We start from the raw sequence: 115343 nt of genomic DNA, 5'->3' as shown, positions 1-115343 counted from the left end.
GGCTTGCCTCTTTAAATGTCGATGAAGGCGCACAAGTCATTGCCGGAGATAAACTTGGCCAACTCGATGATTCGCCTTATGTTAACGCCTTAAATAAAGCAAAAGGCATACGTGATAGTGCTAAAGCACAATTGGCTTTGAAAGAAAGCGGTTATCGCACTCAAGAAGTCGCACAAGTTGAAGCTGAAGTTGCCCAAAAACAAGCTGCGTGGCAATACGCAGACAGCTTCTATAAACGTCAACAAGGGCTGGCAGCTTCACGCGTCATTTCAGCCAATGAGCTTGATAATGCTAAGAATAATCGTAACCAAGCCTTTGCAGCACTGAAAGCCGCACAAGATAAACTTAATCAATATCAAAGTGGCTTTCGCCAAGAAGAAATTGCTGCTGCGAGAGGGGAATGGTTACAAGCGGAAGCGGCTGTTGCACAAGCCGAGTTAGATCTGCAAGACACCATTCTTTTTGCTCCTTCTGCGGGAACGATTTTAACCCGTGCTATTGAACCAGGCACCATTGTGGGCGCAGGTAATACCGTATTTAGTGTCACGTTAACATCCCCTGTTTGGGTTAGGGCTTACGTTAGTGAGCCACATCTCGGTGATGCGATACCGGGAAGAGAAGTGATGCTATACACTGACGGTCGACCCAATAAACCTTATCACGGTACCATTGGTTTTGTGTCACCAACCGCCGAGTTCACTCCCAAAAGTGTCCAGACTCCTGATTTAAGAACGGATTTAGTCTATCGGTTACGTATAATTGTTAATGATGCAGACGATGCACTGCGCCAAGGTATGCCAGTGACCATTCAATTCACTGATACAAAACAGTAAGAGATTGTCATGACTGATGATTACAGCATTCGCTTACTCAATGTCGAAAAAACCTTTGTGGGTCTTGAAGCACCAGCAGTTGAAAGCTTAACAATTGATATACACGGTGGTTCAGTCACCGGACTCGTTGGTCCAGACGGGGCAGGTAAAACGACTTTAATGCGCATGTTAGCAGGATTACTAAAGCCAGACTCTGGTGACATTCGTGTTATGGGGCTTGACCCCTTTGTAGATAGTGTAGCCATGCGAGCCGATCTCGGTTATATGCCACAGAAATTTGGCCTATATGAGGATTTAACCGTCCAAGAAAACTTGGATTTATATGCCGATTTACGAGGTGTTCTTGGGGAAGAACGAAAAGCCACTTACCAACAGTTGCTGTCTTTTACCAGCCTAGCCCCTTTCACTGATAGGCTTGCAGGCAAACTGTCTGGTGGGATGAAACAAAAGCTTGGTTTAGCCTGTACATTGTTGGGCAAACCTAAAGTTTTGTTATTGGATGAGCCTGGTGTTGGCGTTGACCCCATCGCTCGACGCGAGTTATGGCAAATGGTGCATACTCTTGCGGATGACGGGATGCTAATCCTGTGGAGTACCTCATATTTAGATGAAGCCCAACAATGCCAGAATGTCTTGCTGTTAAACAAGGGAAAGCAGCTTTATTCAGGAAAACCTGAGTTGTTAACGCAAAAAATGGCTGGGCGCTCTTATTTGCTTGATGTTCCTGCAACACAAAAACGTACTATTCTACAAAATGCGTTAGTATTACCAGAAACCACTGATGGTGTTATTCAAGGGCGCTACATCCGACTAATTTTAAAGCCTAATGCATCCCATGAGAATTTACTCAATGCACTTGGAATGAGTGGAAAGACACTGATTGCCGCACAACCTCGTTTTGAAGATGCCTTTATTGATTTACTGGGGGGGGGCCCTTCTCACCGTTCTGAATTAGCGGCTATCGTGCCACAAATTCCCCCTAATCCACAGGAAACGGTAATAGAAGCCCGTGATTTAACTAAAAAATTCGGCTCGTTCGCAGCCACTGATACAGTCAATTTTCAAGTAAAACGTGGAGAAATATTTGGGTTACTAGGACCTAATGGTGCAGGTAAATCGACAACCTTTAAGATGATGTGTGCCTTGATGAAACCAACCTCTGGGCAAGCATTAGTACTTGGTATGGATTTGAACACTAGCTCAAATAAAGTTAGACAGCAACTTGGCTACATGGCACAAAAGTTTTCACTGTATGGTAATTTAAAAGTAGGACAAAACTTGAAGTTTTTTTCTGGTGTATATGGCCTACACCACAAAAAACAAACCACCAAAATTCAAGAAATGATTGATGCATTTAATTTCACCCCCATTATCAATCAAGTTACTGAATCTCTCCCTTTAGGCTATAAACAACGTTTAGCTCTCGCCTGCTCATTAATGCATGAGCCGGATATTTTATTTTTAGATGAGCCAACGTCAGGTGTCGATCCATTAACTCGTAGAGAATTTTGGTTACATATCAATGGAATGGTTGATAAAGGCGTCACTGTCATGGTCACTACTCACTTTATGGATGAAGCTGAATATTGTGACCGAATCGGGCTTGTTTATCATGGAAAAATCATTGCCGCAGGCACGCCCGATGAACTGAAGCAGCAAGTTGTCACTGATGAAAACCCCGATCCTTCCATGGAAGATGCATTTATTGGCTTGATCATGAATTACGATAATCAACAGGAGGCACGATGACTCATTCCGCTTCCCCTTTTTCATGGCGTAGGCTTAAGGCTCTGTGCTGGAAAGAGAGTAAACAAATTGTTCGTGACCCTAGCAGTGCCTTAATCGCCGTTGTCATCCCTTTGATGCTATTATTTATTTTTGGCTATGGTATTAATTTAGATTCCAGTAAATTACGAGTCGGCATTTTACTTGAACAACAAACTCCCCAAGCTCGTGAATTAGTCGATACTTTCACAGGCTCCCCATTTATCGATGCCACAATAAGTAACAATAGAAATTTGTTAGTCAATAAAATGCAAGCAGGGGAAATCCGCGGTATTGTCGTCATCCCTGTCGATTTTTCATCACAGCTACTGCAACCGCAAGGACATGCCGCGATCCAAGTCATTACTGATGGCAGTGAGCCCAATACCGCCAACTTCGTGCAAGCCTACACTAAAGGTATTTGGCAAACATGGCAGTTACAACAAGGCGAAAATAGTGGTGAACAGGCAACACCTTTGATTGAGTTAGAAATGCGCTATTGGTTTAATGAAGCGGCAATTAGTCAGCATTTTATTATTCCAGGAGCTATCAGTATCATTATTACGGTTGTCGGGGCAATTTTAACGTCCTTGGTGGTAGCAAGAGAATGGGAGCGCGGCACAATGGAAGCGCTGCTTTCAACACAAGTGACTAAAGCTGAATTATTACTTTCAAAATTATTGCCTTATCAAGTGCTTGGTTCATTTGTCATGGTATTATGTATGTTGGTCACGACATTCGTGTTAGAAGTCCCCTACCGTGGCTCTTTGCTTGTATTATTTGTTATTACCAGCCTTTATCTAGCAACCGCATTAGGTATGGGATTACTCATTTCAACGATCACACGCAATCAGTTCAATGCGGCGATGATTGCACTAAATGCAGCTTTTTTACCCGCTATTATGCTGTCAGGTTTTATTTTTGAAATTGATAGCATGCCAGCAATCATTCAGGTGGTAACCTATTTTATCCCTGCTCGTTATTTTGTCAGTAGCTTACAAACGTTATTTCTTGCGGGAGATATCTATCTGCTGTTACTAACCGACTTTCTCTTGTTGGTGGCATCAGCCATTTTATTTATTGGCTTGACGGCATTGAAAACCCGCCGTCGCTTGGATTGAGGTGTCATTATGTTTTATCGCTTATACACCTTAATAATGAAAGAATTACAATCATTGCTACAAGAACCACAAACACGCATTATTTTAATTTTACCTGTCATTTTTCAAATGATTTTATTTCCTTTGGCGGCCACGCTGGAAGTGACTAACACGACGATTGCCGTTTTTGACCAAGACAATGGTAAACACTCGATAGAATTGACCCAACGACTTGCCAAAGCGAGTGCTTTTTCTCATGTATTGCTAATTAAAAATGAACATGATATTCACCAAATAATTGATAACCGCAAAGCATTATTAGTGGTTCGTTTTAGCCAAAACTTTAGCGCTGATATCGACTCTCAGCATACCGCTAGCATGGAGTTGCTGCTTGATGGTCGTAATTCTAATAGTGCTCAAATTGCTGCAAACTATATTGAACAAATCGTTATGCAGTACCAACAAGAACTCACTCGCACGCGAATACGTCCCAATAATAGTGAATTGATTATCCGTAATTGGTATAACCCAAATTTAGATTATAAATGGTTTATCGTTCCATCATTAGTTGCCTTAATAACAACAATTGGCGTATTGATTGTCACCTCCTTATCTATCGCAAGGGAGCGTGAACAAGGGACGTTAGATCAATTACTTGTATCTCCATTAACGACTTGGCAGATATTTATTGGTAAAGCCGTGCCTGCCTTAATTGTTGCCACTGCACAAGCTAGCTTAGTGCTGGTCATCGGTATTTTTTGTTACCAGATCCCATTTGCTGGTTCGCTACTCCTGTTTTATGCCACCATGTTATTTTATGGCTTGTCACTCGTTGGCTTTGGGTTATTAATTTCAGCACTGTGCTCAACACAACAGCAAGCCTTTATTGGTGTATTCGTGTTTATGATGCCTGCGGTATTATTATCGGGTTATATTTCCCCTGTTGAAAACATGCCTGTTTGGTTACAACAAATTACGTGGATTAACCCTATCCGCCATTTCACCGAGATCACCAAGCAAATCTATTTAAAAAATGCCGATTTTTCAGTCATTTTCCATAGTTTGTGGCCATTACTGATTATTACCGTCCTAACTAGTTCTATTGCTTATTATTTATTTAGAAAGAAAATTGCCTGACCTGCTGAAGAAAATGAGCGAGTAGAAAGTAGAATACTTATTCTACTATTATCTAGTTAGTAATATTCAAATTATATTTTTCATTACTAATTATATGAAAAAACCCTTGCTACACAAAGTAACAAGGGTTTTAGATTCTATCTGCAATAATATTCAGCTAACTAATTAGTGATATTAGCGACGATCACCGAAGATACGCAGTAACATTAAGAATAGGTTAATGAAGTCTAAGTACAGGGACAGCGCACCCATAATTGAGTATTTACGCATTGTTTCTCTGTCATCTTCATCAATTTGAGAGCCCATTTCTTTGAGTTTTTGAGTATCATATGCTGTTAATGCAGCAAACAGCAGAACCCCACCGTAAGTGATCACCCAATACATCATGGTGCTTTGCAGCCAGATGTTGACTAATGAAGCCACAACGATACCAATCAGTGCCATAAACAGGAAGTTACCCATACCTGTTAAGCTACGTTTGGTTGTATAGCCATAGAAGCTCAAAGAACCAAACATCACTGCGGTGATAACGAAAGTACCTGCAACGGACTCACCCGTATAAGCAGCAAGGATCACGGAAATGGTTAATCCTGTTAGCAATGAATACAACATAAACATACCTGTTGCAGCCATTCCGCTAATTTTTTGTAATAGGAATGAAATCCCCATCACTAACCCTAATTCAGCGATAATCATCCCAAAAAAGAGAATTTTATTGGTCGCAATGGTGTAGTACAAACCACTGCTCACTGAATACCATGCTACAAATGCTGTCAGCAGTAGACCGACTGTCATCCAGCCGTATACCTGCGACATAAATGCCTGAACGCCAGTATTGGCCCTCTGGACAAGAGAATCATTACGTTGATCAAACTGACCCATGATGGCTACCCTTTTGCTAAAAGAAAAATCGACCCCAGTAAAATACCGTAATCGGACAAATTTAACCAAAGTCTAACACATTATTTTGACATTACCATTCAGCAAATTCGTATTTTTCGGAGAAAAATGGGCGATTACCAGCGGTTTGCAGAGACTTCGTCACTTTCTTTCGCCTCTACCCAACGCTCATTCTCAGGTAAGGTTTCTTTTTTCCAAAATGGTGCTTTGGTTTTCAAGTAATCCATAATAAATTCAGCGGCCTGAAAAGCCGCGTTACGATGGGCACTAGTCACTCCGACAAAGACAATTTCTTCGCCCGGTTGTAAAGTACCGATACGGTGGATCACACTAACACGCTGTAAGGGCCAGCGCCCCCGAGCCTCTACGACAATGTTAGCTAACGCTTTTTCAGTCATCCCTGGGTAGTGCTCAAGGGTTAATGCAGCCACAGTATCCCCTAAATTATGGTTACGCACTTTCCCTGTAAAAGTCACCACGGCACCATCGCTATCACATTGTGCAAGCCATTGATATTGTTCACCAACACTGAAATTATGTGTTTGTACGGCAATATGGGTATTTTCCATTCTATCCCCCTGTTACTGGCGGAAAAAATGCCACTTCATCACCATCAACAAGAGGATGGTCTAGTGAAACAAATGATTGATTAACTGCGGCTAGCAATTTTCCCTCTTCAAGGGCTAGTGCCCAGCGGTCACTTTGCTGTGAAAGAGCCTGACGCAGCTCTTCAACCTTTTGATAAGATTCTGCTATTTCTAATTTATCTGTACCGACTAGCTCACGCACTTGCGCAAAAAATAACACCGTAATCATTATTCCACCTTAAAATGTCCAGACTTACCGCCGGTTTTTTCTAATAAGCGAACAGGGCCAATCACCATGTCTTTTTGTACCGCTTTGCACATATCATAAATAGTAAGAGCAGCTACTGATGCAGCAGTTAATGCTTCCATTTCGACCCCAGTCTTTCCTGTTAATCGGCAACAGGTTTCAATACGCACTCGATGATGTTCTGGTTCGGCTTGAAGAGTGACTTCCACTTTAGTTAAGAGCAGTGGATGACATAATGGAATTAACTGCCAAGTATTTTTTGCGGCTTGGATACCCGCAATACGCGCGGTCGCAAACACATCCCCTTTATGATGGCTACCATCAACGATCATAGCCAATGTTTCGGGATTCATCGTTACATAAGCCTCGGCACGGGCTTCGCGGACAGTTTCAGCTTTAGCTGAAACATCAACCATATGCGCCTCGCCCGACGCATTAAGGTGAGTCAGTTGGGACATATTTTCTCCTGAAAAATCAAAAAAGATTAACCGCCAATCACGGATAAATTGGGTGTGATCCCGCTATCGCCCATATGTAAAAAATGAGTTTCTCGCTTATGGTGTAAGCCACGTTGTATACGGGCTTTTAGCGCTTCATTTTGGCCATCATCACCTAATAAATCACGCAGCGGAATGCCATTTTCACCAAATAGACATAAATGCAAATTTCCTAATGAGGAAACGCGTAGGCGGTTACAGCTTTGGCAAAAATCTTTTTCATATGGCATGATGAGCCCGATTTCGCCTTGGTAATCCGGGTGACTGAATACTTGAGCAGGGCCATCGCTTCGGGAACGAGGAAGCATGTACCAACCTTCGTCTATTAAGCGGTTACGTATCGTTTCACCAGAAACATGATAACGTTGAAAAATGTCACTGCCGTCGCCTGTTTCCATTAATTCAATAAAACGTAATTGAATCGGACGATGTTTGATCCAATTTAGGAATGACTTCAATGCAATATCATTGACATTTTTCATCAGCACTGAATTCACTTTGACTTTTTCAAAGCCAGCATCAAAAGCGGCATCAATACCTTTCATCACTTGGAAAAATTTGTCTTGCCCTGTGATCGCCGCAAATTGACGCGGATCGAGGCTATCAACACTTACGTTGATCGCATTCAGCCCAGCATCTTTCCACTCTTTTACATCTCTGGCCATGCGATAACCATTGGTTGTCACTGCGATTTTTTTGATCGAGGCATTTTCATGAATAGCGGCAATAATTTCACTGAAATCTTTGCGCATCGTTGGCTCACCACCCGTAATACGCACTTTTTCTGTACCTAATTGGGCAAATGCTGTACTGATACGACGAATTTCATCCAGTGTTAAAAATTCATGGCGACCGCTTGGCTTATAGCCATCGGGTAGGCAGTATGTGCAACGGAAGTTGCAAACATCTGTTATAGAAAGCCGAAGATAGTAAAATTTTCGGTCAAATTGATCGACAAGTTGCTGCATAATCACACCTTTCCAAATACGGGAGATGCAGACATTTCTATCTTGCACCCTGGTGACTCAAGGCCACGGCCAGTGCATCATATTTAAGTTATAAACTTAGACGCAAAGGCTAGGAGTTTTATTTGTCACAGAGCCGCTAATTTAATAACCAAAACAAGCCACTCTGTTCACTTAATTTATGTAAGGATTCTAGCTGATAGGAATGGAAAAAGCGAATCGCAATTCGATATATGCCATATTATACAGCGACTTACATAAATATAGACCATTTACTCCGAAACCATTATTATTACTGACAATTTTCTATTTATCGTCGTTAGAATGGATACAATTTCACACTAAATGATTAACATCTCTTATTATTTAATTAAACATTTATTGATGTAGATCTAAAATGGGGAGCAAGCTCCCCATCTAATTGTTTACGTTATAAATATTAATACTAAACGCTTATCTCAAATATCATTATATTTCATTAAAAACAACACCACTGCATAATGTATGATGCATAATGGGGGGCCTTTAAAAACGGTACTCTACCCCTCCAGACACTGTTCGCCCTCGACCTAACGTGTTGGAAAGACTTTCTCCATAGCTCACCACATAAGCACGGTTAGTTAGGTTTTCCACATTGCCACGAATAATTAAATTGTCAGTTAATGAATAACTTGCATATAAATCAATTAACGTATACTTAGGCCAATCAGCTAAATAAGGGTTGTTGCTCGGTGCTGAATAATCTTGGAACCCTGGAGTGAAACGTACCACAACGCCACCATCTAATTTTCGGTCAAAAGCACGACCGCCCAATGTGAATGAACCTCGATCACCCGGTAAGTTCGCTGCACTACTAAAAATGGCGCCACTGTCACAATTCACATAGTTATTTGACTCTTCGTTGGGCTCCATATACCAATTACCTGGACCAACTCCTTCGCCATATTTCAAGACTCCGCCAAGCCAAGCTCGGTTAGAACAGAATTTGTTTTTCCCTATCATGTGAGTGAAAGTTAAGTCTGCATAGACAAAACCTGCATCATAATTGAGCTGGTATTCAAAACCTCTAAACCGCGTTGCGACTAAATTATTGCTATACGCCGCATTACCAATACTGGGACTGACCATTCCAGGTTTAGTTCTATCAATCGCAAGATTGATATAGTTATCCACTTTTGTGTCAAAATAGGCCACTTTCGCGACAAATCGGTCTTCTTCTAATATTAATTGTGGATAATTAATATTCATACCCACTTCCCACGCATTTGAGCGCTCAGGCTTTAAATACGGGTTAGGAAATTGTGTGGAGGAACTGTGGGCGCTACCTGTTGTTAATGTTTCAGTGATAGCGGGTGGTCGCCAAGAACGACCGTAACTCGTAAAGAACTCCATCCACTCAACACCGGGACGAATAGCCAAACGCGCGTTAGGCGAGAATGCCCCCTCCGAGCTATCTACATTCCAGTATTCAGTCGTGATCACAGCCTGACATTCACGCAGTCGCTTCGCGGTACATGGGTTGTCCTTAGTAAACGGAAAATTAGCATACTTCATGCTCGTTTGGCCTTTGAGGTTGTAATAGTCATAACGCATTCCTCCCTCTAATGTCAGCCAATCATCATATTCATAGGTTAAATTGGTGAATAATGAGCTCAGTGTCCGTTTACCATCAGGAGTGACACCACTTGCAGCTTCTCGGGTTGAACTGCTACTTGCTTTATCTTGGAATGTCTCAAAACCATAATGGGCTTTTAATACATTACGATGGTTGAATTCAATTTCTGAATGATTCTCGAGTTGTAAACCTTGGGTTTTTACGCGTGTATCCATTTGGTAGCCATTGTTATATATCTGGCTAGTGGAATAAGTTTGTGTATCATCTTTAGTATCAACAAAATACACTTTTCCTTTAAACTCAGTACTCCACGGGCTATCACTAAATCGGGTATAGTCAATAGAATAATTTTGCGTTTTCACATCACTAAAGCCACTACTTTTCCACCCCAATTTGTAAGGCCATGTGCCACTTAAATTGGTTAATGTTCCTGCATTTGGTGTCGCAACTTTAGTTTCTAAGTAGTTAAATTGTAATCGTTGTGAGTCACTGATATTCCAACCAGCCTTTGCTAGATAAGAGGTCATTTGGTAATTGCTATCGTTGATACGGGTGTGTTTTAAATCACGTACCAGTTCATTGTAGTGCCCTGCACCATTATTGACTCGTATATCACCAATTTTCCCATGCGTTCCGGGCTTATAATCCCCAAGGCGACGCTCACTCGCCGCAAATAATACATCCCCTTTTTCATTCCCTAACGCTAGCACACTACTACCAATAAAGTGCGTGTTATTTGACCCCGTGCTGGCATGTAATTTTCCACCAAAGGTTTTATCTTTCGATAAAAAATTCGAGGCATTTACTGTGTTAAAAGTTGCAACCCCGCCTAGTGTCCCAGCGCTTCCGATCCCACTACTGTTGCCTTTTTGTATTTCCACTCCAGTCAGCAGTTCTGAGTCGATATACATCGAACCATTACGTTGCCCGTGACCACTTTTTTGGAAGTTTTGCCGCATCCCGTCAATGTTCATATTAACCCGACCATAATCTTGGATACCACGAATATTAACGGATAGTGAAGGGTCCTGCTGGCTAACGCTGGAATACACCCCTGTTGTTAGTTCTAATAAGTCTGCAATGTGCTTTGGCGGTCTATCTTCGATTTGTTTTTTGCTGATCACGCTAATTGAGGATGGTGTATGATAAACCCAATCCCCTTGCTGAACTTGACTGGCTGTCACCGTAATATTATCAAGTGTGATAACTGGATCACTTTCAGATATTCGCTGAATAATAATGCGGTTATTCTGTAGCTGATATTTCACTGGGTTTGAGCCTATCAAACGCTGTAATCCATCTTGCAATGTGAAATAACCTTTTAGGCCTTGGCTGGTCAATCCATTAATTTCTTGGCTATTAATAATAATTTCAACTTTTGCTTGTTGAGCAAAATGCAATAATGCATTTTCCAAAGAGCCCGCAGCAACTGAGAAGGCAGTATCCTGTTTTACTGAAGCAACAGGCTGATTTGCCTGCGCAGAACTAAATGGCGTCAGTACTGGTAGAGCGAATAATGCAAGGTGAACGCAAAGTGTTGCTTTTTTATAGTGGTGCTTTTTTTGAGTCATTTCCCATCCCTAAAATGATAATGGTAATAAAAATCATAATCACTTAGGTTAAAGACGTTGAGATTAGAAAAACCCGTAAATAATTTTTTAAAAAAATTATCTCTTTTTGTTTAAATTACATTAATGTTTATTTATCAAAATATTAACGTGACGAAAGGAACCTCATAAACTGATAGCCCCTGAGTCGACGCTAAATGTGCTATACCACTTTCTAATGTACTGATTTGCAAAACCCCACTAGTGCGATGAGTTTTTTTGTCTGACAGTAAGATGATTTGCTTTTGGCGATAACGATTAACTTCAGCTATGATTTCAGGTAACGTACGTTGATGGAAAATAATTTGCCCTTCACGCCAAGCGACTGAGTGAGTGTCTTTCAGGGGAATGACGGGTAAAATCGTAGTCTGATATTGAGCGAAATCCCCTGCCCCTACCACCAGTTCTTGCCCTGACAACAATGATACTTTCACGCTATGTTGATATACGCTGACATCCACTATGTCATTCTCATTATCAATAGCAAATTCAGTGCCTAATGCTTGAGTAATGCCATTTTTTGCCATGACTTGAAATGGTCGTGGCTCATTCGTTGTTTTCGGTGCGACGGTAAAATAAGCTCGCCCTTGCAATAAATTAACTTGTCGATACTCTTGGTTAAAGACCAGCTGTAATTTAGCGCCACTATCAAGGTCAACTTTACTCCCATCAGGTAAGGTAATATGTTGTATTTCGCCGACTTTTGCTTGGTAATCTATTTGCTCAGTTTGTTGATACTGCCAAACAGAAATCACTATCCCCCCTATGAATACACTTGCCGCTAAGGATAGGCTTATAGGAGAATGGAATCGTTTTTTCTCAACACTATTTTTAACCTGAAGCTGTTTTTTTGTCGGTTCGGCAGCAGTTAGTGCCCACAACTGCTTTGCACGGTAATAAGCCGCTGCATGTTTATCTGATTGATTAACCCAACACTGAAATTCTTCGTGTTCCTTCGCATCAAGCTCCCGATGTGACGTTTTAATCGCCCACATGGCGGCCATGTTTTCTATTTCTGATGGAAGATCCGACAGTTTCATCATTAGTCCTTCCATTTGTGGATCAACATAGCCAATGCATTAGCTAAATGTTTTTCTACCGTACTGAGTGAAATATTCAATTGCTGTGCAACTTCCATTTGAGTGAGTCCTTCCTCACGATGTAAACGAAATATCTCCTGAGTTCTTGAGGGAAGTGCTTGGATGATTTGTTGAATTTGCTTTAACTGCTGGTCGCGGATTGCCACCGATTCTAAGCTTTTATCTCGAGATGGAATACCTTGCCACTGCTCATCACTAATAATTATTGATTGTTGCTTTTTTTGCTGACGAAAGTGGTCAATCATTAAGTTTTTTGCAACTCGATAGAGATAAGCATCAATATCCTGAATAGTTGAATGTGTCATAAATTCGGCCATACGAGTAAAACTTTCCTGCATTATATCCATGCTTAAACTATGGTCTTTGAGATACATGTTCAGATAGCGACATAGTGATGATGAATGGCGAGCAAACAAGCGCTGTAACTCAGGATCAGACATAGTGAGCCATAACACAAATAATGAAAATGAGAATTATTTACATAATATAGTGAATAATTCAAAATAGAAACCTTCTTGTGTATTTTTCCTGATCCGTCACGCTTTTATAGCCTATACCCGCCTTTATAAAACCAATTAGTGAGTTAAGTTTAAACTATATGAAATGTTCCCTTTAAGTACGGCTAATAAGCCATAAGTTAAGTCGTAACTGTTATCCAGATTTATCTGCTTTCCATATTTTTTATCATGGTTACTAAGATAACAGTGATGTTTTATGATAGATTAATGCCCAATTTATTTTAGATATCTTTTTTATAAATACGGCATAAATGCAAACTCCAGTACACCAGCCCCGTTATACTGTGTAACTTATTGGTTTATTAGAATTTTAGATGCCAAAAATTAATTGATATAGGAACACTATGCCGAATTGCAGTCTGGCGGATCTCCAACATGTTGTCGCTCTTGGTGGTGGGCATGGGTTGGGGCGCGTAATGTCTTCACTTTCCTCTTTAGGCTCGCGTTTAACTGGTATTGTTACCACAACCGATAACGGTGGTTCGACTGGTCGAATTCGTCGTGCTGAAGGTGGGATCGCTTGGGGAGATATGCGTAACTGCTTGAATCAATTAATTACTGAGCCTTCAATTGCTTCCGCTATGTTTGAATATCGTTTTAGTGGTAATGGTGAGCTTTCTGGCCATAATTTAGGTAATTTAATGTTAAAATCATTAGATCATCTAAGTGTCCGCCCTTTAGAAGCGATTAACTTAATCCGTAACATGCTGAAAGTTGATGCTCAGTTAATTCCCATGTCTGAATCCCCTGTTGATCTCATGGCTATTGATGAAATGGGTAATGAGATATATGGCGAGGTGAATGTGGATGCGCTTAACGAGATCCCCAAAGAGCTGTGTTTGTACCCAACGGTAAAAGCGACTCAAGAAGCATTGCAAGCCATTCATCAAGCTGATTTAGTCATCATTGGCCCCGGCAGTTTTTTTACGAGTTTAATGCCACTATTACTATTAAATGAAATTGCCGCAGCACTACGGGAATGCAAAGCACCGATGATTTATATTGGCAATCTCGCCAAAGAAATAGGCACCCCAGCCGCTAATCTTTCTTTACCTGAAAAATTGCAAATGATGGAGCATTATATTGGCTGTAAAAAAATTGATGCTTTGATCCTTGGGCCACGTACGCAAACACACAATATCAGTTCTGAGCGTAAAATTATTCAGCGTGTTCTCGAAGCCGATGATATCCCTTACCGTCACGATAGAAAACTCTTACTACAAGCTATAGAAGAAACTATTCGCTTACTGTAATTTCCACTCTAAACATTTAATTCGCCTTGTCCCAAAGGGGAATTAAATGTTATTGCTATAAATAACAGCAATAACATTTCATTTTTTCTATTAGTCATCTATATTAATAGTATATGATTTAAAATCATTAAGCATGAAATAAAAAACAACTGGTAAACATTGAGGGATTTCAATGCTAAATGACTATTCAAATATTTTAGTCCTTTTTTTGATAGTAGGATTAGGATTTTTTTTAGGTCAGTACAAATGGTTTAATGAAAATAGTAATAGTGCAATAACAAAGTTATTACTTAACATTACACTACCTATTACACTTATTTTATCGATAACTTCTGACTTTTCAAAAAAAGAATTCATAATGCTAGCACCTAATATTATACTTCCTTTTAGTACAATATTAATATTGATGCTAATTTCTTTTATAACAGCTATTATCATTAAAATCCCTAAAAATGACCGAGGGCTATTTATTGGCCTTTGTTCAATGAGTAGTACGGTATTTTTCGGAATACCGATCACATTGGCAGTTTATGGTTCTCATCTATTACCTTATGCATTAATGACTTATATAGCACAAACACTGATATACTGGACACTTGGCATTTACCTACTCAACAATGATAATAACTCAGAAAAATTCAATATCCTTAATGTAATTAAAAATATTTTCACACCACCACTCATTGCTTTTATTATCGGTGTTTTTTTACTATTAAATCAGATAGCAATACCTAGTTTTATAACATCATTATTTGATTATCTTAGTTCAATGACGTCCCCCATCGCGATGATAATTATTGGTTTCATTATTTATACGACAGGATTTAAAACACTAAAAATAAATCGTCCTATTATTTTTATTATCATATTTAGATTCATTGTCACTCCATTGACTGTTTTTCTAATTGGAAATTTATTAAACACACCATCTGAAATGATAAAAATAACAATATTAGTTTGCTCTTTACCCATTTCAAATACGACGGTAATACTTGCAAATAAATATAAAGCGGATGTCACTCTAGCAACACAGTCTCTTACATTTTCAATTCTTATCTATTTAATATATATACCATTTATTTTATATATTATTCACAAAGTGTGACTCTATTTAATAATCTATTTATTCAGGAATTATTTCTATGTTAGATTTGAAAAAAATAAAAAATGCAGTCGATAGTGCCTACCAAGAGTCTCTTGTCGAGAGTGGAGGTGCTAATGCAGACTACATCCCGTATTTAGCCCAAATTGATAATCAACTTTGTGGTCTATCCGTTATCACCACCCAAGGAGATATCATTTGTGTTGGAGATAGCCAATATCGCTTTGCTATTGAATCTATTTCTAAGGTGTGCACATTAGCATTAGCATTAGAAGACTTTGATGCACAGACTATCCAACAAAAATTAGGCGCGTCGGCGACAGGGCTACCATTTAATTCGGTCATGGCACTCGAATTACACGGCGATAAACCTTTATCACCGCTTGTCAATGCTGGCGCTATTTCTGCGACCAGTATCATTAAAGCTAAATCGAAAGAAGAGCGCTGGCAACGTATTTTAGCTATGCAGCGGAAATTAGCAGCCGCTGAAATCACACTTTCTGATGAATTAAATCAATCAGAACAAACGACAAATTTTCATAATCGTGGGATTGCATGGCTACTCTATGCCGCAGGCTATCTCTATTGTGATCCAATGGAAGCTTGTGATGTTTATACTCGTCAATGTTCGACACTCATCAATACTGTCGAATTGGCCACTCTAGGTGCAACGATTGCCTCTGGAGGCGTAAACCCAGTGACGAAAGAGCGTGTACTTCAACCAGAAAATTGCCCTCGAATACTGGCAGAGATGACAATGGAAGGTATGTATGACAGCTCCGGTGATTGGGCTTATAACGTTGGTCTTCCGAGTAAAAGTGGTGTTGGTGGGGGTCTACTAACAGTTATTCCAGGTAAAATGGCAATTGCTGCATTTTCTCCTCCGTTAGACCCCATAGGGAACAGTGTTAAAGGTCAAAAAATGATAGCGCGGCTCACACAAGAACTCGGCTACAACCTATATAAGTGTAGTTAATTACTTTATAAAATGTTCCCACCCTTAATAAGGTGGGAATGTGTAATATTATTTACTAAGTGAATATCTACGAATTCGTAATAAATTGAGAGCGTATCGTCTGTAACTCGTCTCTAACCCTTGCCGCAGCTTCAAATTCAAGATCTTGAGCGTGTTTATACATTTGAGCTTCAAGCTGGGAAATACGTTGCTCCAACTCTTTTGTTGACATTGATTGTACATCAACCAGAGTTTCATTTTTGATATTATCTTTAGTACGGCTTTTGCTCTTACCGCCCACTTTATGACCGATTTGCAGAATATCGCCCACTTTCTTATTCAGGCCTTGAGGAACAATGCCGTGTTCTTCGTTGAAAGCTATCTGTTTAGCGCGACGGCGCTCAGTCTCTGCAATTGCTTTTGCCATTGAGTTAGTAATTCTATCGCCATACAAAATGGCTTTACCATTCAAGTTACGAGCTGCACGCCCAATCGTCTGAATTAATGAACGTTCGGAGCGCAGGAAGCCTTCCTTATCCGCATCCAAAATTGCAACAAGGGACACTTCAGGCATATCGAGACCTTCTCTTAATAAGTTGATACCAACCAGCACATCAAACTCTCCAAGCCGTAAGTCCCGAATAATTTCGACGCGCTCAACGGTATCAATATCCGAGTGAAGATAGCGAACTCGTTCACCGTGCTCCTCAAGATACTCAGTTAAATCCTCAGCCATGCGTTTAGTCAACGTGGTGACCAATACTCGCTCATTTTTTTGGACACGAATACGGATTTCAGAAAGTAAATCATCAACTTGAGTTGTTACAGGACGAACCTCAATAATAGGGTCCAGCAAGCCAGTCGGCCTCACGACTTGCTCAATGACCTCATCACCCGATTTTTCTATTTCATAATTACCGGGCGTAGCGGAAACATAAATAGTCTGTGGCGCTAAGGCTTCAAATTCTTCAAAACGCATTGGCCGGTTGTCCAGTGCTGATGGCAAACGAAAACCATATTCCACCAAAGTTTCCTTCCGCGAACGATCCCCTTTATACATAGCGCCAATTTGTGGGATGGTGACATGGGATTCATCGACAACGAGTAAACCATCAGCAGGTAAGTAATCGAACAAGGTCGGAGGTGGCTCACCGGGTGCACGGCCAGATAAATAACGTGAGTAGTTTTCAATCCCCGAGCAATACCCAAGTTCGTTCATCATTTCTAGATCAAATTGTGTTCGCTGAGTGATCCGTTGCTCTTCAATAAGTTTATTATTTTCCAATAGAACTTTGCGCCTATCCGCGAGTTCAATTTTGATCTGCTCCATCGCCTCAAGAATACGTTCTCTTGGCGTAACATAGTGGGTTTTAGGATAGACAGTAAAGCGAGGAACTCTATGCTGTATTTGCCCCGTCAATGGATCGAACAATGAAAGGCGCTCAACTTCTTCATCGAATAATTCGACACGCAAAGCATATTCGTCAGACTCAGCAGGAAAGATATCAATCACCTCACCACGAACACGGAATGTGCCTCGAGTAAAAGCTTGGTCATTACGCGTATATTGTAGGTCAGCCAAACGACGTAAGATCGAACGTTGATCGATAATCATGCCATCGGTCAGGTGCAACATCATTTTTAAATAGCTATCTGGATCACCCAAACCGTATATGGCAGATACAGAAGCCACCACAATCACATCTCGGCGCTCAAGCAAGGCTTTGGTTGCAGATAACCGCATTTGTTCAATATGTTCATTAACAGAAGCATCTTTTTCAATAAAGGTATCTGAGCTTGGTACATAAGCTTCAGGTTGATAATAATCGTAGTAAGAAACGAAATACTCAACCGCATTCTCAGGAAAAAAGGATTTCATTTCACTATACAGCTGTGCCGCTAAGGTTTTATTATGCGCCATTAGCATTGTTGGACGGTTTTCTTTCGCGATAACATTAGCAATGGTGAATGTTTTCCCTGACCCTGTTACCCCAAGCAATGTCTGGTGAGCAAGTCCGTCTTCTAGCCCTTCCCTAAGTTTACGAATGGCTTCTGGTTGGTCCCCTCCTGGCTGGAACTCCGAATACAGCTTAAAATCCTTACTCATATTAACGCCCCTTAGCTAGTCTCTTACACTATGATACTGGATAAAAAACCAGCTTCAAGTACAGAGTTTAAATTTTCTATATTTCTCCGTTCTGGCATGTTGATAAAAATGTTATCCCCAAAAAAGTACTTGACCTTTACGAAACTTTATATTTTATGCTATTCGTTTTTTGTATCCTATCTCAAATCTAAATCGAAGGCTTGATTTTATATAACCATTTGTATTTTAATACAATTAACTTAAAGCCCAGAATCACATCAAATGAAGGCAAAGCCGCTTATCACCTAGCGTAGGGCTCGTTTTAAAACGTTAATACACAAGGTTATCCACAGAAATGGTGGATAACTCTTGAAGCCCTTATAACTCATGCATTCACGGGATATCCAAAATTTGTTAAACGAGAACTAAATGACATAAAGATGGCAGTTAGGTGAAAAAATTTTTACTTAGTAACCGTAACAAAAAAAAGATTTTATATTTTTTGCTTCGATCTTCGTGGTATTTCAACTGAAAAACTTGACAGAATCCCACCATGAAACATTAAAAAAGATCGAGGAAAGATTAACAAGCGTTGTTATGCCTTATCCATGAAGATATGAAAAACCGGTTTTATATTTTTAACGTTTTTAATCAATACGTTAACAAAGAAAGATCCAAATACTGCCCAAGTGGGGAGCTCATAGCGTTTTGTTGGTGCGGGATCATGCCTAAACAAGGCGCTTTAATCATTCGATATAATGTCTTCAGATATTGTTCTTGATAATTTCCAGCCTCTTCCACTTCATTAGCAATCCAACCAACAACGGATAACCCTGCACTTTGTATCGCTTCCATCGTCAATACGGCATGATTAATACAACCGAGTTTCACTCCAACCACTAAGATCACGGGTAACCTCTGCCAAACCACCCAGTCTGCATACGTTTTATCAACCGATAATGGGGTATACCAACCACCAGCCCCTTCCACTAATACCCAATCAGCTTGAGTTTGTAGCACTTTTAGCCCGTGATCCATAACTGAAAATTCAATAGGTTGCTGAAGTTTTTCACTTATAATGTGTGGCGATGTCGGCGCTTCAAAAACAATCGGGTTTATCACTTCATAAGGCAATTGCACGCTACTATTTGCTTGTAACGATAAGGCGTCACTATTTCTCAGTCCATCTTCAGTCATCTCACTCCCTGAAGCGACAGGTTTGTAGCCAATCGTTTTCATGCCTTGCAAGTTCGCCGCTTGTAATAATGCACAGCTAGCAACCGTTTTACCCACCTCAGTATCAGTTCCAGTTACGAAATATGTTTTAGTCACGGTAAAGTACTCCAAATACGGTCTGGTAAGTTAAAGGTAGGCCTCTTTCTGTCATTGGATAAGCCAAAGCCAATTGTTGCAAACGCTGCCGCGTCATTAACCCTGTTTTGCGCCCTGCGGTCAAATGGGTTGCTCCAATCCCTTTTAATGAATGAAGTAGCGCTGTGATATCCGAAAAATACAGCGTGTCTTCTTGTAAGGTGAGCTGATTTCGCCACATTCGACAGCAATCGTTCATCTGAGTAAAACTCACAAACGTATTCACATGAGGTGCGTCATCAAGCGCTTTCCAAGCTGTAGATAGCTCAGCTAATGAATGTTTGCCCAGCGTACTAAATACGATGATCCCACCGCGTTTCGTCACACGATAGAGTTCGCTTAATACACGCGCCATATCAGGGCACCATTGGATCGCTAAATTTGAAAAAACCACGTCAACACTCTGATCTTTCAGTGGAATAGCTTCCATATCTGCACATAGATAACAATCCGCAGCCGATTTTGCTTTCGCCTCATCTAACATTCCCACTGAAAGATCTAACGCTGTCACTTGGTAACCTTGCTGTGTTAATTTCTGGCTAAAGTACCCCGTGCCACAACCGGCATCTAAAACACGCAAAGGTGCAATACGTTGTTCTGCGGATAATGCGGCTGTAAGTTGCGTTAATAGCTGATTTCCCGTTGCTTGCTGGTAACGAGCGATAGTATCGTAATACCTAGCTGCACGGCTAAATGCAGCCGCAATTTTGTGCTTTTCACGACATCGCGACAAAGTCATGTAAAGCCTCCAGTAGTTGATCGATATCCTGACGTTGATGTGCGGCACTTAAGGTGATCCGCAAACGAGCACTTCCAGGTGGAACCGTCGGTGGACGGATCGCATGAACCCAGATCCCTTTACGGCGCAACAGATCGGCCAATCCTTGACTAGCTTGGTTATCGCCGACAATTAAAGGTTGAATTGCTGTCGTTGAGTTGGCCAATGTCATACCTGAAAATTGAGCATTATTTCTAAAATATTCAATATGTTGATTCAGAGTAGAGCGAGCTTGATCCGCTTGTTTGATTTGCGCAACGGCCTCAGATAGCGCCACCGCCTGTGCAGGCGGCATTGATGTGCTATAAATCAGATGACGAGCAGATTGCACTAGAAAATCTGCTGTCTGTTCATCACATAAGACCGCAGCTCCACTCAAGCCAAATGCTTTCCCAAATGTAACAATCAAAATTTGAGGGGTAACACCATTTTCAAAACAACTTCCACGCCCCTGGTCTCCCTTTACACCAATACCATGAGCATCATCCACCATTAACCACGCCTGCTGTTTGGTCGCAATTTCCTGTAAGTCTTTAAGTGGAGCGTTATCACCATCCATGCTAAATACGCCTTCACTAATAACCAGCGTTTTCCCTGATATGGGCTTTTGCATTAAATTCTCTAGGGATGAGGTATTGTTATGATGAAATCGGCGTAATTGAGCTCCTGAATGTATTGACGCTTCAATAATCGATGCATGGCTCAATTTGTCCGCTAAAATACGATCGTTCTGGGTCATTAATGCAGTGATCACGGCATGATTAGCAGCGAAGCCAGAAATAAACAATAAGGCTTTTGAATAACCCAACCACTGTGCAAGCTGAGTTTCAAGATCATAATGAGCCTTAGTGTAACCCGTGATATGGCCAGAGCCGCCACTGCCGACGCCATATTTTTCTGCACCACGTTGCCAAGCTGCCACCACTTTAGGATGATGAGTTAACCCTAAATAATCATTGGATGAGAAGTTAAGGTATTCTTTTCCTGCCAGATGTAGCGTTCGCCCATTTGCCCCGTCAATACACTGACGTTGACGCCAGATAGAGGCCTGCTTACGCAGCTCTATCTGGTTTTGTATAAATGATTGCCAACTCATTATACGGCAGCATTATAAAACTGAGGGTTATCTGCAGTTAGTAATGCTTCTGCTATTTGAGCCGCCTGCTGATTATCCCCTTCCTCAGTCTCAATACGTTCAGGATTAATGTTCAGTTTTTTAAACAATGCCAAGTCTTTGTTTTCATGTGGATTTGGTGTTGTCAGCAATTTACAACCGTAGAATACTGAATTCGCACCAGCCATAAAGCATAGTGCCTGAGTTTGTTCATTCATATATTCACGGCCCGCGGATAAGCGAACATAAGAGGCTGGCATCATAATGCGGGCAACAGCAATAGTACGAATGAAATCAAACGCATCAACGTCTTCATTATCCGCCATTGGTGTTCCTTCAACTTTCATTAACATATTGATAGGCACACTTTCAGGTGGTTTGGGTAAATTAGCAAGTTGGACTAACAATGCTGCGCGATCACTCACCTTTTCGCCTAATCCTAAAATCCCCCCTGAGCAGACTTTAATCCCTGCATCACGAACATTTTCTAGCGTATCTAAGCGATCTTGATAACTGCGGGTGGTAATAATATTGCCGTAATATTCAGGCGAGGTATCAAGATTATGATTATAATAATCGAGGCCTGCTTGCGCTAAACGCTGCGCTTGGGTGTTATCAATCATTCCCAAGGTCATACAGGTTTCCATGCCAAGCGACTTAACTTCTTTCACCATCATTTCCAAATAAGGCATATCACGCTCTTTTGGATTACGCCAAGCAGCCCCCATACAAAAACGTGTTGAACCTGCTTGTTTGGCTTTTTTTGCAGATTCAATAACTTGCTGAACTTCCATTAATTTTTCAGTTTCTAATCCTGTTTTATAGCGTGCACTTTGTGCACAGTATTTACAGTCTTCTGGGCAAGCCCCCGTTTTAATGGATAACAACGTACTCACTTGTACTTGTTGCGGGTCAAAATGTTGACGATGAATTTGTTGCGCCTGAAACAATAACTCAAAAAAAGGCATTGAAAACAGTTCATTAGCTTGTTTTATTGTCCACTGTTTTAATTGGCTCACGGAAACACTCCAGTTGAAAAAGTTGTTGCCAGTTTAAATATTGTGATTATCATGTCAACTAAAATGATCATGAAAAGTTGACGAAGATACGAATGAATAATATCGATATTGCTTTTGATGCCAAACATATTTGGCATCCCTATACCTCGATGAGCCAGCCAATTCCTGCCTATCCGATTGTTGAAGCACACGGGGCAGAACTGGTAATGGAGAATGGAGAACGATTAATTGATGGTATGTCTTCATGGTGGGCGGCTATTCATGGTTATAATCACCCGGTCCTCAACCAAGCGGTTACAAACCAGCTAAGCAAAATGTCCCATGTTATGTTTGGTGGTATCACCCACCCACCTGCGGTAAATTTATGCAAGCAACTGGTCGCTATCACCCCTGAGCCACTGGAATGTGTGTTTCTCGCTGACTCAGGCTCTGTTGCTGTGGAAGTTGCTCTGAAAATGGCTCTACAATATTGGCAAGCAAAAGGTGAAAAGCGTCAACGTATCCTAACATTACGTCATGGATATCATGGAGATACATTCGGTGCGATGGCGGTTTGCGACCCAGATAATTCCATGCATGGACTATACAAAGGTTACTTGCCACCTCACCTATTTGTCGACGCTCCGCAATGTGGCTTCAGTGATGAATGGGAAGCGGCTGATTTACAGCCACTTGAAACACAATTAGCGGAAAATAGTCATGAAATTGCTGCGATCATCCTTGAACCGATTGTCCAAGGTGCTGGTGGGATGCGTATATATCACCCCGAATATTTGCAAGGTGTACGCCGGTTATGTGACCACTATGGTTTGCTATTGATTGCCGATGAAATCGCCACTGGATTTGGACGAACTGGCAAATTGTTTGCTTGTCATCATGCCAATATATCACCGGATATTATGTGTTTAGGGAAAGCACTAACGGGTGGATATATGACTCTATCGGCCACACTCACCACTCGTCATGTTGCTGAAACCATTAGTAACGGTGAAGCAGGATGTTTTATGCATGGCCCTACTTTTATGGGTAACCCCCTTGCCTGTGCCGTCGCGGATGCCAGCTTGACCTTATTGCTCAATAGCCCTTGGCAAAAAACGATTGCCAGCATCGAACAACAACTTAAGGCCGAACTGATGCATTTGGCCTCTCACCCAAAGGTTGCAGATGTACGCGTTCTCGGTGCAATCGGCGTAATTGAAATGAAGCACCCCGTGAACACGGCAGCCTTGCAGAAAGTATTTGTAGAAAATGGCGTTTGGGTTCGCCCATTTGGCAAACTTATTTATGTGATGCCACCGTATATCATCACCCCAGAACAACTGAGCAAAGTAACTCATACGATGGCAAAAGTGTTGTACTCCTCAATTTGCTAACCTTAGTTCAAATTGCCGCCAGCAATGCAGTAAAAAATCATACTCTATGATTTTTCTAAGTAATTCGAGTTGTAGCAAGGCGGCAAATGAAGATAACCCAAGGAGCATATACAAGTATGTGACTAAGGTGGCTGAATAGAGCCAACGTAGTCACAGCTTGAAGTATGACAAAGCTTAAAGGATGGTTGAAATAACCCACATAGGGCCTTTGCCGACCGCATAACGTGCTAATAAACTCAATTGACCTGTAATCGGGTCAATTTCAGAGACTGAAATATGGTCTGATTTTTGCCCACTGGAAATTAAAAAACGTCCTGTTGCATCAATATTAAAGCCTCTTGGATGTGTTTCTGTTGGGTATCGATTTTCCAAGGTCAATTCACAGCCATCATCTGAAATAACATAATGACTAATATAGCTTTCTGAGCGTTCGCTCGCGTATAGATGGCGACCATCTGGCGTCACATGGATGTCTGCCGCCCAGCGCTGGCTGTCATTACCCGCAGGGTAGTTTGCCAATGTTTGCATAGTGCGATAACGGGTAAACTTACGGTAAACACCAATGGTTGAGTCCAACTCATTGATACAGTAAATAACCTTTTCACTAGGATGGAAAGCAAGATGGCGAGGACCAGACTGTGGCGCGGTTGTAATTTGGTCGGCACTCGCTTCAGTGAGATAACCATTTTCTTGTAAATCAAATAAGCGAATATGATCTTCCCCTAAGCAAGGCACCCAAAGTTGTTGATTATCAACATCAACATGGGAAGAATGTGGGTTACGCAAGCCTTCGACCACTTGAATTACACGATCGGGAACCCCTTCTTGATTAATGGTTAATACCGCCAAGTTATGTTGATGGTAAGAAGGAACAAATAGATATTTACCATTATTATCAAGGGATAAATGAACGGGAGTACCTGGAATGGATGTTTCTGCTTTTAAACGCAGCGTCCCTTTGTCTTCGATTTCATAGGTTACAACACGAAAATTAGGACGCACACCAATATAAAGGTGTTTTTTATCATGGCTAAGTACCATTGGCTGTACTTGGCCCGGTGTTTTTACTGTTTGTAAAAGAGTAAGTTCTCCCACTTCATTCATCGACCACACGTGAATTTGCTGACTCTCGGGGCTGGCAATATAAACAACCTGATTCATCCTGACTCCTTAATTCATGATAAAAATACGAAATAGTATCAATAGCACCACTATACCTTATATTGCTTAAATTACCGCTAGTAATTGACCTTAGCGCTGATACTGACTGGCAGGAAATGAATAAAACTAAAACGGTTCAGTTCGTTACTATTATCCGCTATGATGATAAAACAACCTTAGCTAACTAACCGGAATGTGGTAGTTTATAGCTGTGCTCAATATATCCTCATTTCCTATACGGATGCTACCAATCGTATAGATAACTCTAAAATCACGTGGAGCCGTTTATGTCATACCGCGTTATTGCGCTCGATCTTGATGGAACACTGCTTGATCACCAGAAAAAAATCCTGCCAGAATCTTTAGCCGCTTTACAAGAAGCCCGCCGCCAAGGCGTTAAAGTGATCATTGTGACAGGTCGTCATCATGTCGCGATTCATCCGTTTTACCAAGCTTTAGATCTTGATACGCCTGCTATCTGTTGTAATGGAACCTATCTATACGATTATTTAGGTAAAAAAGTCCTGAAATCTAATCCAATGACGCTCGATTCAGTGACGCAAATGATCAATAAGCTACGTGGTTCTGAGATTCAACATTTAATGTATGTCGATAATGCGATGCTCTATAACGCACAAACAGAAAGTATTAAACGTACATTGAATTGGGCCGAATCCTTGCCTGTTGCGCAGCGCCCAACCCTTGAATTTGTTGAAGATTATGCTGATGTGATGCACGACTATGATTCTATTTGGAAGTTTGCGGTCAGCTCACCAGATACACAACAACTTCACCAAGTTGTTCAAGAAATTGAAAATGATTTCGGCTTAGACTGCGAATGGTCGTGGGTGGATCAGGTTGATGTCGGCCGCAAAGGTAATAGCAAAGGCCAACGCTTAAAAGAGTGGGTCGAATCTCAAGGGATGACCATGAATGATGTCGTGGCTTTTGGTGATAATTTCAATGATTTAAGCATGCTTACAACCGCAGGTTTAGGCGTCGCGATGGGCAATGCAGTTGATGAAATCAAACAGCAAGCCAAGCTAGTGACTCGCGTTAATACTGAACCCGGTATTGCAGAAGTTATCCGTAAGTACGTCCTATAACGTCCAAATATTTATCATTTCAAGGAAAGCCCTGCTTTCCTTTTTTATTTTTATAAAATTTTAGTCCTCTAAATAGCCTGTAAATAGCCTGCACGGCAGCTAGGCGGCAAAGAAGCTATCCCAAGGAGCATACTAAAGTATGTGACTTGGGTCGCTGAATGTAGCCAACAACGCCACAGCGCCAAAGGCGACGAGTAAAATTATAAATGACGTGACAGCGACACCGACTTCACTTGCGCATAAACTTTGCGCCCTTTACGGATAGAAAGTTCATCACGAGCCCAACGGGTAATACGTGCCCACATGCAGTGTCCTTCGCCTAAATCCAGCTTCACATCCACTTGCTCGCCATCTTCAATCCATTCCACTACTTGTGCAGATAAAATATTACGAATACTACTCACTGGCGGTTTTTCGAGCACCAAAGAAACATCCGATGCATCAATACGTATCCGTAATTGCGTACCCTGCGGGCTGTCCACTCGCGGGAGCCATAATTTTTGCGCGCCAACAATAACCGCTGTCATCTCATAATCAGGGTGTTGACTGTGCACTGTCGCACTAACTACACTGCTCAACGTTTCTTGTTGCAACCAAGGACGTAATGCACTACTTGCCCAAACCTCTTCAAGTGGGCCAAATGCCTTAACCTTTCCTTGAGCCATAACAATGACTTTATCCGCAAGGCGTAATATTTCATCAAGGCTATGGCTTACATACAAAATAGGGATTTTTACATCTTGCGAAAGCTTCTCTAAATACGGCAGTAATTCACGCTTTCTAGGTAAATCCAAAGAAGCTAATGGCTCATCCATCAACAAAATTTCAGGGGCTGTCAATAGCGCTCGCCCAATAGCTACACGCTGTTTTTCACCGCCAGACAATGTAATAGGATAACGATTGAGCAATTTTTCTATACCAAGCAAGCCCACGATATCATCAAAGCGGTTTTTCATTGTAGGTGACATGCCATAACGCAAATTACTTTTCACCCGATAATGGGGAAATAACCGCGCATCCTGAAAGACATAGCCAATATGGCGCTGTTCCGGAGGTAAGCAAATACGCTTTTCCACATCCACCAACGTCCGTCCATTTAATATAATGCGGCCTTTATTCGGCTTAGTTAAACCACCTATCACATTAATTAATGAGGTTTTTCCTGCACCCGATAGACCAAAAACCGCAGTAATACTCTCCGTTGGCAATTGGGTTGCAACTTCAAGCTGTAAGTCCCCTAACTTTTGGGAAAAGTCGAGTTCTAACATATTAGGCTACCCCCAAACGCTTTTTACCCCAACGGGTCAGCCATTCTGAAATTAACAATGAAATCAAGGCAAGAACAATAGCGATAATACACAAACGTGCAGCATCAACCTCTGCTCCTGGTGTTTCAATTAAGGTATACATGGCTAATGGGATCGTTTGAGTTTCACCGGGAATATTCGAAACAAATGTAATCGTCGCACCAAACTCACCGAGTGAACGAGCAAATGCCAGTACAGTGCCAACAATGATACCAGGCAAGGAAAGTGGGATAGTGATCGTAAAGAAAACACGCAATGGCGTAGCGCCTAATGTTCTAGCAGCTTGCTCAAGTTTTCTATCCACCGCCTCAAGAGCTAAACGGATAGCTCGTACCATTAATGGGAATGCCACAACAGCAGAAGCCAATGCAGCGCCTCTCCAGCTAAATGTGAAGCTAAAACCAAACCAGTTATATAGCCATTCACCAATAAAACCGCGTTTTCCCATACTGATCAACAGTAAATACCCCACTACCACCGGCGGTAGCACCAGTGGTAAGTGGATAATACTATCAAGCAGTGTTTTACCCGGGAAATTACAGCGAACCAGAACCCAAGCCACTAAAACCCCCAACGGTAAACTGAGGAGTACCGCTACACTGGAGACTTTTAGACTTAAGTAAATCGCTTCCCATTCATAAGGACTTAACATCTGCAAAAAAATACTCTCTTAACGTTTATTTAGTACGAGGTTCAAAGCCATAACGTTTGAATACTTCTGAAGCCGCAGGGGTTTTTAAGTATTCATAATAATCACGCGTTGCTTTGTTATCTTGATCTTTAACAATCGCCATTGGGTATTCAACCGGTTTATGGGTATCGGCTGGGAACACGCCTACCACTTTGACTTTTTGGCTAGCGACAGCATCAGAACCATACACAATACCTAAAGGTGCTTCTTGGCGCTCAACGAGTGCCATACCGCTACGTACGTTATTCGTACGCGCTAACAGCGGTTCAACCGTTTCCCATGCACCTAAGTTGCTTAACGCTTCTTTTGCATAAATACCAACAGGAACATGATCAGGATCACCCACTGCTAATCGGCCACCATCTAACAATTTTTTCCAATCGGTTTGTTTATTGATTTGAACTTTATCAATTTTTGCATCTTTCGGCGCAATTAATACCAACTCGTTGCCTAATAATGTATAGCGCGTATCTTCTACCATCAATTTCTTATCAATAGCGTAATCCATCCACTGTTGATCCGCGGAGATAAATAAATTAGCCGGTGCCCCTTGCTCAATTTGACGAGCAAGTGTTGAAGAAGACGCATAAGAAGCAACGACTTCAACATGAGTGTCTTTCTTATATTGCTCTGAAATTTCATTCAACGCATTCGTTAATGATGCAGCGGCAAAAACAGTAATTTTATCTGCGGCAAAACTGTGGCTAGCCACCGCTAACGTTGCACCAGCAAGAAGTGATACCAAACCTTTTTTCATTTTCATTCACCATAATATTAATCAACACGCTATATATATCAGGACACAGCGATAACTTAAAGTCAAACCGCGAATAAAAGTGTGCTGGCTCAAGAAATGATGCAATTTTGCTACATGATATCCATAAATGATAAATTATTTCGCCATATTTTTTAGATTACGAAAAATCGTTTTTGTATAGTTAACAACTTATTTCCCTTGTAACTTTATCGGCAAAAATCGTACACATGTGAATATTTCATTCAACTTTTTACAGATCATAAAAACAACGGAAATAATATGGCTATTCATCCAACAGCTCTTTCTCCAACCCAAACTCACTATATGTACGGGCTAACCAATGAGCAATTCAATGGACTATTTGAAAAGGAAATCTCCTCTGAATCCTTAAATTCTTTAGCAACATCTGCGAGTGAAGGGGACTTAAATAGCATTGATTTGCTCCACAATATCGCTCTAAGACAAGACAGTGAAGGAAGAAAAGCAGAGAATATTCTGTTTGATTTATTTAGTGGAAAGCAGTCTGCAAAGATAGGCATAGATAAAGAAATACAAAAAACCAGTCAAAAATTATATCAATTATACCTTGATGGTAAACTCAAAAAGCACCTTTATAATTCGAAATTAACAACGCCTTCTAAGCTCCTCTATATTATTGGGTCTACAATAGAAAAATGTGTTGATAAAATAAATTTAACAAAAATATTGATGAAAAATGAACCCGAGGGATCTTCACTTTGGAATAATGGCAGGATGACGACAAGCGATGAGATTGACTCAATTAACAATCATAATCTAGTTTTACCATCAAACATGATTATCAATGCCTCACTGGGTCTTACCCAACATGGTCAACATTTGTTGGCAGAGATTATTGAACAAAAAACACCAAATGAAACAGGGGGAAATCAGTACGAATTATTTCCTATCAATATCCATGATAACCACTGGATTTTGTTTGTGCTTTATCCCGCAGCCCCACAACATCAGTCTGCAAATCATAAAATGAAATGTGCCATCTTTAATTCATATAATAAGATTGACGCAGATATTCAAGAAGAAATAACTCGGGCAGCCAATAAGGCTGATGTTATTGAAGAAGATATCACCTACATCGAGGGAAACATCCAGCAGCACGTGCCCAATGGTTGTGGACTATTTGTTATTGAAGCCATGAAGCAATTGATTAAAAATCACCAACAAGATCCTGTAAAAGTTCTAAATAAATTTCACCAAGATTTCTCAAGAAAAACGATAGCAGAACAAGAACAATTTAATACTCAAAGCCGACGCCAGCTTTATTCAACTTACTATGACGCTCAGTATTGATAATTTTATTCAATCAAACAAAACCCCCTGACGATATTTACAATCAGGGGGTCTATAATCAGTCAGACAAGAAATTTTGTTAAAAATTACTTGTTTTCAGTATTATGATGGTGAGGTACATGCGCTTTTGACAATAAGTTAAAGAACGCACCAAGACCGTAAATCAGCCCCATAATCAAAAACATAACGACCGGAACCATCATCAGGGCAAAACCCAAACTTTTAATCAGTTCAAACATATAAAAAAAGCCTCTTCAGTGATACTGTGCCCACCAGCCTACATGATACGCTGACGAGGAAAAACTTAATACTCAATACATTGAGTATAAATCAAATCAAAATAATAACGCATATTAACGCTATAATGCAGACTATTTTAGACAAAATATTATACTAACGACATACTAAACGTGCTTTTTACATCTGTCACCACCAACCTAACCGGAAGGGAGAATATTATGCAGGCAGAGATTTTACTCACTCTAAAATTACAAGGCAGCCTATTTGCTGATCCTCGCCGTATCGCACTACTCAAACAAATTAAAGCGACAGGTTCTATCAGCCAAGGAGCTAAGCTCGCAGGGATCAGCTATAAAAGTGCTTGGGATGCTATCAATGAAATGAATCAGCTCACTGATGATATCTTAGTTGATAGAGCAACCGGTGGTAAAGGCGGTGGCGGCACAACACTCACCCATTATGGTGAAAGACTTCTTCAACTTTATGATTTGCTAGAACAAATCCAACAAAAAGCCTTTGATGTTCTAAAAGAAGATAACCTACCTTTAGACAGTTTATTAGCCGCTATTTCACGCTTTTCGCTGCAAACGAGTGCCAGAAACCAATTTTTTGGAACTTTAATCGCACGTGATCATATGCAAGTTCAGCAACATGTGCAAATTCGTTTAGCTGACAACAGTACGGTGATTAACGCCGCACTGACAGAGCAAAGCGCTAACCGCTTAGGCTTAGTTGAAGGGAAAGAAGTCCTCGCATTAATTAAAGCACCTTGGGTGAAAATCACTAAACAACTCAATCCTGTAGGTTTTGATAATCATCTTGAAGGCAAAATTACTACGTTAGAACGGGGTAAAGAGAGCAGCGAGGTGATTGTGACACTAACGGGCGGTGAAACCCTATGTTCAACCATGGCAAATAACGAAGTCGATGCCCAATCATTAAAAGTTAATGACCCCATTACCGCCTTATTCAATGCAGACCAAGTGATCGTCGCCACACTCTGCTAATTTGCGAAGTTAACCTTGCTTACTTGCTATCAAAGTAAGTAAGCATTCATCTTTTTTCTCTGCCAAATGCTCCAACTGTTGACTTTATCCTCAATCCTGATTATTTGTGATAGATGACAAGGTAAATAATCATAATAAGGAAGCTTGATGAGCTCAATAATTATACAGCATGGCAGCTTTAAGCTCAGTGAAACACAAACTCTGGATATTTCGCAACTTGACATAAAAAAAGGTGAAAGTTGGGCTTTCATTGGTTCTAACGGCAGTGGTAAGTCATCACTCGCTCGTGTGTTATCAAATGAACTTCCCCCCCTTTCAGGTGTTGTAAAAAACACATTTTCTTCCCCTGTCCGGCTGTCGTTTGAACAACTGCAAACAATGATTAGTGAAGAATGGCAACGAAACAACACCGATATGTTGAGTGATGATGAAGATGATACAGGGTATACCGCTGCTGAAATTATCCAATTTAACCATAAAGATAACGAATATTGTCTAGAACTGGCTAGCCGATTTGGTATCAGTGATTTGCTCTCTCGTCGCTTTAAATATCTGTCCACAGGTGAAACTCGCAAAGTATTGTTATGTCAAATTCTAATGGGCAACCCTGACCTTCTGATATTGGATGAGCCTTTTGATGGATTAGATATCTATTCGCGCAATAACCTCAGTGAATTGCTCTATAGTTTGTCTGAAAAAGGGCTCACTTTAATTTTAGTGTTAAACCGCTTTGATGAGCTCCCTGACTTTATTGAAAATATGGGGATAGTCGCTGATTGTAAATTGGCCCTGTCCGGAGATAGAGAGTCAGTACTTGCTAACACGCTGATCACACAGTTACAGCACAGTGAAAAAATTAAACAGCTTTCCATTCCTGAAGCAGAAGACCCAACCTCAGATGAAAAATTAGATGAAGCCACGCCCCGGATCATTTTAAAAAATGGCACTGTCAGCTATAACGACAAAACCATTCTGCATGGCTTAAATTGGCAAGTAAACCCAAACGAACACTGGCAAATTATTGGCGAAAATGGCGCAGGGAAATCCACCTTACTTAGCTTGATTACAGGTGACCACCCACAAGGATATAGTAACGACTTAACACTATTTGGTCACCGTAGGGGATCTGGGGAAACGATTTGGGACATTAAACGCCATATTGGCTATGCCAGCAATAGCATCCACCAAGAATATCGTGTTGCCACAAGTGTGCTCAATGTCATTATTTCTGGTTTCCATGACTCCATTGGCTTATACCAAACGCCTTCTGACCGCCAAATTCAATTAGCTTACGAATGGTTAGCCCTATTAGGTTTTTCAGCGCAAACGGCTCAACAACCTTTCCACAGCCTTTCTTGGGGACAACAACGCTTAGTTCTAATTGCCCGAGCACTGGTTAAGCACCCTGCCATGTTAATTCTAGATGAGCCATTACAAGGGCTTGATGGCCTTAACCGGTTGTTAGTTTTAAGGTTTATTGATGTAATGTTAAATCAGGGAACCACTCAATTACTGTTCGTCTCCCACCACCAAGAAGATGCGCCTGCATGTATTACGCACCGCCTAACCTTCGTTCCTGATAATGGAAAATATCGCTACCAAATTGATGAGCTTTAAATTTGTCTCATTTCGCCAATAGCGGCTTGAGCTATTGGCGAATTCAATCTAATGATTAATAAAAAACGCCATAAAAAAAACCTAATACATTGATCTTAATAGATATACAGAGTAATAACTGCCTTTTTTATTAGGAGATTCACTAAAAATAGGTAAACTCTGCCGCTCTTAAATAATTTACATATAAATATAGGTATGATTTATGGCTTGGTTAATATTGGCCTCTTCACTTGCAACACTCACTACACATCGGTTAGTTTCATTATTATTACTGCTTATTTCTGTAATCACCGCAGCCATAACTGGCGTTATCAGTTGGCCTGCTCTCTTACTTCTGACTTTTATCGCTGCTACTGCTTTTATTCGAATCCGTTATCATGACAAGTTATTTCTCAAGATAACCTGTGAAATAGTATTAGTTATCTGCGCGATAGGGCTATTTATTCATATTTTTCCGGGGTTTAATAACTTAAAGTATTTGAATAAAGCCATCGTTGGTGAACAAAGTGCACCATTTACCATGTATTTTAATTTTGATAAAGCTCTGGTTCCCTTTGTCTTATTAGCGTGTTTACCAACTCTATTTATTTCATCGCCCGCCAAAACAGCATCTTCATTGCAATGGTGCTTACTGTTCCTGTCAGTTCCTGTCCTACTGATTATTGCCACACTAGCAGGAGGATTAGGCTTTGAATTACACCTACCAACTTGGTTACCCGCTTTTATCTTGTGTAACTTATTGTTTGTCTCTTTAGCGGAAGAAGCCCTATTCCGCGGTTATTTACAGCAGCGTCTCAATCAATGGCTTGGCTCTCCTTACCTTGCATTAATACTTACAGCTCTCTTGTTTGGTGGCTTACATTTTGCAGGCGGCCCATTATTAATCCTCTTTGCCACCCTCGCGGGTTTAATTTACGGTCTCGCTTGGATGTGGAGTGGTAAATTATGGCTTGCTGTATCGATTCACTTCGGGTTAAATTTGAGTCATCTATTATTTTTTACTTATCCTGTAAAAATGGTGGTTGGGCAATAAATAGGCAAGACAATCACTTTTGAATCAAATTTTCACATGAAAATTTCTTTGATCGTGAGTTTTTTGATTTGGTTTAGATAAAACGCAAGTTGCTACTAGCGTTCGAGATGACTATCCCTATAATGTAACCCAGCAATGATTCATTTTTTAATTTGAATGTACTGATAGGAGTTTTAGCTATGGCTGTAACTAAACTGGTTTTAGTAAGACACGGTGAAAGTGAGTGGAATAAAGAAAACCGTTTCACAGGTTGGACTGATGTAGAGCTGTCAGATAAAGGCCGCGAAGAAGCAAAAATTGCAGGCCAACTGCTAAAAGACGAAGGTTTTGTTTTTGATTTTGCTTACACTTCTGTTCTAAAACGCGCTATCCACACTTTATGGAACATCCTTGATCAAGTTGAACAATCATGGTTACCTGTTGAAAAAAGCTGGAAATTAAATGAGCGTCATTACGGTGCTTTGCAGGGGTTAGACAAATCAGAGACTGCGGCAAAATATGGCGACGAGCAAGTTAAATTATGGCGTCGTGGCTTTGCCATCACTCCTCCAGATCTGTCTAAAGATGATGAGCGTTTCCCAGGCCACGACCCTCGCTACGCGAAACTGTCAGAAAAAGAATTGCCAGTGACTGAAAGCTTAGCAACCACAATTGAGCGCGTTGTCCCTTATTGGGAAGACGTGATCAAACCACGTGTCACCAGTGGTGAGAAAGTGATCATTGCAGCTCACGGTAACTCACTGCGTGCTTTAGTTAAACACTTAGACAACTTAAGTGAAGATGAAATTCTTGAATTAAATATCCCAACTGCGGTACCAATGGTTTATGAGTTCGATGAAAACATGAAACCAATCAAACGTTACTACTTAGGTAACCAAGATGAAATCGCTGCAAAACAAGCCGCAGTTGCAAACCAAGGTAAAGCGAAGTAATTACTTACTTTATCTCTAATACTGGAGGGTTAAGCCATTTGCTTAACCCTTTTTTATTATCTGAAGTCGTATTTTTTACCCTATAAGAAAAAACACTAGCTGTTAGTGTTAGAAAGAGAAATAACCGACTATCATAGGGAAAACACATTGAAAGGTTGATAAAACAGCAAAATGAATAAATTTAATATGTACGTTTGGGTTGGGCTAGTGCTTAATGCCAGTATTTTAGGTTCATTGCTTTATATGATCCAAGGAGGAGAGCTAGTTATTGATGGCTCAGATGGCGCTGCAAACGCTGAGCTTATGAAAACCTTAATGATTATTGCCTGTGTCAGTTTCCCAATACAAATCATCAGTATAATGGTAATGACCTACAAACCACGCCTCGCGATTGGACTTACCATCATTAGTAGTCTTGCATTAATGCCAGTTACCATTGTCTTCGCGATGGGAATGATTTTTTCCGCAATCCGCTGGCGTTATCACCAACTAACCCCGTTTGATACCACTATCAATATTAATTTTGACCAACAAGTCGCCTTCAATAAGCGTTACAACCGTATTTTAGTTATCGCACTTGGTCTTATCAGTATTGTTTTTATCTTACTTAGCCAAAGTTTAGGGATGTTTTTATTTGTGTTAACCATTTTCCTTGGTTACTTTGGTAAGAAAGCGGGGGATGGTGTTTATTTAGCCGTCAAAGATGCGTATTTGTATATTCGTCCGAATATTTTTGCACATTGTTACCGTATACCCTTAAAGGACGTGACCTACCTTAAAGGTGAAAAAGGGAAGTTATTTTTTGCAGTACATGTTGAAGAGTCAAAAATCCAATTATCTGCAACTCCTGCGAATGCAACGCCAGAAGAACAAACCCAACTTGAATCCTTTATCAACAAGATCCCCAAAAATTAATTAATAAAAAAGCCAGTACACTTATTATGAACTGGCTTTAATTTAGGAAAACGTCACTTATTTATTACGTCGAGCAATGACCGCATCAGATAATTGACGTAATACTTTTTCAGTATCATCCCAGCCAATGCATGCATCAGTGACACTTTTACCATAAACTAAAGGTTCACCTGATTCTAAGTTTTGGTTACCTTCTACGAGGTTACTCTCAATCATAATACCGGTAATTGAGCGATCACCATTACTGATTTGTTCACTAACATCTGTTGCAACTTCCATTTGTTTCTCGAATTTTTTACAACTATTCGCATGGCTAAAGTCAATCATAATACTTGGCACTAAGCCTGCTTTTTCGAGCCCTTCACGAACTTCTTTCACATGCTTAGCGCTGTAGTTAGGCTCTTTTCCACCGCGTAAAATGATATGGCAGTCAGGGTTACCGCTTGTATTCACTATCGCAGAATGCCCCCACTTGGTGACAGACAAGAAACAGTGGGCTGATCGCGCTGAGTTAATCGCATCAATTGCAACTTTAATCGAGCCGTCTGTGCCGTTTTTAAAGCCTACTGGACAAGATAAGCCAGACGCAAGTTCACGGTGAATTTGTGATTCCGTAGTACGAGCACCGATAGCTCCCCAACTCATTAAATCAGCCACGTATTGCGGGCTGATAACATCTAAAAACTCACCTGCAGTTGGTAAGCCTTGGTTATTGATTGTCAGCAATAATTCACGAGCAATACGTAAACCATCATTAATATCAAAGCTACAATCCATTTTAGGATCGTTAATCAACCCTTTCCAGCCAACTGTTGTACGCGGTTTTTCGAAATACACACGCATGACTACTTCCAAGGTATCTTTGAGTTCTTCACGCAATTTACCTAAACGCTCTGCGTACTCCAAAGCCGCTTTTGTATCATGGATTGAGCAAGGCCCGATGACGACAACTAATCGATCATCTTTACCTGCTAAAATATTGTGAATAGCAAGGCGGGCTTCATGAACGGTAAACGCAGCTTTATCGGTTGCTGGAAATTTTTCAAGCAGAGCAATAGGTGGTAATAATTCTTTTATTTGTTTTATTCTGACGTCATCGTTCTGATAGTTCATACCCGTATATCCAATGTTTATTATTTTTTACTGTAGTTGATTTGCATGCTAGGTTTCTCCTAAGTTGCTGCGCTTGAATAAAGCGTTGAGCACAACGGTGAATGACTTCACTGAGCTTAAAGAAAACTTACAAGATAATTAGCATCGAATTTTTAATCTAACCGTTCAACCGAGGTCTGTAAACAGGCAAACGCACGATAAAACCCCAGTTTTATTCATCACTAATTATAAAATGAGGCGAAAGGCTGATATTTAGCACAATAAACAAGCTAAAACCCGTTTTGACAGAGCAAAAAATAACTAAAACGGTTAAATGACGATAATGTCACTTTAACCGCTTTAACTGATTTTTTCTGGTTAAACACGCGAAATTGGTGAGGAACCGTTCTCTTTAGCTGATTTTATCCAAAGTCTGGAACCATTAAGCGCGATACCTAATAAAATTAAGTATTCTAAAGACATGGCATAAACACCTTGAATAAAGAAAATCACTATACTAATTACGTTAATAATGACCCACAGTAGCCAGTTTTCCACATACTTACGTGTCATTAAGATCATCGCAACGACAGAAAGTATTGTCATTGCAGAATCCCAAAATGGGAATGCATCCGGTTCAATGGCTGGCATGGCAAGGTTTGCACCAAATACATTCAACAACTCGACTGCCCATGTAGCAAGTACACCAAATACCGCATCGATATTAAATGTTAAGTAGATTATCGCCAAGACTGAAATAACAAGTGTTCCAGAGGCTTTAGGTAGACTCAACCAGCGAATTTTTAACTCTGCTTGTTGTGAGTTAGTCACTCGGCTCCATGCATACCATCCGTAGATATTGGCAATAAAGAAAAATATTTGTAGCAACAGGTTTGCATATAATTGAATTTGAAAAAATATAACTGCAAATAATGAAACGTTAATCAAACCAAATAAATAATTAATAGTCTTTTCTAAGCTGGCTAATAGTATACAAAGCAATCCTGCTACAGTCCCTACGGCTTCAATATACGACAAGTCATATACTGAACCCCAAAGTGGGATTTGCACTAATGTATTGGTTGTACTAAAGAAATCCATCCCGAAGCCCTTATCAATAATCGTTAATGTTGTATTGCTCAGTGCTGCATAAAAATACCACAGGCTTATTTTTATTTTAAACTTTCTGCAAACTCTAGCATCTTATTCAATGGCAATAACGCTTTTTCTCGCAAACTTGCGCTTACCTCTATTTGATGATTCGATGTACTGCCCTCTAGAGCCTCTACAATGGCTTGTAACCCATTCATTGCCATCCAAGGGCAATGGGCGCAAGTACGGCATGTCGCCCCTTCACCTGCTGTAGGCGCGATATACAACGCTTTTTCAGGGCAAGCTTGCTGCATTTTATAAAAAATGCCTTTATCTGTAGCGACAATCATTGATGGATTCGGTAACCTTTGCGCCGCTTTAATTAATTGGCTTGTCGAACCCACCGCATCTGCAAGATCAACAACAGCTTGTGGAGATTCAGGGTGTACTAATACCGCAGCTTCAGGATAAAGCTTTTTCATTTTTTCTAGCGACTGAGTTTTGAATTCATCATGAACGATGCACGCTCCCTGCCAACACAAAATATCAGCCCCTGTTTGCTGTTGCACATAACGGCCTAAGTGGCGATCGGGAGCCCAAATAATTTTTTCGCCTAAGCTATCTAAGTGCTCTATCAATTCTACTGCAATACTTGAGGTCACAACCCAATCAGCCCTAGCTTTAACCGCCGCTGAAGTATTTGCGTAGACGACCACGGTTCTGTCAGGGTGTTGGTCACAAAAACGAATGAATTCCGCTTCTGGGCAGCCAATGTCTAAAGAACATTGCGCGTCTAGGGTTGGCATTAATACGTTTTTTTCAGGGCTGAGTATTTTTGCCGTTTCCCCCATAAACTTCACACCAGCGACAATTAAAGTAGATGCGTCGTGTTTGGCTCCAAAACGCGCCATTTCGAGTGAATCTGCAACGCACCCCCCTGTTTCTTCAGCAAGGGATTGAATGTCAGGATCAGTATAGTAATGTGCAACAATAACTGCATTTTTTTCCACTAATAGCGATTTAATCCGCTCACGATAAAAGGCTTTCTCATCCGAGCTTAATAGCGCGGGTTTTGCTGGGAATGGGTAAACGGACTGCTCAAAATCAATAAACACGCTCATCTCTTGCCCCTGTTTAGCATAAAGCGATTTTAATAATTAAAACAAGCTAAAAACCACCTAAAAACACAATCTTTGTTTTGTATACTAAACAAGATACGCTAATTTGAATAATAAGTCTTCACCAATTTTCTTTATCAGATAGAGTTTCTAAGTACGACTTATGCATTTTTATGTTTTTCACACTTGAATCTTAGCTTTTCTACGCCTTTATCGGTATCTTAGCCATCCATATTTAATTCATTAGGTCAGTTATGGAATCACCTGCATTATTAATAAATAAAATTATTTCTGTTTCATTGCTCGACCCAAGAATTGAGGCCATCGTATTAACTGGCTCTCGAGGGCGAGAACAACATATTGATAGCTACTCCGATATTGACATCGAATTGATAGGTCATGGTGTCACTGAAATATTCAATCAGCAGTCTTGGATTAATCAGTTTGGTGAACCTTTAGTCGCCCGTTATTTACAGAATCTTGAAGAAGATGCCCCTGATTGGCCCACTTGCTTGGCCATCTTTGGAGAAGGCCGCAAAGTGGATTTCACATTCGCTGAACCCGAGCGATTATCTAAGATGAAGCAGGAAGGATTAGATGCCACATTTTCTCGTGGCTTTACTGTATTACTTGATAAAACGGGGATCACTGAAGGCTTACCTGAAAGTACTAACCAACAAGCATTAACTCCCTCTCAATTAACGGCATCACAATTCACTGAAGTTGTATCTGATTTTTGGCATGAAGCACACCAAGTCGCAATAGCTTTGACTCGCGGTGAACTGTGGGTGGCTTGGTCTAGAAGTGCTGATATGAAACAGTATTTTTTGCAATTATTAGAACAACAAGTCATTCTTAAAAATGGTTCTACATGTGATATTTGGTATAAAGGACGTAACTACCATGAGTGGATGCCTAAATCCTATATAGAGGCACTAGAGGTTATTTTTAATTGTGGGACTGCTCAAAGTGCAGCGTTGTCTCTTCAGTGCTTAATGCGCTGCTTTAATGAGGTGACTGTTGAGCTTGCTCGTCTTCAAGGCTTCGATAATATGCAGATTATGGCTGAGAAAATGCAAGAATTACTTATCGGTATTTTACAGGATAATGCCCTACTTCCAGAAATTTTGTAAGTTAATATAAAAGATACAGCAAAGGAATGCTGTGCTTTCATTATAGAGACATGGCCTAGTGACTGAGTTTTATTCGGAGTTGAACTGACTGAGATGATGGTCGTGCAGGATTTAAATTCTACGAATTTAGCCTTCGGCCTGAACCTGCAACCAGCTTGCCGAGGTATGGCTTAATGACTGAGCGTTTATTTGATTGGGAATTAACATGGAAATAACTAAGATGGTGGGTCGTGCAGGATTTAAATTCTACGAATTTAGCCTTCGGCCTGAACCTGCAACCAGCTTGCCGAGGTATGGCTTAATGACTGGGTGTTTACTTGATTGGGAATTAACTTGGATTCAGTTCTAAGATGGTGGGTCGTGCAGGATTTAAATTCTACGAATTTAGCCTTCGGCCTGAACCTGCAACCAGCTTGCCGAGGTATGGCTTAACGACTGGGTGTTTACTTGATTGGGAATTAACTTGGATTCAGTTCTAAGATGGTGGGTCGTGCAGGATTCGAACCTGCGACCAATTGATTAAAAGTCAACTGCTCTACCGACTGAGCTAACGACCCATCTGGACTGCTTTGAATTTTATACTGCTTATTATCTTAGATGGTGGGTCGTGCAGGATTCGAACCTGCGACCAATTGATTAAAAGTCAACTGCTCTACCGACTGAGCTAACGACCCATCTGAACTGCTTTAAATTTTATACTACTCATTATTTTAGATGGTGGGTCGTGCAGGATTCGAACCTGCGACCAATTGATTAAAAGTCAACTGCTCTACCGACTGAGCTAACGACCCATCTAAAACTAAATTTCTTTTTGTATCTCGAAATTTCGGCTAACCGTATTCTCGTATCAACGGCGGCTTATATTACTGATTTCTGACGAGGGTGCAATGATTTTTTTGCAAAAAAAGATTAAACGCACACTTATCATACTGATAACCCCGAAATATTCGGTAATATCGCTTCGGGGTTAGACATTAAAGCGCATTCAGTTTCTTTTCTGCTAACTTAGAGCCTGCACTGTTTGGATATTGCTTCAATACCTGCTGGTAAACAGCCTTTGCTTTATCTTTCTGTCCCTTATCTTGCATGATCAGCCCGACTTTATATAAAGCCTCGCTGCTCTTTTGGGATTTAGGATATTGCTTCACTACAGTTGCAAAATAAAAAGCAGCATCATCCTTACTGCCCTTGTTGTAGTTTAACTGCCCCAACCAATAGTTGGCATTCGATTGATATCCAGATTTTGGATAGGCTTTAATAAACCCCTGCAATGCACCAATCGCTTCATCAATTTGAGCTTTTGATTTACTTTCCATTGCAAGTTTTACCGCTGCATTATAATCGTCCTTCTCATTCCCACCCGTATTCGATGTATTTGAGGAAGATGATGTATTTGATGCGCTAGTATCAGATGTTGTTCCATCACCTGACATTGTTGAATTACTGCCACCTGCGCTGTCTAATTGCATGTATAAATCTTTTTGACGCTCGATAACTTGATTCAACTTGTATTCACTTTCTTGAATCTGACCACGTAACATATCGATATCACGTTGGTTATCAGCGAGTTGCTGTTGGATTTGATACATGATTTGACCTTGAGAATTGACAGCAGTCTCAAGTTGAGCAAGGCGGTCGGTTGTTGAACCAGATCCGACATTGTTGATTGGCGCTTGGGCAATAGCGGCCCAAGGGGCCGCTACGCCAACCAATAACGACAGACCGACTAGTAAGTGTCTGAAGTTACTGTTCATAATAGATAATTTCGCTTATCTATTAGTATGCAATGACTGCACGACGGTTTTTCGCGTAGTCTGCTTCAGTATGACCTAACACAGCTGGTTTTTCTTTACCGTAAGAAACCAGTGAAACTTGGTCACCAGAAACACCTTTGCTTTGCAGATACATTTTTACTGCATTAGCACGACGCTCGCCCAGCGCAATGTTATATTCTGGAGTACCACGCTCATCCGCATGACCTTCAACAACAACACGTACAGATGGGTTGCTACGCAGGAATGCTGCGTGTGCATCTAACATATCCGCGTATTCTGGAGATACGTTATATTTATCAAAACCAAAGTAGACAGTGTTGTTTTGTTGCAGCTGTTCCATTTGCTGACGTGCCAGCTCTTCCGCGGACAGACCTGTGTTAGTTTGGTTAGTAGAAGTATCTACGCCATCTTGGTCATTGTTCTTGTTAGAGCTACAAGCTGCGACTGCCATGATTGGTAACGCGATCATCAGCCCTTTAAGCACTTTATTCAGTTGCATCGTTTTGATCCTTAATATTTTTTTGCCACACATTATTATTATGCATCACAGATACGGCGACCAGGCAGGAAATTTAACCTGTCCATCGGTAGCCGGAAGACGCGCTTTGAAACGCCCGTCGGTCGAAACTAGCTGCAATATAGTCCCCAAGCCTTGAGAGGAGCTATAAATTACCATAGTGCCGTTAGGTGCGATACTCGGCGTTTCATCTAGGAACGTTTTCGTTAAAAATTCAACGTTATTCGTTGCCAGATCTTGTTTGGCGACATGTTGCTGACCGCCGCCGGAGCTGACCATCACTAAGAAAGTACCATCCGGGCTAACATCAGCGTCCTGATTCTGTGTCCCTTCCCAAGAAACACGTTCCGGACTGCCACCATTAATATTCATTTTATAAATCTGCGGACGTCCAGCCTGATCTGATGTGTAAACTAAAGTTTGGCTATCTGGCATCCAGCTTGGTTCCGTATTGTTACTACGGCCATCTGTCACCTGACGAATTTGCCCACTTGCTAAGTCCATAACATATAAATTCAGGCTGCCTGTTTTAGACAGTGCAAATGCCAGTTTTGTGCCATCTGGAGAGAATGCAGGTGCCCCATTATGACGCGGGAAAGATGCGACCTGACGTACAGCTCCTGTTGACAATGTTTGAATGACAAGCGCTGAACTACCGCTTTCAAATGTTACATATGCCAATTTTTCACCATCGGGTGACCAAGCTGGCGACATTAGAGGTTCTGGTGAACGGTGAACCGTAAACTGGTTAAAACCATCATAATCAGAAACTCTTAATTCATATGGGTACTGACCGCCTTTATTAACCACAATATAAGCAATACGTGTACGGAATGCACCACGAATACCCGTTAGTTTTTCAAAAACTTCATCACTTGCAGTATGTGCTGCATAACGCAACCATTCTTTAGTGACTTTAAATTGGTTCTGAGATAAAACAGCACCGGGGTTAGCTGCAACATCAACAAGTTGATAGCTAACAACAAAACTACCGTCAGCGGCAGGCTGTACTTGCCCTACCACAACCGCATTAATCCCTAATGCTGTCCAAGCCTCAGGGATGACTTCAGAGGCCGTGCCGGGCTGCTGAGGCATACGGCTAGGCTCAATCGGGTTAAATTTTCCACTATTACGTAAGTCAGCCCCTACGATTTGACCAATTTCTTGTGGAGGTGTACCTGTACCTGTCCATTTAAATGGAACCACACCAATTGGTTGAGCTGAATTAACACCTTCAGTAATCTCAATACGTATTTCAGCCTGAGCTACTGTCGCCCATAGCATTAGGAACCCTAAAACTACTTTAAAAGCCTGCTTCATTCTTATCTCCCTTACTGCGGATTATTTACTACCGCAATAATTCGCTGAATTTTAACAAAGGTATAATAACAAAACTAGATACCACGCAAACTATTTATTCTAATCCCATTCAATTTTCAATAGAGATAGGTCTGAGTTATTGAAAATTAAGGTTTAAAGACTACCGTACTACCTGCTTTGTTGAATGTATCATAGACTTCTCTACTAGGCGGTTTAGGCATCGTTGCAAGTTTTGCTGCACGAATTGCCGCATCGCATAGCGCCGCATCATTTGCTGGACTATTTTTTGGCGTAATGCTAACCAATAACCCGTCTGGTGCTAGCTTTAATTGCAGTTCACAGGTACGTCCGCGATAAGTATCTGAGTCATAGAACTTACTTTGGATAGCCGCTTTTACTTTACCTGCATAGCTGTCTACATCGGCATTCGAAGCACCCGATTTTTTACCACCACCACTTCCCGCAGCAGCCTGACCGCCCTGTTTACTTGGACCTGATGCGGTTAAGTCACCGAGCAAATCGTCAACTGAAGCGGCATTTTTTGCAGCCTCAGCTTTCGCTTTTGCTGCTTTTGCTTTCGCTTCTTTGTCTGCTTTTTCTTTAGCTTCTTTGTCTGCTTTGGCCTTAGCTTCTTTTTCAGCTTTCTCTTTTGCTTCTTTTTCAGCTTTCTCTTTTGCTTCTTTTTCAGCCTTTTCTTTGGCTTCTTTCTCGGCTTTAGCTTTAGCTGCTTCAGCTTCTTTTTGAGCTTGGGCCTCGGCTTTTGCCTTCGCAGCAGCTTGTTCTTTAATTAATTTCTCTTTTTCTGCTTTCGCTTTCGCGGCAGCTTCTTCCGCTATTTTCTGTTCTTCCTTCGCTTTTTTAGCGGCGTCTAATGCTTTCTTCTGCTGTTCTTCAGCTTTCTTTTGTTGCTCGGCTGTATCTCGCTCAGTTTTGATACGCTCTTCTTCAAGTTGTTGCAGGCGTTTTTGCTCCTGCTCTTGCTTTTCTCTTAGCTCAGCCTCTTGCTTTTGTTCCTGCTCTTTGCGCTCTTTAGCGGCTTGTCTGGCGCTATTTTGTTGTTTTTGCATTTGTTCGTATTGCTCAACAACCACGCCGGGATCAACCATCACCGCATCAATGACAGTCCCCTCTTCCCCGCCGCCGCCAAGTTTGACGACGGAAACTAAAGAGCCTATAACAATCAAGCCAATCAATAGGACGTGCAATACAATTGACATCACTAATGAACGGTTTAAGTTATCTTTTTTCTCTTTTGTCTTTCCCACTCTGGTATCCAAAAAAAGAATTGTGACTTATTCAAACCACAACAACTCAGCCTAAATAGGCTGAGTCATCAAACCGACAGATTTGATCCCTGCTGTGTGCAATATATTCAGCGCCTTAATCACTTCCTCATAAGGAACTTCTTTAGCCCCGCCAATCAAGAAAATCGCTTTAGGATTTTTCTCTAGCTGGCTTTTTGCTTCAGCTGCAATCTGCTCAGGTGGCAGCAATTCTAAAACTTCACCATCAAGTCGCATATTATATTGCCCCACACCCGCTACTTCTAAAATGATGGGGGGGTTGTCACTTGATGATACAGTTTGTGTGTCGGTAGCATCCGGCAATTCAACCTCAACACTTTGGGAAATAATAGGTGCAGTTGCCATAAATATCAGCAATAACACCAACAATACGTCCAATAAAGGAACGATGTTGATTTCCGATTTCAGCTCACGTCTGCGACTAGTGCGCGCCATTCGCTTATCTCCCCGTCTTATTTCTTATCAGCAGAGAATGCTTGACGATGCAAGATAGCTAGAAACTCTTCCATAAAGTTATCGTAGCTTTGCTCTAACTTACTCACACGTAAGTTCAAACGATTGAATGCCATAACGGCTGGGATAGCAGCAAACAAACCTATTGCTGTAGCAATCAACGCCTCCGCAATCCCCGGGGCAACCATTTGCAATGTGGCTTGTTTTACAGCCCCCAGAGCAATAAAGGCATGCATGATCCCCCACACAGTACCAAATAAACCAATATAAGGGCTAATTGAACCGACAGTACCTAAAAATGGGATGTGTGCCTCTACCGATTCTAATTCACGATTCATTGAAATACGCATTGCGCGAGCTGCACCCGTAACCACGGCATCTGGCGCATGAATATTGGCTTGATGTAACCGCACGAACTCTTTAAAACCAGAGTGGAAAATTTGCTCAGCTCCACTCAACTCATCACGGCGAGCTTGGCTTTCTTTATATAAGCGAGATAGCTCAATACCTGACCAGAACTTATCCTCGAACGCTTCGGCTTCGCGTGTCGCCGCGTTTAAAATTTTGGTTCTTTGAATGATGATCGCCCACGATGCAATAGAAAAACCGATCAAAACAAACATAATAAGCTGAACCAAGAGGCTCGCTTTTAGGAATAAATCCAGGATATTCATGTCAGTCACTGTTTAAACTCCGCGACAATAGACTTAGGAAGCGCAATTGGCTTCATTTTTGATGTGTCCACACAAGCAATTAGGACTTTCGCCCCACAAAGCAGGTTACCTTGCGAATCAACTAACCTTTGTTGAAAGGCTAATGAGGCGCGTTTCATTTCCATAATTTGCGTCTCAACTTCCAATAGGTCATCTAGCCTTGCTCCTTTAACAAAATCAATTGTCATGCTACGCACGACAAAACCAATGTTTTCAGCAAGCATACTTTGTTGATTAATACCTTTATTTCGCAGCATTTCAGTTCTTGCTCGCTCAAAAAAGGCTAAATAGCGTGCATGATAGACCACTCCGCCCGCATCTGTATCTTCATAATACACGCGAACAGGCCAGCGAAATAACATAACAATCACTCCGTCCTAGGTTAAATTAATTAACGATGCCACTATACGCAAGACAGTGTCAGTTTGGAATCACTTTGAAAGTAAAGATATCAAAAATAATTATGGGTCTATTGACCCACAATTAGCAATTAGAATTATCTAAAGACTTGAAAAAGTCCCCAAATAAGAATGATGGCAGCTGGCAATGGGTGAAAAATTGCACGAAAGATAACTTTTTGTGGTTTAAAACCAACCCCAAAAATCATCGCCGTACAGGTTGCCCAAATTAATAATAGACCTTGCCATATTTGGAATGAGCTGGTTTTGGCTGCGAACATAGTAGGGTCCCACATTACCGCACCCGCTGTCACTAAAGCTAAAATAAGGATAAGGGCCCTTATCGGCCCCTTATCCAATAGCTGATAGGTTTTATCCACCAGCATTTTATTTACTCACCATCTTTAGCGGCTTTAGAGTCTTCAGAGTGCTCTAACGCTAATGCTGCAATCACTGCAAAACTACAAGCTAACAGCGTGCCAAGAATCCAGGCGAAATACCACATAGTTATGCTCCTTAATACAGTGAGTGCTTGTTGCCTTCGATGAAGTTTTTGTCCAGACGACCAAACATTTTGTAGTAACACCATGAGGTGTATGCCAGTACGATTGGAACAAAGATAATAGCAACCACAGTCATCACTTGTAGTGTGAATAAGCTAGATGTTGCATCCCACATGGTCAAACTTGCATTTGGCATAATGCTTGATGGCATGATGAATGGGAACATTGCTACACCACAGGTTAGAATGATACAAGCGATAGTTAGTGAAGAACTCACAAACGCCCAACCATTTTTGTCTGCTTTACTGAACAGCATAGTCAGTAATGGCAGTGCTAGACCCAGAGCAGGCAGAGCCCACAGAACAGGGTATGTGTTGAAGTTAGTCAACCAAGCACCTGAAACAACTTCTACTGTTTTGTTCAATGGGTTTGATACCGCATGGTGATCAATCGCTGAAGTGATAACATAGCCATCGATTCCCATTACCAACCAAACACCCGCACCAGCAAATGCTAACAGTGTGATTAACGCACAGATATAGGTTGCTTTACGAACACGTAGATACAGTTCGCCAGTGGTTCTCATTTGCAGATACGTTGCACCTTGGGTAACAATCATCATTAAACCAACCACGCCCGCGACCAGACCATACGGATTTAGCAGACCGAACAAGTTACCTGTATAGGTTAAGTACTGTTGGTTATCAATTTCCAATGGAACACCTAATAATAGGTTACCAAATGCAACACCGATAACTAATGGTGGAACGAAACCACCGATGAACAGCCCCCAGTCCCACATGTTACGCCATTTTGGATTCTCCAGTTTTGAACGGTAGTCGAAACCAACCGGACGGAAGAACAAAGCAGCTAACACTAAAATCATCGCGATATAGAAACCAGAGAATGATGCTGCATAGACTTGTGGCCATGCAGCAAACATCGCACCACCTGCCGTGATTAACCAAACTTGGTTACCATCCCAGTGCGGTGCAACGGCATTAATCATGATACGGCGTTCAGTATCTGTTTTACCTAAGATAGGTAATAAGAAGCCAACGCCCATGTCAAAGCCATCCGTGACGGCAAACCCAATCAGTAATACACCGATAAGGACCCACCACACAAACCGAAGAACTTCATAATCAAACATAAGTGGCTCCTATTTACTGAACGTCGTGTGCAGAAGTGTTTTTCTGTTCAAAGTGGTAGCGGCCAGTTTTTAGACTACTCGGCCCTTTACGAGCGAATTTGAACATTAAGAACATTTCAGCAATTAAGAACAGTGTGTACAGACCACAGATCAGTACCAAAGAGAAAATCAGGTCATGGGTCGTTAAGTTAGAGTGAGCAACGGATACTGGTAATACTTCACCAATCGCCCAAGGCTGACGGCCATACTCCGCAACGAACCAACCGGATTCAATTGCAATCCACGGCAATGGAATACCAATCAAAGCAATACGCAGTAACAGTTTGTTTTGACCGATACGATTACGAATAACGGTTAAGAATGACCAACCGATGATTAACAGTAGTAAGAAACCGACACCTACCATGATCCGGAATGCCCAGAACAGTGGTCCTACGTTCGGAATACTATCTTTAACCGCTTTTTGGATCTGTGCTTCTGTTGCATCAACAACATTTGGTGCATATTGTTTCAGCAGCAGGCCATAACCGAGATCTTTTTTGCTCGCTTCGAAAGCGGTACGCAGTTCAGGATCTTTATTACCCGCAAGAAGCTCTTGTAACTGACCATACGCAACCATACCGTTACGGATACGAACTTCATGCTGTTTCATTAGATCTTTCAGACCTAATACAGGCGTATCAACAGAGCGTGTTGCAATGATACCCATCGCCCAAGGAATCGAGATCGCAAATTTGTTTTCTTGCTTCTCAGTATCTGGCCAAGCGATTAAGTTAAATGCCGCTGGAGGCGCATGGGTTTCCCACTCAGCTTCAACTGCAGCCAGTTTAGTTTTTTGCACGTCACCCATTTCGTAACCTGATTCATCACCAAGAACGATAACAGACAGAACGGCAGCGATACCAAAACTTGCCGCGATTGCAAAAGAACGTTTAGCAAAAGCAACATCACGACCTTTAAGTAGGTAGTAAGAGCTAATACCTAAAATAAACATTGCACCGGTACAATAACCTGCAGCAACTGTGTGGACGAACTTAACTTGCGCAACTGGGTTTAAGACTAGCTCAGAAAAGCTAACCATTTCCATACGCATGGTTTCAAAGTTGAAATCTGCTGCGATTGGGTTTTGCATCCAACCGTTTGCAACCAGTATCCACAGAGCAGAGAAGTTAGAACCTAAAGCAACTAACCATGTTACAGCAAGATGTTGTGTTTTGCTTAAACGATCCCAACCAAAGAAGAATAAACCGACAAACGTTGATTCTAAGAAAAACGCCATCAGACCTTCGATTGCAAGAGGTGCACCGAAGATATCCCCAACATAGTGCGCGTAGTAAGACCAGTTAGTACCGAATTGGAACTCCATGGTCAGACCCGTTGCAACACCAAGGGCAAAGTTAATACCGAATAACTTACCCCAGAACTTAGTCATATCTTTATAAATTTGTTTGCCAGACAGCACATATACCGTTTCCATGATCGCAAGCAAAAACGCCATACCAAGCGTTAATGGTACGAATAGGAAGTGATACATCGCAGTTAAGGCAAACTGTAATCGTGACAGTTCGACAATATCAAACATCTTGACTCCTTGCTCCTAGCAGGAAGACACCGACTTGCGGCAACCCGGCTTCCAAATTGATTTTTTAGAAAACCTCTTAACTACCAGCAAAAAATGCCTCAAAACAACAAATAATTAACAAAATAAAAGAACAGGTACTACTATAATAATAGTACGCTTATCTTCACACACAATAAACTTCTTTTACGTGACTCAGATTTGAATTCTGAATTTACATCAATAATTATACCCATTAATAGAAAATCGGATATTTGATCGAGCACCAATTTAAGCAATTTAACCAAATAAAGCCAGTGTCAATGAATTGATTTACGTCAATTTTTTTTCGATTGTTAATCGATTTGTAGACCAGTCAATTAATGGTTATTTACTTGTTAATATACTGTTATTGGCATTAATGTAAATGTTCTTATTTTTCCCAAAGATTAACAATAAATATAACCTTTGTTTAATAGCTCCAAAAAAGAATATTAAGAGCTCATAAAAAGAATAATAAGAACTCCAAAAAAGAATATTTAATTAGTTATGGTATCTTATTTTAAAGTTATTATGAATTTTATTAATATATGAACCTATCTCAACTAAATTCATATATTCAGTTAATTAAACCTCCTTAAATATTATAAAATTGACACAGCGCAATTTCGTTGTTTTTTGCATAAAATGCGATCCCGTTTGTGTGTTTTTTAAACGCTCTACATTCCCATCAACGCAGGCCTTGTATACACGCCTGTTACCGATTTTTAAGTATAGACACTCTTTTACATAACACCTTATAAAATGTGTACAAATTATTTTATTCTGTTTTATGTAGGAGCCTAATAAAACTGTAGAAATTTGTCGCTGATAATTAAGCGAAATCTTATGGGTATAAATGTGATCCGAAAAGTAACAGTCACTTTGAGCCCAAAGCACAAAATGAAATAAGCGAGACTCATAGCTGAAAGGAGGATACCCTAAAATAATCAAAAACGCTCATGCTCGAATAATAACGAATACAAGAGCTAGATGTTCAACTTAAGCGTGTTCATAGGAATATGGCATATAGTATATTGAAAAAGCAGCAGCTTACGCCATTTTCGACAACCAATACTCAAAATCGCGAACTAAATGAACGCTCGGAGCTCAAGTTTCACGGTCACTGGGTTATGCCATCTTTTGGAAGTTAGTGGTAGCAGCTGTGCTCTAATGGTAAGATTTTTTAAGCGGTTAAAGTCGGGAAAGTCTCCAATATTTATTGGTTATAAACCATCAGTCTATTATCGATAAGGTTGAATATTATATTCAGCTTTACAATTAGTTATGACACCATTCAAGGATTAAGCTATTAATGCCTCATCAAAAATACCATGAACTAAAGAATACCGCTTAGATCTTCTTCAGTATTTATTGACTGTTTATTACACTTAATACAGCAGAAGCTAAATAATAAGCTGAATGGGGCGTTTTTTATCACCGTCATCACCCCACTCAGCTTATACAGGTAAAACACTTTATGAAGTGTCAAATAAGTAAACTTAGCCTGTAAGCCAAAGTTTTGAATGACACAGCCCTAAAGTACCCAACCGTTTTTTACTGCATGTTGAGGGAACGATTAATATAAGAAACCGCCTCAATACGCCAATTCACTACTCTACATTTGGTATGCAGTCACAGTTAATGTAGCATTCCACAGGCCTTTTACTTCCGTATTGAAACTCACCGCTGTCGGTTCGAGTTCGAGGACATGCGCAGCAGCCAGATACACTGTGTTTTGTGGGACACCCATGGTTACAGTAGGTTTTGAGCATGCAGAACCTAGCATCATTGCTTCATCAGTTGTCACATTATTGAAATTATTCAGTACCCCAGCATTACCTGTCAACTCAGCTTGGTTAAGTGCGTTAGTGAACGCAGCGAAAGCAGTGGCTGACTGTATTCCTGCCATAGGTTGCTTTCCGGTGCCTCTCACGACCGATGCGCTATCAGGGAATGCACTTGTCCCTACGAAACAACTCCCATCAACAACCGGCAGTACAGAAGACGTGGAGCCATACACAAATGTGTATATACCGTGGGTATCTGTGCCTCCACGGGCAACCTCCTGTTGTCCTCGAATTTCCGTGGCAGTTAACTGTAATGTACCTTGTACTTCATTACCTTGACTATCCTTGGAGATCGCAGGGATTGTGAAGCTAACTGCACCTGCGGGCAGCGCCTTAATATTAGAAATGGCCTGCCCGTCACCGCCTAATAATTCGGTCTTGTCTGCCACGCCATAACTACTGCTATTTTTTCCTGTGATATTGACAGCAGAGAACGATGGTAAAAACCCACTCACAGCGATAAATTTCTGACCGTTAAGTTTATAGGTAATCACATCATTAGCTTCTGTTGCTTCACTCGGCTTTGCATCCAACGATTGACCAGGGTAGTCATTCACCGTCCACTGCCACTGTGACGCTTGTTTGATAATATCCCCTTGTAGGGTCACATCACCAACGTTATCAGACACATTTGTGACGGCAGCCATCGATACCATCGGACTCATGACTGCGGTAGCAACCGCCAAGGCAATTAATTTTTTCATGTTCATGTCTTGTCTTCCTTATTTATACTGTACTTGCACGGTGATAACGCTTTCCCATTGGCTTATCTCTGCATCTTTTGGAAAACTCAAAAGCCCAGCGCTAATCGTAGATGCATATCCACCAATCATCGGGATTTCCACTTCCGTACCATCTGCCAAGCTATTTGCAGGCCATACAGAGTTCGTGTCGTATGTGATCGACGTTGCGCCCACTTTGCTCTGCTGACTCGCTAGTTTGCTCTGCGCGTTGACGTACGCGGATCGGGCATTAATATTAGCTTGTGACACCCCAGTGTCCGCTAACTGTTTGGCAATTATTGTCGTGTCACCCGCCTTGGCGGCTTGTGCAAGCAGCAGGACTGGTTGCAATGTTAAGGACAACTGACCGTCAATAGCGGTAGTATCCTTGTTTCCCGTCGCTTTTAACGCCAGTGTAGATTGATGATTTGTGGTATATACGGGTGTGACCTCAATGCCATTTTGCAAGTATTTAACATCTGCATTTAGCCCCTGCATCGCTACGCCTTGCACTGTCGGCTCCATGTACCCTTCTAAAAACTTGGCTGGCGCACGCTGGCTAAAAATATCCCACGATTTCGTGTTTGTACTACTATCTACCACTACATCTTTTTCCATCAGATCAAAACGGATGGAGTTTTGAGGTAATTCCCATACCCATTTCGGTGCGTCATCTGCTATCGTCCCTCCAAAATGAATGTCATGATTAATTGTCCCTGTTGCAGTTACAGCCAAAGCACTGGAGCAGGTTAATGCCCCCGCTAATGCCACTACTGCCACACCTAAATTGTGCTTTTTCATTGTGTTTCCTCTATATATAAGCCGCCCTATCCTTGGGTAGGTATAGTCCTAATACTGCTGCCTGACTTGTCGCTCTCAAACTCCTTGCCAGACAGCGCGTTATGATGATAATTATCATCACTCTGTGGGCAGTGACGTATCTCCCAAGACGCGCCACTGCATGTTTATATCCCCGCGATACTCAGCTGGTACCGTTATTTGAACGGGACCTACCGGCATCAATGCGACCCTCTGTGATGGGGTTGATAAGGTAACCACGACCCCTAAACTGTTTTCCGTCACCGTTGATAAAACGGGCTTACCATCTATCTGTACCTGAACAGGTAAGCGTACAATCCCTTGTTTTCCATCTGGCAATGTCACGTTTTTTTGTACCCGGAACGTTTTCCCATCCTGTGTTAATAGCTGCGCCTGTTCTATCGTTAAAACAGATATCGCCTCCGCATCCGTCGCTTCCGTTGCTTGGAATAACGGCTGACCGGATAAGAAGACAGTAATATCTACTTGGGAATTACGTGCCGTCATATTGCCATTGATGACACCTAGCGCTTCCACACGCTGTGTTTCTTTAGCGTGTGTCAGGCCACCAAAACTTAAAGTGCCCATCATCACTATCAACATCCAAGCCCTCCCTCTCCTGCGGTATTTTGCATAAAAGGATGATTGAGATAACGGTGCGTGCCGTGTCATGGTGCACTCCTTTAGCGATATGTAATATTGGCTTTTAATTTGCTGACATAGCCGACGCAGGTGTCGTCGGTTTTACATCAGGCTTCACAGATGCTGTTAACGTGTGCGTTCCTAAGTGACCTAAGTCATCAATAGAAATCACTTTTTTCACGGTCTTACCTTTGGGTAATACCACTGAGTCTTCAGGCGCAAACATCGCTAATGCCTCTTGTTGCTTCTGGTCAAAAACGAGTGGCGTATCGTTTTCATCCAACACATCCGCAATGGCAAAAATATAAGGAGTGGTATTAACTAATTGGTTTGTTCCGTCTACCGTTCTCACCGACAGACCTGACTCTGCGCCCTTACGGTCTTTTATCAGGCTCTCTGGGCGATACAGCAATTTCACTTTAGTACGCAGAGCTACCGATAACCCCCCATCCTTATTTAACGGTGGAATTTCTTGCAAGCTGACCCAGTAAATGGATTCTTTATCTTCAGGCATATTCTCTAATGCCTTAATTACCCGCAAAACTTGCTTGCCTTTGCCTGCTACTTTGAAAAATGGTGGAGTAACTACGAATGTTGGGCGTGTATCGGTTTCTTTTATGTTCTCTATCCACGTCTGACCGCCATAAGTCTTAGGCGACGCATTCTCAACCACTATAGATATAGCGTCTTTATCACCTTCAAAAATGTAACGGCTTTGATCTACCGATAACGCTGCCCATGCTGTCGAAGCACTTACCAGACTCAGAGCAGCGAACACGCCCATACTTAATTGCTTAATATTCACACACTACCTCTTGTAATTGATTAGACTCTCTCAATTGCGATCCAGAAACGGTACAGCCCGAAAAATGTATCGTTCCTAACGCATCGACTGAGTTAATTAATATCACGCCATTGTGGCTAACAAAGCCTAACGGCGCACCAGTCTCGCTATATCCCCATTCTCCCGCAGGGATAAATTGCCCATTTGGTTTTTTTACTTGCAATAGATACCGCTTGACAGTCATCGACTCAAACGGCACATAAGTTACTGAGCCTTGCGTCGGTTTAAGGCGCTTACTCGTGATGGACAGTTCAGAATCAGGCGGTAATGTGCTGGCATCAATGCTGATGGTATTCACCTGATAACTATTCAGTGGCACTATCAAATTACCGTTACGGTCGGCTTTATCTAGGCCACCCAACATCGATACACCTTGGCCTCCTGGAACATGCACTACTGCCACCGTGTCGGAGATATTCTTCCCTAACAAGAAACTGTTATCTGCGGGTAAATACATCACGGAACCGCTCACTGAACCTGAGCCCAATGTACTATTATTAGTATTAGTCATTTGTCCGCTGAGTTGTGCTAAACTGCCATCATAAGCTGTCCACAAGCTTGTTTGATTTCCTAAACTGCCATCACCTCCCCAACTTTCATTGGCCGATAGTGACCATCTTTCTGTCAGGTTAGTTGAAACACCAGAGGAGTAGCTGTTGCTTCCCGATTTACTGCCTGACATCGATGCAAAAGTGTTGATGTCATGATCAAACACTGAAAACGGGATTGATATCGATGTCGAAAAGCTGTATTGATTGTCATTACCTGTCTTATATTGTGAAGCTGCTAATGACAGACTAACTTTGCCTATACGTGTAGATAAATTTCCCGTCACCCCTTTTTGTTTATCATCACGCTGCCAATATTGACGTTGCCAGCCGTTGACCGAAAACGAGGCTCCCCGCCACAATGTTTGGCTGGTTCCTATTGAAATATCCTGCTTAAGACTCTGCCGATGTGCGAAGCTGGCATAATCGTCATCGTTATATTCTCCGAGCGTGTCATACTTTTCGCTCAATCGGTTATATCCAAAGCGAATCGAAGTCCCTGCATCAAAACTTTTCCCATAAGTTAGGGTGTTTTTATATCCCTGACGATTACCATCATCGTATCGCGACTGAGTTCCCGATAATGCTACCGAAACCGAGCCCAAAGCACCTAACTGAGAGGTAACCTCACCCGTTAATCCGGTAAAGCGACTGCCGACTAATGCACCTGCCCGTAATGACATAAGGTCCAGCCCATAACCGTAACTCAACGCTGCCAATCCACCAGTCGGAGTTCCGTCGGGGTTATCGTTATCAATCACGCCAAGTGAGATTGAGTATTCATGTTCACCGGGAGATATCTGACCACTAATCAAGGTGATAGGAAATACTTCACTGGTTGTTGAGCCATCATTTTCCGTGACGGTCATCACCACATCCCCACCCCCTAGTACTGTGACATTGTCAATACTAAACGGTCCTGGTGGCACCATTTCGGAGTACAAAATAGCGTTACCTTGACGCAATGTTACCCGTGCATAACTTCGTGCTGTGCCACTGAATACTGGGGTGTACCCTTGGGTTTGGCGCCGCATAGATTGGTTACTACTTAACGTAAATCCGTAGGTTGATAGCCCCCCAAGCTCACCACTACTGACCGACGTTTTTCCTACCACTAAATCGGCTTGCAACGGTAAAATAGCTTTAGAAGCTGTCAGCACTGAAAGCGTTTGGTCATCTTGGGTTAACGATGCACTTCCGTTGACTATCCAATCTGCTATGTTGGTTATTAAAGAACCCGAGCCGTAATAATTCATACCCTCTTGGTTTTTATTGGCATTAGCGTTGTAGTTCATGCGCACAGCGTTATTACCGAATTCCCAATCAAGGCCTTCCCCCATCTTGGCTAATCCCGCTTGTGGTATGGCTAAGCTCAACGTCTGTGTTGCCAAATCAAAATTCACTTGGGTATTAACTTGATCTGCTAACACATAGCACTTGCGCGCTTCCTGATAAGTTGATTTAAAAAATGCAGGTCGTAAATATACTTGCACTTCAGATAACCATTCAGGCGAAAAGCACAGTGCTGATTTTTCTTCCGGTGTCACCGTCAACAGTCGTTTTCCCATAGGCTCACCATTGACCTGCACATCTACCCAATAACGGCCAGGATAGAAATATTTCAGTGACGATAAAAATGCCACTGCTTGCGTTCCGCCCCCTTGCATAAAGTTCAAATTCAATTCATCTCCACCCGCGATTTCATTATCTTCAAGCGTGGTGTCTTCTATCGTCTCTGACGTCTTTTCAACAAGAGGTTCGGCCCATACAGGACTACTCAACGCGAGTGAAAAACCAATCACATTCACTAATGCATAGCGAATAATATGTCTGTGTGGCGTTTGTTCACCAATGAATCTCAATGGATGACAACTCTGTTTTCGTGTTCCTTTTTGCTTTTTCACAGTGATTTTCCTTATCGATACACGACTGTGACGGTTAACGCCCCACTAAATCGGCCTGACTTCGCATTATTCAGTTGACTCAATGTCGCTTGAAAATCAAACAACCCTTGAACAGCAAAAGCAATCGGATATGTCACTTGTGAATGCGTCGCCGTGATATACCCTGGGGCACCTGGTTTTAAAAATATCCCCTCGGCGTTTAATGGGCGTACCTGTACTCGCATCTGCGTATCAATTCCGGCATCATTGCGTAATATCACCCCAGCATCATCCAGTTGGGTCTGTCCTACATCGCCAAAACTGAGGATTGCAACAGGGTATTGACGCCCGTATGCTTCAAAAGCACTACACCCTGTCTTACCACCAATCACTTCCGATAATCGCAAAGAAAACTGCCGTACGGGTGCCACTCGGCTTTTGGGATTAATAACCCCAAAATCAACCGTTCCGGCACTACCTTCTGCCCGACCGGATGAGTTTGGGGTCAATATTTCCCCAACACATGATGAAGCAACAATCGTTGCTGTTAACGTGGTTGTATTTACTGTGGAGGCAAGCGCATTCATCGATAACAGCATTCCTACCAAAGCCATCCCTAAAAGCCCCTCCTTTCGTCGATTATTTTGCTGTCCCATCTTTCACCTCTTCAAATTTTTAATTAAATATCTAACATAGTGCCGCCCCTACCTAAGCAGACTATAAACAGCCCATCTATTGGATTTTCAGCAACTTTCTCCTTCAAGCTAAATGCAATGGGCGACGGAGAAGTGCACATTAACTGCGCTAGAGTAAAAGCAATATAGAATTTATTTTTCTGTTATATTCACTGAATTGTCCGCAGCAAAAAAATGACAAAAATAGCTAACACCTATCATTTTTAGATATTTAATATTATGACGATAAATATAAACATTAATATTTACGAATAAGAATGATATTAAAAATAAAATAGAATTTTATTTACCTCTACTTTATTTACCTATATCTATTGTACAAATAAAAAGAGTTTTATTTGTGTTTTTAATTACTCTAATTTAAATCCCCTAATTAATACATAAACCGCTTCCTTTAAAGAGCTACAGATTATGAATAACAGTTTTTGAACTTATATAAAAGATAACTATTCCTTCCAAGGCTTATTGATAATATGTTACTTTCTTATCCATATCACCAAAAAACACCATAACTCATTATATTATATATCCCTGCCAAGATTGTTTCCAAGTCAGATGAAAAACAAAGTAGTTTCATTAAGTAAATAACACTTCTTATGTTATTTATGTTAATTAGACGATTCAAAGTCTAACTCATATCAGTAAAAAATAACATCCCGACAAAATAAAGGAAAATAAAACCAATGATTTCCTTACAGCTACCAACTTAAAAAAAATAAAATAAAACATTATAAAACAATATGTTAATTAATTGTCATATAAAGATAATCAAAAATAAATACACTATTTGCCTATAAAGATCTCTTTATGATAAATAAATTAATTTAAAATGCTGAATTTTACAATTAAACATAAATTAAATATTTTGTTACATTGAGAAGTGAATAGTAATTCGTATCATAAGTTTATAAACAAAATAAAATTCAATTTATTTTGTTATTTATAACCATACAAATTCTAATTCTATTATATAGAAAATATCGTGTAACAATGATCGACCTGATAACTCTGCTACATTCATTGTTTTTATAAGGGATAACTTGGAATACTGTATAAACAAACCATCGCTAAAGTTCGACGCTATTTTCATAAAGACCGAACTCTAAGGAAAAGATTGTTAACAAATTACAAATCAATAGAGTAACAATATAATAAAAATTTTAGAAATTTGTCGCTTATAATTAAGCGAAATCTTATGGGTATAAATGTGATCCGAAAAGTAACAGTCACTTTGAGCCAAAAGAAAAAATAGGGATGGACAAAACTCATCGTTATAAAGAGGACTCAGAGATGCCTAAGTTGAGAATATCAGATGCGAGTCAGTCAGCTGCCTCACGATGGAAATAATAATATCTTACTGAGCTAAAGGAGAATCCCCTATAAAAATCAAAAGAACTCATGCATGAACGACAACGAACACAAGGACTAGAAGCTCAACTTAAACGTGCTCAGAGGGGATAATAATATCTAAACATAACCGCAACGGTGTTCGTTACGGCGCCCTTAATAGCTTAGCTGAAAAATATTGTCCATATAGCCTATCTTTTATATAAGACGCTAAGGCGGCTTAAACAGGCTAAAGCCATAAAAATATTTTCCGTCCTACAGACGGAATTATAAAGTTAATGAGACAAACAATTGTAAAAACTTAAGCAGTCGTTCATAGGGAAATACATTAATGCATTGAACGGTTTACCCCTTCACCAAAATGACTTTTGTGCCAATTCTGCGCAATCCTTCTAAGCTGGCCTCAGGGATACCATCATCAGTAATAATGATATCTATTCGTGGAGTATCAATAATTTTATGTAAACTGGAGCTATTAAATTTACTCGAATCCGTAACAACAACAATTTGCCCTACAACTTCACACATACGCCGATTTAGGCGCGCTTCATCTTCATTATGTGTACTAATGCCAAATTCCAAATCAATAGCATCCACCCCTAAAAATAGCATATCAAAATGATAATTTTGTAATGATTGCTCAGCTTGATCGCCATAAAAAGAGAGTGATTGACGTCGTAGTTGCCCGCCAGTCATTAAAAGTTCAATACCCGGCGCTTCTAGTAATGCATTGCCCACATTCATGCCGTTAGTCATCACAATCGTATTTTGGTGATTTTGTAATTGTTTAGCGATTTCATAGGTCGTAGTACCTGAATCAAGAATAACCCTTAATCCTGGCGTAATTAGCTCTGCCGCTACTGCTGCAATATTACGTTTGATTGTCGTATTACGCGTGCTTTTATCTTCTAATGACGGCTCACTCGTTGGTGATACGCCCTTGCAAATCAATGCACCACCATAAGCTCGCATGGCAATACCCTGTTTTTCAAGAAAAGCGAGGTCATTACGAATAGTGACGGTAGAAACACGAAATAGTTGCGATAATTCATTGACCTGAACGCTACCATGAGAGCGTAAAAGTTGAATAATTTGCTTACGTCGCTCACTTGTTCCCATAATTCGGTTGTCTGGCTCAGTATCCGAATTATTCATATATTTATCCTTTGAGTTCATATTAAAGTCTTTCGTTTTATTTCGTTTGATATATTAACGCTTTTCTTTGTGCAGAATGCAAGCCTATACGTAAATCTGGAATGAGTAAACTTTAGATTCAAACCTTTCATTATGTTTCTTTTGTGATGTAAATCTTAGTTTCATAACCTTTCGCTTTGTTTTCTTTTTTCTCTGTCGCAGTATGATATTTAAATTTCGAAACAAAAAGTAACTACGCACAATCCAAAGGAGAAGAAAGTGAAACTATTAACTGATATCGTTGCACGCCATAAAAATGGGGAAAAAATCGGCATTTATGCTGTTTGCTCTGCCCACCCTTATGTTTTGAAAGCAGCGATATGCTTTGCTCGTGACCAGCAAACTCCATTACTGATTGAGGCGACATCGAACCAAGTCGACCAGTTTGGCGGCTATACCGGAATGACGCCAGCTAATTTCCGCGATTTTGTATTGCAATTGACTGATAAACATCACTTTCCTCGAGAAAAATTAATTCTAGGCGGCGATCACCTAGGGCCAAACCGTTGGCAGCATGAGTCAGCTGAAGATGCGATGGCAAAGGCTGATGAACTTATTCGAAGCTATGTTGCCGCTGGATTCAAAAAAATCCACTTAGATTGTAGTATGTCTTGTGCTGGTGACCCTATTCCTTTAACCGATGCAATCGTCGCACAACGAGCCGCTCGTCTAGCCCAAATTGCGGAAGAAACCTGTGAAAAATATTTTGGCGTCCGTGATTTGGTCTATGTGATTGGTACGGAAGTTCCTGTGCCAGGCGGGGCCCATGAGGAATTGAATGAATTAGCGGTTACGACACCACAAGCGGCATCCGCTACGATAGAAGCGCATTTACACGCTTTCGCTAAAAACCAACTCAATGATATCTGGCCACGTATTACAGGTTTAGTTGTTCAACCAGGTGTCGAATTTGACCACGTGAATATTATTGATTATCAACCAATAAAAGCACGTGAACTCAGCGAAATGATTACTCATCATGAACATTTGGTTTATGAGGCACATTCCACGGATTACCAAACACAACGAGCACTTAGTCAACTCGTTACCGATCATTTTGCTATTCTTAAAGTGGGTCCAGGCTTAACCTTTGCTATGCGTGAAGCCTTGTTTGCACTCGCCGCTATTGAAGATGAGATAGTATCTTCTGATATTCGGTCTAGATTGCGGGACGTTCTTGAAGAGGTAATGCTCAAAAAACCAAAGTACTGGCAAAGCTATTACAATGGCGACGAGCAAACCTGCAAAATATCGCGCAGTTATAGTTATTCTGACCGTATTCGTTATTACTGGCCTGATGAAACTATCAGCACAGCAGTCAATCGTTTATTAGATAATTTAACCAAAACATCAATTCCACTACCACTGATTAGTCAGTATTTACCTTTGCAGTACCCATTAGTTCGTGCCGGACTACTTTCCGCCACACCAGAGGAATTAATTATCGCACACATCCAAACTGTGCTGCTTCACTATCACAATGCCTGCCAATAAGAGTGAGAAATAGCCATGCCAAATATTGTATTAAGCCGTATTGATGAAAGATTAATCCACGGACAAGTAGGCGTCCAGTGGGTTGGGTTTGCAGGCGCTAATTTAGTTTTAGTTGCTAATGACGACGTAGCTGCCGACCCTCTACAGCAGAATTTAATGGAAATGGTATTAACAGAAGGCATCGCCGTACGCTTTTGGACGTTACAAAAAGTGATCGATAACATCCAGAAGGCCTCTGACCGCCAGAAAATTTTATTAGTGTGTAAAAACCCTAAAGATTTTCTAACGTTAGTCAAAGGGGGAGTTCCCATAGACCGTATTAATGTTGGAAATATTCACTATGCGGAAGGTAAACGTCAAATAACAAAAACGGTGTCCTTAGATCAGGCTGATATTACCGCCTTCCAAGGGCTACAAGAAGCTGGTGTTGCCTGCTTTGTTCAGGGCGTCCCCACAGAACCGATGCAGGATCTGTTTAAACTACTCTGAGGGATTAATTATGGAAATTAGTTTATTGCAAGCTATTGCTCTTGGGTTAGTCGCCTTTATTGCAGGATTAGATTTATTTAATGGCCTAACTCACATCCATCGGCCTGTCGTGTTAGGGCCTATCGTGGGTCTTATTCTTGGTGATCTGAACACAGGCATTCTAACAGGTGGCACATTAGAACTGGTATGGATGGGACTTGCCCCTCTTGCTGGCGCTCAACCACCTAATGTCATTATTGGAACGATTGTTGGTACTGTTTTTGCGATTTCGACTGGTGTTAAACCTGAAGTTGCTGTCGGCGTTGCCGTACCATTTGCCGTTGCCGTTCAAATGGGGATTACCTTTCTATTTTCGCTTATGTCTGGCGTCATGTCTCGCTGTGACACAATGGCAGCCAATGCGGATACTCGAGGTATTGAACGCGTCAACTACCTCGCTCTACTCGCGCTTGGAGCATTCTATTTTCTTTGTGCTTTTTTACCCATTTACTTTGGTGCAGACCATGCAAAAACCCTGATTGATGTTTTGCCTACAAGATTAATCGATGGATTAGGTGTTGCAGGTGGCATCATGCCCGCTATCGGTTTTGCAGTGCTATTAAAAATAATGATGAAAAATGCTTACATTCCTTACTTTATTTTAGGGTTTGTTGGCGCAGCTTGGTTGCAACTTCCCGTATTAGCTATTGCTGCAGCGGCGCTTGCAATGGCAATGATCGATTTTGTCCGCAAACCCGCAGAAAGTCAGTCAGCACAACAGCCTAAAGAGGAATTTGAAGATGGTATCTGAAAATAAACATTCGTCTGTTGCAGACGCGAAGACCCTACTACCAGCGGATTGCAATCAAGACGTTTATGAAGATCAACATACAGGTGCAGAGCTAACCCGCAAAGATATCAATAAATTTGCTTGGCGCTCACTATTACTACAAGCCTCTTTTAACTATGAGCGAATGCAAGCAGGTGGATGGCTATATGGGTTACTCCCCGCCCTAAGAAAAATCCACACAAACCCTCGTGATTTAGCTCGTGCGATGAAAGGCCATATGGGCTTTTTCAATACACACCCTTTCTTAGTGACCTTTGTTATTGGCATCGTGCTGGCCATGGAACGTTCTAAACAAAATGTAAACAGTATTCAAAGCACAAAAATTGCAGTAGGTGCACCGCTAGGTGGTATTGGCGATGCGATGTTTTGGTTAACCTTGCTACCTATTTGTGGTGGTATCGGTGCAAGTTTGGCTTTACAGGGCTCCATCCTAGGGGCAGTGGTCTTTTTACTCATGTTTAATTCAGTGCATTTTGGATTACGGTTTGGCCTTGCACATTATGCTTACAGGATGGGGGTTGCAGCTATCCCACTTATCAAAGCAAACACTAAAAAAGTAGGGCATGCCGCTTCTATTGTTGGTATGACTGTAATCGGAGCATTGGTCGCAACTTATGTACGGCTCTCGACTACGTTGGAGATCACCGCGGGTAATGCGGTCGTTAAATTGCAAAGTGATGTTATTGATAAGCTAATGCCGGCTTTCTTACCGTTACTTTATACATTAACAATGTTTTGGTTAGTCCGTCGAGGATGGAGTCCACTTCGCTTAATCATGTTGACTGTCGCATTAGGTGTTATCGGCAAATTCGCTCATTTCCTATAAATAAAAGGAATAACAAATGGTAGGTATTATTTTATGTGGACACGGTGGATTTGCTTCTGGATTAGAAAAAGCAATGTTACAAATTATTGGTGAACAAGAAAATTTTGCAGCTATCGATTTTTCTTTGGAATCAAGCACTGCTCGCCTAACTCAAGAGTTAGAAGCAACACTGGCATTAATGACATCGTGTACGAGTGTTGTTTTCTTAACTGACATCCTAGGTGGGACACCCTTTAGAGTTTCTGCGCTTCTTTCTCAAGGCCGAGAAGATAGAGAGGTTATCACGGGGACAAATTTGCAGCTTTTATTAGAGATGGTAATGGAACGAGACACTCTCTCTTTAGCCGATTTTCGTCGTGAAGCACTACTTTGTGGCCATCGAGGGTTAACCTGTTTAACTGATGAATTACAACGTGAGCGCTGCTGCGAAACTGAGGATGAAGGGATATGATTCAGCAGATCCGTGCTCGCCGTATTCTTACCGAATATGGCTGGCGAGAAAAACAAGCAGTACAAATATCAAAAGGCATTGTTACCCATATTAGACCATTACCCATAACTGAAACTCAGTTTGATGCAGAGCAGCTCTGCCCTGCCTATATTGATACGCACGTTCACGGTGGGCAGGGTATGGATGTGATGGATGATAATCCTCAAGCACTAGGTATTATCTCAGCATTTAAAGCACAACAAGGTGTTGCTGCTTGGCTTGCAACTACTGTAACAGCACCATTACCAGATATAAGACGTACGCTTGCGCGGATAGCCCAATATTGCCAGCAACAATCAAATACAAATCCTGTCGCTGAAGTGCTTGGCTGTTATCTAGAAGGCCCCTATTTCACGCCACAAAATAAGGGAGCCCACTCTCCTGAGTTATTTCGTGAATTACAACTAAATGAATTGGATACATTAATAGCTGATGCGCAAGGAACACTGAAAGTCATCGCACTGGCACCAGAAAAACCGGATGCATTGGCTGCCATTCGTCATTTGAAGAATAAAGGTTTGAATGTCATGCTTGGACACAGCGCGGCAACCTATGAGCAAACATTGGCAGCACTTGATGCAGGTGCAGATGGGCTAGTGCATTGTTTCAATGGTATGACGGGCTTACATCATCGTAATCCTGGTATGGTTGGTGCTGGATTAACTGACCCACGCGCTTGGCTAGAGATTATTGCTGATGGGCACCATGTGCATCCAGCGGTGATACAAATAATCTGTCAATGTGCATCACATCGAGCTGTACTTATCACAGATGCTATGCGCGCGGCTGGGCAGCCAGATGGCATTTACGATATCTGTGGTCATGATGTAACAATGAAAGGAGGGATAGTACGAACAACAACTGGCAGTCTTGCAGGGAGTTCTTTAGCGTTAAATGATGCTGTCAGTAATATGATTACGAAAGTAGGAATATCACCAGAAACCGCTATTTGTATGGCGTCTTTGCACCCTGCACAACTACTCGGGATCACGGCAACACACGGTAGCATTGCCCGAGGAAAATATGCACATTTCAATGATCTAAATTCAAGTTGGGGGATAGCTCAAACTTGGATTTATGGCCAGCCTGTTCATTAATTTCCTTTTATCTAAAGGTGTGATTATTCACACCTTTCACTTCCTTACTTTTAATATTAAATATAACTATTGAATAAGCAATAGCTTAATCATTTCAATTATTAATAACCCTGCAAGTTTCACTTTCTTATTGCTTTCATATTGACCTTTCGTTTTCTTTCATGATAGATTAAACCCAACAATAAAACGAAACAAATTGAAAGAAGTATACCCTAGAGAGATCTTTTGATTTATTTCATTTTCAGCTAAAAGTCATGTAAAGGATGAGGCTATGCTCGATCTTCTTTCTACTTCAACAGACCGCTATTCAACTTGGACTGAAACAGAAATACGCCAGCAACCTGATTGTTGGATGAATGCACTCCACTCAATTGGTTTGCAAAGAGAAAAATTAAATGCATTTCTAGCTCCCCGACTAGCGCAAGATAATTTACAGATCATTCTTACGGGAGCTGGAACATCTGCATTTATCGGTGATATGATTTCTCCCACCTTAAGACGTCTCACTGAAAAAGAAGTTACGTCAATCCCCACAACCGATATTGTCACCAATCCAACAGATTATTTACCCACACATCAACCTGTATTACTGATCTCATTTGCTCGTTCGGGTAATAGCCCAGAAAGTGTTGCAGCCTTTGATATTTGTAATCAATATGTTGCCTCTTGCTCCCATTTGGTCATTACCTGCAATCAAGAAGGACATCTGTATCAACGAGCGCAAAATAGCCAAAATGGATTTGCACTATTAATGCCCCCAGAAACCAATGATAAAGCTTTTGCTATGACGAGTAGCATCACGTCAATGATGTGCAGTTGCCTTGCTGCTTTAGCCCCCAACACATTCACTATTGAGCGTTTTGCTCTGGTTGCACAACGTGTTCGGGATATTATTGCGCTCCATGATAGTCGTGAAAATGTTTTACCGAAAAATGAAACATTTAAACGTGTGGTTTACCTTGGCTGTGGTGGTTTTCAGGGATTAGCACGCGAGTCTGCACTGAAATTACTGGAACTAACCGCAGGCCAAATTGCCGCCTTTTACGATACCCCGACAGGGTTCCGTCATGGCCCTAAATCCTTGGTAGATGATGAAACTTTGGTTGTCATGTTCATTTCAAACCAACCTTACACCCGTCAGTATGATTTAGATTTACTGGCTGAATTACGGCGTGATCAAATCGCCAAAAAAGTCATTGCTATAGCAGATACACAAGATGATGCAATTTCTGCAGGAATGCACTGTTACCTACCAGCAGGAGACGCTTTCACTGATACCGAACTACTCTTTTGTTTTCTTGTATATGCACAACTATTTGCACTTAATCAGTCACTGAACGTTGGTAATACACCAGATACACCTTCAGCCAGCGGAACCGTTAACCGTGTTGTTCAAGGTGTGATTATCCACCCTTGGAATAATCAATGCATAGGAGCCTAATGATGGGGATTATCTCAACGAAATATCTACTGACTCATGCACAGTCTCACGGCTATGCGGTACCTGCTTTTAATATTCATAACGCAGAAACTATTCAGGCTATTTTAGAAACCTGTGCTCAAATGCGCTCACCTGTTATTCTTGCGGGTACCCCAGGGACATTCAAACACATTCACTTTCCTGAAATTTATGCACTGTGTGAAGCTTATTCTCATACATACTCAATGCCTATTGCCCTACATCTTGATCATCATGAAACACTTGATGACATTCGCACTAAAGTTGGCCAAGGCGTACGTAGTGCTATGATTGACGGTAGCCACTTTCCATTTGAGGAAAATGTAGCTTTAGTCAAATCAGTGGTCGATTTTTGCCATAGTCAAGATTGTAGCGTCGAAGCAGAACTCGGTCGGCTTGGCGGGGTGGAAGATGATTTAGATGTTGATATAGAAAGTGCATTCTTAACGTCTCCAGAAGAAGCGCGTCGTTTTATTGCATCAACAGGGGTTGATAGTCTCGCAGTTGCGATTGGAACAGCGCATGGACTGTATACCAGTCGCCCGAAAATTGATTTTGCACGATTAGAAAAAATTCGTAATATCACTGATATTCCTCTTGTTTTACATGGTGCAAGTGACGTTCCTGATGAAGATGTCCGCCGGACTATTGCTCTGGGAGTGTGTAAGGTCAATGTCGCAACTGAACTCAAAATTGCCTTTGCTGGAGCCGTTCGCACTTGGTTTGAGGAAAACCCAGAAGGTAACGATCCACGTTACTACATGCGCGTTGGTATGGACGCAATGAAAGCCGTTGTTAAAGATAAAATCGTTGTTTGTGGTGCGGCAGGACAGCTTCTTTAAATCACGGTTCCAGCAATGACCGATGTACTTATCTCCCGCGATTACTTAGCTTGATAGCCTTCAAAAAGAAGGCTATCAGCGACTTGGGACTTCGACTGCAGCGATTGCTGCGATATTAGGGTACAAAGATGGGGGAACCAATTTCTTTCAGTGATCTTTAAAAAATCCGCCACGACGCTCATTAGCAGTGACTTCCATTGTCACCATCGCAAGTATCCGACTGTCCTGTTAATCCAGCTTCTCCCTCATCGCATGTAGAGGACTTTTACCTCCACGTCGTCTGTTTGCCACCTCAGCGAACAGATAGCGCCAATCAAGGCGCACCATAAAAAAACCCGCACTCAAATGAGCACGGGTATTCGTCTCTTACTTCTACTAGTTACCTAGCGAATCACTTATTTATTCAGTAACGATTTAACTGCATCGCCGATGTCTGCAAGGCTACGAACAGTTTTCACTCCAGCAGCTTCTAATGCAGCGAATTTCTCATCAGCAGTACCTTTACCGCCTGCAATAATTGCACCTGCGTGCCCCATACGTTTGCCTTTTGGCGCAGTCACACCTGCAATATAGCCTACTACTGGCTTAGTTACGTGATCTTTAATGTAAGCAGCCGCTTCTTCTTCTGCGTTACCACCAATTTCACCAATCATGACAATAGCTTCAGTTTGTGGGTCTGCTTGGAATAATTTCAGGATATCAATGAAGTTTGAACCTGGAATTGGGTCACCACCGATACCAACACACGTTGATTGGCCTAAACCTGCATCTGTAGTTTGTTTTACGGCTTCATAAGTCAGCGTGCCTGAACGTGAAACGATACCAACTTTACCTGGCATATGAATGTGGCCCGGTTGAATACCAATCTTACATTCACCTGGAGTGATGACACCAGGGCAGTTAGGGCCGATCATGCGAACGCCTGCTTCATCTAATTTTACTTTTACAGTCAGCATATCCAGAGTTGGAATACCTTCAGTGATAGTAATAATCAGTTTAATGCCTGCATCGATAGCTTCTAAGATAGAATCTTTACAAAATGGTGCGGGAACGTAGATAACAGAAGCCGTTGCGCCAGTTGCTTCAACCGCTTCACGGACAGTATTAAATACAGGCAGACCTAAGTGTGTTGTGCCACCTTTCCCCGGAGTCACACCACCTACCATTTTTGTACCGTAAGCAATCGCTTGTTCTGAGTGGAATGTACCTTGACCACCGGTGAAACCTTGGCAAATGACTTTGGTGTTTTTATCGATTAAAATAGACATTATTTAGCCTCCGCTGCTGCTACTGCTTTTTTAGCTGCATCAGTTAGGCTGTTAGCAGCGATAATATTCAAGCCGCTGTCTGCCAGTTTCTTAGCACCTAACTCAGCATTGTTACCTTCTAAACGCACAACTACTGGTACATTTACGCCAACTTCTTCAACTGCACCAATGATGCCGTCTGCAATCAAGTCACAGCGAACGATACCGCCAAAGATGTTAACAAAAACAGCTTTCACGTTTTCATCAGAAAGAATGATTTTAAATGCTTCAGTTACACGTTCTTTAGTCGCGCCACCGCCAACATCTAAGAAGTTAGCAGGTGCACCACCGTGCAATTTAACGATGTCCATCGTACCCATTGCTAGGCCTGCGCCGTTAACCATACAACCAATATTGCCGTCTAACGCAACATAGTTCAGTTCCCATTTAGCCGCTTGTGCTTCTCGCGCATCTTCTTGAGATTCATCACGCAGTTCACGAATTTCTGGTTGACGGTATAACGCGTTGCTATCAATACCTAATTTACCGTCTAAGCAAACTAAATCGCCCGCGGTGCTGATAACCAGAGGGTTAATTTCTGCTAATGCTAAATCACGCTCAAGGAACAGTGTTGCCAGACCCATAAAGATTTTAGCGAACTGGCTAACTTGTTTACCTGTTAAGCCTAATTTGAACGCTAATTCACGGCCTTGGAAAGGCATAGGGCCAGTCAGTGGGTCGATAATGGCTTTATGAATTAATTCTGGTGTTTCTTCAGCCACTTTCTCGATTTCCACGCCACCTTCAGTCGATGCCATGAAAACAACACGACGCGTGCTACGGTCAACAACCGCACCTAAATAAAGTTCTTTAGCAATATCAGTCGCTGTTTCAACTAAAATTTGGTTTACTGGTTGGCCATTCGCATCTGTTTGATAAGTTACTAGGTTTTTACCTAACCAGTTTTCTGCGAATGCTTTCACTTCATTGATATCGCTAGTGACTTTAACGCCGCCAGCTTTACCACGTCCACCAGCATGAACTTGGCATTTAATGACCCACGGGCCATTTCCAATTTTTTTAGCAGCTTCTACGGTTTCAGCGACTGATGAACAGGCATAACCTGTCGGAGCAGGCATCCCATAACGTGCAAACAACTGTTTTGCCTGGTACTCGTGTAAATTCATGATGTTCTATCCATAATTGAGTCTGAAGAGGCGTCGATTCGCCTCCTGCAATTGTTACTGATTTAGCAACCCGCAAGCGGGTTGCATCGGTTACTTCAGACCGGGTAAGTTGTTCCCTACCCTGTTATGTTGCTATACGTCCAGCAGTAAACGAGTTGGGTCTTCCAGCATATCTTTGATAGCGACTAAGAAGCCGACTGACTCACTACCATCGATTAAACGGTGATCATAAGACAGCGCTAAATACATCATTGGAAGAATCTCAACCTTACCATTTACAGCCATAGGGCGGTCTTTAATGGCATGCATGCCTAAAATCGCGCTCTGCGGCGGGTTAATGATAGGTGTAGACATCAGCGAACCGAATACGCCACCATTAGTGATAGTGAAATTACCACCGCTTAAGTCTTCAACAGTTAATTTACCGTCACGACCTTTAACAGCCAGTTCTTTGATTTTCTTCTCGATATCCGCCATGCTCATTGCATCAACATCACGCAGAACAGGTGTTACTAGACCGCGAGGCGTTGATACAGCAATGCTGATATCAAAGTAGTTATGGTAAACCACATCATCACCATCAATAGAAGCGTTAACTTCAGGATAGCGTTTCAGTGCTTCAACCGCAGCTTTCACATAGAAAGACATAAAGCCTAAACGAACACCATGACGTTTCTCAAATGCTTCGCCATATTGTTTACGTAAGTCTTTAATTGGTTGCATGTTGATTTCGTTGAATGTCGTCAACATTGCAGTGGTATTTTTCGCTTCTAGCAAGCGCTCTGCGATACGTTTACGTAAACGCGTCATTGGAACACGTTTTTCGCTACGGTGAGCTAAAGGCGCTTGAGGAGCTGCCGGTACTGATGCTGCTGGTGCCGCAGATTTATTGGCAGCTAAATGTTTCTCAACATCTTCACGCGTTAAACGACCACCAACACCTGTGCCTTTAATGTCCGCTGGGTTCAATGAGTGTTCAGCTACCAGACGACGGATCGCTGGGCTCAGTGCATCGTTGCTTTCTGTTTCTAAGCTTGCCGTTTGGCGTTGTGCTGGCGTGGATTCCTGCGCTTCTTTTACTTCAGCTGGAATACCCGTGCTGTCACCTAAACGAATACGGCCTAACAGTTGTTTAGATAATACTGTCGCACCTTCATCTTCAACGATAGCGTCTAATACACCCGCTTCGCTCGCAGGGACTTCTAACACAACTTTATCTGTTTCGATCTCTACCAGTACTTCGTCACGCTGAACACTGTCACCTGGTTTTTTATGCCATGTGGCAACCGTAGCATCTGCAACGGACTCAGGAAGATCGGGAACAAGAATTTCTACGCTACTCATTTTCTATCCTTTAATTATTCAATGTTCAAAGCGTCATTAACCAGGGCTTTTTGTTGTTCCTGGTGTACGGACGTATAGCCAACTGCTGGAGATGAAGAAGCAGCTCGACCTGCATAACGTAAAGTTGCCCCTGCTGGGATAGCTTCACGGAAATTATGTTGACTGCAATACCAAGCACCTTGGTTTAATGGCTCTTCTTGGCACCATACAAAGTCTTTCACATGGCTAAATTGCGACAACGCTTTTTGGATATCATCGTGTGGGAACGGATATAGCTGCTCAATACGCACGATAGCAACGTCAGTTTGTTCATTTTTACGACGTTGTTCTAACAGATCGTAATAGACTTTCCCTGAACACATAACGACGCGTTTCACATCTTTCGGATTGATTTCATCGATTTCACCGATAACGGGTTTGAATGAACCATTCGCCAGTTCTTCCATGCTAGAGACCGCTAATGGGTGACGTAACAGGGATTTTGGTGACATCACGATCAGAGGACGGCGCATACCACGTAGGGCTTGACGACGTAACATGTGATAAACCTGTGCAGGCGTAGATGGCACACATACTTGCATGTTTTGATCTGCACACAGTTGCAAGTAACGCTCTAAACGAGCTGATGAGTGCTCTGGGCCTTGACCTTCATAGCCATGAGGCAGCAGCATTACCAGACCACACATACGACCCCATTTTTGCTCACCAGAGCTAATAAATTGGTCGATAACCACTTGTGCACAGTTAGCAAAGTCACCAAATTGCGCTTCCCAGATGGTTAGAGCACGAGGTTCAGTGGTTGCATAACCATATTCGAACGCCAATACCGCATTTTCAGTCAGTACAGAGTCCCAAACATTGAACACGCCTTGACCATGGTGGATATTTTGCAGTGGGACATAAACAGAACCGTTAGTCTGGTTGTGAATAACTGCATGGCGGTGGAAGAACGTACCACGGCCCGCATCTTCACCGGATAAACGTACTGGAATACCTTCATCAACTAAAGTTGCATACGCTAAGGTTTCTGCCGCACCCCAATCGAGTAATTTCTCGCCTTTTGCCATTTCTGCACGGTCAGCATAGATTTTCTCAACCCGAGATTGTGCAACAACGCCTTCAGGGATCGTACTGACTTTAGTTGCCAGTTCAGTTAAGCGTTTAATATCAACCGTTGATTTGTATGATGCATCCCATTCATGGTTTAAATACGGAGCCCATGTGTATGAGTTAAGACCCATTTCACGGTACTCTTCAACCACACAATCACCCGCATCTAACGCATCACGGTACACATTAACCATTTCCGTCACATCATTAGCGCTTAACACGTTCTCTGCAATTAAGCGATCTGCATAGATTTTACGTGGTGTTGGGTGCTGCTTGATTTTTTGGTACATGACAGGCTGAGTTGCACTTGGCTCATCCGCTTCGTTATGACCATGACGACGGTAACAAACTAAGTCAATCATCACATCGCGTTTGAACGTGTTACGGAAATCAAGCGCTAAACGTGTCACAAAGGCAACCGCTTCAGGGTCATCTGCATTTACGTGGAAAATAGGCGCCTGCACCATTTTAACGATGTCAGTACAGTATTCGGTTGAACGAGTGTCCTTCGGATTTGACGTGGTAAAACCAATTTGGTTGTTAATCACGATACGCACTGTACCGCCAACTTCGTAACCACGGGCTTGAGACATGTTCAGTGTTTCTTGCACAACACCTTGACCTGTTACCGCAGAATCACCGTGGATGGTGATTGGTAGAACCATGTTGCTACGGCCTTCATCCAGACGATCACGGCGTGCTCGCACTGAACCGATAACTACTGGGCTAACAATTTCAAGGTGAGACGGGTTAAATGCTAACGCTAAGTGAACACGCGAGCCGGCGGTTTCAAAGTCAGATGAGAAACCTTGGTGATATTTAACGTCACCCGCGCTTGAGTGGTCTTTATGTTTACCCGCGAACTCATCAAATAATTCGCCCGGTTTTTTACCTAAAATATTTACTAGAACGTTTAAACGACCACGGTGAGCCATACCCAAAACAACTTCACGGGTATCTTGTTTGCCTGCATGGTGGATTAAATCTTTCAACATTGGGATCAGTGAATCACCACCTTCCAATGAGAAACGTTTTGCACCTGGGAATTTAGCCCCAATATAACGCTCAAGGCCTTCAGCTGCTGTTAATTCAGCTAAAAAACGCTTTTTCTCTTCAGCAGAGAAAATTTTTGCAACGTCAACAGACTCAAGACGTTGTTGAATCCAGCGTTTTTCTTCTGTATTAGTGATGTGCATATATTCCGCACCGATTGAACCACAGTAAATGCGCTTCAAGTGCTCATATAGCTCACCTAGTTGCATGGTTTCTTTGCCGATAGCAAATGAACCTACGTTGAAGGTTTCGTTGAAATCTTCTTTTGTCAGGTTATGGAATGTAGGGTCTAAATCGGGAACAGACTCACGTTTCCAAAGCCCTAAAGGGTCTAGATTCGCATTCTGATGCCCGCGGAAGCGGAATGCATTTATTAATTGCAAAACTTTGACTTGTTTTGCGTCGATAGCTGGATCGCTAACAGAGGTATGATAACGTGTAGAGTCTTTTGCTAAGCGGCGGAAATAATCGCGCGCTTGTGAGTGGAATTGCTCTCCGCTAGTGCCTAAAGCTGCACCTGGCAGTTGCTCAAATATGGCTTTCCACTCGGCATCTACAGAGTTAGGGTCAGTCAGATAATCTTCGTAGAGCTGTTCTATGTAAGTCTGGTTCGCGCCTGCCAGAAAGCTTGAATCCAGCCAGTCCTTCATTACGCCGTTCTGCATTGTGATCCCTTAAGCTTTTAAAAGCTTTAGTTTTCGCCGTGGTTAACTAGTTTCCGCATTAAGCGGCCTCGATAAAGGTTCTCTTGGACGTGCTTTATGCATGTTCTCTCTTTGGGAGGCCCTTTATCAGCAAGGGTTTCCCTTTTAAGGAACCTTTAAAAACTGACTACGGTTTTTAAAGGCCCCTAAGCTTGCGCTTTTATCTTCATCTTTATCTTTTGCAGTTGGCTATTTTTGTTACTTTTTACTATTACTTTCTGTACTTTCACTTTTATACGCTTTTGTTATTACAACGTTTTGTTTAATGCTACGTTTTGTGAATGACAATGTTACTTTCTGATGACCTTTATGGGTATTTCGTTTTCGCGCTTTTGTGACCTTAAGCGCTATTTAAATCAAAATACTGTTTTTACTTTACCCTTTCTTTTTGTCTTATGTTTTTATTTCGTGCTATTTATTTTTAACCTGCGGCACCAAAGCACCGCAGGTTAAATACCAACTACTAGGCACTATGTTTTAGTAACATAGATTTAATATGTCCAATAGCTTTGGTTGGATTTAGCCCTTTAGGGCATACATTGACACAATTCATGATGCTATGACAGCGGAAAACACTAAAAGCGTCGTTCAGATCATCTAATCTTGAATCCGTTTCAGTATCACGACTGTCGATTAAGAAGCGGTATGCAGCTAACAGACCTGCTGGCCCAATAAATTTGTCCGGATTCCACCAGAAAGATGGGCAAGAAGTCGAACAACATGCGCACAGAATACACTCATATAAACCATCAAGTTTTTCACGTTGCGCAGGAGTTTGTAAATTCTCACGTGCTGGTGGATTCTTATTATCGTTAATAAGATACGGACGAATTTTTTCGTATTGGGTATAGAACTGAGTCATGTCAATGATCAGGTCGCGAATAACAGGCAAACCTGGCAATGGACGAATGACAATTTTCTTCCCTGCCCGGATTAAAGCAGACAATGGCGTGATACAAGCCAGTCCATTTTTACCGTTCATGTTCAGACCATCAGAACCACATACCCCTTCACGGCAAGAACGACGGAATGACAGCGTAGGGTCTTGCTCTTTGATTTGGATTAACGCATCAAGCAGCATCATGTCACGACCTTCAGGTACTTCAAGGGTGTAATCTTGCATGCGTGGGGCGTTGTCCACATCAGGATTATAGCGATAAATCGAAAATTGTAGTTTCATAGTTTATTTCTCCGCAACTGGATTAACACCACGCATTAGTAGGTACGAATTTTCGGTGGGAAGGCTTCACGCAGTTTCGGCTGCATGTTCACTTCACGACGCGTCATCGTTTCAGATTGCGGTAAATATAATGAGTGACATAACCAATTCGCATCATCACGGTCTGGATAGTCAAAACGGCTATGTGCCCCACGACTTTCTGTACGGAAGTTTGCTGCTTGTGCAGTTGCATAAGCGGTTTCCATCAGATTATCCAGTTCTAAACATTCGATACGCTGAGTATTAAATTCAGTAGAAGTATCATCAAGACGCGCATTTTGCAGACGCTCACGGATTACTTTCAGCTCTTCTAAACCTTTAGCCATTGCATCACCTTCACGGAATACCGAGAAGTTATGCTGCATACAGGTTTGCAGTGCTTTACGGATCTCTGTTGGATCTTCACCAGTACGTGCATTTTCCCAACGATTAAAGCGAGTCATTGCTGCATCAATGTCAGACTCAGATGCATCACGCATTGAACCTTGTTCCATGATGGATTCTTTCAAGTGCAGACCCGCAGAACGGCCAAATACCACCAAGTCAAGCAGTGAGTTACCGCCTAAACGGTTAGCGCCATGTACAGATACACACGCAATTTCCCCCACAGCAAACAGGCCAGGAATAACTTCGTCTTCACCTTTTTCGTTATAACGCAGTGCTTGCCCCGTCACTTTGGTTGGGATACCTCCCATCATATAGTGACATGTTGGAATGACTGGGATTGGCTCTTTAATTGGGTCAACGTGAGCAAAGGTCCGAGATAATTCAAGAATACCCGGTAAACGAGACTCCAGAACTTCTTTCCCTAAATGATCCAGTTTTAGTTTCGCGTGTGGCCCCCACGGACCATCGCAGCCACGACCTTCACGAATTTCAATCATGATAGAACGAGCGACAACGTCACGACCCGCAAGGTCTTTCGCATTTGGCGCATAGCGTTCCATGAAGCGCTCACCGTCTTTATTCAGCAAGTAACCGCCTTCACCACGACAACCTTCAGTCACGAGAACACCCGCGCCCGCGATCCCCGTTGGGTGGAATTGCCACATTTCCATATCTTGCAGTGGCACACCTGCACGAGCAGCCATCCCTACGCCATCACCCGTATTGATGTGTGCGTTAGTGGTTGATTGGTAAATACGACCTGCACCACCTGTTGCTAAAATAGTGGCTTTCGCTTTGAAATAAACCAGTTCGCCTGTTTCCATACAGATTGCAGTACAACCTACCACATCGCCATCTTGGTTTTTAACTAAATCAAGGGCATACCACTCAGAAAAAATGGTTGTATGGTTTTTTAAGTTCTGCTGATACAACGTATGTAACAGAGCATGGCCAGTACGGTCAGCCGCCGCAGCTGTACGCGCCGCTTGCTCACCACCGAAGTTTTTAGACTGTCCACCAAATGGCCGTTGATAAATACGTCCATCGTCAAGGCGCGAGAACGGTAACCCCATGTGCTCTAATTCGAGGATAGCTTCAGGCCCCGTTTTACACATGTATTCGATAGCATCTTGGTCACCAATGTAATCGGAACCTTTGACAGTGTCGTACATATGCCATTCCCAGTTATCAGGGTGAGTGTTACCTAATGCAACAGTGATACCACCTTGTGCTGATACAGTATGGGAACGGGTTGGAAATACTTTTGACAGCAGAGCACAAGATAGGCCCAACTGTGAAATTTGAAGTGCTGCGCGCATACCTGCACCACCAGCACCGATAACGATAGCGTCGAACTCTCTGATTGGCAGATTCATTTATGCACCCCACACAACAATTGTTCCGTAAATTAAATAAGCCAACAGACCGACAACAATAACCAGTTGCAACACTAAGCGAATTGCGAGTGGCTTAACATAGTCCGTTAGCACTTGCCACATGCCAATCCAAGCATGCACAAGAATCGAGAACAACGTGAGGACAGTAAACACTTTCGTCACAGAGGAAGCAAAAAAACCACGCCATACTTCATAAGTAATATCGTTAATAGCCACAAAGCCAACAACATAGATTACGTATAATACGATGACAATCGCAGAAGCACGGATTAATAGCCAGTCCTGGATACCAGTACGGCCTAAAGCAGATGCATTACTTACCATACTAAGATCCCCGCCAGAATTGCCAGAATTACGGTAATAACAAATGTAATTTTTGCAGATGAGTTACCAGCAGCAAGGGTTTCATCAACATAGCCAAAATCCATTAACATATGGCGAATACCACCACAAATGTGATAGGCCAATGCTGTCAAGATGCCCCAAAGAATGAACTTAGCAAAAAAGCCAGTCATTATTTCAGACGCGTATTGAAAACCTTCTGGAGAGGAGAGAGATGTCCCTAACAACCAAAGCAGAATACCAACTGCGATGAGAGTAATGACGCCAGAGACACGGTGCAAGATCGAAGATATTGCAGTGATCGGGAAGTGAATCGTCTGCAAATCAAGGTTGACAGGTCTTTGTTTTTTCACAATTTTGCCCACACAGCTCTTTATTATTTTCCATCCTCCGGACCTGGGGTGGAAATCAGACAGCGACAGGGGTACAAAATGCAACTTAACACAAACTCTAATCCATCATGTTTAAATAAAGTTGCATACTGATCACGCTGGGAACTCCTACTACAGGGTAATCCGGAGACCTGCCGCTAGTATAAAGTCTTCACAATGCCATTACAATTCCCACACAAAATGTTTGGAGACATTTAGCCCGAACAGTGAGAGGGATCACGATTTAAACATTTTGTATAAATGTGCTTATGTTATTTGACAATGATTCAACATTTATCTTACATATAGGACTGACAGAATTATCTTAGCGGTATAGCTGATGCTTCTCCGTTGAAGAGAAAAACGTGAATGTTGCAATGTTAAGTGCCCCATAATTTGCACTATGATGGGTATTAATAACAAAAGTTATGAAAGTTGTTCCCCTTACAACAAATAATGATATTGTAGGGCAAACAACAAAAAGAACATAACATCTACACACTCATAAACAACCTAATTACATTGTCGTCGGTCGTCAGATATCAGGTTTTATGTGATAACGCGCTTATTTTTAAAGCACACCGGTAGAACAATGCACGGAGAAACAGTATAAGACTGGCCTTCTGGGTTGTTGGGTGTTGATTATCAAGCGCTAAGGAGACCGTAAATGGCTGATAACAAAGCTAAGCTAACGACTGGTAGTAAGGGTGAGATTGAACTAGACATTTTAAGCCCTACCATTGGTCATGACGTTATCGATGTCCGAACTTTAGGTTCTAAAAAGTTCTTTACCTACGACCCTGGTTTTACTTCTACTGCATCATGTGAATCCAAAATCACCTATATCGATGGTGATAACGGCGTTCTGCTGCACCGTGGTTTCCCGATTGATCAACTCGCCACTCAAGCCACATACCTCGAAGTTTGTTATATCCTGCTATACGGCGAAGCACCAACACAAGAACAATACGACACATTTAAATATACGGTCACTCGCCACACAATGATCCACGAGCAAATTACACGTATGCTTAATGGATTCCGCCGTGACTCACACCCAATGGCAGTATTATGCGGTGTTACTGGTGCACTCGCAGCGTTCTATCACGATGCATTAGATGTGAATAACCCACGTCACCGTGAAATTACCGCTTATCGTTTGCTGTCCAAAATGCCTACCGTTGCGGCAATGTGTTATAAATATTCGATTGGCCAGCCTTTCGTTTATCCACGTAATGACTTGTCATACGCGGGTAACTTTTTGTACATGATGTTCTCTACACCATGTGAAGAATATGTTGTAAATCCAGTGCTTGAGCGCGCAATGGATCGTATTTTAATCCTGCACGCTGACCACGAACAAAATGCCTCAACCTCGACTGTACGTACTGCGGGTTCATCTGGTGCAAACCCATTTGCGTGTATCGCTGCGGGTATTGCATCGCTGTGGGGGCCTGCTCACGGTGGTGCTAACGAAGCTTGCTTACGCATGCTTGAAGAAATTCAATCAGTCGAGCATATCCCAGCATTTATCGAGCGCGCTAAAGATAAAAATGACTCTTTCCGTCTGATGGGCTTCGGTCACCGTGTATACAAAAACCACGATCCGCGTGCGACAGTCATGCGTGAAACTTGCCATGAAGTTCTGAATGAACTGGGCTTGAATGATAGCTTGCTGGAAGTAGCAATGGAGCTGGAACGTATTGCATTAAACGACCCATATTTCATTGAGAAAAAACTGTATCCAAACGTTGACTTCTACTCAGGTATCATATTGAAAGCAATGGGTATTCCATCTTCGATGTTTACAGTTATTTTTGCCATCGCACGTACGATAGGTTGGATAGCTCACTGGAACGAAATGCATGATGATGGGCTGAAAATTGCCCGTCCTCGTCAGCTGTATACGGGTTATGACAAACGCGAATTCAACTCTGGATTAGCAAAAAAATAATATTAGTTAAATCTAAAACTCTACACATAGTAAAGCCTTGGTAAATCGAGGCTTTTTTCGTTTTATCATATCATATTACTGTTGGTATTCTCTTGGTGTCACACCGCTCATCTTACGGAAAAAGCTAATAAATGCGCTATCACTACTTAAGCCAAGCTCTTGAGTAATAAAGTGATAAGGTCGATTTTGAGTCAACAATTCAATCGCTTTAATAAACCGCCATTGCTGTCGCCATGTTTGATATGTCATTCCTGTTTCTTTCAAAAAAATACGCGTAATCGTCTTTTCGCTAGCACCAACAATTTGAGCAAGTTCGCTCAAATTTGGGGGTAATTGTTCAACATCGAATCGGCTAAAGCGCCTATCTTGTGGTAAAGGAAGTAAAGTCGGCTCAGTTGTCGCAGCTTGTAACTCATCAATAAAAACAGGTAACAAATTTGCCAACCTTCCCATTTGCCAATCACTGTCAAATGGTGCGATAGCAATACGTTCCAGTAGCTCTCTAAGTAATGGCGAAATACTCAAAATTACCACGTTATTACCGATTTTTTGCGCATATTCTTCACTCAAATAAATGGAACGATAACCTACTGATGCCCGCATTTGCGCACGATGAGGAACAAATGGTGGAAGCCACGCCACCCTACCTGGAGGCAGCAGCGTTAGGCGATTTTCTAGCAATATGCGAATACATCCTTGTTGAGTAAACAAAAGTTGTCCCATTTCATGACTGTGCGTCCCTGAATCATGCAGCCCCATCTGTGCTGCAATCCCTAAAACAGGAGCCTGATACCAATGGGTTTGAAATTCATCCGTTTGATTTAGCCATGCCATAACTGTCCTTTTTTTGATATTTAAAGTCTTTATTATTGTAATAAGACATGAAAATGTCCACTAAACTGCTCGCCATTAAAAGATTAGATCGTTATTTTTTATTACACAGGGTAGGAAAATAGACATGAAACATCCCCTCTCATTGTGGCTTGCTGTTGCCTTGATGATGTTTCCACAAATAGTGGAGACCATATACAGCCCTGCACTCACTGATATCGCCAGTGCTTTCTCAGTAAATGCGGAACAAGCGTCACAAACACTATCGCTTTATTTCTTTGCTTTTGCATTAGGCGTGGTTTTTTGGGGGCGCATGTGTGACACACTAGGGCGTCGGCCAACGATTTTAGCGGGTTTGCTGGTTTATGGGATTGCCTCAATCAGCGCCTTATTTATTAGCCAATTTTATTTGTTACTATTGCTGCGGATGTTAGCCGCTTTTGGTGCTGCTGTGGGCTCAATTGGTACACAAACCGTCATGCGTGATAGCTACCAAGGTCATGAATTAGCGAAAGTTTTCTCAATTATGGGAATTGCATTAGCCATTAGTCCTGCATTAGGTATGTTATCTGGCGCTGGGCTGGTCAGTTTAGCGGGGTATCGTGGTGTTTTTATTGGATTAGCCATTTTAGCCATCGTACTTTTACTGTGGTCAATGTATCGTTTACCCGAAACTCGCCCACAGAACGTGATCCAAATCTCATTTGTTACAACATTTTTACGAATGAGCGCGGATAAAGAAATTATTAGAAATGTGATCTTGATTGCATTTTTTAACATTAATTTATTTAGCTATTACCAGCTGGCACCTTTCAGTTTTGAACAATTAATGCTCACTCAGCAACAATTTGGCCTAACAGGCATTTTATTAGCCTTCGGAGTTGGCTTAGGTTCATTCTTGAACCGCTATTTATTGGCTAAAAAATACTCATCAGAGCAACTGGTTAAACTATCTAGCGGCATTTCCTTGGTGAGTGGTTGTTTAGTTTTTACTCTAATGAGCTCGGTTTGGTTCGTTTTACCTGTCATTGGTATTGTTGTTGGTTACGGAATTGCAATCCCGAACATACTTGCTCATGCATTAAACTATTATAGTGACCGAAAAGGTACCGCCGGTGCAATTTTAGGTTTGTTTTACTACATTGGTTTAGCGCTTGGGTTAATGGTGGCGGGCTGGAGTCAACACTTGGGCTTAGTACTAACGATTTCAGGACTAGTATTGGTTTTTGCATCGTTAAAATATCGCACTCAGTAGCCATTTTTTATTTTTATAATTATCAATCAGCTATGCATTTCGAATCACCGCTAGGCGGCAAAAGAGAATATCTTGGGGAGCAGATACAAGTATGTGACCCGAGTTCGCGAAGGCGGCCCACAATGTGGTAGCTTAGAACAAAAATACCGCTTAAATAAAAATTAGGTGAAAATTTAATTCTCTAAATAGTTCGAGTTGTGGCTAGGCGGCAAATGAGGATATCTTGGGGAGCATACACAAGTATGTGATCCAAGTAGCCGAGTGTCGTCAACTATGCAGTCGTTTTGAAAAATAAAGCGTAAATGAAAATTAGATGAAAATTTAATTCTCTAAATAGTTCGAGTTGTGGCTAGGCGGCAAATGAGGATATCTTGGGGAGCATACACAAGTATGTGACCCAAGTAGCCGAGTGAAGCCAACACCGCCACAGCTCGAAATATGACGAGAATTTAGGCGGGATTATCGATATCGATAAACTCGGCGTCTAACCCATGCACATCGACTAACCACTTAGTCAGCGCTTTAATTCCGTAACGCTCCGTAGCATGGTGCCCTGCACTGTAAAAATGGATACCCATTTCCCTCGCAATATGGATTGTTTGCTCTGAAACCTCACCGGTTACAAACGCATCAACACCAAATTCAGCCGCTTGCAAAATAAAGCTTTGCCCGCCTCCCGTACACCATGCAATTTGGCGAATTTCTTCTTTCGCATTATCACCGCAATGCAAGACACGACGGCCAAGACGCGACTCTAAACGCTGAGTTAATTCCGCAGGTTTAACGGGTTGATCGAAGAAACCAAAAGGCAGTAATGGCTCAATTTGACCATTAACCTGTACCCCCATGATATAAGCAAGCTGAGTATTATTACCTAATTGATGATGTGCATCTAAAGGTAAATGATAGCCATACAGGTTAATATCATTCGCTAATAATGTTTTTAAGCGATTTTTCTTCATGCCTTTAATAATGGCAGGTTCATTTTTCCAAAAATAGCCATGATGAACAATTATCGCATCCGCATTCTTTTCAACAGCAACATCTAATAATGCTTGGCAAGCCGTCACCCCTGTAATGATTTTATGCACATGTGGCCGCCCTTCAACTTGCAATCCATTCGGCGCAAAATCTTGGAATTCACTAACTTTCAACTCATCATTAATGATTTCTTCTAACCTTAAATTATGCATTCTGTTGTCCTTTTTACTGCGCAGCTAAACGATTTATTCATCATTTTGAATATAATTTAGTGATAATCAATAAGCATAAACGGAAACATCATTTTTTTCTGTGTTATTTGGAGCAAACAGAAGGGATTAATTGAGAAAAAATCGAGGTTGATATTGAATGAGTGCAGGAAATAAAAACAACTATCCCCCACAACATACTATTGCAGGGGCTGTATTTAGTCATTTAGCGGATCGTATTAACGATGACTTTCGAGGGTGTTTTCTGAGCATTGTAACCAAACTGGTTTATCACTCGTTTTTGCCCAAACCTTGTGTAAATGACTATAAAACTTTGCTCTTTTTGGATGAAACACCATAACCGGAAACGCAATTATGCCAGCTGTTACTGCAGCAGTGCGACGTGCAAGTACCTGATTACGGGAATATTCGCGATATGTGGACATCGATATCCTCCTTCAGTTGCCACTTTATTTGTCGACTCCAGTCTTGCTCTATACCTTTCCCAAAAAACCGTATCTGAGAGCTACCAAAATCGAACAGATAATATGTATTTAATTAACTGAATATAGGATACCGCAAATTGTGTAATAAAAATACTCATCTGACCACTTAATTTAAAAAAAAATAGCTAAAAGATGCTGTTTTCGTAATTTTATTACATTTATTAACTTAATTCCGTTTAAAACAAACATTATTGAAACATATAGTTAACAATTGGTGTTTTACATATAGCAACTACATCTACCTTTCTTTACTCATCAATGTTAACCATCCATTTGATAAAAATAACAATAAATTTTTATACTATTTTTACACCCAAATGGCCTTTTTTATCAGCTTCTTTACAACGGAATCTCTACCCTTATGACATGGAAATAATAAGGAGAAAATACTGTGTCATTACTTTCCATTATTGGGGCAGTTCTCGTTGTTTTACTGCTGGTTTATCTGATTTATGCCCTGCTTAACGCGGAGGATTTCTGATATGGCCACCACAACATTTTTATTTATTGGCAGCTTTTTATTGGTGTTATTCGTTTTGGCGAAACCTTTAGGTAACGGCATCGCTCGCCTAATTGATAGCGATGTTCCCAACATTTTAACCCAAAGTGAAACCCTCCTTTGGCGCTTAAGTGGGATAAAGCAGCCCGGTAGAGAAATGGCGGAAATGACTTGGCTACAGTACGCCTTAGCCATTGTACTATTCAACCTGTTAGGCTTTATTTTGCTGTTTGCGATACTCATGTTTCAAGGCCACCTACCACTGAATCCTCAACATTTTCCTGGTATGAGCTGGGATTTAGCGTTTAATACGGCAATCAGCTTTGTCGCCAATACCAACTGGCAATCTTATAGCGGTGAAAATACATTAAGTTATCTCAGCCAAATGGCAGGGCTTACAGTACAAAACTTTCTCTCCGCAGCAACGGGGATTGCCATCGTTTTCGTACTGATCCGTGCATTTTCACGTCATGGTAGTAAAACCATAGGAAATGCGTGGGTCGATATTTACCGCATCACCGCCTACCTGCTCTTTCCACTAGCTCTCATTTTTGCGCTCTTTTTTGTCAGCCAAGGCGTTATCCAAAACTTTTCGGATTATGTATTGGTTAGCCGTTTAGACAATACCAATCAATTATTGCCAATGGGGCCTGTCGCATCCCAAGAAGCGATAAAACTTCTCGGTACTAATGGCGGTGGTTTCTTTGGCGCAAACTCCTCCCATCCCTTTGAAAATCCAACAGCTTTAAGCAACATTGTACAGATGCTAGCAATTTTCTTAATTCCTACCGCATTGTGCTTCGCTTTCGGTCGAGCTGTCGGTAATAACAAACAAGGGCATACCTTATTATGGGTAATGGGAATTATTTTTATCATTGCTGCTATCGTGGTGATCCACGCCGAGTATGTAGGTAATCCATTTTTAACTGAATTGCATGCCTCAACAACCGCCAATATGGAAGGAAAAGAAAGTCGTTTTGGCATATTAGGATCGGCTGTTTTTGCCGTAGTTACGACAGCTGCATCCTGTGGTGCAGTCAATGCAATGCACGATTCCTTTACGGCTATGGGCGGTATGGTACCCATGTGGCTAATGCAAATTGGTGAAGTCGTATTTGGTGGCGTTGGCTCCGGCTTATACGGCATGTTGCTATTTGTTTTACTCGCCGTATTCCTTGCGGGCTTAATGATTGGTCGCACCCCGGAATACCTTGGTAAAAAAATCGAGGTACGTGAAATGAAAATGGTTGCACTGGCTATTTTAGTCACGCCAACCCTTGTGCTACTCGGTACAACACTTGCTTTAATGACCGAGGCTGGCCGTTCTGGCATTTTAAACCCCGGCGCCCACGGTTTTAGTGAAGTGTTATACGCATTTTCATCTGCTGCCAATAATAACGGTAGCGCATTTGCAGGCTTAAATGCCAATACCCCGTTCTACAATGTGCTACTGGCTATCGCTATGTTTGTTGGTCGTTTTGGTGTGATCCTCCCCGTATTAGCCATTGCAGGCTCAATGGTACTGAAAAAACCACAGGCGCAAAGCCATGCAAGCTTGCCCACAACAGGTCCGTTATTCATTGGATTACTTGTTTTCACCGTGCTTCTCATTGGTGCACTAACCTTTGTACCAGCCCTTGCTTTAGGTCCAATTGCTGAACAATTACAAATTGGTTTATTAGGACTATGAGGAGGAAAAATGAACAATAAAAATACTAAATTATTCGATAATAAATTAATCAAACAATCCATTATTGAAGCCATAAAAAAATGCACGCCGCAGGCACAGTGGCGAAATCCTGTCATGTTTGTCGTGTTTATTGGTAGCATTATCACCACATTATTATGGTTAGCAATGGCAACCCACTACACCGAGGGGAATGCATGGTTTAGCGGCATGCTCACCCTTTGGTTATGGTTTACTGTGCTTTTTGCTAACTTTGCAGAAGCCCTTGCTGAAGGTCGCAGCAAAGCCCAAGCACAGAGCTTAAAAGGGGTAAAACAACAAAGTAACGCGACACGTTTAGCTTCTGCATCATTAGATGCCACAAAAGAAGTCGTCAGCTCAAACCTGTTACGTAAAGGGGATATCGTCCTGATTAACGCTGGAGAAACCATTCCCTGCGACGGTGAAGTTATCGAAGGTGGAGCTTCCGTCGATGAAAGTGCTATCACCGGGGAATCAGCACCAGTGATCCGTGAATCCGGTGGCGATTTTTCATCCGTAACAGGCGGCACACGCGTCCTTTCTGATTGGTTAATTGTTGAGTGTACCGTCAACCCCGGTGAAACCTTTTTAGATAGAATGATTTCGATGGTAGAAGGAGCGCAACGCCGTAAAACACCAAATGAGATCGCCTTAACTATTTTATTAACCGCGCTAACGATTATTTTTGTGTTAGTTTGTGCCACTTTGTCCCCTTTCACAATTTTTGCCGCAGAGCATGCGGGTGCAGGCAGTGCCGTATCCGTTTTAGTTTTAATTGCTCTATTAGTCTGCCTAATCCCTACGACCATTGGAGGTTTACTGTCATCCATCGGAGTAGCAGGAATGAGCCGTATGTTGGGAGCAAATGTGATTGCCACCAGCGGCCGAGCAGTAGAAGCTGCGGGTGATGTCGACGTTCTATTACTTGATAAAACAGGGACTATCACACTGGGTAATCGACAAGCCTCTGAGTTTCTACCACTAACTGGCGTGACTGAACAGCAACTTGCGGATGCTGCACAATTGTCTTCTTTAGCGGATGAAACCCCTGAAGGGCGCAGTATTGTGATCCTCGCAAAACAAAAATTCAATTTACGTGAAAGAGATATTCATGGCCTAAATGCATCCTTTGTTCCATTCTCAGCCATGACTCGCATGAGTGGCGTCAATATCGGCGACAGAATGATCCGCAAAGGCTCTGCGGATGCAATCCGTCGCTATGTTGAGGCAAACCACTGTAAATTCCCGATAGAAGCCGACCAATTGGTAGAAAAAGTCGCTCATTTGGGGGGAACGCCACTCGTTGTCGTCGATAACCAAACTGTATTAGGGGTTGTCGCACTCAAAGATATCGTTAAAGGCGGTATGAAAGAGCGTTTTGCTCAAATGCGTAATATGGGCATCAAAACTGTCATGATCACGGGAGATAACCACTTAACTGCGGCGGCTATCGCTGCGGAGGCTGGCGTTGATGATTTCCTTGCAGAAGCAACGCCTGAAGCAAAACTGGCATTGATCCGCCAATATCAATCAGAAGGCAGACTGGTTGCCATGACAGGTGACGGAACCAATGATGCACCCGCATTAGCACAAGCGGATGTCGCCGTCGCGATGAACTCAGGTACTCAAGCCGCCAAAGAAGCTGGGAACATGGTGGATTTGGACTCAAACCCCACCAAACTAATTGAGGTCGTTCATATTGGTAAACAAATGTTGATGACTCGTGGCTCATTAACGACGTTCAGTATTGCAAATGACATCGCAAAATATTTTGCGATTATTCCTGCGGCTTTTGCCGTAACATGGCCACAACTAAATACATTAAATATAATGCACTTACACTCACCTGCATCTGCCATTCTTTCTGCGGTGATCTTTAATGCCTTAATCATTATTTTCTTGATCCCTCTTGCGATTAAAGGGGTCAACTACCGCCCAATGAGTTCCCAATCTTTACTGCAACGTAACTTAGGCCTATATGGCTTAGGTGGGTTAGTGGTGCCATTCGTTGGGATCAAATTAATTGATATGTTTATCAGCTTGTTTGGGATTTAAGGAATTAATTATGAACATGCTCCGCTCATCGATTGTCATGTTAGTCGTACTCACCATTTTTACGGGTATTGCCTACCCATTAATAGTGACTGGCCTCGCTAATGTCTTTTTTCCGTGGCAAGCTAAAGGCTCTCTTATCACCCAAGATGACCGCATAATTGGCTCCGCATTAATTGGGCAAAATGAGCTAGGACTCGACTACTTTCACGGCCGCCCTTCTGCCACAGCTGAAGCCCCATACAATACCTTAGCCTCAGGTGGCAGTAATTTAGCCGTCAGTAACCCATTGTTGCAACAAACTATGGCACAACGTAGCGAACAATTACGTGCAGAAAACCCAGATGCTACCAATATTATCCCTGTTGACTTGCTAACTGCGTCAGCAAGTGGGTTAGATCCAAATATCTCTGTCGATGCCGCCTTATACCAAGCACCACGGGTAGCGAAAAACAGACAGCTCTCCTTAGAGGAGGTAAAATCACTCATTAATTCATATACTGAGAATGCATTATTGCCTTTTTTAGGTGAACCCGTCATTAATGTATTAAAACTAAACATTGCTCTTGATGATTATCAGCAACAAATGAATAGCCAAACGCGTTAAGGCCCGTTATGAAAAATCAGGAACCCATTCGCCCTAACCCCGATGATTTATTGGTAAAAGCCAATGAAATAGGACGTGGCAAATTAAAAATCTTTTTTGGCGCCTGCGCTGGTGTTGGAAAAACCTATGCCATGCTTCAAGAAGCACAGCGGCTAAGAGCACAGGGGTTAGATGTACTCGTCGGGATTGTAGAAACTCATGAGCGCGAAGAAACTGCTGCCCTTCTGGATGGACTTTCCCACTTACCACCTAGGCGACTTCATCACCGAGGCCGCCGTTTAAATGCTTTTGATATTGATGCAGCTATTGCTAGGCACCCTGCCATCATCTTAATGGATGAATTAGCGTTTAGTAACCCCAATGGCAGCCGCCATCCTAAACGTTGGCAAGACGTCGAAGAATTATTAGATGCCGGTATTGATGTTCTGACGACGGTTAACGTTCAACATATTGAAAGCTTAAATGATATCGTAGGAAGTATCACAGGTATTCGAGTTCGCGAAACGGTTCCTGATCATATTTTTGATGCTGCCGATGAGGTGGTATTAGTGGATCTTCCCCCTGATGATCTACGCCAGCGCCTTAAAGAAGGCAAAGTTTACATCCCAGGGCAAGCTGAGCGGGCGATTGAACATTTTTTCCGCAAAGGCAACCTAATTGCTCTACGTGAATTGGCTTTGCGTCGTACCGCCGATCGCGTTGATGACCAGATGCGAGAGTTTCGTGATGGCAAAGGCCAAGCTCCCGTTTGGCACACTCGTGATGGCCTTTTGTTGTGCATCGGTCATAATACTGGCAATGAAAAACTTGTTCGCACAGCGGCTCGCCTTGCGGCTAAATTCGGCAGTGTATGGCATGCAGTTTATGTAGAAACTCCGGCGCTCCACCAATTACCAGAGACGCAACGTAGAGCCATTTTAAAAGCATTGCGTCTTGCTCAAGATTTAGGGGCAGAAACTGCAACCTTGTCTGACCCTTGTGAAGAAAAAGCCATATTGCGTTACGCGCGAGAACACAATCTAGGCAAAATACTCATTGGTCGACGCGACAAACAACGTAAATGGCCACGCCTTAATTGGCGCCTAGGTTTTGCTGATCGCTTGGGGAAACTTGGCCCCGATCTTGATTTAATTATTGTCGCCCTAGAAGAAAAAAGTGAGTGGGACAAAGAGCCTGAAAGAAAACCATTTTCGGAGAAATGGCGTTCAGACATGAATGGGTATGTAATGGCGATTGTCATGTGTACGGCTATCACCTTATTTTCACGAACTTTTTTATTAGCACTTGATAAAGCCAACTTAGTCACTTTGTATCTATTGGGTGTCGTACTGATTGCTTTATTTTATGGACGGCGCCCTTCGGTATTTGCTGCGCTAGTTAACGTTATTAGCTTTGATTTATTCTTTGTTCAGCCTCATTTTTCCCTTGCTATCATGGATATGCAATACCTCGTCACCTTCACCGTCATGCTAATTGTAGGTGTGGTGGTCGGGAATTTAACTGCGGGCATGCGTTATCAAGCTCGTATTGCCCGCTATCGAGAGCAACGAACACGCCATTTATATGAAATGACAAAAGAATTAGGGCAAGCACTCAGTACCGATGATATTGGTAAAACGGGATACCACTTTCTCAATAATGCGTTTCAAGCCAAAAGTTGCTTACTGCTACCAAATGAAAATGGTCAGCTATCACCGTTGACATGTGAAGGCCACAGTGAGATGCAGATTGATAAAGCCATTGCAAAGTGGAGTTTTGACAAACGTCAGCCCGCTGGCGCAGGTACTGATACGCTACCGAGTGTCCCCTATCAATTACAACCCATAACCACAGCCGACCAAACGCTTGCTGTTCTTGCCATCGAGCCAAGAAATATACGCCAGCTATTGATCCCCGAACAGCAACGAATGCTGCAAACCTTTACAGGGTTAATTGCGAGTGCCCTTGCGCGTTTACACCTGACCAAGCAAGCTGAGTCGGCGAAATTAGATATTGAACGTGAGCAATTACGTAACTCATTATTAGCCGCACTTTCCCATGATCTAAAAACACCGCTGACCGTTCTATTTGGGCAAACTGAAATTTTAATGTTGAATTTATCAGCAGAAAATTCACCACACACCGCACAAGTCAACCAAATGCGCCAACAGGTGCTGAGTACTTCACGTTTAGTCAATAATTTACTTGATATGGCTCGACTGCAATCAGGTAGTATTCAACCCAATTTACAATGGGAATCACTGCAAGAAATTACCAGTAGTGCTGTAAGGACATTGGATTACACCTTGCACAGCCATCCTTTAGAAATTGATATTCCAGCAGATTTATTGCTTTATTGTGATGCAAATTTGATTGAGCGAGTGCTAATCAATTTATTAGAAAATGCTGTTAAATATAGCCATGAAGATACACCTATTGGTATTCGAGCTGCGGTAGAAGGGAAAAAAATTCATATTGAAATTTGGGATGCCAGCAATGCGATTCCCGATGGGCAAGAAAAAACGATTTTCGATAAGTTCTCTCGAGCTCAAAAAGAATCCGCTATTCCCGGTGTTGGCCTTGGTCTTGCTATTTGTCGTGCTATTATTCAATTACATGAAGGAGAAATTTGGGCACAAAATAATAATAAAGGTGGAGCTAGCTTCCACTTTGTTTTACCTTTAAAGCAACATCCTGATATTGAGTCTGAAATTTAGGAGGATCGCCCTTATTGTGAGTACTCATCAAATCCTGATCGTTGAAGATGAAAAAGAAATCCGCCGTTTTGTACGACTCGCGCTAGAAGGTGAAGGCTGGAAAGTCTTTGAAGCTGAAAATTACCAACGTGGACTGATTGAATCAGGCACACGTCAACCGGATTTGCTGATTTTAGATTTGGGGCTCCCCGATGGTGATGGGCTAGATTTAATCCGTGATTTGCGTCAATGGAGCAGCATCCCAATCATTGTGTTATCCGCAAGGGAAGAAGAATCTCAAAAAGTGGCGGCGCTTGATGCAGGTGCTGATGACTACCTAACAAAACCTTTTGGTATTAGTGAGTTACTAGCAAGAGTCAGAGTGGCTTTACGCCGCTTTGGTAAAGCCTCTCAAGAAAACTCACAGTGCCAATTTGGTGATGTGACTATCGATTTTATTAACCGAGTAGTGACTAAGCAAAATGAAGAATTGCACCTCACTCCAATTGAATTTAGATTACTCAGCGAATTAATCGCCAACAGTGGTAAGGTATTGACACAACGTCATTTATTACTACAAGTATGGGGGCCTAATTATGTTGAGCATAATCATTACTTACGTATCTATATGGGGCACTTACGACAAAAACTTGAAAATGACCCCACCCGACCTATTCACCTGCTAACTGAAACAGGTATTGGTTATCGTTTTATGCCCTGATCGCAAAAATAATATTCTAAGAATCTTACCGATAGTTAAAACTAATAGGCTGGCTATAATTTTTGCACTTATTCTATGGAGAGAAAAATGTGTTAACTTTATCATCATCACAGCCAACCCGTATGTCTTCAGCTTTGGTTTCCTTTTTAAGTATTTTTGTAACCACTCAGGCCCTCGCATTAAGCCCTGAAGAAAAAGTGCGTACCGAATCCTTGTTGGCGGAGCTGGGTAAACAACAAAACCTTACTTTCACACGTAATGGTACTGAGCACTCCGCAGTCGATGCAGAAGCCCATTTACGATTAAAATTACGTAAAACAGAAAAACGCCTCAATACTGCTGAACAATTTATTGATAATGTTGCATCAAAATCATCAATCACCGGTGAAGAATACCAAGTTAAAGATGCACAAGGTAATATGGTTTCTGCTAACAAATATCTGCATGAATTATTAAAAGATAAAGTGGATAACACGCTTCAATAAGTCATGATTCCCAATAGAAAAAGCCGTGATATTCAGTAAAGAAATATCACGGCTTTTTTGTTTAATCGAATACTGACTTTAGCAGCGAAGATCATTAACATTAAGCCGCTAAGTACCGTACTCTTATGATGAGGATTTTAGTTAGACTCAATCTTCGCCCAAGTATCACGCAAGCCAACAGTGCGGTTAAACACTAAATGATCTGCGCGACTTAACTTATTATCCGCACAGAAATACCCTTCACGCTCAAACTGATACGCTTTTTCTGCAACTGCATTTTTCAGGCTCGGCTCGACAAAACCTTGACGAATAACCAGTGAATCCGAATTAATAACCGATAAGAAATCATCTTCTGCACCTGGGTTTGGTACCGTAAATAAGCGGTCATACAGGCGAATTTCTGCTGGCAGGGCATGAGCAATGCTAACCCAGTGAATAACACCTTTGACTTTACGTCCATCCGCAGGGTCTTTATTTAATGTGCCTGCATCGTAAGTACAGTAAATGGTCGTGATATTGCCATCTGCATCTTTCTCAACACGCTCAGCTTTAATGATATAGGCATTACGTAAACGAACTTCTTTACCTAATACTAAGCGTTTATATTGGCGATTCGCTTCTTCACGGAAATCTGCTCGGTCAATATAAATTTCGTTACTAAATGGCACTTGGCGCGTTCCCATCTCCGGTTTATTTGGATGGTTTGGCGCTGTTAATATCTCTTCACCTGCAGGCATATTTTCAATCACAACACGCACTGGGTCGATAACAGCCATAGCACGCGGTGCTGACTCATTCAGATCATCACGAATACAAGACTCTAAAGAAGCCATTTCGACATTGTTGTCTTGTTTCGTGACACCGATACGTTGGCAAAATTCACGGATAGATGCAGCGGTATAGCCACGACGACGTAAACCTGAAATGGTTAACATACGAGGGTCGTCCCAACCATTGACATGTTTTTCGGTGACTAATTGGTTCAGTTTACGCTTAGACATCACCGTATATTCCAAATTCAGTCGAGAAAACTCATACTGACGTGGATGGCAATCAATGGTGATATTATCTAAAACCCAATCATATAAACGACGGTTATCTTGGAATTCTAAGGTACATAAAGAGTGTGTAATGCCTTCTAGCGCATCGGAAATACAATGCGTGAAGTCATACATTGGATAAATACACCATTTGTTGCCTGATTGGTGATGTTCCGCAAACTTAATACGATATAAAACCGGATCACGCATCACCATAAATGGGGATGCCATATCGATTTTCGCGCGTAAGCACGCCTTCCCTTCTTCGAATCCACCCGCACGCATTTTTTCGAATAATGCTAAGTTATCTTCAATAAGGCGCTCGCGGTATGGGCTATTTTTACCGGGCTCTTTAAGCGTTCCACGATATTCACGGATTTCGTCAGGGCTGAGCTCATCAACGTAAGCTAAGCCTTTTTTGATCAATTCAATCGCATATTGATACAAGGTATCAAAGTAGTCAGAGGAATAACGAACATTGCCACTCCACTCAAAACCAAGCCATTTAACGTCTTCTTGAATCGAGTTAACGTATTCGACATCTTCTTTTACAGGGTTCGTATCATCAAAACGTAAATTACATTGACCCTGATAGTCCTTAGCAATGCCAAAATTCAAGCAGATTGATTTCGCATGACCAATATGTAAATAGCCATTCGGTTCAGGTGGAAAACGCGTGTGCACTGACGTGTGTTTCCCGGTCGCCAGATCTTCATCTACGATCTGACGGATAAAATTTGTTGGGCGAGCATCTGCCTCATTCATTGTCATCATTCCTCAATGCCAAAAGCGCGCTAAAAGCGTATAGTAACCAATTATATTCTACCATAATCAGTCTGGAAACAACCGTTTGATTACGCTTAGCTGACAAAAGGTGCGACAAACAGGAATTTAGAACAAAAAAAACCATTTTAGCGCTCACCCTATCGTTTATTTTAAGTCAATAACATCACCGTTAACACCACCAGCAATAATAATGGGTAACTTTGTGCATGACGCTTATCACTCAGATAAGGCATTAATAAAGAAGCAAAACGAATTCCTAGCCACGAAGCCGCAATTAGAATTAGTGCCCCTTTAATGTAAATCATTCCAAGGAACCCAGAACCTAAATCAATATGTTTATCAATGGCAAAATAAAAGTACGTCAATGTCCCTGTAATTGCCATTGGTAGCGTCAATGGATTAGCAAATGCAGCCGCTTGGATCATACTCGCGCCTCTACGTCGCATTAAAGGAACGGTCATCACACTCCCACCTACCCCAAGAAAGGCCGCTACAGCGCCAATAACCACACCAATCGGGGTATCTGCAAAAATGCCCCCTCGTGATGCCGATATTCCATTTGACTGTATATTCATAAAACCAGGACGGATAAAACAATCTAAAATAGTAATGATTAGATAACCAATAAATATCCAACGAATCAATGCACTATCTACTGATAGTGCCACTATTGCCCCTAAAATTCCACCAATTGAAATAGGGAGAATAAAAGGACGAATAATGGGCCAACTCAGGTTACCTTTGAGATAATGAGCTCGACTAGAAAGCGTCGATGAAAAGATCATCACACAGGTTGATGTTGCCACCGCAATTTGCATTGCCACACTGCTTGCATCGCTTTGCGGCCCCCACACTAAGGTAATCAAAGCATATAGCAGTGGAACCGTAATAAAACCGCCACCAAAACCGAATAATGCCGTTGTTATTCCTGAAATGAATCCAAACAAACACAGTAGCCAATCCACAGATAAGTCCTCATGAGTCAGTGAAAAGTTATCTTATCGATGAAAAAAGCACCTTGCTTATGCAAATTCGACAACCTAGTTTGAGATTTCGCCAACGTTATTAACAAATGCAACTTGATGAATACAAATAAAGGGGGCTTAACACCCTTTATTTAATAATATTCAAATGTGAATAATAATTACCATTCATCCCGATAATCGAATGAAACTTGATAATCATATTTACTAAATTCAATTTTATGTTTTATATGATTTTGAAGAGTAGAGATCCAATCAGAAACCATATCAAAACTACCATTGTTAATAATATTTTCTTCAGGGTTAATAGTGAATAGCCAGCAATTCAGTAGACATGAACTAATCTTTCTTTATACCGTTTTTTATACTCTACAGGCGACTGTTAATTATTGGAACCGTGCCTGCGTTTAACGTTGTAGAACATTTCGATATACTCAAAAATATCCATTCGCGCTTCTTCTCGTGTTGCGTAGATCTTTCGCTTAATTCTTTCCCATTTTTTAATATATCGCGCTCTTCAGTGACTCTTTGTAACTCTTTTTTGAGTCGATGAATTTCATCATTTTCATTGGATATTGTTTGATATTGCGAGGAGCCTGAACCATATCGTTTAATCCATGCATAAAGGCTGTGTGTTGTCGTCCCGATTCGGTTAGCAACACTGCAACACTGTGTCCTCTCTCAGTGACCTGTTTTACAGCTTCAATTTTAAACTCTTCTGGATATCGTTTGCTGCTCATAAACACCTCTATTTTTGCTATTTTGTCTAACCTAAAGGTGTCTATCAAGTCGGTGGCTATTCATCCGACTCGTAACATCCGGATAAAAGTGAAGTCAATATTCCTATCATTAGTACTCTTTTCATCTCACCATCCCATCAATTAGTTTCAGTAATGCTAGCTTAGCGGGAGTGCAAATTGAAGCAAACCACCACATTTCTGCTTATTGTCTATAGGCTCACATGCCAGTATCTTAAACAAAGATAATAGCGCACTAGACTAGGATGAATTATGGACATAAAAATAGGACAGCCACTTGATATTTCATTTGAAACCATTGGGTTTGAGGATAAATATGGCTCAGTTGAATTCAAAATAACAATAATAACGAGTGGATTCGATTATCACCAATCGATGAGCCTAAACACATGGTTCTCATATTATGATATAGATGAGTTCATCAAAAACCTGCGTGAAAACAACGAGTCAAAACTAACTAATTTAGGTGGAGATTTTAACCTAACAGTTGACTCAAGTGAAAATTATATCGAATGGTCACATGTAGAACATAGATATTCAGAAAATACATTTTCAACATTTAAAGCTAGAAGAGAGCTTAACGATTTTTACCCTAACATTGTAGAAGCGTTTAAGGATTACCCTAGGTGGTGGAGTAAATAACTCCAAGCTAACAAAAAACCTGCCGAAGCAGGTTATTCACTAGGACTTAAATCACTCAATAAATTCCGCGCTTTATGACAAAACTCATCAATTTTTGGAACTTTCTTAAACTCAGAGTCATCCGCTTTTAACTTGCAACCCATACTAGCCTTACCTTGGAAATACGCCATAGATACCATATTATCAACTAAACGTTTACAAGTACGACTGTTGCTCTGTTTTTCGAACTCACCACATAGAAGCTAGAAGCGCTTTCTGTCGATTAATGCTTGCCGCCATATTTGGCACTACATCATCTTCTGTAATTTCAGGTCGCTCATTAGCACCAAGGTTTGTAGTGCTCGCAAACGAGCCAAACGAAGCTAAACCTAAGAGCAAAACCACCAATCCCTTTTCCATATACCATCATATTTAAGTTAAGCACGAAAATACTAGGATAGATGCGAAGTTCAGGCAATAAAAAATCCACCCGATGCACAACGTGAGCAACTACGGCTACGCAAGCCGATTATGATTGATGGAAGTGTTACGGCGAGGGGATAGATATGAGTTTTCATGACTTATCGAAAGAATCAAAACAGATAACAAGGGAGACGCTTGCTGAAATACAGAAACGAGACAGCTAACTTAAATGATAACGCTAGTGTTGATGAAGACAAGCTTCTGGAAAAACTAGAAATCAAATTAGTCAGACAGTAGTAGTCGCAAAAATTTGCTGTCGTTATTGTACTCATCACGATATTCAATACACGATACCACTTATTTTGCTGCATTTTCAATTTCTTTATATGAAAGACTAAATGACATATTGCGAGTGACTCTAGGGTCTATATATTTTAGGAGATTTATAAAATCGTCCAACTCCTTATCTATAGCGCCAAGCAAGCATAACTTTCTCGCCTGTTCTGCATACTCAGGTCGGTAAGTAGATAATTGCCCTTTAATACCGAATTACCGACGGCATTCTTGTTGCCTTTAGGTGCAGCCATATTCATATACTCATAACAAATTAGAAAACCTTTTTTGGTGTAACTATTTATTTTAAAGCGTGTTACTTTGAGTAGCTAAAGGAGAGACCAATGAAACTAATCGCAATAGACCATGTGCATGTATATGTTGATGACCTAAATGAAGCCGTAAAGTGGTATAAGGATATTTTATTCTTTGAAGTTACATCCAAGTTCAAGGTTTGGTTTGATCAGGGTGGGCCACTGGTCATTAATAACAATGATGTCCATCTGTCATTATTCAAAAGAACTACCCAAAATATCGGCAACACAATTGCTTTTAGCGTAGACAAGCCCACGCTAATAGGATTCATTGAGCATTTAAGTAGCTGTAACATTCCTAACTCAATAGTTGACCATGAAGTATCCATATCTATCTATTTCACAGACCCTTATGAAAATAAGTATGAGATAACAACGTATGAGCATTTCAAAATATAAAAGTTAAATCCAATTAAAAATTCGGCTCACTCGAACTGGCTTTGTGATTGGTTATTCAGCTACTTCATTGTTAAATAAGCTATTGGGATAGCTTTAAATAGCACTGCTTGCAAAGTGCTTAGAGAGCAAATTGGCAAAAGCTCAAGATGGGTTTTTGTCCATACAACAGCAAAGCACAGGCCAGACGGATCACTAACCCCAGCAGTAAGAAAAATGAGAGTTGATGATAATAACGCTTGGTATGCAGGATTAAAAAAAGCTGGAATTGAAGATTTCAGATTTCATGACTTACGGCACACTTGGGCGAGTTGACTAATACAATCAGGCGTTCCTCTTTCAGCACTTCAAGAAATGGGCGGATGGGAAAGCATAGAAATGGTCAGAAGGTATGCACATCTTGCACCTAATCATTTAAGTGAACACGCGAGACATATTGACACTATTTTTGATGATAACGACACAATTACGACACAAGGAGGAAATCAAGCAGGATTAAAACTAGCATAACTCATTGATTTTAAATGGTACCCCTACAGGATTCGAACACGAGTAAATTCACATTGTTTTATAATGAAAATATCGTGTTCGATAAATTTTATACCAACAAATATACCAACAATTATTTTTCTGCAAAATAATTACGGTTTTTTAATTTACACTGAAGGCCGCCGTTTTCATAAGCCCACAATTATGTAAACCAACTAACATTATCAAATTGCATGCCGACTTTCAAAACACTCATGCATCTTTTCTGTCATCACCCACAACGCCTTATTCAATTTGATATCCCCATCAATGCCATTCACTGAACGAGTGCGAGCTCGCTTACCTTTTGCATTTCTGCCCGATAATCCGCCTTTGATTAAATTCTCCTGCAAGCGTTGATATACCGTCCACAGATCATCTTTCTTATCTTCCCAACGGCGAGGCTGTAATACTTGTTGCTCGGTAATCGGTTGATGCTCCTCACCAAAGCGATACGTCAAAGCCGTATGCGCTAAGGCTTGCTGTGCTGGTGGCGGTAACAATAATGACTGCATTTGCTCACGTTTTTTAGCAACTACATCAAATGTTTCCAATACTTCATAAGCGCCTTCAATTACCTTGCCGATAACATCACCTTTATGCGGCACACGCACCTCACCAAAGGTATCGCCGCACACTAAACCATTTTGACATACAGCTCTGAATAGACCCGGCAGCATTTGATAACTACTGGATCCATCATGGCTATTTAAGAGAATAATTTCAGGTACTTGTATACCTGTGATTTGGTCGTGCCGTCTGAGACGTAACATGTGCTTTGTATATTCTCGACGACTCGTATCACGAACACGAGTCTGACAGGCAAAGAACGGATAAAAACCTTCTTTTTGTAAGCTATCAAGCAAGGTAATGGTTGGAATATAAGTGTATCGGTCGCTTCTGGATTCGTGTTTTTCTTCAGAGAAAACACTCGGTACGGTACGAAATAATTCTTCTGTGGTTAACGGGCGGTCGCGACGAATACTATTCGCCGCACCAAAGCGGGAAGCTAAACGAGTCATAATTAATTTCCTTGAAAATAAATAAGATAGGTAAAACTAAAAGAGTGAATTAAGTGAGATTTAATCGATAAGATGGAAAATAGCCGAACTCTCAGGATGTTGAATGGCGTAATCACGAAGTTGGTAAAAACGGTCGACCAGTAGTTCACTTTCGGTTCTAAATGACCATTGGCTGTACAGCATCAAGCAAATAGCCACACCTGCCGCTTCAGGGCTCAGTACTGCTTCATTGCCATTGTGCATATTGAACAGTGTTAATTTTTCGGGGCCCAAATCCGGATAAATAAATGCCCCTCCGTTGGGTAAGGTGCAGTATTCCCAATAGCCACCTGCATATTCATCACAGAACTGGCCCATGATAGTGAAAATCACCACTTCAAACGTGGCGAAGCCTTTTACTGTGCCAAAGTGGGCTTGCCAAAAATGTGTGCGCTGGTGGTTAGAAACGTGTGTTGCGATGATGGGTTCAAGTGTCATAAGAAAGCCCTTTTGTGGATATGACGAAATAAAAAAAGCAGACCAATTAGCCTGCCGTTATGCTGTTATTACATTGAAATAGTTGAATTTTAGTTGTCGCTAAATAATCCGTTAAGCAGTCGCTCAATGGCTCCCCCCAATAAGGTTGTGCAAGCAAGAGTCGCCCCAAGTCGAGCGGCTTGAATTTCCGCATCAGAATACTCGCCTTCAAGCGTAAGTTGCTCATTGACCGTCTTCTGGGCGTAGTAGGTGATAGACACCAGTGTCACAACGCTCACAGAGGTTGCGATAAGTTTAAAAATGGACATAGATTGGCCTTTAATCAGACGTTCACTGAATATGAACGCCGAATAGTGTGTGAAAACTCAGTATTGATATCGGGCGATATCCGGTTTTTGAAAGGATTGTGTTTGGTAGTAAAATAATGCTTTCGCTATTCCGTTAATAATTTGAGGCGTTTCAAGTTTACCTTGGTACGCCCATGCGACGGCATCCGTTCTTGCTGAACGGCTCAATGTTTTTTCCATCATAGGGGTAAAATCCTCCTGCCCTTGTTTATCCTCTAGGTTATACAGAACATGTGTTAGAACAGGCTTTTCAGGGTTAACGAGGCTCCAAATAAAAACTTGGGTGATTGACCAGTCTTGCGCATTTTGTTGTGCACGTTTTAGGTCTGTGATGTATTGCTCCGTGATTTGAACGCCTTCATTTTGCTGATTTTTAAATTGTGTTAGCGCATTGGCATTGTGTTGCTGAAGCTCGGAGACCTCTTTTCGGAGCGTTGCCTCAACATTTTCCGTTTGGTTTAACCACGGTAATAAATACAAGCTAACATCAGGGGCGTGGTCATTCAATGTCTGCGTTAACGCATTCCACGCTTTAAGCTGGCGCTCGGCTTGCTCTGACGGGGTATAACCGGCATTAAATGCAATCGGTGTCGTCATCGCATAGGGCTGACCAACATTGCCTCGGAGCAATGACCAGTCCTGTTGAGACAGTGTTGTGATGACCTGTAAAACCTGAGTGAGCCTCTGCTCCTCAAGGGTTGACTCTGTTTTCGGTGTTTCCGCATTGGCAAAACGCGGTATCAGCTTAGTCATACCGTCTATTGACCTTTGATACCAATAATTTAAATTGTGGTTAATGGCAGTTTGTAATGCCCCTTCAGCTAACTGACACTTATAGATAACCAAGGGTCTTTCTTGTTCATCTGTTAAGGTTTCCCATGTTGGCGAAACACAATCTTTACGGTGATTAAGTACACCGCCGAGTGTGACACTGCGGTCGTAATCATAAATCAATCCTTGAACACGCAGAATATCTTGGGAAACCGTCTTCGCGGGGGTTGATGTTGCATCATCACATCCCAGCAAGAGTGCGCTGCTGATGCAAACAGTATAAAAAATAGCTTTCATCTTAATGCCTTATAATTTAAAGAGTGATTGGATATATTGGTAATGGGGCAAAGCTTGAATAAACGCCTCTTCACATAACCGTTGGTTGAGGTCTTCACGGTAACGAAAGCCCCGCGCCGTCATGACCACATCTTGCAAGGCCATCACATCAAAGACATGAATGTGCTGCGCGATATCGGCGGCGAGATACCAATGACCATGGTAATAAATCAACTTATACGGGGCAACGTTCGTGATGCTTTTTCCTTGGTGGGCAAATTGCAGTAAACGCCGTTTCACAATAGCTTGTGTGAGGACATAAAAGCCCCCAAACAGCGAGGGACGCTGCTTAGGGGGCGTATGGTAGACAATGAACGGTGAATCAATCGTCGGGTCGAGCAGGACTGTCAGCAGCTTCCTGTCTAAGGCAGGAAACAGTGAGGTGATATGTGTAATAGCCGCAAAGCGCAGTATGTCCTTATCGGTACGGAAGGGACGCTGTGACGCCGCTAATCGATAGCCACCTTGGTGATATTCCAAATCCAGATACTGAAGGCGCTCATTAAAGTCACGTCGTAGGGTGCGGGTTGAGACGTTCAGCTCCTCTGACAGCGCTGATAAATAAACGGTTTCTCCTCGAAATAATTGACTGATAATAAACGCCAACCGAGACGCAAGCCGGTCATGGCGAGACACTGATGTCGACATGATGTTGTCCTTATTAAACTAGCTCCGGCAAGCGGATAGAATGGGAGTGATGGGCCTTATTGCGATAAGGCTTTTTGTCGTAAGTACGCCACAATGATGCAGGCGGGTACGGTGACGCGATAAGCGGGTCCCGCTAAGTCAGCGACAAGCCATGCCGAGCTCACTGCAAGGCCAATCGGGCCCGCAATCAAAGACAGCGCCCGATGCGCAGCAAAGAGTGTTCCGAGGGTGGCTACCCCGCCGAGCGCATTAATCACACCAATGGCAGAGAGTGTGGCCACTTCCAGTGCGGCAATGCCAGAGGTACGGATAGCCGCTTGAACCGCAATCAAAATCAGTTGAGGCGTGGGGTTGGTGAGGTTAAGTTGCATATCACGAGAGAAGGCTTGTAGCTCTTCAGTCGTCAGCTCATTTAAGCTTTTTTCTAATACTTTCAATAACAAATTTAATTCCAAGGTTTCGGTATTACCGGCCTTTGGATAATTGACATCAAGGTGGTCACATACATCCTGTAAAATTTCACGGTACAACACGCCTTTATTGCCTCGAACCAGACTCATCAAGCTGTTGGCCCCAAAAGCTTGCAGCTCTGCCGCAATCGACATCCAATATTGTTGGTGCTCAGGGTGGTAGAGTTGATATTCAGGTGAGCTGGTTAAGGTTTCAGTCCAGCGCTTTTGTCCATCTTTGCTGTCATGAGTCAGGACAGACACAAGCAAGCCCAGCTCTTCATTACTGCATTCACGTAAAAACGCTAAATCGGTATCTAATCGGTAAGTTGCCATCAGTGTTATTCCCTAGCTTGAAAAAGAGAACACCACGATAACAACCTCACCGGACAGGTTATGTCCGGCTATTTGACTTTTTTTCGAGAGATAAATGAAGGGAAATGACAGGTTGTGTCACGAATTAAACTTAACTTATTGATATATAAATAAAATAACCAGACGCATTATCAATTGAATAATATATATGTGAAAAAAAATCGAATCATAATGAACTTTACTTATTCATCTTCTTTTTCAATCAGATAAGTTAAATACTCGTTGATTTTCATTCTGTGCCGTTTAGCTAATCTTGATAACTTATCTTTCACATCTTTGTCTAAATATGTGTTCAGCACTTTCTTTTCCGATATTTGGCTTCGATAGTTTTCTTGTGACCACGCTTTTTTCATTTTAATGATCAGTAGCTCTTTTGAATCCGGCGATACATCAAAACTAACATCAAAATACCCAACTAACTTCACGTATTCACTTGCAAATGTATAAACGTCTGAGCGAGTCCATAGATAAAACAAATGAGACTTTTCAATGTAATTTTTTGCCCATTCCATCTGCATTGGATTACGTTCATCAATCCATGACAAGTAATTTTCATCCTTAATTAACATCCATTCCTGCTTCAAATACTCAAGAACTTCAATTTTCTTTTCTATTGAAGAATCCAGTAAATCAAAAAAATACATAATATTATTTAATGCATCTTTTACATTATTGGGGGATGGAGGTAAACCTTGCTTATACTTACCCAATGGATTGGGGTAATCGACACGCTCATATTCAGATGTTCGATACATGCCTCGATCTCGATGATTACGAATAGCAAAAATATCGTCTTTCGTTAAAAAATTATCGATGTAGTAGAGAATAAAAAAGGCACATCGATCATTGGATTTAATCCAATCAAAAGCTTCATTCTGTATAACTTTACAACTAAATTCGTCTTTCGCCTCACGAATGAACCGTACACGCTCTGTCGTATCTTCCAGCTTATTTTTTATGGCTTTATTAAGCTCTCTTTCACTCCGTGGCCGGGCCTCCATGAATTGAATATTCAACATTTTTGAAATGTAAGAACTATAAAAATACCGTTCTCTGTCATTGCTTATTTTTATGTATTTATCCTGATTAGACATAAATTTCCCCACAAGAACTACGTAGTAACAGTGTAGTTTGTTTTGTCTTTAATTAGTCTCTATTACGTCACAATTTACGATGTTTTTATGTTATACTTCATGTCTTACATACGTATAGACAGAATAATCATAGAACAATTACTTTCAATAGGTTAAAGCAAAAAAGTACTAACTTAAAGCATATAAAAAGTACCTAAAATCAAAAAATAGACATAATAACTCAAGTATAGCCATACATTAAACATTGAATCCCGAGTTCAGCGTCTAGGATTGTTTATTATTAATGAGTTAATCAGTATGTCTCTTGTTTATCTTGACTCGTTCACAATCATGTTAACTACAGAAGAATGAGAGCATGTAAAACCATGCTCAATTGTCACTGAAAAACATTACGCATAAGCAATACAACTCCATGCTGATTTTTACCTAAATCAGCATTATTCACATCGAGGCCTATAAAAAATTAAAAATAATTCCCCTGCCTGATGATACGAACCTTTATTCGATCACAGGCAAATAAAATGACAAATCGCGCACTTCACTTAAATCAAGTTGTTCTCTCAACCACATTTGAACATGACCGTCTAACGCTCACTCGAGACCACTCACTACGTGAATTGGTTTCACTGCTCATGGGAAACATTAAACACCTTTCAAAACGTCTAACCCATAAATTAGATTTATATCAAGGCATTCCCTTGTCACCTAATAACCCAAGCTTGCAACTCACCTCTGCGTCCTCCAAAGGTGAGCTCTTTTTAGAAACGCTCAAGTTCATCAATTACATTCAATCAATGAAAATACCGCAAATACAGCACTTGCATCCCACTCTTGTGCTTTTGGTCTCTCTTGTTAACAAATACCGCTTAAGCGACATACTCACAGACAAAGATAAGTACTGGCTGGTGGATACTCCTGAACACCTTCAGTGGCTTAACGAGGCCTTCCATGAGTTCCAAAGCACGTTAAAGAGCCCTGACTACAAAAAGCAAATCCGTACCTTTGAACAAGGCGCTCAGAAGAACTACCGACGGGCTCAGCAGTACATTGATTCGTTGTATCAACGTTACTCCAAATTGCTAGTTGTACGAGTGGACCTGTCTTACAAAAGTGGAATTAGTCACAAAGTCAAAGCTCACCATCTTCGCCAACATCGCCAAGCCCTGTACAAAGCCATCAATAGCGCCCCACTCTTTTCATGCTGCGTCGGGTATATCTTGAAATTGGAATTCGGCATGGAAAAAGGATTTCACTACCACGCCTTATTTTTCTTTAACGGTCAAGAGGTTTGGAGAGACATCACGCTGGGCAAACTCATTGGTGAACTCTGGCAAGAACGTATTACAGAGTGGGCGGGTTTGTACTTTAATTGTAATTACCAGAAAGAAAGATATCGCGAACTGGGGATTGGCTTACTAAAACGTGCTGATGCCGAGAGTAAGAAAGGATTACTCAATGCAGTGAGGTATTTATGTAAAGCGGATGCATGGGTCCGTCTGGCTGTACCTGAACTCAAACGCACCTTTTGGCGAGGCGAAATCAAACCGAGAAAACGCCAGTAGTTAGCAACCAAATTATTTTTTACACATCCGGTTAATGATGTGGAGTGATATCCACATCCCATTTTTCGATATCGCTCCTGCTTTTTATCCACATTAAAAACAGGGGTTTTACCATGAGCACGCAAACTGAAAATATTGCATTACTTGATGACCAATTTATTGACATGAAATTTATCACCGCACTAACGGGGTTAACGGATAAGTGGTTCTACAAATTAATCCAAGAGGGTGAGTTCCCCAAACCCATCAAGTTTGGTCGCATGTCGCGCTGGTTAAAGAGCGAAGTCGTACAGTGGTTACAAGCGCGCATTGATGAATCGAGAGGGGGCAACTCCGCCCTTGAATCCTAAGGCGCTAGAGCTAGTCGCCGTGCATTTTTCATAGCATACCCACTCATTACCCACCAACTCACTTTCAACCACACCTGATGCCATTGAGTGCGTTCTAGGCAAAGCGACGTCCTAAATATACGAACCTGACTCGATATGCATGCAGCCTATGCTCAGTGGTCTTCTGAGTTTCAAGGTGGGTTGCCGAGTGTGGATCCTGAATGTTAGGTACTCAGAACGTTTAGTTTAAATTTTACAGAAGGAGCACAACCATGCTTAAATTACATGAAGTCAAAATGTCTCTCGCCCTAACACAAAACAATCGATTCGCCGGAGCCACCCAAGAACCGAGTTATTCACGAGAAAACTATTACTGTGCTCACTGCGGTGAGCCCGTCACACTGCACAAGACGCCAACGGAGTCATGGTTTACCCATTTTGATCCTCAGACCGCAGAGCACTGTCCGCGGGTCATCAGTAAGATCAAGAGCTTAGAAGACAAGGCACGACTGAGCACACAGGTTCGATCAGTGTCCCCTATTTTAAAGATCACGGATTGGTTTTGCGTGCAGTGTCGTGAGTATTTTACAAGTAATCAAAAATGTTGCCCGAAGTGCCATGAGGGGATTTGGTGTATTCCTGCCCAGAATGTTACAGAAGAACATCAGCCTAAAATAAATAGGTAATTTCCAGATAAGCGATTTAAATATTAATAGATTTTAATAATTATACAGCTATTTACTTTATAACCTAACTCCCGCCTATAGCCACCATCAACTGATGGCCGTATAAGCATTCCAGATACTTACAGGTATACCCGCACCAGATATTTTTTTGAAATTGATATACGCTATTACTGGTGAGATTATTATTAACATTATAAAAAGCGGGCCAAAACAGAGTTAAATAAATTAAAATCAAACTTTACTTAATTTTAATATTTACAAATGCAATCTTTATGGATGAATATACTATCAAAATAATTGTGTAGATGTCGGACTTATGATAGTCGCATGGTGATATTGCTATTAATCTAATAAAATAAATAAGTTACAACCAATTATTTGAATGAAACATTTGATTACATAGTTTATTTCTATGTACATTAGAACTTACTGGGCTCATCGTAGTTTGGTGTGTTTTTTACTCGACAATTATTCTGTTTCGACTCATATGAAGCGTTTTTATTGGCATTATATAGCGATATTTCAACCAGTTTACGCTAAGTCACTTATCCTAGAGAGATACAAAAAAGTCATCAGGTTTACAGTCCCTTCATCCGCTTTTATTATCCTTAAAGCAAATCTTACCGTGCGCACTGGCTGAGATAATGGAAATTAATAGGTAGAACTATTTACCTAACTCAACTCATTATTATTGATAAAGGACATCGCTATGCCAACTCCATGTTATATCGCTATTCAAGGCAAAACCCAAGGCAACATCACTGCAGGCGCATTTACTGCGGATTCTGTGGGTAACATCTATGTGCAGGGTCATGAAGACCAAATGCTGGTGCAAGAGTTTTCTCACGTTGTGACTGTACCGACTGACCCACAATCTGGTCAGCCTTCCGGCCAACGTGCGCATAAACCATTCCGTTTTACTGTGGCGTTAAACAAAGCCGTTCCGCTGCTGTATAACGCGTTAGCGTCGGGTGAAATGTTGCCGAAAGTGGAACTGAAATGGTACCGCACCTCAGTTGAAGGTAAACAAGAGCATTTCTTCACCACTACATTAACCGATGCGACAATTGTCAATATCGATTGCCAAATGCCGCACTGCCAAGACCCGGCAAAAGCGGATTTCACGCAGTTAATCGAAGTGTCTTTGTCTTACCGTAAAATCGATTGGGAACACACTGTTGCAGGCACATCCGGTGCTGATGACTGGCGTGCGCCGCTTGAAGCGTAAGTTCGAATTTAGCGAGCCTTTCGAGGCTCGTTTGCGTTTTTAGCTTTTTCTCCCGCAGAGGAAATCCCCATGTCTTGGAAAGACCCCAATAAAAACAAGCGACTCGGTAGCCCTGAAAACAACCCGCTCATTCACGGAGGTGGATACACGGGCGGCAGAACCTACGCACAAGACCAAGCCTTGCAAAAGGCCCACGAAGAATTGCTGGACAGGATAGCCAGTGGCGAATTTGGCTCAGGGCTGGTGTTCACGTGCACCATTGGTGGGTTACCGGAAGACACGTTTCAAGTGACACAGTTTGATTTACAAGAAGGGCTTTCCCAACTCTTTTCATTGTCGATTCAGGCGGTCAGCCCGTTACCGGAGATTGATTTTCAAAACGTACTCGGAATGGCCTCATCATTGACGGTGAAACGCGATGGAAAAATTCTTCGCAGGGTACAAGGGATTTTAGCCGGGGCTGAGCAAGGCAATACCGATGGGGTAAAAACGTGGTATCACTTTGTGATATGCCCCGAAATGTGGGTAATGACCCTCAAACAAGACAGCCGTATTTTCCAAGATACCACCGTCCCGAATATCCTTGAGACGCTATTAAGCGAGTCTCACATTAAATTTGATAAGCAGTTTTACCACGTCGAAGAACACCTAAAACGCCCCTACATCACCCAAAAGCGCGAAACGATGTATGACTTTTGGTGCCGTCTAGCCGCCGAGGAAGGAATTACGTTCTGGTTCGAAGACGGCCCGCAACTGTTTTACAGTGACCGTCATTTAGGCATGAAAGCGGGTATTTCGCTCACCTATAATCCACAATCTGAAACGGATATCACTGATAGCACCGCCACCACATGGCGTTACGCTGAGCAGCTATGCAGCGATATTCGCGTGGACAAAGATTACAATCAACTCAGACCCTCTTACCCGCTGAGTCATCAAGTGACGGGGGAAGTTCATCAGCAACATGAAATTTTTGAAAGCTATGGTCGTTTTCAAGAGGATGCACAAGGGCAACCGTTCAATCAAATTCGTTACGAACAATCACAAAACCAGCGCCAAGTGGGGTCGGCCACCACCAACTGTATTGAATTAGCACCGGGACGTATCTTTAGCCTATCAAACCACCCTAGCCCTCAAATGAATACCACATGGCAGGTGGTGAGTGTCTCACATCACGGCGTGCAACCCCTTGCGGATAACAGTGGTGGTGAAGGGACTCAGCTAAGCAATCAACTTTCCTTTATTCCCAGCACCCAAGAGTGGCGTCCTCCTTATCGATATAAGCCTCTCGCCGATGGGGATGAAGTTGCTACCGTCGTCGGGCCGAAAGGGGAGGAAATCTACACTAATAGCAAAGGGGAAGTGACGGTCTATTTTCATTGGGATAGGCGAGGCGTACCTGACCATAGCGCCTCTTGCTGGGTGCCGGTGACGCATGGTTGGAGCGGAAGTGGCTATGGGTTTATGAGTATTCCCCATATTGGGCAGCAGGTTTTAATCAGTTACCTGAATGGCGACATTGACCGCCCCGTCATTACGGGGTGCTTGTACAATGGACGCAATGCGCCACCTCTAGATTTACCGACCCAAAAAACACGCACCACCTTTAAAACCTGTACCCATAAAGGTGAGGGGTTTAACGAATTGCGTTTTGAAGACGAGGCGGGACAAGAGGAAGTGTATATTCATGCCCAGCGTGACATGAATGTGCATATTCAGCATGACAGCCATACCCATGTTCAACAGGATGTCAAACAGCGTATTGACCAACACCGTTTTACTGACATTCAAGGGGATGAGCATCTTCACGTTAAGGGAACACACAAAGCTCAAATAGAAGGCGATATCTCTGAACAGGTGCTCGGCAGTTATCACCAACAAATTAACGGTGCACTGGTGAGTGAAAGTGGTCAAGAGACCCACATTACCAGCCAAGGGAAAGTGGTGATTGATGCGGCGACGGAAATTACCTTAAAAGTGGGTGGCAGTTTTGTGCGGGTGACATCGGGCAATGTGTTTACCTCCGGCAATGTGGCGATAGGTGACAGTGGCGGGGGCTCAGGGCAAGCGGTAGACATTCAATTGCCGGATGGCGTTGACCCGTTTGCGACACCGCCTTACCCCATTAAACCCTATTGCGCGATGCAAGCCCAAGCGACGGGCAGTTGGGTGATTAAGCCTAATGGGGGAAATCAATGAGACTCCCCCCTTGGACAACATGGTTAACCGCATCCAATACCGACCCTGTCTATTTACTGCTCAATACGTTAGCCACACCAAACCCAACGGATTTGCTGTTTGCCAATGATTGGGTGGAACAGGCATTTCCTATTTATAATGGCACCTCACTGGCCCATTTAATCGGTCAGAGCCCGTGGCTTGTGCAATTAAAGCCGAGTGCGTATGCCCCCTTAGGGCAACTGCTTGACCGTAAAGGCTTGAGTGATAACACATGGGGCTGGGCGTATCGCAGTTCGCTGGATTGGCAATACCAGTTACGTCATTGGCAAAACCGCCAATTGGTGGAGCTGAATGAAGAGCTCGTGGTGCTGCGATTAATGGATACGCGCATTGCGAATGTCCTTATTCCCAAAATGTGTGCGGTGGATTGGTCTGTGCTGATGACGCCAGTCCATGAGGTGATGTTGGAAACCCCAAACGCCCCTGCTTTTTTTGAATCGCCCACCCGCCATAACCCCTTGCCTATTCCTGAACTGCAAGCCCGCCCTTTCCTCATGGGGGCCCACTTACAGGCTGCATGGGAAAACTCTACACAGTTTATCCAATTGTTAGCGGAAAACCTCGCGTGTGACCTGTGGGAAAATCACGCTGATATCGCCTTATCCCTCGACACCCCGGAAGGTCACCTTCACCGACGTTTAGTGGATTGGTTACATATTCATCCCTCACTCGCGGGGGATATCCATACCCGTACCGCCACACAGTTTACGGACTATGCCCAGCAACAAGGCTGGCTAACCACGACAACGGAGCCGTCATGAGTCAGAAAGTCGAATCGTGCATTATCTGTGAAAACTACCGATTTTGGTTAGAACTGCAATTGGTTGATGACAAGGGCCAACCCTTAGCCAACGTGCCGTATACGCTCGCGGAGAGAGGTACAGGCCGTACGATGCAAGGCAGCAGCGACCCACAGGGATTAATCAAAGCGGAAGGCTTAACCGCTCGCCCGTATACACTGAGCCTTGAACCGCAACCCTTAGCCGATGCTCTTACAACGATGTCGCCTCCGGCGGTTATTCAAGGCAACGATAAGTCACTGAGTGATTATTGCCGTGAGCAGAGGTATCTCCTGAGTGAGAACAACCGCGCAGGGGCGTTTAATCCCAATGCCCCAACGACCGTCCATCGGATGACGGCGGGGCAAATAAACCGTTCTACCCACTATCAGCAACGTGATAAGGGCTATCCTCTGTTGTTCCCGTATAACCATCGTCGCGTGATTGCGATTAAACGGATAGCAGAGCCGGTGTTTGCCAAATCCACTCTGAGAGGGCTGGGCAATACGGATGAGGGGCTCGACGTAGAGTCTTTAGCTAACTTTGGGGTGTGTGATTACAGTAACTATACTTGCAACACGACATCAAACTCGACACAAACTGTTCCCCAGTCAAGCTGGGTATCTTCATTCTTTAGCGCATTAAATCCGATTGGCACCGCACAGGCTTTTCCAATTGGGGGAGCCATGGGCAGTGGTGCTATGGCAAGTGGTGGTGTTGTCGGTGGTGCCGTGGGGAAGCAAGATACATCGTTTGGATGGGATAATTCACAAGAAAGTGCAAATCACCGCATTGCTCGACATCTTGAGCATGAACTGCGACAACCGTCACCGTTGGTTTTGAGTGCAAATATTCTGTTTGCCATGGTAGCGAATTATTATGAAGGGGACAGCTTAACGCAACCTGATTTGCTGGAAATCGCAGTGATGGGAGGCTCTGCACCGACGCGTATGCGAGTAGGGTTTGCCTCAACGGGAACCACAGCGGCAGCGATGGCGAGCGCGTCTCAACTGATTGCGTACCATACTGAGCGAGACAGTGGCTTTGACCAAGTACCCGTAATTAAAGGTGAATTGGCTTCCGAAGCTGAAGCGCGAGAGGTGTTGAGCTTACCGATATATCAATCCCCAAATGGATTACCGAACGCCAATACCCAAGCTGAAATTTATCGTTTTGATGCAGGTGGTACAATTCTTTACATGGGTGTGTCGGCATCGGGTGGGATTATTAATATCTCTGCGCGGATTGATGATATTCCAAAAGGACCAACCATTCATGCGGGCCCTTCGCCTCTGCCACAAAAGGTCGAGAAACCCGAAGGTTTTGCTATTCATGAGTCTGATACTCGGCCTGAAACACTGCCGATTGCAGATGACGGAATAGTTTGGCGCCATACGGGGCACGATGTTGAACCGGTGGATTTTCGCGATTATATTCTGACAGTAGACCGGAAGGATGTTAAGCCTGTTTACGTAAGTTTAAATGAATCTAAAAATGTCACAAATTCAGCTGGTGAAACCGTAGAAAGAAAATTTGTAGAGGATCAAGATGGACTTTTAGAAGAAGCAGAAAAAGCGGCAGGTGGCAGCTTAGATAATTTTAAACCAATAAAAGAACACTGGTATGAAAGTCCAGATGGCACAAGAAGAATTGAGTGGAATCCAGACGGGCATAAAAATACTAATGAGGGTCCACATGTAACTATCCGTGACTATAATGGTAAACGATACGGTGTGACGGATAAAGTTTTTATAAAAGGTAGAGAGAAGTATGATGGAAAACCATAAATGCATTAATCTGATAGAGGCAAATGAAATATTGTCACCTATTTTAGGTGATAATATTGAAATAATTAATTTCATAGATTATGCCGAAGATGAAAATTTCTTTTTAGTTAAACAACTGAAGAACTGGGAAGAAAAAGATGATATTGATATATTAGAGGAAATTGATTTTAAAAGATATCAACTAGGTGAAGTGATTGTATTAAATGATTCCTTATACGAAAGAAAGATAGCATTTTTATTAGACTCTAAAGATATTGATTCTTTTTTGGATTGGTATTTTAAAAAATATAACTCTTGTTTTATTGAGGGCGATACTATTTTCTTTTCTATAAGCAAAAAAGAAATGTTATTATTCAATCATGATGGTTATTTAATGGTATATAAATTACCAATTAAGTTAATAGAAAAGGGTATTGAAAAATATATTAATTTTAAGGCTAAACATAAGTTATAATTGTGGATAGATGAGTATTATGATTGTTCTAAAATCGCCAGAGATTTGAAAGAAGCTGCGGGAGGACAAGGTGAGATTCTTGAAGTCAGATCAACTGAAAAGTACGGTTCAATAAATGTATTTGAAAATGGCATTACTGAAGGTGATATGGGGTATCACCAAGTTTATTCCGATGGGAAATATATTTATGAACCCCGGATTTCATCTCAAGCAATCCCTAAAGGAGATTGGGAGAAACACATCAAAGGTATTAATGACGGAAAGCTAACGATTACTAACAAGCCTACAGGATTAAAATAATGAAAATTGAAAATAATCAAGGTGATGAGTTGTTACTGGTTATAAAAAAATATATAGATTTAGAATGGGTACATTGCAGTAGACGATTTAAAGAAAAATATGTTGACCCAAGCAATTTTATCGATGGAGAACGTTATATTGTTGATACTATAAATCGAGCTCCTTCAACAAACTTTCGTCCTGTAGATGAGCGTAATCATCAAGATTTTATTGCTGTCTTGAAAGCAGCTGTTGACTCTTATCATGGAAAAATCGACTGGATTTTAACGGGACGGCAAAAAACGAACACACCTGAATATAATTGGGCAGTAGTACCTTCTATCTTTTTGGAGCAGGAAGTAATCGATGAAGCTAATAGATTGATGATAACAAAGGCAGAATATTTATCACTAAAAATGCCTGAACTAGGACCGGTAACCTATGCGGATTTAATTAATCTTGCTAAACATGTCGATAAATATTTAGAAAAACATTATTTACCTTTGAAGCGTCATTCATAAATCCGACTTAGTGTAATAATGTAAACTAGCAATAAATGAATATTGTTTATAATCGATTCAGTTTAGTTGCTATCATCATTGGAGCTTTTAGTATTCTTGTAATACTTGTTAATCAAAGCGTTGAACGCGAATATGTCCGATCTAAACCTAAGCTAGAGCAGATTGTTCATGAAAAGGTAAGTAGTATAAAAAAAGCGACAATAGATGCAATTAAAGGAAAAGCGTATCAAACCCCTACCGGAGATCCTGCCAATGAACAGCGACAGCTTTTATTAGATAAAATTGAATTATCAAAACAAATCAGTATAACGCTCGGTGTATTTGGTATTATTTTTGCTGCTATTTCATTTATTCGCCATGAAAACAAAAACTCAGCCAGAATAGCATTAGCACTAAATGGGAGTGTTCTCGCTATTTCTCTTCTATTGTATGCTGCCGCAGGTATAGCTAGCATTGTTGCTGTTTTACTTGTCATTTGGTTTATTGGTAACTTTTTTGACATTTTTAGTATTTGATAACGTCTTCAGAAAAATACCCTAATTTTTTACGTAAAACGTAAGCGGTTAATGAACCACACATACTAAACAAACTCGTCATTTGCCATAGTAGCTTTTTCATTGGAGGGACTATGGAACAACAAAGTAAACGAGAATACTGGACTGCAATTCTAGAGCTGCA

108 protein-coding genes, 3 tRNA genes, 3 pseudogenes and 1 riboswitch (1 of these 115 running past the window's edge) are annotated in these 115343 nt (G+C 41.7%); of the genes and pseudogenes, 48 read left to right on the top strand and 66 right to left on the bottom strand.

The window, feature by feature from the left end; translation table 11 throughout:
* The 4 genes in view from hlyD to ACLPIE_RS10895 are tightly spaced (at most 9 nt apart) and all read left to right on the top strand, a layout consistent with a single transcriptional unit that may run on beyond the window.
* Positions 1-833: the 3' portion of a secretion protein HlyD gene (gene hlyD / locus ACLPIE_RS10910; RefSeq protein ID WP_430261648.1), read on the top strand. 163 nt of this gene lie to the left of the window's left edge; the window shows 833 of its 996 coding nt (coding positions 164-996); its start codon lies off the left edge, out of view; its stop codon occupies positions 831-833.
* A gap of 9 nt (positions 834-842) precedes the next feature.
* Positions 843-2582: an ATP-binding cassette domain-containing protein gene (locus tag ACLPIE_RS10905; protein ID WP_430261647.1), complete on the top strand. Its 1740-nt coding sequence runs from the start codon at positions 843-845 to the stop codon at positions 2580-2582.
* Positions 2579-3718, top strand: coding sequence for an ABC transporter permease (locus tag ACLPIE_RS10900; RefSeq protein WP_430261646.1), 1140 nt, complete (start codon positions 2579-2581; stop codon positions 3716-3718). Before ACLPIE_RS10905 ends, ACLPIE_RS10900 begins: the two co-directional genes overlap by 4 nt.
* Positions 3719-3727: 9 nt before the next feature.
* Positions 3728-4834 (top strand): ABC transporter permease, encoded by a 1107-nt coding sequence (locus ACLPIE_RS10895; RefSeq protein ID WP_430261645.1) that lies wholly within the window; start codon positions 3728-3730, stop codon positions 4832-4834.
* Between the two features lie 174 nt (positions 4835-5008).
* On the opposite strand, the gene ACLPIE_RS10890 is transcribed toward ACLPIE_RS10895, so the two are convergent.
* From ACLPIE_RS10890 to ACLPIE_RS10855, 8 genes are all read right to left on the bottom strand, one after another.
* The gene (locus ACLPIE_RS10890; protein WP_430261644.1) at positions 5009-5716 is read right to left on the bottom strand and encodes a Bax inhibitor-1/YccA family protein; all 708 of its coding nucleotides are present in this window, start codon (positions 5714-5716) and stop codon (positions 5009-5011) included.
* 134 nt (positions 5717-5850) lie between these two features.
* Positions 5851-6303: a molybdopterin synthase catalytic subunit MoaE gene (moaE, locus tag ACLPIE_RS10885; protein ID WP_430261643.1), complete on the bottom strand. Its 453-nt coding sequence runs from the start codon at positions 6301-6303 to the stop codon at positions 5851-5853.
* Between the two features lies 1 nt (position 6304).
* Positions 6305-6550: a molybdopterin synthase sulfur carrier subunit gene (moaD, locus tag ACLPIE_RS10880; protein ID WP_430261642.1), complete on the bottom strand. Its 246-nt coding sequence runs from the start codon at positions 6548-6550 to the stop codon at positions 6305-6307.
* Positions 6550-7026: a cyclic pyranopterin monophosphate synthase MoaC gene (gene moaC / locus ACLPIE_RS10875; protein WP_430261641.1), complete on the bottom strand. Its 477-nt coding sequence runs from the start codon at positions 7024-7026 to the stop codon at positions 6550-6552. Before moaC ends, moaD begins: the two co-directional genes overlap by 1 nt.
* A 26-nt stretch (positions 7027-7052) precedes the next feature.
* Positions 7053-8033 (bottom strand): GTP 3',8-cyclase MoaA, encoded by a 981-nt coding sequence (gene moaA / locus ACLPIE_RS10870; protein ID WP_430261640.1) that lies wholly within the window; start codon positions 8031-8033, stop codon positions 7053-7055.
* Positions 8023-8161: riboswitch (molybdenum cofactor riboswitch) on the bottom strand. (Overlaps the previous gene by 11 nt.)
* A 394-nt stretch (positions 8162-8555) precedes the next feature.
* A complete protein-coding gene (locus ACLPIE_RS10865; protein WP_430261639.1) occupies positions 8556-11216 on the bottom strand; it encodes a TonB-dependent hemoglobin/transferrin/lactoferrin family receptor in 2661 nt (886 codons plus the stop codon).
* 134 nt (positions 11217-11350) lie between these two features.
* Positions 11351-12295 carry a FecR family protein gene (locus ACLPIE_RS10860; protein ID WP_430261638.1) on the bottom strand — a complete coding sequence of 315 codons (945 nt, stop codon included), beginning with the start codon at positions 12293-12295 and terminating at the stop codon, positions 11351-11353.
* Positions 12295-12792 carry an RNA polymerase sigma factor gene (locus ACLPIE_RS10855; RefSeq protein WP_430261637.1) on the bottom strand — a complete coding sequence of 166 codons (498 nt, stop codon included), beginning with the start codon at positions 12790-12792 and terminating at the stop codon, positions 12295-12297. Before ACLPIE_RS10855 ends, ACLPIE_RS10860 begins: the two co-directional genes overlap by 1 nt.
* Before the next feature lie 422 nt (positions 12793-13214).
* Between ACLPIE_RS10855 and ACLPIE_RS10850 the strand changes: the two genes are divergently transcribed.
* From ACLPIE_RS10850 to glsA, 3 genes are all read left to right on the top strand, one after another.
* Positions 13215-14123, top strand: coding sequence for a gluconeogenesis factor YvcK family protein (locus ACLPIE_RS10850; protein WP_430261636.1), 909 nt, complete (start codon positions 13215-13217; stop codon positions 14121-14123).
* Between the two features lie 172 nt (positions 14124-14295).
* Positions 14296-15228: an AEC family transporter gene (locus ACLPIE_RS10845; RefSeq protein WP_430261635.1), complete on the top strand. Its 933-nt coding sequence runs from the start codon at positions 14296-14298 to the stop codon at positions 15226-15228.
* Positions 15229-15265: 37 nt separating this feature from the next.
* A complete protein-coding gene (glsA, locus tag ACLPIE_RS10840; RefSeq protein ID WP_430261634.1) occupies positions 15266-16201 on the top strand; it encodes a glutaminase A in 936 nt (311 codons plus the stop codon).
* Positions 16202-16268: 67 nt separating this feature from the next.
* On the opposite strand, the gene uvrB is transcribed toward glsA, so the two are convergent.
* From uvrB to bioB, 5 genes are all read right to left on the bottom strand, one after another.
* Positions 16269-18287: an excinuclease ABC subunit UvrB gene (uvrB, locus tag ACLPIE_RS10835; RefSeq protein WP_430261633.1), complete on the bottom strand. Its 2019-nt coding sequence runs from the start codon at positions 18285-18287 to the stop codon at positions 16269-16271.
* 630 nt (positions 18288-18917) lie between these two features.
* A complete protein-coding gene (gene bioD, locus ACLPIE_RS10830; RefSeq protein ID WP_430261632.1) occupies positions 18918-19598 on the bottom strand; it encodes a dethiobiotin synthase in 681 nt (226 codons plus the stop codon).
* The gene (gene bioC / locus ACLPIE_RS10825; RefSeq protein ID WP_430261631.1) at positions 19591-20376 is read right to left on the bottom strand and encodes a malonyl-ACP O-methyltransferase BioC; all 786 of its coding nucleotides are present in this window, start codon (positions 20374-20376) and stop codon (positions 19591-19593) included. The genes bioD and bioC overlap by 8 nt, the downstream gene beginning before the upstream one ends.
* Positions 20354-21511 carry an 8-amino-7-oxononanoate synthase gene (gene bioF, locus ACLPIE_RS10820; RefSeq protein WP_430261630.1) on the bottom strand — a complete coding sequence of 386 codons (1158 nt, stop codon included), beginning with the start codon at positions 21509-21511 and terminating at the stop codon, positions 20354-20356. Before bioF ends, bioC begins: the two co-directional genes overlap by 23 nt.
* On the bottom strand, positions 21511-22548 hold the full coding sequence (gene bioB, locus ACLPIE_RS10815; RefSeq protein WP_430261629.1) for a biotin synthase BioB: 1038 nt from the start codon (positions 22546-22548) through the stop codon (positions 21511-21513). Before bioB ends, bioF begins: the two co-directional genes overlap by 1 nt.
* A gap of 92 nt (positions 22549-22640) precedes the next feature.
* On the opposite strand from bioB, the gene bioA reads away from it, so the two are divergent.
* Positions 22641-23921 carry an adenosylmethionine--8-amino-7-oxononanoate transaminase gene (gene bioA / locus ACLPIE_RS10810; RefSeq protein WP_430261628.1) on the top strand — a complete coding sequence of 427 codons (1281 nt, stop codon included), beginning with the start codon at positions 22641-22643 and terminating at the stop codon, positions 23919-23921.
* 174 nt (positions 23922-24095) lie between these two features.
* On the opposite strand, the gene pgl is transcribed toward bioA, so the two are convergent.
* Complete coding sequence (gene pgl / locus ACLPIE_RS10805; RefSeq protein ID WP_430261627.1) at positions 24096-25082, bottom strand: 6-phosphogluconolactonase; 987 nt, start codon at positions 25080-25082, stop codon at positions 24096-24098.
* Positions 25083-25369: 287 nt separating this feature from the next.
* On the opposite strand from pgl, the gene ACLPIE_RS10800 reads away from it, so the two are divergent.
* Positions 25370-26188 carry a pyridoxal phosphatase gene (locus tag ACLPIE_RS10800; protein ID WP_430261626.1) on the top strand — a complete coding sequence of 273 codons (819 nt, stop codon included), beginning with the start codon at positions 25370-25372 and terminating at the stop codon, positions 26186-26188.
* A 200-nt stretch (positions 26189-26388) separates the two neighbouring features.
* Here ACLPIE_RS10800 and modC read toward each other — a convergent pair whose 3' ends face one another.
* From modC to modA, 3 genes are read right to left on the bottom strand one after another with little or no spacing between them, the layout of a single operon-like run.
* A complete protein-coding gene (modC, locus tag ACLPIE_RS10795; RefSeq protein ID WP_430261625.1) occupies positions 26389-27456 on the bottom strand; it encodes a molybdenum ABC transporter ATP-binding protein ModC in 1068 nt (355 codons plus the stop codon).
* A gap of 1 nt (position 27457) precedes the next feature.
* Positions 27458-28147, bottom strand: a complete 690-nt coding sequence (gene modB / locus ACLPIE_RS10790; protein ID WP_430261719.1) for a molybdate ABC transporter permease subunit — start codon at positions 28145-28147, stop codon at positions 27458-27460.
* A gap of 25 nt (positions 28148-28172) precedes the next feature.
* Complete coding sequence (gene modA / locus ACLPIE_RS10785) at positions 28173-28949, bottom strand: molybdate ABC transporter substrate-binding protein (protein ID WP_430261624.1); 777 nt, start codon at positions 28947-28949, stop codon at positions 28173-28175.
* A 273-nt stretch (positions 28950-29222) separates the two neighbouring features.
* Here modA and ACLPIE_RS10780 point away from each other — a divergent pair, with 273 nt between their 5' ends.
* Positions 29223-30272: an ElaD/SseL family deubiquitinase gene (locus tag ACLPIE_RS10780; protein ID WP_430261623.1), complete on the top strand. Its 1050-nt coding sequence runs from the start codon at positions 29223-29225 to the stop codon at positions 30270-30272.
* An 86-nt stretch (positions 30273-30358) separates the two neighbouring features.
* Here the strand turns inward: ACLPIE_RS10780 and ACLPIE_RS10775 are convergent, their stop codons facing one another.
* Complete coding sequence (locus ACLPIE_RS10775) at positions 30359-30511, bottom strand: AcrZ family multidrug efflux pump-associated protein (RefSeq protein ID WP_004909125.1); 153 nt, start codon at positions 30509-30511, stop codon at positions 30359-30361.
* Positions 30512-30730: 219 nt separating this feature from the next.
* On the opposite strand from ACLPIE_RS10775, the gene modE reads away from it, so the two are divergent.
* The 5 genes from modE (at position 30731) to ACLPIE_RS10750 (ending at position 36016) form a co-directional block, all read left to right on the top strand.
* The gene (modE, locus tag ACLPIE_RS10770; protein ID WP_430261622.1) at positions 30731-31519 is read left to right on the top strand and encodes a molybdenum-dependent transcriptional regulator; all 789 of its coding nucleotides are present in this window, start codon (positions 30731-30733) and stop codon (positions 31517-31519) included.
* Between the two features lie 147 nt (positions 31520-31666).
* Complete coding sequence (gene modF / locus ACLPIE_RS10765) at positions 31667-33136, top strand: molybdate ABC transporter ATP-binding protein ModF (RefSeq protein ID WP_430261621.1); 1470 nt, start codon at positions 31667-31669, stop codon at positions 33134-33136.
* Between the two features lie 202 nt (positions 33137-33338).
* Positions 33339-34169 (top strand): CPBP family intramembrane glutamic endopeptidase, encoded by an 831-nt coding sequence (locus ACLPIE_RS10760; RefSeq protein ID WP_430261620.1) that lies wholly within the window; start codon positions 33339-33341, stop codon positions 34167-34169.
* A 179-nt stretch (positions 34170-34348) separates the two neighbouring features.
* A complete protein-coding gene (gene gpmA / locus ACLPIE_RS10755; protein ID WP_430261619.1) occupies positions 34349-35101 on the top strand; it encodes a 2,3-diphosphoglycerate-dependent phosphoglycerate mutase in 753 nt (250 codons plus the stop codon).
* Between the two features lie 171 nt (positions 35102-35272).
* Positions 35273-36016: a hypothetical protein gene (locus tag ACLPIE_RS10750; protein WP_430261618.1), complete on the top strand. Its 744-nt coding sequence runs from the start codon at positions 35273-35275 to the stop codon at positions 36014-36016.
* Between the two features lie 57 nt (positions 36017-36073).
* On the opposite strand, the gene aroG is transcribed toward ACLPIE_RS10750, so the two are convergent.
* The 3 genes from aroG to nadA all read right to left on the bottom strand — a co-directional run bounded on the left by aroG (position 36074) and on the right by nadA (position 39321).
* Positions 36074-37129 (bottom strand): 3-deoxy-7-phosphoheptulonate synthase AroG, encoded by a 1056-nt coding sequence (gene aroG, locus ACLPIE_RS10745; protein WP_430261617.1) that lies wholly within the window; start codon positions 37127-37129, stop codon positions 36074-36076.
* Between the two features lie 357 nt (positions 37130-37486).
* The gene (pnuC, locus tag ACLPIE_RS10740) at positions 37487-38209 is read right to left on the bottom strand and encodes a nicotinamide riboside transporter PnuC (protein ID WP_430261616.1); all 723 of its coding nucleotides are present in this window, start codon (positions 38207-38209) and stop codon (positions 37487-37489) included.
* A gap of 71 nt (positions 38210-38280) precedes the next feature.
* Entirely contained in the window at positions 38281-39321 is a 1041-nt protein-coding gene (gene nadA, locus ACLPIE_RS10735; protein ID WP_430261615.1) for a quinolinate synthase NadA, read from the bottom strand.
* Positions 39322-39572: 251 nt separating this feature from the next.
* On the opposite strand from nadA, the gene ACLPIE_RS10730 reads away from it, so the two are divergent.
* Both ACLPIE_RS10730 and ACLPIE_RS10725 read left to right on the top strand, forming a co-directional pair.
* A complete protein-coding gene (locus ACLPIE_RS10730; protein WP_430261614.1) occupies positions 39573-40451 on the top strand; it encodes an aminoglycoside 6-adenylyltransferase in 879 nt (292 codons plus the stop codon).
* A gap of 205 nt (positions 40452-40656) precedes the next feature.
* Complete coding sequence (locus ACLPIE_RS10725) at positions 40657-40800, top strand: hypothetical protein (protein ID WP_430261613.1); 144 nt, start codon at positions 40657-40659, stop codon at positions 40798-40800.
* 132 nt (positions 40801-40932) lie between these two features.
* Here the strand turns inward: ACLPIE_RS10725 and ACLPIE_RS10720 are convergent.
* From ACLPIE_RS10720 to ACLPIE_RS10620, 21 genes are all read right to left on the bottom strand, one after another.
* Positions 40933-41008: transfer RNA gene (locus ACLPIE_RS10720), tRNA-Lys, on the bottom strand.
* A 41-nt stretch (positions 41009-41049) separates the two neighbouring features.
* Positions 41050-41125, bottom strand: a tRNA-Lys gene (locus ACLPIE_RS10715).
* Between the two features lie 41 nt (positions 41126-41166).
* A tRNA-Lys gene (locus ACLPIE_RS10710) sits at positions 41167-41242 on the bottom strand.
* 183 nt (positions 41243-41425) lie between these two features.
* Complete coding sequence (cpoB, locus tag ACLPIE_RS10705; RefSeq protein ID WP_430261612.1) at positions 41426-42205, bottom strand: cell division protein CpoB; 780 nt, start codon at positions 42203-42205, stop codon at positions 41426-41428.
* A gap of 22 nt (positions 42206-42227) precedes the next feature.
* Positions 42228-42725 (bottom strand): peptidoglycan-associated lipoprotein Pal, encoded by a 498-nt coding sequence (pal, locus tag ACLPIE_RS10700; RefSeq protein WP_047756402.1) that lies wholly within the window; start codon positions 42723-42725, stop codon positions 42228-42230.
* A gap of 45 nt (positions 42726-42770) precedes the next feature.
* Positions 42771-44063: a Tol-Pal system beta propeller repeat protein TolB gene (gene tolB, locus ACLPIE_RS10695; RefSeq protein ID WP_430261611.1), complete on the bottom strand. Its 1293-nt coding sequence runs from the start codon at positions 44061-44063 to the stop codon at positions 42771-42773.
* Positions 44064-44209: 146 nt separating this feature from the next.
* Complete coding sequence (gene tolA / locus ACLPIE_RS10690; protein ID WP_430261610.1) at positions 44210-45328, bottom strand: cell envelope integrity protein TolA; 1119 nt, start codon at positions 45326-45328, stop codon at positions 44210-44212.
* Between the two features lie 51 nt (positions 45329-45379).
* On the bottom strand, positions 45380-45802 hold the full coding sequence (gene tolR / locus ACLPIE_RS10685; RefSeq protein WP_430261609.1) for a colicin uptake protein TolR: 423 nt from the start codon (positions 45800-45802) through the stop codon (positions 45380-45382).
* A gap of 17 nt (positions 45803-45819) precedes the next feature.
* Positions 45820-46503 (bottom strand): Tol-Pal system protein TolQ, encoded by a 684-nt coding sequence (gene tolQ / locus ACLPIE_RS10680; protein WP_430261608.1) that lies wholly within the window; start codon positions 46501-46503, stop codon positions 45820-45822.
* Positions 46500-46895: a tol-pal system-associated acyl-CoA thioesterase gene (gene ybgC / locus ACLPIE_RS10675; protein WP_430261607.1), complete on the bottom strand. Its 396-nt coding sequence runs from the start codon at positions 46893-46895 to the stop codon at positions 46500-46502. Before ybgC ends, tolQ begins: the two co-directional genes overlap by 4 nt.
* Before the next feature lie 134 nt (positions 46896-47029).
* Positions 47030-47317 (bottom strand): cyd operon protein YbgE, encoded by a 288-nt coding sequence (gene ybgE, locus ACLPIE_RS10670; RefSeq protein ID WP_369308368.1) that lies wholly within the window; start codon positions 47315-47317, stop codon positions 47030-47032.
* Between the two features lie 5 nt (positions 47318-47322).
* Complete coding sequence (gene cydX / locus ACLPIE_RS10665) at positions 47323-47436, bottom strand: cytochrome bd-I oxidase subunit CydX (RefSeq protein ID WP_004909083.1); 114 nt, start codon at positions 47434-47436, stop codon at positions 47323-47325.
* An 11-nt stretch (positions 47437-47447) separates the two neighbouring features.
* Positions 47448-48587 carry a cytochrome d ubiquinol oxidase subunit II gene (cydB, locus tag ACLPIE_RS10660; protein ID WP_430261606.1) on the bottom strand — a complete coding sequence of 380 codons (1140 nt, stop codon included), beginning with the start codon at positions 48585-48587 and terminating at the stop codon, positions 47448-47450.
* Between the two features lie 13 nt (positions 48588-48600).
* Positions 48601-50169, bottom strand: coding sequence for a cytochrome ubiquinol oxidase subunit I (gene cydA / locus ACLPIE_RS10655; RefSeq protein WP_430261605.1), 1569 nt, complete (start codon positions 50167-50169; stop codon positions 48601-48603).
* 1633 nt (positions 50170-51802) lie between these two features.
* Entirely contained in the window at positions 51803-52744 is a 942-nt protein-coding gene (locus tag ACLPIE_RS10650; protein ID WP_430261604.1) for a F4 family fimbrial subunit, read from the bottom strand.
* 12 nt (positions 52745-52756) lie between these two features.
* Complete coding sequence (locus ACLPIE_RS10645; RefSeq protein ID WP_430261603.1) at positions 52757-53557, bottom strand: F4 family fimbrial subunit; 801 nt, start codon at positions 53555-53557, stop codon at positions 52757-52759.
* A gap of 117 nt (positions 53558-53674) precedes the next feature.
* Positions 53675-54247 carry a DUF5462 family protein gene (locus tag ACLPIE_RS10640; RefSeq protein WP_430261602.1) on the bottom strand — a complete coding sequence of 191 codons (573 nt, stop codon included), beginning with the start codon at positions 54245-54247 and terminating at the stop codon, positions 53675-53677.
* Between the two features lie 34 nt (positions 54248-54281).
* Positions 54282-55022, bottom strand: coding sequence for a fimbria/pilus periplasmic chaperone (locus tag ACLPIE_RS10635; RefSeq protein WP_430261601.1), 741 nt, complete (start codon positions 55020-55022; stop codon positions 54282-54284).
* Entirely contained in the window at positions 55012-57513 is a 2502-nt protein-coding gene (locus tag ACLPIE_RS10630; RefSeq protein ID WP_430261600.1) for a fimbria/pilus outer membrane usher protein, read from the bottom strand. Before ACLPIE_RS10630 ends, ACLPIE_RS10635 begins: the two co-directional genes overlap by 11 nt.
* An 11-nt stretch (positions 57514-57524) precedes the next feature.
* Positions 57525-58148, bottom strand: coding sequence for a hypothetical protein (locus tag ACLPIE_RS10625; RefSeq protein ID WP_430261599.1), 624 nt, complete (start codon positions 58146-58148; stop codon positions 57525-57527).
* Between the two features lie 1731 nt (positions 58149-59879).
* A complete protein-coding gene (locus ACLPIE_RS10620) occupies positions 59880-60689 on the bottom strand; it encodes a DeoR family transcriptional regulator (RefSeq protein WP_430261598.1) in 810 nt (269 codons plus the stop codon).
* A gap of 258 nt (positions 60690-60947) precedes the next feature.
* On the opposite strand from ACLPIE_RS10620, the gene kbaZ reads away from it, so the two are divergent.
* From kbaZ to kbaY, 8 genes are all read left to right on the top strand, one after another.
* Positions 60948-62222 carry a tagatose-bisphosphate aldolase subunit KbaZ gene (gene kbaZ, locus ACLPIE_RS10615; RefSeq protein WP_430261597.1) on the top strand — a complete coding sequence of 425 codons (1275 nt, stop codon included), beginning with the start codon at positions 60948-60950 and terminating at the stop codon, positions 62220-62222.
* A gap of 15 nt (positions 62223-62237) precedes the next feature.
* Complete coding sequence (gene agaV, locus ACLPIE_RS10610; RefSeq protein ID WP_430261596.1) at positions 62238-62711, top strand: PTS N-acetylgalactosamine transporter subunit IIB; 474 nt, start codon at positions 62238-62240, stop codon at positions 62709-62711.
* 10 nt (positions 62712-62721) lie between these two features.
* Positions 62722-63501, top strand: coding sequence for a PTS N-acetylgalactosamine transporter subunit IIC (agaW, locus tag ACLPIE_RS10605; protein ID WP_430261595.1), 780 nt, complete (start codon positions 62722-62724; stop codon positions 63499-63501).
* A complete protein-coding gene (agaE, locus tag ACLPIE_RS10600) occupies positions 63491-64366 on the top strand; it encodes a PTS N-acetylgalactosamine transporter subunit IID (protein ID WP_430261594.1) in 876 nt (291 codons plus the stop codon). Before agaW ends, agaE begins: the two co-directional genes overlap by 11 nt.
* Positions 64367-64382: 16 nt before the next feature.
* Complete coding sequence (gene agaF, locus ACLPIE_RS10595) at positions 64383-64817, top strand: PTS galactosamine/N-acetylgalactosamine transporter subunit IIA (protein ID WP_430261593.1); 435 nt, start codon at positions 64383-64385, stop codon at positions 64815-64817.
* Positions 64814-65953 carry an N-acetylglucosamine-6-phosphate deacetylase gene (nagA, locus tag ACLPIE_RS10590; RefSeq protein ID WP_430261592.1) on the top strand — a complete coding sequence of 380 codons (1140 nt, stop codon included), beginning with the start codon at positions 64814-64816 and terminating at the stop codon, positions 65951-65953. Before agaF ends, nagA begins: the two co-directional genes overlap by 4 nt.
* A 271-nt stretch (positions 65954-66224) precedes the next feature.
* Positions 66225-67394, top strand: a complete 1170-nt coding sequence (locus ACLPIE_RS10585) for an SIS domain-containing protein (RefSeq protein ID WP_430261591.1) — start codon at positions 66225-66227, stop codon at positions 67392-67394.
* Between the two features lie 2 nt (positions 67395-67396).
* Entirely contained in the window at positions 67397-68254 is an 858-nt protein-coding gene (gene kbaY / locus ACLPIE_RS10580) for a tagatose-bisphosphate aldolase subunit KbaY (protein WP_430261718.1), read from the top strand.
* Between the two features lie 395 nt (positions 68255-68649).
* On the opposite strand, the gene sucD is transcribed toward kbaY, so the two are convergent.
* The 8 genes from sucD to sdhC form a co-directional block, all read right to left on the bottom strand.
* A complete protein-coding gene (gene sucD, locus ACLPIE_RS10575) occupies positions 68650-69522 on the bottom strand; it encodes a succinate--CoA ligase subunit alpha (protein ID WP_430261590.1) in 873 nt (290 codons plus the stop codon).
* Entirely contained in the window at positions 69522-70688 is a 1167-nt protein-coding gene (gene sucC, locus ACLPIE_RS10570) for an ADP-forming succinate--CoA ligase subunit beta (RefSeq protein ID WP_430261589.1), read from the bottom strand. The genes sucD and sucC overlap by 1 nt, the downstream gene beginning before the upstream one ends.
* A gap of 132 nt (positions 70689-70820) precedes the next feature.
* On the bottom strand, positions 70821-72032 hold the full coding sequence (gene odhB, locus ACLPIE_RS10565; protein WP_430261588.1) for a 2-oxoglutarate dehydrogenase complex dihydrolipoyllysine-residue succinyltransferase: 1212 nt from the start codon (positions 72030-72032) through the stop codon (positions 70821-70823).
* A 14-nt stretch (positions 72033-72046) separates the two neighbouring features.
* A complete protein-coding gene (sucA, locus tag ACLPIE_RS10560) occupies positions 72047-74860 on the bottom strand; it encodes a 2-oxoglutarate dehydrogenase E1 component (RefSeq protein WP_430261587.1) in 2814 nt (937 codons plus the stop codon).
* Positions 74861-75362: 502 nt separating this feature from the next.
* Complete coding sequence (locus tag ACLPIE_RS10555) at positions 75363-76079, bottom strand: succinate dehydrogenase iron-sulfur subunit (RefSeq protein ID WP_430261586.1); 717 nt, start codon at positions 76077-76079, stop codon at positions 75363-75365.
* A gap of 35 nt (positions 76080-76114) precedes the next feature.
* The gene (gene sdhA, locus ACLPIE_RS10550) at positions 76115-77881 is read right to left on the bottom strand and encodes a succinate dehydrogenase flavoprotein subunit (protein ID WP_430261585.1); all 1767 of its coding nucleotides are present in this window, start codon (positions 77879-77881) and stop codon (positions 76115-76117) included.
* Entirely contained in the window at positions 77882-78226 is a 345-nt protein-coding gene (gene sdhD, locus ACLPIE_RS10545) for a succinate dehydrogenase membrane anchor subunit (protein ID WP_430261584.1), read from the bottom strand.
* Positions 78220-78609: a succinate dehydrogenase cytochrome b556 subunit gene (gene sdhC, locus ACLPIE_RS10540; protein ID WP_430261583.1), complete on the bottom strand. Its 390-nt coding sequence runs from the start codon at positions 78607-78609 to the stop codon at positions 78220-78222. The genes sdhD and sdhC overlap by 7 nt, the downstream gene beginning before the upstream one ends.
* Before the next feature lie 673 nt (positions 78610-79282).
* Between sdhC and ACLPIE_RS10535 the strand changes: the two genes are divergently transcribed.
* Entirely contained in the window at positions 79283-80569 is a 1287-nt protein-coding gene (locus ACLPIE_RS10535) for a citrate synthase (RefSeq protein WP_430261582.1), read from the top strand.
* Positions 80570-80644: 75 nt separating this feature from the next.
* On the opposite strand, the gene ACLPIE_RS10530 is transcribed toward ACLPIE_RS10535, so the two are convergent.
* Positions 80645-81403, bottom strand: a complete 759-nt coding sequence (locus ACLPIE_RS10530) for an AraC family transcriptional regulator (protein WP_430261581.1) — start codon at positions 81401-81403, stop codon at positions 80645-80647.
* Positions 81404-81527: 124 nt separating this feature from the next.
* Between ACLPIE_RS10530 and ACLPIE_RS10525 the strand changes: the two genes are divergently transcribed.
* Positions 81528-82655, top strand: a complete 1128-nt coding sequence (locus tag ACLPIE_RS10525; protein ID WP_430261580.1) for a multidrug effflux MFS transporter — start codon at positions 81528-81530, stop codon at positions 82653-82655.
* A 449-nt stretch (positions 82656-83104) separates the two neighbouring features.
* Here ACLPIE_RS10525 and ACLPIE_RS10520 read toward each other — a convergent pair whose 3' ends face one another.
* Together ACLPIE_RS10520 and ACLPIE_RS10515 are read right to left on the bottom strand one after the other, a co-directional pair.
* Entirely contained in the window at positions 83105-83848 is a 744-nt protein-coding gene (locus ACLPIE_RS10520) for a type 2 GTP cyclohydrolase I (protein ID WP_430261579.1), read from the bottom strand.
* A gap of 236 nt (positions 83849-84084) precedes the next feature.
* Entirely contained in the window at positions 84085-84291 is a 207-nt protein-coding gene (locus ACLPIE_RS10515) for a YbfA family protein (RefSeq protein WP_430261578.1), read from the bottom strand.
* Between the two features lie 451 nt (positions 84292-84742).
* Between ACLPIE_RS10515 and kdpF the strand changes: the two genes are divergently transcribed.
* The 7 genes from kdpF (at position 84743) to ACLPIE_RS10480 (ending at position 93098) form a co-directional block, all read left to right on the top strand.
* A complete protein-coding gene (kdpF, locus tag ACLPIE_RS10510; RefSeq protein WP_430261577.1) occupies positions 84743-84832 on the top strand; it encodes a K(+)-transporting ATPase subunit F in 90 nt (29 codons plus the stop codon).
* A 1-nt stretch (position 84833) separates the two neighbouring features.
* A complete protein-coding gene (kdpA, locus tag ACLPIE_RS10505) occupies positions 84834-86540 on the top strand; it encodes a potassium-transporting ATPase subunit KdpA (protein WP_430261576.1) in 1707 nt (568 codons plus the stop codon).
* A 9-nt stretch (positions 86541-86549) separates the two neighbouring features.
* Positions 86550-88613, top strand: a complete 2064-nt coding sequence (kdpB, locus tag ACLPIE_RS10500) for a potassium-transporting ATPase subunit KdpB (protein ID WP_430261575.1) — start codon at positions 86550-86552, stop codon at positions 88611-88613.
* A gap of 10 nt (positions 88614-88623) precedes the next feature.
* Positions 88624-89217, top strand: coding sequence for a potassium-transporting ATPase subunit KdpC (kdpC, locus tag ACLPIE_RS10495; protein ID WP_430261574.1), 594 nt, complete (start codon positions 88624-88626; stop codon positions 89215-89217).
* A gap of 8 nt (positions 89218-89225) precedes the next feature.
* Entirely contained in the window at positions 89226-91913 is a 2688-nt protein-coding gene (kdpD, locus tag ACLPIE_RS10490; protein WP_430261573.1) for a two-component system sensor histidine kinase KdpD, read from the top strand.
* A 16-nt stretch (positions 91914-91929) separates the two neighbouring features.
* Positions 91930-92613, top strand: a complete 684-nt coding sequence (gene kdpE / locus ACLPIE_RS10485) for a two-component system response regulator KdpE (protein WP_430261572.1) — start codon at positions 91930-91932, stop codon at positions 92611-92613.
* Positions 92614-92702: 89 nt separating this feature from the next.
* On the top strand, positions 92703-93098 hold the full coding sequence (locus ACLPIE_RS10480) for a DUF5329 family protein (RefSeq protein ID WP_430261571.1): 396 nt from the start codon (positions 92703-92705) through the stop codon (positions 93096-93098).
* Positions 93099-93235: 137 nt separating this feature from the next.
* Here ACLPIE_RS10480 and glnS read toward each other — a convergent pair whose 3' ends face one another.
* The 5 genes and pseudogenes from glnS to ACLPIE_RS10455 form a co-directional block, all read right to left on the bottom strand.
* Entirely contained in the window at positions 93236-94903 is a 1668-nt protein-coding gene (gene glnS / locus ACLPIE_RS10475) for a glutamine--tRNA ligase (protein ID WP_430261570.1), read from the bottom strand.
* Positions 94904-95073: 170 nt separating this feature from the next.
* Positions 95074-95889: a sulfite exporter TauE/SafE family protein gene (locus ACLPIE_RS10470; RefSeq protein ID WP_430261569.1), complete on the bottom strand. Its 816-nt coding sequence runs from the start codon at positions 95887-95889 to the stop codon at positions 95074-95076.
* A gap of 179 nt (positions 95890-96068) precedes the next feature.
* The gene (locus ACLPIE_RS10465) at positions 96069-96194 is read right to left on the bottom strand and encodes a colicin E3-like toxin immunity protein (RefSeq protein ID WP_430261717.1); all 126 of its coding nucleotides are present in this window, start codon (positions 96192-96194) and stop codon (positions 96069-96071) included.
* Between the two features lie 95 nt (positions 96195-96289).
* Positions 96290-96406 (bottom strand): annotated as a pseudogene (locus ACLPIE_RS10460) (IS3 family transposase); the annotation flags it as partial.
* Positions 96406-96647: pseudogene (locus ACLPIE_RS10455) on the bottom strand (transposase); the annotation flags it as partial. The pseudogenes ACLPIE_RS10455 and ACLPIE_RS10460, both read right to left, overlap by 1 nt.
* 270 nt (positions 96648-96917) lie before the next feature.
* Here ACLPIE_RS10455 and ACLPIE_RS10450 point away from each other — a divergent pair.
* Positions 96918-97307, top strand: a complete 390-nt coding sequence (locus tag ACLPIE_RS10450) for a hypothetical protein (protein WP_430261568.1) — start codon at positions 96918-96920, stop codon at positions 97305-97307.
* Between the two features lie 228 nt (positions 97308-97535).
* On the opposite strand, the gene ACLPIE_RS10445 is transcribed toward ACLPIE_RS10450, so the two are convergent.
* Positions 97536-97706 carry a hypothetical protein gene (locus tag ACLPIE_RS10445; protein ID WP_430261567.1) on the bottom strand — a complete coding sequence of 57 codons (171 nt, stop codon included), beginning with the start codon at positions 97704-97706 and terminating at the stop codon, positions 97536-97538.
* 680 nt (positions 97707-98386) lie between these two features.
* Here ACLPIE_RS10445 and ACLPIE_RS10440 point away from each other — a divergent pair.
* Together ACLPIE_RS10440 and ACLPIE_RS10435 are read left to right on the top strand one after the other, a co-directional pair.
* Complete coding sequence (locus ACLPIE_RS10440) at positions 98387-98755, top strand: VOC family protein (RefSeq protein WP_430261566.1); 369 nt, start codon at positions 98387-98389, stop codon at positions 98753-98755.
* Between the two features lie 78 nt (positions 98756-98833).
* Positions 98834-99262 (top strand): annotated as a pseudogene (locus ACLPIE_RS10435) (site-specific integrase); the annotation flags it as partial.
* A 203-nt stretch (positions 99263-99465) separates the two neighbouring features.
* Here the strand turns inward: ACLPIE_RS10435 and ACLPIE_RS10430 are convergent.
* The 7 genes from ACLPIE_RS10430 to ACLPIE_RS10400 form a co-directional block, all read right to left on the bottom strand.
* Complete coding sequence (locus tag ACLPIE_RS10430) at positions 99466-100302, bottom strand: DUF932 domain-containing protein (RefSeq protein WP_430261565.1); 837 nt, start codon at positions 100300-100302, stop codon at positions 99466-99468.
* Positions 100303-100362: 60 nt separating this feature from the next.
* Positions 100363-100779, bottom strand: coding sequence for an antirestriction protein (locus ACLPIE_RS10425; RefSeq protein WP_430261564.1), 417 nt, complete (start codon positions 100777-100779; stop codon positions 100363-100365).
* An 89-nt stretch (positions 100780-100868) separates the two neighbouring features.
* Positions 100869-101087 (bottom strand): hypothetical protein, encoded by a 219-nt coding sequence (locus ACLPIE_RS10420; RefSeq protein ID WP_109912286.1) that lies wholly within the window; start codon positions 101085-101087, stop codon positions 100869-100871.
* Between the two features lie 57 nt (positions 101088-101144).
* The gene (locus ACLPIE_RS10415; protein ID WP_430261563.1) at positions 101145-102194 is read right to left on the bottom strand and encodes a hypothetical protein; all 1050 of its coding nucleotides are present in this window, start codon (positions 102192-102194) and stop codon (positions 101145-101147) included.
* A 9-nt stretch (positions 102195-102203) separates the two neighbouring features.
* Positions 102204-102881: a helix-turn-helix transcriptional regulator gene (locus ACLPIE_RS10410; protein WP_430261562.1), complete on the bottom strand. Its 678-nt coding sequence runs from the start codon at positions 102879-102881 to the stop codon at positions 102204-102206.
* A gap of 56 nt (positions 102882-102937) precedes the next feature.
* Complete coding sequence (locus ACLPIE_RS10405) at positions 102938-103666, bottom strand: DUF3944 domain-containing protein (protein WP_430261561.1); 729 nt, start codon at positions 103664-103666, stop codon at positions 102938-102940.
* Positions 103667-103887: 221 nt separating this feature from the next.
* Complete coding sequence (locus ACLPIE_RS10400) at positions 103888-104799, bottom strand: hypothetical protein (RefSeq protein WP_430261560.1); 912 nt, start codon at positions 104797-104799, stop codon at positions 103888-103890.
* 521 nt (positions 104800-105320) lie between these two features.
* On the opposite strand from ACLPIE_RS10400, the gene ACLPIE_RS10395 reads away from it, so the two are divergent.
* The 11 genes from ACLPIE_RS10395 (at position 105321) to ACLPIE_RS10345 (ending at position 115180) form a co-directional block, all read left to right on the top strand.
* Complete coding sequence (locus ACLPIE_RS10395; protein ID WP_430261559.1) at positions 105321-106361, top strand: YagK/YfjJ domain-containing protein; 1041 nt, start codon at positions 105321-105323, stop codon at positions 106359-106361.
* 113 nt (positions 106362-106474) lie between these two features.
* Entirely contained in the window at positions 106475-106711 is a 237-nt protein-coding gene (locus tag ACLPIE_RS10390; RefSeq protein WP_269723558.1) for a helix-turn-helix transcriptional regulator, read from the top strand.
* Between the two features lie 251 nt (positions 106712-106962).
* Positions 106963-107376, top strand: a complete 414-nt coding sequence (locus ACLPIE_RS10385) for a putative zinc ribbon protein (protein ID WP_430261558.1) — start codon at positions 106963-106965, stop codon at positions 107374-107376.
* 709 nt (positions 107377-108085) lie between these two features.
* Entirely contained in the window at positions 108086-108604 is a 519-nt protein-coding gene (locus ACLPIE_RS10380) for an Hcp family type VI secretion system effector (RefSeq protein ID WP_430261557.1), read from the top strand.
* A gap of 69 nt (positions 108605-108673) precedes the next feature.
* Positions 108674-110803 (top strand): type VI secretion system Vgr family protein, encoded by a 2130-nt coding sequence (locus ACLPIE_RS10375; protein WP_430261556.1) that lies wholly within the window; start codon positions 108674-108676, stop codon positions 110801-110803.
* Positions 110800-111606, top strand: coding sequence for a DUF4123 domain-containing protein (locus tag ACLPIE_RS10370; protein WP_430261555.1), 807 nt, complete (start codon positions 110800-110802; stop codon positions 111604-111606). The genes ACLPIE_RS10375 and ACLPIE_RS10370 overlap by 4 nt, the downstream gene beginning before the upstream one ends.
* Entirely contained in the window at positions 111603-113411 is a 1809-nt protein-coding gene (locus ACLPIE_RS10365; RefSeq protein WP_430261554.1) for an S-type pyocin domain-containing protein, read from the top strand. The genes ACLPIE_RS10370 and ACLPIE_RS10365 overlap by 4 nt, the downstream gene beginning before the upstream one ends.
* Complete coding sequence (locus tag ACLPIE_RS10360) at positions 113395-113865, top strand: hypothetical protein (protein WP_430261553.1); 471 nt, start codon at positions 113395-113397, stop codon at positions 113863-113865. Before ACLPIE_RS10365 ends, ACLPIE_RS10360 begins: the two co-directional genes overlap by 17 nt.
* Positions 113866-114165 (top strand): hypothetical protein, encoded by a 300-nt coding sequence (locus ACLPIE_RS10355; protein ID WP_430261552.1) that lies wholly within the window; start codon positions 113866-113868, stop codon positions 114163-114165.
* Positions 114165-114665, top strand: a complete 501-nt coding sequence (locus ACLPIE_RS10350; RefSeq protein WP_430261551.1) for a hypothetical protein — start codon at positions 114165-114167, stop codon at positions 114663-114665. Before ACLPIE_RS10355 ends, ACLPIE_RS10350 begins: the two co-directional genes overlap by 1 nt.
* Before the next feature lie 35 nt (positions 114666-114700).
* Positions 114701-115180 carry a hypothetical protein gene (locus tag ACLPIE_RS10345; RefSeq protein ID WP_430261550.1) on the top strand — a complete coding sequence of 160 codons (480 nt, stop codon included), beginning with the start codon at positions 114701-114703 and terminating at the stop codon, positions 115178-115180.
* Positions 115181-115343 lie beyond the last annotated feature (163 nt).

Source organism: Providencia sp. Me31A, from assembly GCF_050487165.1.
Taxonomy (GTDB): domain Bacteria; phylum Pseudomonadota; class Gammaproteobacteria; order Enterobacterales; family Enterobacteriaceae; genus Providencia.
Note: the sequence above shows the minus strand (reverse complement) of the source record. Positions and strands in the feature narration are given on the sequence as shown.

Excerpts from the sequence above, each read along its gene's own strand:
- ACLPIE_RS10905 (WP_430261647.1), top strand. The coding sequence starts at position 843 with ATGACTGATGATTACAGCATTCGCTTACTCAATGTCGAAAAAACCTTT.
- ACLPIE_RS10900 (WP_430261646.1), top strand. The coding sequence starts at position 2,579 with ATGACTCATTCCGCTTCCCCTTTTTCATGGCGTAGGCTTAAGGCTCTG.
- ACLPIE_RS10895 (WP_430261645.1), top strand. The coding sequence starts at position 3,728 with ATGTTTTATCGCTTATACACCTTAATAATGAAAGAATTACAATCATTG.
- ACLPIE_RS10890 (WP_430261644.1), bottom strand. The coding sequence starts at position 5,716 with ATGGGTCAGTTTGATCAACGTAATGATTCTCTTGTCCAGAGGGCCAAT.
- moaE (WP_430261643.1), bottom strand. The coding sequence starts at position 6,303 with ATGGAAAATACCCATATTGCCGTACAAACACATAATTTCAGTGTTGGT.
- moaD (WP_430261642.1), bottom strand. The coding sequence starts at position 6,550 with ATGATTACGGTGTTATTTTTTGCGCAAGTGCGTGAGCTAGTCGGTACA.
- moaC (WP_430261641.1), bottom strand. The coding sequence starts at position 7,026 with ATGTCCCAACTGACTCACCTTAATGCGTCGGGCGAGGCGCATATGGTT.
- moaA (WP_430261640.1), bottom strand. The coding sequence starts at position 8,033 with ATGCAGCAACTTGTCGATCAATTTGACCGAAAATTTTACTATCTTCGG.
- ACLPIE_RS10865 (WP_430261639.1), bottom strand. The coding sequence starts at position 11,216 with ATGACTCAAAAAAAGCACCACTATAAAAAAGCAACACTTTGCGTTCAC.
- ACLPIE_RS10860 (WP_430261638.1), bottom strand. The coding sequence starts at position 12,295 with ATGATGAAACTGTCGGATCTTCCATCAGAAATAGAAAACATGGCCGCC.
- ACLPIE_RS10855 (WP_430261637.1), bottom strand. The coding sequence starts at position 12,792 with ATGTCTGATCCTGAGTTACAGCGCTTGTTTGCTCGCCATTCATCATCA.
- ACLPIE_RS10850 (WP_430261636.1), top strand. The coding sequence starts at position 13,215 with ATGCCGAATTGCAGTCTGGCGGATCTCCAACATGTTGTCGCTCTTGGT.
- ACLPIE_RS10845 (WP_430261635.1), top strand. The coding sequence starts at position 14,296 with ATGCTAAATGACTATTCAAATATTTTAGTCCTTTTTTTGATAGTAGGA.
- glsA (WP_430261634.1), top strand. The coding sequence starts at position 15,266 with ATGTTAGATTTGAAAAAAATAAAAAATGCAGTCGATAGTGCCTACCAA.
- uvrB (WP_430261633.1), bottom strand. The coding sequence starts at position 18,287 with ATGAGTAAGGATTTTAAGCTGTATTCGGAGTTCCAGCCAGGAGGGGAC.
- bioC (WP_430261631.1), bottom strand. The coding sequence starts at position 20,376 with ATGACTTTGTCGCGATGTCGTGAAAAGCACAAAATTGCGGCTGCATTT.
- bioF (WP_430261630.1), bottom strand. The coding sequence starts at position 21,511 with ATGAGTTGGCAATCATTTATACAAAACCAGATAGAGCTGCGTAAGCAG.
- bioA (WP_430261628.1), top strand. The coding sequence starts at position 22,641 with ATGAATAATATCGATATTGCTTTTGATGCCAAACATATTTGGCATCCC.
- pgl (WP_430261627.1), bottom strand. The coding sequence starts at position 25,082 with ATGAATCAGGTTGTTTATATTGCCAGCCCCGAGAGTCAGCAAATTCAC.
- ACLPIE_RS10800 (WP_430261626.1), top strand. The coding sequence starts at position 25,370 with ATGTCATACCGCGTTATTGCGCTCGATCTTGATGGAACACTGCTTGAT.
- modC (WP_430261625.1), bottom strand. The coding sequence starts at position 27,456 with ATGTTAGAACTCGACTTTTCCCAAAAGTTAGGGGACTTACAGCTTGAA.
- modB (WP_430261719.1), bottom strand. The coding sequence starts at position 28,147 with ATGTTAAGTCCTTATGAATGGGAAGCGATTTACTTAAGTCTAAAAGTC.
- modA (WP_430261624.1), bottom strand. The coding sequence starts at position 28,949 with ATGAAAATGAAAAAAGGTTTGGTATCACTTCTTGCTGGTGCAACGTTA.
- ACLPIE_RS10780 (WP_430261623.1), top strand. The coding sequence starts at position 29,223 with ATGGCTATTCATCCAACAGCTCTTTCTCCAACCCAAACTCACTATATG.
- ACLPIE_RS10775 (WP_004909125.1), bottom strand. The coding sequence starts at position 30,511 with ATGTTTGAACTGATTAAAAGTTTGGGTTTTGCCCTGATGATGGTTCCG.
- modE (WP_430261622.1), top strand. The coding sequence starts at position 30,731 with ATGCAGGCAGAGATTTTACTCACTCTAAAATTACAAGGCAGCCTATTT.
- modF (WP_430261621.1), top strand. The coding sequence starts at position 31,667 with ATGAGCTCAATAATTATACAGCATGGCAGCTTTAAGCTCAGTGAAACA.
- ACLPIE_RS10760 (WP_430261620.1), top strand. The coding sequence starts at position 33,339 with ATGGCTTGGTTAATATTGGCCTCTTCACTTGCAACACTCACTACACAT.
- gpmA (WP_430261619.1), top strand. The coding sequence starts at position 34,349 with ATGGCTGTAACTAAACTGGTTTTAGTAAGACACGGTGAAAGTGAGTGG.
- ACLPIE_RS10750 (WP_430261618.1), top strand. The coding sequence starts at position 35,273 with ATGAATAAATTTAATATGTACGTTTGGGTTGGGCTAGTGCTTAATGCC.
- aroG (WP_430261617.1), bottom strand. The coding sequence starts at position 37,129 with ATGAACTATCAGAACGATGACGTCAGAATAAAACAAATAAAAGAATTA.
- pnuC (WP_430261616.1), bottom strand. The coding sequence starts at position 38,209 with ATGGATTTCTTTAGTACAACCAATACATTAGTGCAAATCCCACTTTGG.
- nadA (WP_430261615.1), bottom strand. The coding sequence starts at position 39,321 with ATGAGCGTGTTTATTGATTTTGAGCAGTCCGTTTACCCATTCCCAGCA.
- ACLPIE_RS10730 (WP_430261614.1), top strand. The coding sequence starts at position 39,573 with ATGGAATCACCTGCATTATTAATAAATAAAATTATTTCTGTTTCATTG.
- ACLPIE_RS10725 (WP_430261613.1), top strand. The coding sequence starts at position 40,657 with ATGGAAATAACTAAGATGGTGGGTCGTGCAGGATTTAAATTCTACGAA.
- cpoB (WP_430261612.1), bottom strand. The coding sequence starts at position 42,205 with ATGAACAGTAACTTCAGACACTTACTAGTCGGTCTGTCGTTATTGGTT.
- pal (WP_047756402.1), bottom strand. The coding sequence starts at position 42,725 with ATGCAACTGAATAAAGTGCTTAAAGGGCTGATGATCGCGTTACCAATC.
- tolB (WP_430261611.1), bottom strand. The coding sequence starts at position 44,063 with ATGAAGCAGGCTTTTAAAGTAGTTTTAGGGTTCCTAATGCTATGGGCG.
- tolR (WP_430261609.1), bottom strand. The coding sequence starts at position 45,802 with ATGGCGCGCACTAGTCGCAGACGTGAGCTGAAATCGGAAATCAACATC.
- ybgC (WP_430261607.1), bottom strand. The coding sequence starts at position 46,895 with ATGTTATTTCGCTGGCCTGTTCGCGTGTATTATGAAGATACAGATGCG.
- ybgE (WP_369308368.1), bottom strand. The coding sequence starts at position 47,317 with ATGCTGGTGGATAAAACCTATCAGCTATTGGATAAGGGGCCGATAAGG.
- cydX (WP_004909083.1), bottom strand. The coding sequence starts at position 47,436 with ATGTGGTATTTCGCCTGGATTCTTGGCACGCTGTTAGCTTGTAGTTTT.
- cydB (WP_430261606.1), bottom strand. The coding sequence starts at position 48,587 with ATGTTTGATTATGAAGTTCTTCGGTTTGTGTGGTGGGTCCTTATCGGT.
- cydA (WP_430261605.1), bottom strand. The coding sequence starts at position 50,169 with ATGTTTGATATTGTCGAACTGTCACGATTACAGTTTGCCTTAACTGCG.
- ACLPIE_RS10650 (WP_430261604.1), bottom strand. The coding sequence starts at position 52,744 with ATGAACATGAAAAAATTAATTGCCTTGGCGGTTGCTACCGCAGTCATG.
- ACLPIE_RS10645 (WP_430261603.1), bottom strand. The coding sequence starts at position 53,557 with ATGAAAAAGCACAATTTAGGTGTGGCAGTAGTGGCATTAGCGGGGGCA.
- ACLPIE_RS10640 (WP_430261602.1), bottom strand. The coding sequence starts at position 54,247 with ATGACACGGCACGCACCGTTATCTCAATCATCCTTTTATGCAAAATAC.
- ACLPIE_RS10625 (WP_430261599.1), bottom strand. The coding sequence starts at position 58,148 with ATGGGACAGCAAAATAATCGACGAAAGGAGGGGCTTTTAGGGATGGCT.
- ACLPIE_RS10620 (WP_430261598.1), bottom strand. The coding sequence starts at position 60,689 with ATGAATAATTCGGATACTGAGCCAGACAACCGAATTATGGGAACAAGT.
- agaV (WP_430261596.1), top strand. The coding sequence starts at position 62,238 with ATGCCAAATATTGTATTAAGCCGTATTGATGAAAGATTAATCCACGGA.
- agaW (WP_430261595.1), top strand. The coding sequence starts at position 62,722 with ATGGAAATTAGTTTATTGCAAGCTATTGCTCTTGGGTTAGTCGCCTTT.
- agaE (WP_430261594.1), top strand. The coding sequence starts at position 63,491 with ATGGTATCTGAAAATAAACATTCGTCTGTTGCAGACGCGAAGACCCTA.
- agaF (WP_430261593.1), top strand. The coding sequence starts at position 64,383 with ATGGTAGGTATTATTTTATGTGGACACGGTGGATTTGCTTCTGGATTA.
- nagA (WP_430261592.1), top strand. The coding sequence starts at position 64,814 with ATGATTCAGCAGATCCGTGCTCGCCGTATTCTTACCGAATATGGCTGG.
- ACLPIE_RS10585 (WP_430261591.1), top strand. The coding sequence starts at position 66,225 with ATGCTCGATCTTCTTTCTACTTCAACAGACCGCTATTCAACTTGGACT.
- kbaY (WP_430261718.1), top strand. The coding sequence starts at position 67,397 with ATGGGGATTATCTCAACGAAATATCTACTGACTCATGCACAGTCTCAC.
- sucD (WP_430261590.1), bottom strand. The coding sequence starts at position 69,522 with ATGTCTATTTTAATCGATAAAAACACCAAAGTCATTTGCCAAGGTTTC.
- sucC (WP_430261589.1), bottom strand. The coding sequence starts at position 70,688 with ATGAATTTACACGAGTACCAGGCAAAACAGTTGTTTGCACGTTATGGG.
- odhB (WP_430261588.1), bottom strand. The coding sequence starts at position 72,032 with ATGAGTAGCGTAGAAATTCTTGTTCCCGATCTTCCTGAGTCCGTTGCA.
- sucA (WP_430261587.1), bottom strand. The coding sequence starts at position 74,860 with ATGCAGAACGGCGTAATGAAGGACTGGCTGGATTCAAGCTTTCTGGCA.
- ACLPIE_RS10555 (WP_430261586.1), bottom strand. The coding sequence starts at position 76,079 with ATGAAACTACAATTTTCGATTTATCGCTATAATCCTGATGTGGACAAC.
- sdhA (WP_430261585.1), bottom strand. The coding sequence starts at position 77,881 with ATGAATCTGCCAATCAGAGAGTTCGACGCTATCGTTATCGGTGCTGGT.
- sdhD (WP_430261584.1), bottom strand. The coding sequence starts at position 78,226 with ATGGTAAGTAATGCATCTGCTTTAGGCCGTACTGGTATCCAGGACTGG.
- ACLPIE_RS10535 (WP_430261582.1), top strand. The coding sequence starts at position 79,283 with ATGGCTGATAACAAAGCTAAGCTAACGACTGGTAGTAAGGGTGAGATT.
- ACLPIE_RS10530 (WP_430261581.1), bottom strand. The coding sequence starts at position 81,403 with ATGGCATGGCTAAATCAAACGGATGAATTTCAAACCCATTGGTATCAG.
- ACLPIE_RS10525 (WP_430261580.1), top strand. The coding sequence starts at position 81,528 with ATGAAACATCCCCTCTCATTGTGGCTTGCTGTTGCCTTGATGATGTTT.
- ACLPIE_RS10520 (WP_430261579.1), bottom strand. The coding sequence starts at position 83,848 with ATGCATAATTTAAGGTTAGAAGAAATCATTAATGATGAGTTGAAAGTT.
- ACLPIE_RS10515 (WP_430261578.1), bottom strand. The coding sequence starts at position 84,291 with ATGTCCACATATCGCGAATATTCCCGTAATCAGGTACTTGCACGTCGC.
- kdpA (WP_430261576.1), top strand. The coding sequence starts at position 84,834 with ATGGCCACCACAACATTTTTATTTATTGGCAGCTTTTTATTGGTGTTA.
- kdpB (WP_430261575.1), top strand. The coding sequence starts at position 86,550 with ATGAACAATAAAAATACTAAATTATTCGATAATAAATTAATCAAACAA.
- kdpC (WP_430261574.1), top strand. The coding sequence starts at position 88,624 with ATGAACATGCTCCGCTCATCGATTGTCATGTTAGTCGTACTCACCATT.
- kdpD (WP_430261573.1), top strand. The coding sequence starts at position 89,226 with ATGAAAAATCAGGAACCCATTCGCCCTAACCCCGATGATTTATTGGTA.
- glnS (WP_430261570.1), bottom strand. The coding sequence starts at position 94,903 with ATGAATGAGGCAGATGCTCGCCCAACAAATTTTATCCGTCAGATCGTA.
- ACLPIE_RS10450 (WP_430261568.1), top strand. The coding sequence starts at position 96,918 with ATGGACATAAAAATAGGACAGCCACTTGATATTTCATTTGAAACCATT.
- ACLPIE_RS10445 (WP_430261567.1), bottom strand. The coding sequence starts at position 97,706 with ATGGAAAAGGGATTGGTGGTTTTGCTCTTAGGTTTAGCTTCGTTTGGC.
- ACLPIE_RS10440 (WP_430261566.1), top strand. The coding sequence starts at position 98,387 with ATGAAACTAATCGCAATAGACCATGTGCATGTATATGTTGATGACCTA.
- ACLPIE_RS10430 (WP_430261565.1), bottom strand. The coding sequence starts at position 100,302 with ATGACTCGTTTAGCTTCCCGCTTTGGTGCGGCGAATAGTATTCGTCGC.
- ACLPIE_RS10425 (WP_430261564.1), bottom strand. The coding sequence starts at position 100,779 with ATGACACTTGAACCCATCATCGCAACACACGTTTCTAACCACCAGCGC.
- ACLPIE_RS10420 (WP_109912286.1), bottom strand. The coding sequence starts at position 101,087 with ATGTCCATTTTTAAACTTATCGCAACCTCTGTGAGCGTTGTGACACTG.
- ACLPIE_RS10415 (WP_430261563.1), bottom strand. The coding sequence starts at position 102,194 with ATGAAAGCTATTTTTTATACTGTTTGCATCAGCAGCGCACTCTTGCTG.
- ACLPIE_RS10410 (WP_430261562.1), bottom strand. The coding sequence starts at position 102,881 with ATGTCGACATCAGTGTCTCGCCATGACCGGCTTGCGTCTCGGTTGGCG.
- ACLPIE_RS10405 (WP_430261561.1), bottom strand. The coding sequence starts at position 103,666 with ATGGCAACTTACCGATTAGATACCGATTTAGCGTTTTTACGTGAATGC.
- ACLPIE_RS10400 (WP_430261560.1), bottom strand. The coding sequence starts at position 104,799 with ATGTCTAATCAGGATAAATACATAAAAATAAGCAATGACAGAGAACGG.
- ACLPIE_RS10395 (WP_430261559.1), top strand. The coding sequence starts at position 105,321 with ATGACAAATCGCGCACTTCACTTAAATCAAGTTGTTCTCTCAACCACA.
- ACLPIE_RS10390 (WP_269723558.1), top strand. The coding sequence starts at position 106,475 with ATGAGCACGCAAACTGAAAATATTGCATTACTTGATGACCAATTTATT.
- ACLPIE_RS10385 (WP_430261558.1), top strand. The coding sequence starts at position 106,963 with ATGCTTAAATTACATGAAGTCAAAATGTCTCTCGCCCTAACACAAAAC.
- ACLPIE_RS10380 (WP_430261557.1), top strand. The coding sequence starts at position 108,086 with ATGCCAACTCCATGTTATATCGCTATTCAAGGCAAAACCCAAGGCAAC.
- ACLPIE_RS10375 (WP_430261556.1), top strand. The coding sequence starts at position 108,674 with ATGTCTTGGAAAGACCCCAATAAAAACAAGCGACTCGGTAGCCCTGAA.
- ACLPIE_RS10370 (WP_430261555.1), top strand. The coding sequence starts at position 110,800 with ATGAGACTCCCCCCTTGGACAACATGGTTAACCGCATCCAATACCGAC.
- ACLPIE_RS10365 (WP_430261554.1), top strand. The coding sequence starts at position 111,603 with ATGAGTCAGAAAGTCGAATCGTGCATTATCTGTGAAAACTACCGATTT.
- ACLPIE_RS10360 (WP_430261553.1), top strand. The coding sequence starts at position 113,395 with ATGATGGAAAACCATAAATGCATTAATCTGATAGAGGCAAATGAAATA.
- ACLPIE_RS10350 (WP_430261551.1), top strand. The coding sequence starts at position 114,165 with ATGAAAATTGAAAATAATCAAGGTGATGAGTTGTTACTGGTTATAAAA.
- ACLPIE_RS10345 (WP_430261550.1), top strand. The coding sequence starts at position 114,701 with ATGAATATTGTTTATAATCGATTCAGTTTAGTTGCTATCATCATTGGA.